Source organism: Micrococcus sp. 093350064-1 (assembly GCF_053627955.1).
In genome coordinates this window covers 278,065-383,683 of sequence record NZ_JBSEYU010000002.1, presented here as the reverse complement: position 1 = coordinate 383,683, position 105,619 = coordinate 278,065, and the positions used below count along the sequence as shown (strand labels likewise).

Annotated in this window: 98 protein-coding genes and 4 pseudogenes (1 of these 102 cut by a window edge); 40 read left to right on the top strand and 62 right to left on the bottom strand. The window is 73.0% G+C overall.

The genetic code is table 11. The annotated features are described in order from the left end of the window. The 6 genes from ACUW6W_RS03920 to ACUW6W_RS03895 form a co-directional block, all read left to right on the top strand. The coding region (locus tag ACUW6W_RS03920; protein ID WP_454179834.1) for an integrase core domain-containing protein at positions 1 to 333 on the top strand (333 nt) is incomplete at its 5' end. Between the two features lie 114 nt (positions 334 to 447). Continuing rightward, positions 448 to 1,182 carry an NUDIX hydrolase gene (locus ACUW6W_RS03915; protein ID WP_036316445.1) on the top strand — a complete coding sequence of 245 codons (735 nt, stop codon included), beginning with the start codon at positions 448 to 450 and terminating at the stop codon, positions 1,180 to 1,182. A 28-nt stretch (positions 1,183 to 1,210) separates the two neighbouring features. Beyond that, positions 1,211 to 2,539 carry a quinolinate synthase NadA gene (gene nadA / locus ACUW6W_RS03910; protein ID WP_113913746.1) on the top strand — a complete coding sequence of 443 codons (1,329 nt, stop codon included), beginning with the start codon at positions 1,211 to 1,213 and terminating at the stop codon, positions 2,537 to 2,539. Next, positions 2,536 to 3,456, top strand: a complete 921-nt coding sequence (nadC, locus tag ACUW6W_RS03905) for a carboxylating nicotinate-nucleotide diphosphorylase (RefSeq protein ID WP_135019382.1) — start codon at positions 2,536 to 2,538, stop codon at positions 3,454 to 3,456. The genes nadA and nadC overlap by 4 nt, the downstream gene beginning before the upstream one ends. Then, positions 3,453 to 4,625 carry a cysteine desulfurase family protein gene (locus tag ACUW6W_RS03900; RefSeq protein ID WP_135101387.1) on the top strand — a complete coding sequence of 391 codons (1,173 nt, stop codon included), beginning with the start codon at positions 3,453 to 3,455 and terminating at the stop codon, positions 4,623 to 4,625. The genes nadC and ACUW6W_RS03900 overlap by 4 nt, the downstream gene beginning before the upstream one ends. Before the next feature lie 110 nt (positions 4,626 to 4,735). After that, complete coding sequence (locus ACUW6W_RS03895; protein ID WP_049145952.1) at positions 4,736 to 6,373, top strand: alkaline phosphatase D family protein; 1,638 nt, start codon at positions 4,736 to 4,738, stop codon at positions 6,371 to 6,373. A gap of 29 nt (positions 6,374 to 6,402) precedes the next feature. Here the strand turns inward: ACUW6W_RS03895 and ACUW6W_RS03890 are convergent, their stop codons facing one another. From ACUW6W_RS03890 to ACUW6W_RS03875, 4 genes are read right to left on the bottom strand one after another with little or no spacing between them, the layout of a single operon-like run. Beyond that, entirely contained in the window at positions 6,403 to 7,410 is a 1,008-nt protein-coding gene (locus ACUW6W_RS03890) for a glycine betaine ABC transporter substrate-binding protein (protein WP_135101385.1), read from the bottom strand. After that, the gene (locus tag ACUW6W_RS03885) at positions 7,407 to 8,159 is read right to left on the bottom strand and encodes an ABC transporter permease (RefSeq protein ID WP_017487925.1); all 753 of its coding nucleotides are present in this window, start codon (positions 8,157 to 8,159) and stop codon (positions 7,407 to 7,409) included. Before ACUW6W_RS03885 ends, ACUW6W_RS03890 begins: the two co-directional genes overlap by 4 nt. Further along, positions 8,156 to 9,163: an ABC transporter ATP-binding protein gene (locus ACUW6W_RS03880; RefSeq protein WP_135101383.1), complete on the bottom strand. Its 1,008-nt coding sequence runs from the start codon at positions 9,161 to 9,163 to the stop codon at positions 8,156 to 8,158. Before ACUW6W_RS03880 ends, ACUW6W_RS03885 begins: the two co-directional genes overlap by 4 nt. Then, complete coding sequence (locus ACUW6W_RS03875; protein WP_135101381.1) at positions 9,160 to 9,801, bottom strand: ABC transporter permease; 642 nt, start codon at positions 9,799 to 9,801, stop codon at positions 9,160 to 9,162. The genes ACUW6W_RS03880 and ACUW6W_RS03875 overlap by 4 nt, the downstream gene beginning before the upstream one ends. Positions 9,802 to 10,029: 228 nt before the next feature. On the opposite strand from ACUW6W_RS03875, the gene ACUW6W_RS03870 reads away from it, so the two are divergent. After that, positions 10,030 to 11,331, top strand: a complete 1,302-nt coding sequence (locus ACUW6W_RS03870) for a dicarboxylate/amino acid:cation symporter (protein ID WP_135101379.1) — start codon at positions 10,030 to 10,032, stop codon at positions 11,329 to 11,331. Positions 11,332 to 11,404: 73 nt separating this feature from the next. On the opposite strand, the gene ACUW6W_RS03865 is transcribed toward ACUW6W_RS03870, so the two are convergent. Continuing rightward, positions 11,405 to 12,886 (bottom strand): sugar porter family MFS transporter, encoded by a 1,482-nt coding sequence (locus ACUW6W_RS03865; protein ID WP_206482135.1) that lies wholly within the window; start codon positions 12,884 to 12,886, stop codon positions 11,405 to 11,407. 139 nt (positions 12,887 to 13,025) lie between these two features. On the opposite strand from ACUW6W_RS03865, the gene ACUW6W_RS03860 reads away from it, so the two are divergent. The 3 genes from ACUW6W_RS03860 (at position 13,026) to arfB (ending at position 16,788) form a co-directional block, all read left to right on the top strand. Continuing rightward, positions 13,026 to 14,762 carry a bifunctional 3'-5' exonuclease/DNA polymerase gene (locus ACUW6W_RS03860; RefSeq protein ID WP_435035619.1) on the top strand — a complete coding sequence of 579 codons (1,737 nt, stop codon included), beginning with the start codon at positions 13,026 to 13,028 and terminating at the stop codon, positions 14,760 to 14,762. A 132-nt stretch (positions 14,763 to 14,894) separates the two neighbouring features. After that, a complete protein-coding gene (locus tag ACUW6W_RS03855; RefSeq protein ID WP_135101944.1) occupies positions 14,895 to 16,340 on the top strand; it encodes an MFS transporter in 1,446 nt (481 codons plus the stop codon). Further along, positions 16,333 to 16,788: an alternative ribosome rescue aminoacyl-tRNA hydrolase ArfB gene (arfB, locus tag ACUW6W_RS03850; protein ID WP_036338705.1), complete on the top strand. Its 456-nt coding sequence runs from the start codon at positions 16,333 to 16,335 to the stop codon at positions 16,786 to 16,788. Before ACUW6W_RS03855 ends, arfB begins: the two co-directional genes overlap by 8 nt. A 27-nt stretch (positions 16,789 to 16,815) precedes the next feature. Here arfB and ACUW6W_RS03845 read toward each other — a convergent pair whose 3' ends face one another. Next, a complete protein-coding gene (locus ACUW6W_RS03845; RefSeq protein WP_036338702.1) occupies positions 16,816 to 17,805 on the bottom strand; it encodes a cation diffusion facilitator family transporter in 990 nt (329 codons plus the stop codon). A gap of 146 nt (positions 17,806 to 17,951) precedes the next feature. Here ACUW6W_RS03845 and ACUW6W_RS03840 point away from each other — a divergent pair, with 146 nt between their 5' ends. Next, positions 17,952 to 19,082 carry a saccharopine dehydrogenase family protein gene (locus ACUW6W_RS03840; RefSeq protein ID WP_036338699.1) on the top strand — a complete coding sequence of 377 codons (1,131 nt, stop codon included), beginning with the start codon at positions 17,952 to 17,954 and terminating at the stop codon, positions 19,080 to 19,082. 28 nt (positions 19,083 to 19,110) lie between these two features. Here ACUW6W_RS03840 and ACUW6W_RS03835 read toward each other — a convergent pair whose 3' ends face one another. The 3 genes from ACUW6W_RS03835 to ACUW6W_RS03825 form a co-directional block, all read right to left on the bottom strand. Continuing rightward, positions 19,111 to 20,763 carry an ABC1 kinase family protein gene (locus ACUW6W_RS03835; RefSeq protein WP_036338696.1) on the bottom strand — a complete coding sequence of 551 codons (1,653 nt, stop codon included), beginning with the start codon at positions 20,761 to 20,763 and terminating at the stop codon, positions 19,111 to 19,113. A 43-nt stretch (positions 20,764 to 20,806) separates the two neighbouring features. After that, on the bottom strand, positions 20,807 to 22,129 hold the full coding sequence (locus ACUW6W_RS03830) for a DUF4921 family protein (RefSeq protein ID WP_174233307.1): 1,323 nt from the start codon (positions 22,127 to 22,129) through the stop codon (positions 20,807 to 20,809). Positions 22,130 to 22,199: 70 nt separating this feature from the next. Next, positions 22,200 to 23,210, bottom strand: coding sequence for an NADP-dependent oxidoreductase (locus tag ACUW6W_RS03825; RefSeq protein WP_036338689.1), 1,011 nt, complete (start codon positions 23,208 to 23,210; stop codon positions 22,200 to 22,202). 187 nt (positions 23,211 to 23,397) lie between these two features. Here ACUW6W_RS03825 and ACUW6W_RS03820 point away from each other — a divergent pair, with 187 nt between their 5' ends. Continuing rightward, positions 23,398 to 24,912, top strand: a complete 1,515-nt coding sequence (locus tag ACUW6W_RS03820) for an acetyl-CoA hydrolase/transferase family protein (RefSeq protein WP_036338687.1) — start codon at positions 23,398 to 23,400, stop codon at positions 24,910 to 24,912. 139 nt (positions 24,913 to 25,051) lie between these two features. Here ACUW6W_RS03820 and ACUW6W_RS03815 read toward each other — a convergent pair whose 3' ends face one another. Then, positions 25,052 to 25,477: a DoxX family protein gene (locus ACUW6W_RS03815; RefSeq protein WP_036338685.1), complete on the bottom strand. Its 426-nt coding sequence runs from the start codon at positions 25,475 to 25,477 to the stop codon at positions 25,052 to 25,054. Further along, positions 25,477 to 25,896, bottom strand: coding sequence for an organic hydroperoxide resistance protein (locus ACUW6W_RS03810; protein ID WP_002855232.1), 420 nt, complete (start codon positions 25,894 to 25,896; stop codon positions 25,477 to 25,479). Before ACUW6W_RS03810 ends, ACUW6W_RS03815 begins: the two co-directional genes overlap by 1 nt. 111 nt (positions 25,897 to 26,007) lie before the next feature. On the opposite strand from ACUW6W_RS03810, the gene ACUW6W_RS03805 reads away from it, so the two are divergent. Further along, positions 26,008 to 26,496, top strand: a complete 489-nt coding sequence (locus ACUW6W_RS03805; protein WP_036338682.1) for a MarR family winged helix-turn-helix transcriptional regulator — start codon at positions 26,008 to 26,010, stop codon at positions 26,494 to 26,496. 31 nt (positions 26,497 to 26,527) lie between these two features. Here ACUW6W_RS03805 and ACUW6W_RS03800 read toward each other — a convergent pair whose 3' ends face one another. The 5 genes from ACUW6W_RS03800 to ACUW6W_RS03780 all read right to left on the bottom strand — a co-directional run bounded on the left by ACUW6W_RS03800 (position 26,528) and on the right by ACUW6W_RS03780 (position 31,693). Continuing rightward, the gene (locus ACUW6W_RS03800; RefSeq protein ID WP_036338733.1) at positions 26,528 to 27,334 is read right to left on the bottom strand and encodes an alpha/beta fold hydrolase; all 807 of its coding nucleotides are present in this window, start codon (positions 27,332 to 27,334) and stop codon (positions 26,528 to 26,530) included. A 26-nt stretch (positions 27,335 to 27,360) separates the two neighbouring features. Next, entirely contained in the window at positions 27,361 to 28,371 is a 1,011-nt protein-coding gene (locus ACUW6W_RS03795) for an NADP-dependent oxidoreductase (RefSeq protein WP_069941693.1), read from the bottom strand. Positions 28,372 to 28,412: 41 nt separating this feature from the next. Then, the gene (locus ACUW6W_RS03790; protein WP_069941694.1) at positions 28,413 to 29,096 is read right to left on the bottom strand and encodes a type 1 glutamine amidotransferase domain-containing protein; all 684 of its coding nucleotides are present in this window, start codon (positions 29,094 to 29,096) and stop codon (positions 28,413 to 28,415) included. Between the two features lie 85 nt (positions 29,097 to 29,181). Continuing rightward, positions 29,182 to 30,834 (bottom strand): ribosomal protection-like ABC-F family protein, encoded by a 1,653-nt coding sequence (gene abc-f / locus ACUW6W_RS03785; RefSeq protein WP_036340837.1) that lies wholly within the window; start codon positions 30,832 to 30,834, stop codon positions 29,182 to 29,184. Between the two features lie 28 nt (positions 30,835 to 30,862). After that, positions 30,863 to 31,693, bottom strand: coding sequence for a patatin-like phospholipase family protein (locus ACUW6W_RS03780; protein WP_010080497.1), 831 nt, complete (start codon positions 31,691 to 31,693; stop codon positions 30,863 to 30,865). Between the two features lie 7 nt (positions 31,694 to 31,700). Here ACUW6W_RS03780 and ACUW6W_RS03775 point away from each other — a divergent pair, with 7 nt between their 5' ends. Further along, complete coding sequence (locus ACUW6W_RS03775; protein WP_078025878.1) at positions 31,701 to 32,501, top strand: formate/nitrite transporter family protein; 801 nt, start codon at positions 31,701 to 31,703, stop codon at positions 32,499 to 32,501. A 23-nt stretch (positions 32,502 to 32,524) separates the two neighbouring features. Here ACUW6W_RS03775 and aqpZ read toward each other — a convergent pair whose 3' ends face one another. The 4 genes and pseudogenes from aqpZ to ACUW6W_RS03755 all read right to left on the bottom strand — a co-directional run. Next, positions 32,525 to 33,307, bottom strand: coding sequence for an aquaporin Z (aqpZ, locus tag ACUW6W_RS03770; RefSeq protein WP_080695007.1), 783 nt, complete (start codon positions 33,305 to 33,307; stop codon positions 32,525 to 32,527). Positions 33,308 to 33,572: 265 nt separating this feature from the next. Further along, positions 33,573 to 34,052, bottom strand: coding sequence for an NUDIX domain-containing protein (locus tag ACUW6W_RS03765; protein ID WP_036316396.1), 480 nt, complete (start codon positions 34,050 to 34,052; stop codon positions 33,573 to 33,575). Between the two features lie 9 nt (positions 34,053 to 34,061). Continuing rightward, positions 34,062 to 34,322 (bottom strand): hypothetical protein, encoded by a 261-nt coding sequence (locus ACUW6W_RS03760; RefSeq protein WP_052001280.1) that lies wholly within the window; start codon positions 34,320 to 34,322, stop codon positions 34,062 to 34,064. A gap of 33 nt (positions 34,323 to 34,355) precedes the next feature. Further along, positions 34,356 to 34,457, bottom strand: a pseudogene (locus ACUW6W_RS03755) (ATP-binding cassette domain-containing protein); the annotation flags it as partial. A 123-nt stretch (positions 34,458 to 34,580) separates the two neighbouring features. On the opposite strand from ACUW6W_RS03755, the gene ACUW6W_RS03750 reads away from it, so the two are divergent. Genes ACUW6W_RS03750 through ACUW6W_RS03740 form a run of 3 tightly spaced genes read left to right on the top strand, consistent with a single transcriptional unit; the run spans position 34,581 to position 36,627 of the window. Continuing rightward, positions 34,581 to 35,306, top strand: coding sequence for a histidine phosphatase family protein (locus ACUW6W_RS03750; RefSeq protein WP_152744175.1), 726 nt, complete (start codon positions 34,581 to 34,583; stop codon positions 35,304 to 35,306). Beyond that, the gene (locus ACUW6W_RS03745) at positions 35,303 to 35,845 is read left to right on the top strand and encodes a DUF3090 domain-containing protein (RefSeq protein ID WP_036340843.1); all 543 of its coding nucleotides are present in this window, start codon (positions 35,303 to 35,305) and stop codon (positions 35,843 to 35,845) included. Before ACUW6W_RS03750 ends, ACUW6W_RS03745 begins: the two co-directional genes overlap by 4 nt. Further along, positions 35,845 to 36,627 (top strand): SCO1664 family protein, encoded by a 783-nt coding sequence (locus tag ACUW6W_RS03740; protein ID WP_036340845.1) that lies wholly within the window; start codon positions 35,845 to 35,847, stop codon positions 36,625 to 36,627. The genes ACUW6W_RS03745 and ACUW6W_RS03740 overlap by 1 nt, the downstream gene beginning before the upstream one ends. 13 nt (positions 36,628 to 36,640) lie before the next feature. On the opposite strand, the gene ACUW6W_RS03735 is transcribed toward ACUW6W_RS03740, so the two are convergent. The 4 genes from ACUW6W_RS03735 to ACUW6W_RS03720 all read right to left on the bottom strand — a co-directional run bounded on the left by ACUW6W_RS03735 (position 36,641) and on the right by ACUW6W_RS03720 (position 38,162). After that, the gene (locus ACUW6W_RS03735) at positions 36,641 to 36,886 is read right to left on the bottom strand and encodes a hypothetical protein (RefSeq protein ID WP_078025880.1); all 246 of its coding nucleotides are present in this window, start codon (positions 36,884 to 36,886) and stop codon (positions 36,641 to 36,643) included. A gap of 192 nt (positions 36,887 to 37,078) precedes the next feature. Further along, positions 37,079 to 37,645 (bottom strand): mismatch-specific DNA-glycosylase, encoded by a 567-nt coding sequence (locus ACUW6W_RS03730; protein WP_036340854.1) that lies wholly within the window; start codon positions 37,643 to 37,645, stop codon positions 37,079 to 37,081. A 1-nt stretch (position 37,646) separates the two neighbouring features. Then, positions 37,647 to 37,901 (bottom strand): Txe/YoeB family addiction module toxin, encoded by a 255-nt coding sequence (locus ACUW6W_RS03725; RefSeq protein WP_036340857.1) that lies wholly within the window; start codon positions 37,899 to 37,901, stop codon positions 37,647 to 37,649. After that, the gene (locus ACUW6W_RS03720) at positions 37,902 to 38,162 is read right to left on the bottom strand and encodes a type II toxin-antitoxin system Phd/YefM family antitoxin (RefSeq protein ID WP_036340860.1); all 261 of its coding nucleotides are present in this window, start codon (positions 38,160 to 38,162) and stop codon (positions 37,902 to 37,904) included. Between the two features lie 185 nt (positions 38,163 to 38,347). Here ACUW6W_RS03720 and ACUW6W_RS03715 point away from each other — a divergent pair, with 185 nt between their 5' ends. From ACUW6W_RS03715 to ACUW6W_RS03705, 3 genes and pseudogenes are all read left to right on the top strand, one after another. Continuing rightward, positions 38,348 to 39,751, top strand: a complete 1,404-nt coding sequence (locus tag ACUW6W_RS03715; protein WP_036340863.1) for a GntP family permease — start codon at positions 38,348 to 38,350, stop codon at positions 39,749 to 39,751. A gap of 29 nt (positions 39,752 to 39,780) precedes the next feature. Then, positions 39,781 to 40,935: a glycerate kinase family protein gene (locus ACUW6W_RS03710; RefSeq protein ID WP_052001283.1), complete on the top strand. Its 1,155-nt coding sequence runs from the start codon at positions 39,781 to 39,783 to the stop codon at positions 40,933 to 40,935. A gap of 1 nt (position 40,936) precedes the next feature. Then, positions 40,937 to 41,313 (top strand): annotated as a pseudogene (locus tag ACUW6W_RS03705) (SCO1664 family protein); the annotation flags it as partial. A 123-nt stretch (positions 41,314 to 41,436) separates the two neighbouring features. On the opposite strand, the pseudogene ACUW6W_RS03700 reads toward ACUW6W_RS03705, so the two are convergent. Together ACUW6W_RS03700 and ACUW6W_RS03695 are read right to left on the bottom strand one after the other, a co-directional pair. Then, a pseudogene (locus tag ACUW6W_RS03700) lies at positions 41,437 to 41,670 on the bottom strand (antirestriction protein ArdA); the annotation flags it as partial. After that, positions 41,667 to 41,879, bottom strand: coding sequence for an antirestriction protein ArdA (locus ACUW6W_RS03695; RefSeq protein ID WP_052001236.1), 213 nt, complete (start codon positions 41,877 to 41,879; stop codon positions 41,667 to 41,669). The gene ACUW6W_RS03695 and the pseudogene ACUW6W_RS03700, both read right to left, overlap by 4 nt. A 226-nt stretch (positions 41,880 to 42,105) precedes the next feature. Here ACUW6W_RS03695 and ACUW6W_RS03690 point away from each other — a divergent pair, with 226 nt between their 5' ends. The 4 genes from ACUW6W_RS03690 to ACUW6W_RS03675 are packed head-to-tail and all read left to right on the top strand — an operon-like array spanning position 42,106 to position 48,765. Further along, positions 42,106 to 43,671, top strand: coding sequence for a class I SAM-dependent DNA methyltransferase (locus ACUW6W_RS03690; protein WP_078025882.1), 1,566 nt, complete (start codon positions 42,106 to 42,108; stop codon positions 43,669 to 43,671). Next, on the top strand, positions 43,668 to 44,831 hold the full coding sequence (locus ACUW6W_RS03685) for a restriction endonuclease subunit S (RefSeq protein ID WP_078025883.1): 1,164 nt from the start codon (positions 43,668 to 43,670) through the stop codon (positions 44,829 to 44,831). Before ACUW6W_RS03690 ends, ACUW6W_RS03685 begins: the two co-directional genes overlap by 4 nt. Next, entirely contained in the window at positions 44,828 to 45,634 is an 807-nt protein-coding gene (locus ACUW6W_RS03680; protein ID WP_078025884.1) for an abortive infection family protein, read from the top strand. Before ACUW6W_RS03685 ends, ACUW6W_RS03680 begins: the two co-directional genes overlap by 4 nt. Continuing rightward, the gene (locus ACUW6W_RS03675) at positions 45,631 to 48,765 is read left to right on the top strand and encodes a type I restriction endonuclease subunit R (RefSeq protein ID WP_078025885.1); all 3,135 of its coding nucleotides are present in this window, start codon (positions 45,631 to 45,633) and stop codon (positions 48,763 to 48,765) included. The genes ACUW6W_RS03680 and ACUW6W_RS03675 overlap by 4 nt, the downstream gene beginning before the upstream one ends. Positions 48,766 to 49,315: 550 nt before the next feature. On the opposite strand, the gene ychF is transcribed toward ACUW6W_RS03675, so the two are convergent. Beyond that, positions 49,316 to 50,401: a redox-regulated ATPase YchF gene (gene ychF, locus ACUW6W_RS03670; protein WP_036340374.1), complete on the bottom strand. Its 1,086-nt coding sequence runs from the start codon at positions 50,399 to 50,401 to the stop codon at positions 49,316 to 49,318. Positions 50,402 to 50,800: 399 nt separating this feature from the next. Between ychF and ACUW6W_RS03665 the strand changes: the two are divergent. Next, positions 50,801 to 51,253: pseudogene (locus tag ACUW6W_RS03665) on the top strand (GMC oxidoreductase); the annotation flags it as partial. Positions 51,254 to 51,362: 109 nt separating this feature from the next. On the opposite strand, the gene ACUW6W_RS03660 reads toward ACUW6W_RS03665, so the two are convergent. From ACUW6W_RS03660 to ACUW6W_RS03650, 3 genes are all read right to left on the bottom strand, one after another. Beyond that, positions 51,363 to 51,824 (bottom strand): Hsp20/alpha crystallin family protein, encoded by a 462-nt coding sequence (locus ACUW6W_RS03660; RefSeq protein WP_036317045.1) that lies wholly within the window; start codon positions 51,822 to 51,824, stop codon positions 51,363 to 51,365. Positions 51,825 to 51,974: 150 nt separating this feature from the next. Then, the gene (locus ACUW6W_RS03655) at positions 51,975 to 52,526 is read right to left on the bottom strand and encodes a YdhK family protein (protein WP_020626858.1); all 552 of its coding nucleotides are present in this window, start codon (positions 52,524 to 52,526) and stop codon (positions 51,975 to 51,977) included. After that, complete coding sequence (locus tag ACUW6W_RS03650) at positions 52,523 to 53,089, bottom strand: O-acetyl-ADP-ribose deacetylase (RefSeq protein ID WP_036340380.1); 567 nt, start codon at positions 53,087 to 53,089, stop codon at positions 52,523 to 52,525. Before ACUW6W_RS03650 ends, ACUW6W_RS03655 begins: the two co-directional genes overlap by 4 nt. Positions 53,090 to 53,145: 56 nt before the next feature. On the opposite strand from ACUW6W_RS03650, the gene ACUW6W_RS03645 reads away from it, so the two are divergent. The 3 genes from ACUW6W_RS03645 (at position 53,146) to ACUW6W_RS03635 (ending at position 56,747) form a co-directional block, all read left to right on the top strand. Continuing rightward, positions 53,146 to 53,583, top strand: coding sequence for a hypothetical protein (locus tag ACUW6W_RS03645; protein WP_052001240.1), 438 nt, complete (start codon positions 53,146 to 53,148; stop codon positions 53,581 to 53,583). Positions 53,584 to 53,648: 65 nt separating this feature from the next. Continuing rightward, on the top strand, positions 53,649 to 54,908 hold the full coding sequence (locus tag ACUW6W_RS03640) for a DNA recombination protein RmuC (protein ID WP_078025886.1): 1,260 nt from the start codon (positions 53,649 to 53,651) through the stop codon (positions 54,906 to 54,908). 138 nt (positions 54,909 to 55,046) lie between these two features. Further along, positions 55,047 to 56,747: an SLC13 family permease gene (locus ACUW6W_RS03635; protein ID WP_036317039.1), complete on the top strand. Its 1,701-nt coding sequence runs from the start codon at positions 55,047 to 55,049 to the stop codon at positions 56,745 to 56,747. A 122-nt stretch (positions 56,748 to 56,869) separates the two neighbouring features. On the opposite strand, the gene ACUW6W_RS03630 is transcribed toward ACUW6W_RS03635, so the two are convergent. Further along, a complete protein-coding gene (locus ACUW6W_RS03630) occupies positions 56,870 to 57,976 on the bottom strand; it encodes a 4-hydroxy-3-methylbut-2-enyl diphosphate reductase (RefSeq protein WP_036340356.1) in 1,107 nt (368 codons plus the stop codon). A gap of 53 nt (positions 57,977 to 58,029) precedes the next feature. Then, positions 58,030 to 59,118 carry a hypothetical protein gene (locus ACUW6W_RS03625; RefSeq protein WP_078025887.1) on the bottom strand — a complete coding sequence of 363 codons (1,089 nt, stop codon included), beginning with the start codon at positions 59,116 to 59,118 and terminating at the stop codon, positions 58,030 to 58,032. A gap of 188 nt (positions 59,119 to 59,306) precedes the next feature. On the opposite strand from ACUW6W_RS03625, the gene xseA reads away from it, so the two are divergent. Both xseA and ACUW6W_RS03615 read left to right on the top strand, forming a co-directional pair. Continuing rightward, positions 59,307 to 60,620 (top strand): exodeoxyribonuclease VII large subunit, encoded by a 1,314-nt coding sequence (xseA, locus tag ACUW6W_RS03620; protein WP_036316621.1) that lies wholly within the window; start codon positions 59,307 to 59,309, stop codon positions 60,618 to 60,620. Beyond that, positions 60,617 to 60,904, top strand: a complete 288-nt coding sequence (locus ACUW6W_RS03615) for an exodeoxyribonuclease VII small subunit (RefSeq protein ID WP_454179822.1) — start codon at positions 60,617 to 60,619, stop codon at positions 60,902 to 60,904. The genes xseA and ACUW6W_RS03615 overlap by 4 nt, the downstream gene beginning before the upstream one ends. A 115-nt stretch (positions 60,905 to 61,019) precedes the next feature. Here the strand turns inward: ACUW6W_RS03615 and ACUW6W_RS03610 are convergent, their stop codons facing one another. From ACUW6W_RS03610 to ACUW6W_RS03590, 5 genes are all read right to left on the bottom strand, one after another. After that, entirely contained in the window at positions 61,020 to 61,604 is a 585-nt protein-coding gene (locus ACUW6W_RS03610; protein WP_078025889.1) for a type 1 glutamine amidotransferase domain-containing protein, read from the bottom strand. 127 nt (positions 61,605 to 61,731) lie between these two features. Beyond that, positions 61,732 to 62,649: a PPK2 family polyphosphate kinase gene (locus ACUW6W_RS03605; RefSeq protein WP_454179821.1), complete on the bottom strand. Its 918-nt coding sequence runs from the start codon at positions 62,647 to 62,649 to the stop codon at positions 61,732 to 61,734. After that, entirely contained in the window at positions 62,642 to 63,880 is a 1,239-nt protein-coding gene (locus ACUW6W_RS03600; protein ID WP_136940213.1) for a pyridoxal phosphate-dependent aminotransferase, read from the bottom strand. Before ACUW6W_RS03600 ends, ACUW6W_RS03605 begins: the two co-directional genes overlap by 8 nt. An 83-nt stretch (positions 63,881 to 63,963) precedes the next feature. Then, entirely contained in the window at positions 63,964 to 65,106 is a 1,143-nt protein-coding gene (locus tag ACUW6W_RS03595) for a glycine betaine ABC transporter substrate-binding protein (protein ID WP_454179819.1), read from the bottom strand. Continuing rightward, the gene (locus ACUW6W_RS03590) at positions 65,103 to 65,579 is read right to left on the bottom strand and encodes an NUDIX hydrolase (RefSeq protein ID WP_036316610.1); all 477 of its coding nucleotides are present in this window, start codon (positions 65,577 to 65,579) and stop codon (positions 65,103 to 65,105) included. The genes ACUW6W_RS03595 and ACUW6W_RS03590 overlap by 4 nt, the downstream gene beginning before the upstream one ends. A 159-nt stretch (positions 65,580 to 65,738) precedes the next feature. Here ACUW6W_RS03590 and ACUW6W_RS03585 point away from each other — a divergent pair, with 159 nt between their 5' ends. After that, the gene (locus ACUW6W_RS03585) at positions 65,739 to 67,574 is read left to right on the top strand and encodes a hypothetical protein (protein WP_454179817.1); all 1,836 of its coding nucleotides are present in this window, start codon (positions 65,739 to 65,741) and stop codon (positions 67,572 to 67,574) included. Positions 67,575 to 67,606: 32 nt separating this feature from the next. On the opposite strand, the gene ACUW6W_RS03580 is transcribed toward ACUW6W_RS03585, so the two are convergent. The 3 genes from ACUW6W_RS03580 to ACUW6W_RS03570 all read right to left on the bottom strand — a co-directional run bounded on the left by ACUW6W_RS03580 (position 67,607) and on the right by ACUW6W_RS03570 (position 70,479). After that, positions 67,607 to 68,842 carry a phosphotransferase gene (locus tag ACUW6W_RS03580; protein ID WP_152743780.1) on the bottom strand — a complete coding sequence of 412 codons (1,236 nt, stop codon included), beginning with the start codon at positions 68,840 to 68,842 and terminating at the stop codon, positions 67,607 to 67,609. A gap of 22 nt (positions 68,843 to 68,864) precedes the next feature. Next, on the bottom strand, positions 68,865 to 69,776 hold the full coding sequence (locus ACUW6W_RS03575) for a hypothetical protein (RefSeq protein ID WP_101965829.1): 912 nt from the start codon (positions 69,774 to 69,776) through the stop codon (positions 68,865 to 68,867). 76 nt (positions 69,777 to 69,852) lie between these two features. Next, positions 69,853 to 70,479, bottom strand: a complete 627-nt coding sequence (locus ACUW6W_RS03570) for a GNAT family N-acetyltransferase (protein WP_036317850.1) — start codon at positions 70,477 to 70,479, stop codon at positions 69,853 to 69,855. A 57-nt stretch (positions 70,480 to 70,536) separates the two neighbouring features. Between ACUW6W_RS03570 and ACUW6W_RS03565 the strand changes: the two genes are divergently transcribed. Together ACUW6W_RS03565 and ACUW6W_RS03560 are read left to right on the top strand one after the other, a co-directional pair. Further along, positions 70,537 to 71,202 carry a 5-formyltetrahydrofolate cyclo-ligase gene (locus ACUW6W_RS03565; protein WP_152743779.1) on the top strand — a complete coding sequence of 222 codons (666 nt, stop codon included), beginning with the start codon at positions 70,537 to 70,539 and terminating at the stop codon, positions 71,200 to 71,202. A gap of 88 nt (positions 71,203 to 71,290) precedes the next feature. After that, on the top strand, positions 71,291 to 71,569 hold the full coding sequence (locus tag ACUW6W_RS03560; protein ID WP_041104378.1) for an FmdB family zinc ribbon protein: 279 nt from the start codon (positions 71,291 to 71,293) through the stop codon (positions 71,567 to 71,569). Positions 71,570 to 71,589: 20 nt separating this feature from the next. Here ACUW6W_RS03560 and ACUW6W_RS03555 read toward each other — a convergent pair whose 3' ends face one another. The 7 genes from ACUW6W_RS03555 to guaB all read right to left on the bottom strand — a co-directional run bounded on the left by ACUW6W_RS03555 (position 71,590) and on the right by guaB (position 81,655). Further along, positions 71,590 to 71,829 carry a hypothetical protein gene (locus ACUW6W_RS03555; RefSeq protein ID WP_454179810.1) on the bottom strand — a complete coding sequence of 80 codons (240 nt, stop codon included), beginning with the start codon at positions 71,827 to 71,829 and terminating at the stop codon, positions 71,590 to 71,592. Beyond that, positions 71,819 to 75,583, bottom strand: coding sequence for a DUF4011 domain-containing protein (locus tag ACUW6W_RS03550; protein WP_445373220.1), 3,765 nt, complete (start codon positions 75,581 to 75,583; stop codon positions 71,819 to 71,821). The genes ACUW6W_RS03555 and ACUW6W_RS03550 overlap by 11 nt, the downstream gene beginning before the upstream one ends. Before the next feature lie 98 nt (positions 75,584 to 75,681). Further along, the gene (gene guaA, locus ACUW6W_RS03545; protein ID WP_044659454.1) at positions 75,682 to 77,301 is read right to left on the bottom strand and encodes a glutamine-hydrolyzing GMP synthase; all 1,620 of its coding nucleotides are present in this window, start codon (positions 77,299 to 77,301) and stop codon (positions 75,682 to 75,684) included. Positions 77,302 to 77,323: 22 nt separating this feature from the next. After that, a complete protein-coding gene (locus ACUW6W_RS03540; protein ID WP_036340922.1) occupies positions 77,324 to 77,872 on the bottom strand; it encodes a DUF3817 domain-containing protein in 549 nt (182 codons plus the stop codon). After that, positions 77,869 to 78,834 carry an SURF1 family protein gene (locus ACUW6W_RS03535; protein ID WP_036340919.1) on the bottom strand — a complete coding sequence of 322 codons (966 nt, stop codon included), beginning with the start codon at positions 78,832 to 78,834 and terminating at the stop codon, positions 77,869 to 77,871. Before ACUW6W_RS03535 ends, ACUW6W_RS03540 begins: the two co-directional genes overlap by 4 nt. Before the next feature lie 47 nt (positions 78,835 to 78,881). Beyond that, positions 78,882 to 80,018 (bottom strand): GuaB3 family IMP dehydrogenase-related protein, encoded by a 1,137-nt coding sequence (locus ACUW6W_RS03530; RefSeq protein ID WP_060974318.1) that lies wholly within the window; start codon positions 80,016 to 80,018, stop codon positions 78,882 to 78,884. A 92-nt stretch (positions 80,019 to 80,110) separates the two neighbouring features. Continuing rightward, on the bottom strand, positions 80,111 to 81,655 hold the full coding sequence (gene guaB / locus ACUW6W_RS03525) for an IMP dehydrogenase (RefSeq protein ID WP_144825269.1): 1,545 nt from the start codon (positions 81,653 to 81,655) through the stop codon (positions 80,111 to 80,113). A 185-nt stretch (positions 81,656 to 81,840) separates the two neighbouring features. On the opposite strand from guaB, the gene ACUW6W_RS03520 reads away from it, so the two are divergent. Next, positions 81,841 to 83,274 (top strand): dicarboxylate/amino acid:cation symporter, encoded by a 1,434-nt coding sequence (locus ACUW6W_RS03520; RefSeq protein WP_144825270.1) that lies wholly within the window; start codon positions 81,841 to 81,843, stop codon positions 83,272 to 83,274. A 1-nt stretch (position 83,275) separates the two neighbouring features. Here the strand turns inward: ACUW6W_RS03520 and ACUW6W_RS03515 are convergent, their stop codons facing one another. From ACUW6W_RS03515 to groES, 3 genes are all read right to left on the bottom strand, one after another. Then, positions 83,276 to 84,901: a BCCT family transporter gene (locus ACUW6W_RS03515; protein WP_313957610.1), complete on the bottom strand. Its 1,626-nt coding sequence runs from the start codon at positions 84,899 to 84,901 to the stop codon at positions 83,276 to 83,278. A 447-nt stretch (positions 84,902 to 85,348) separates the two neighbouring features. Next, a complete protein-coding gene (groL, locus tag ACUW6W_RS03510; RefSeq protein ID WP_123244326.1) occupies positions 85,349 to 86,956 on the bottom strand; it encodes a chaperonin GroEL in 1,608 nt (535 codons plus the stop codon). 108 nt (positions 86,957 to 87,064) lie between these two features. Further along, positions 87,065 to 87,361, bottom strand: coding sequence for a co-chaperone GroES (gene groES / locus ACUW6W_RS03505; protein ID WP_002857590.1), 297 nt, complete (start codon positions 87,359 to 87,361; stop codon positions 87,065 to 87,067). A 641-nt stretch (positions 87,362 to 88,002) separates the two neighbouring features. Here groES and ACUW6W_RS03500 point away from each other — a divergent pair. Further along, a complete protein-coding gene (locus ACUW6W_RS03500; protein ID WP_036315903.1) occupies positions 88,003 to 88,980 on the top strand; it encodes a hypothetical protein in 978 nt (325 codons plus the stop codon). 205 nt (positions 88,981 to 89,185) lie between these two features. Here the strand turns inward: ACUW6W_RS03500 and ACUW6W_RS03495 are convergent, their stop codons facing one another. From ACUW6W_RS03495 to ACUW6W_RS03475, 5 genes are all read right to left on the bottom strand, one after another. Beyond that, entirely contained in the window at positions 89,186 to 89,941 is a 756-nt protein-coding gene (locus ACUW6W_RS03495) for an iron ABC transporter ATP-binding protein (protein WP_134377076.1), read from the bottom strand. Then, positions 89,938 to 91,026, bottom strand: a complete 1,089-nt coding sequence (locus ACUW6W_RS03490; protein WP_134377077.1) for an iron chelate uptake ABC transporter family permease subunit — start codon at positions 91,024 to 91,026, stop codon at positions 89,938 to 89,940. The genes ACUW6W_RS03495 and ACUW6W_RS03490 overlap by 4 nt, the downstream gene beginning before the upstream one ends. After that, positions 91,019 to 92,077 carry an ABC transporter permease gene (locus tag ACUW6W_RS03485; RefSeq protein WP_080981700.1) on the bottom strand — a complete coding sequence of 353 codons (1,059 nt, stop codon included), beginning with the start codon at positions 92,075 to 92,077 and terminating at the stop codon, positions 91,019 to 91,021. Before ACUW6W_RS03485 ends, ACUW6W_RS03490 begins: the two co-directional genes overlap by 8 nt. Beyond that, entirely contained in the window at positions 92,074 to 93,138 is a 1,065-nt protein-coding gene (locus ACUW6W_RS03480) for a siderophore ABC transporter substrate-binding protein (protein WP_454179805.1), read from the bottom strand. The genes ACUW6W_RS03485 and ACUW6W_RS03480 overlap by 4 nt, the downstream gene beginning before the upstream one ends. A 170-nt stretch (positions 93,139 to 93,308) precedes the next feature. Then, positions 93,309 to 94,640 (bottom strand): THUMP-like domain-containing protein, encoded by a 1,332-nt coding sequence (locus ACUW6W_RS03475; RefSeq protein ID WP_134377078.1) that lies wholly within the window; start codon positions 94,638 to 94,640, stop codon positions 93,309 to 93,311. A 69-nt stretch (positions 94,641 to 94,709) separates the two neighbouring features. On the opposite strand from ACUW6W_RS03475, the gene ACUW6W_RS03470 reads away from it, so the two are divergent. The 5 genes from ACUW6W_RS03470 to ACUW6W_RS03450 all read left to right on the top strand — a co-directional run bounded on the left by ACUW6W_RS03470 (position 94,710) and on the right by ACUW6W_RS03450 (position 99,720). Next, on the top strand, positions 94,710 to 95,906 hold the full coding sequence (locus tag ACUW6W_RS03470) for a glutamate--cysteine ligase (protein ID WP_123243869.1): 1,197 nt from the start codon (positions 94,710 to 94,712) through the stop codon (positions 95,904 to 95,906). An 82-nt stretch (positions 95,907 to 95,988) separates the two neighbouring features. Continuing rightward, the gene (locus ACUW6W_RS03465) at positions 95,989 to 97,164 is read left to right on the top strand and encodes a zinc-dependent alcohol dehydrogenase (RefSeq protein WP_123243870.1); all 1,176 of its coding nucleotides are present in this window, start codon (positions 95,989 to 95,991) and stop codon (positions 97,162 to 97,164) included. Then, complete coding sequence (locus tag ACUW6W_RS03460; protein ID WP_036315887.1) at positions 97,161 to 98,192, top strand: NAD-dependent epimerase/dehydratase family protein; 1,032 nt, start codon at positions 97,161 to 97,163, stop codon at positions 98,190 to 98,192. The genes ACUW6W_RS03465 and ACUW6W_RS03460 overlap by 4 nt, the downstream gene beginning before the upstream one ends. 5 nt (positions 98,193 to 98,197) lie before the next feature. Continuing rightward, a complete protein-coding gene (locus tag ACUW6W_RS03455) occupies positions 98,198 to 98,692 on the top strand; it encodes a transglycosylase SLT domain-containing protein (RefSeq protein ID WP_123243871.1) in 495 nt (164 codons plus the stop codon). Further along, positions 98,689 to 99,720 (top strand): cation diffusion facilitator family transporter, encoded by a 1,032-nt coding sequence (locus ACUW6W_RS03450; RefSeq protein WP_095346372.1) that lies wholly within the window; start codon positions 98,689 to 98,691, stop codon positions 99,718 to 99,720. The genes ACUW6W_RS03455 and ACUW6W_RS03450 overlap by 4 nt, the downstream gene beginning before the upstream one ends. Before the next feature lie 8 nt (positions 99,721 to 99,728). On the opposite strand, the gene ACUW6W_RS03445 is transcribed toward ACUW6W_RS03450, so the two are convergent. The 7 genes in view from ACUW6W_RS03445 to ACUW6W_RS03415 are tightly spaced (at most 50 nt apart) and all read right to left on the bottom strand, a layout consistent with a single transcriptional unit that may run on beyond the window. Next, on the bottom strand, positions 99,729 to 100,259 hold the full coding sequence (locus tag ACUW6W_RS03445) for a hypothetical protein (RefSeq protein ID WP_123243872.1): 531 nt from the start codon (positions 100,257 to 100,259) through the stop codon (positions 99,729 to 99,731). A 50-nt stretch (positions 100,260 to 100,309) separates the two neighbouring features. Further along, positions 100,310 to 101,401: a tRNA (adenosine(37)-N6)-threonylcarbamoyltransferase complex transferase subunit TsaD gene (gene tsaD / locus ACUW6W_RS03440; RefSeq protein WP_049160281.1), complete on the bottom strand. Its 1,092-nt coding sequence runs from the start codon at positions 101,399 to 101,401 to the stop codon at positions 100,310 to 100,312. Positions 101,402 to 101,427: 26 nt separating this feature from the next. Further along, positions 101,428 to 102,015: a GNAT family N-acetyltransferase gene (locus ACUW6W_RS03435; RefSeq protein ID WP_123243873.1), complete on the bottom strand. Its 588-nt coding sequence runs from the start codon at positions 102,013 to 102,015 to the stop codon at positions 101,428 to 101,430. After that, positions 102,012 to 102,683 (bottom strand): tRNA (adenosine(37)-N6)-threonylcarbamoyltransferase complex dimerization subunit type 1 TsaB, encoded by a 672-nt coding sequence (gene tsaB, locus ACUW6W_RS03430; RefSeq protein WP_044659434.1) that lies wholly within the window; start codon positions 102,681 to 102,683, stop codon positions 102,012 to 102,014. The genes ACUW6W_RS03435 and tsaB overlap by 4 nt, the downstream gene beginning before the upstream one ends. Before the next feature lie 10 nt (positions 102,684 to 102,693). After that, positions 102,694 to 103,320, bottom strand: a complete 627-nt coding sequence (gene tsaE, locus ACUW6W_RS03425; RefSeq protein ID WP_122054536.1) for a tRNA (adenosine(37)-N6)-threonylcarbamoyltransferase complex ATPase subunit type 1 TsaE — start codon at positions 103,318 to 103,320, stop codon at positions 102,694 to 102,696. Next, positions 103,317 to 104,522, bottom strand: a complete 1,206-nt coding sequence (alr, locus tag ACUW6W_RS03420) for an alanine racemase (RefSeq protein ID WP_101967421.1) — start codon at positions 104,520 to 104,522, stop codon at positions 103,317 to 103,319. The genes tsaE and alr overlap by 4 nt, the downstream gene beginning before the upstream one ends. Continuing rightward, positions 104,519 to 105,619: the 3' portion of an NAD(P)H-hydrate dehydratase gene (locus ACUW6W_RS03415; RefSeq protein WP_101967420.1), read on the bottom strand. 477 nt of this gene lie beyond the right edge of the window; the window shows 1,101 of its 1,578 coding nt (coding positions 478-1,578); its start codon lies off the right edge, out of view; its stop codon occupies positions 104,519 to 104,521. Before ACUW6W_RS03415 ends, alr begins: the two co-directional genes overlap by 4 nt.

Below are 105,619 nucleotides of genomic sequence, written 5' to 3'. Positions count from 1 at the left end.
CACGGCATCACCGTGGACCGGGTGGTCACGGACAACGGGAACAACTACCGGGCCGTGGACTTCACCGCCAAGGTGGTCTCGCTCGGGGGCCGGCATCACCGGATCCGGCCCTACACCCCGCGCCATAACGGGAAGGTGGAGAGGTACAACCGGCTGATGGTCGATGAGGTCCTCTACGCCCGCCCCTACACCTCAGAGCAGGCTCGGCGTGAGGCCCTGGCGGTGTGGGTGAACCACTACAACTACCATCGGCCTCATACCTCCTGCGGGGACGCCCCTCCGGCCTCGTTGGCCCCGGCCCGAGTCAACAACGTCATGCCCTCCTACAGCTAGCGCGGGACCGCGCCGGCGCCTCCCCCGCCTTACAGTCATCTCGACCCTCTGAGATGGGCGCGAACAGTGTCATACTGACCAGAACAGCCCCGCCAGTCCGCCCCGGGAGGTCCCATGCCGGTCGCTGAGGCCCGCGTCAGCGTGGCCGTGTCCACGGCCGTCTTCGGCGTGCGCCCGGACCCGCACGGCGTGCCCCGCCTCTGTGTCGCCCTCGTCCCGCGGATGCGCGAGCCGTTCCTGGACCGGTGGGCGCTGCCGGGCGCGTGGCTCGGCGCGGACGAGGAGCTGGCCGACGTCGCCGCACGCGTGGCCGCCGAGTGCGTGCCCGGTCCCGTCCGTCGCCTCGAGCAGCTGGCGGCGTTCGGCGCCGTGGACCGTTCCCCCACCGGACGCGTCCTCACGGTGGCCCACTGGGCGCTCAGCCCCGCCCTGGACGACGACGGCGCCGCCCCAGCGTCCAGCCCGGACCCGGACGTGGCCGGGCTGCCCATCGGGGTCCATGTGCGCTGGCACCGGGCCGACGCGCCGCCCGCGCTGGCGTTCGACCACGCGCAGATCCTGGCGGCGGCCGTGGCGCGCCTGCGCGCGGACCTGCCGCGAGCCGGCGTCGGGCACGCGCTGCTGGGGCCCTCCTTCACCCTCGCCGAGCTGCGCGCCGTGCACGAGGCCGTCCTCGGCCGCGGCCTCGACGCCGCCAACTTCCGCCGCGCCACCCTCGCCGCCGGGGCCCTCGAGGAGACCGGCGAGGTCCGCGGCGGCACCCCGCACCGCCCGCCCAAGCTCTACCGGTACCGGCCCGCCGGGCCCGGGACCGACCCCGATCCCGCCGGGCCGGACGCCCGCCGCTGACCCACCAGCCCCGACCCAGGAGTCACCCATGACCACCCCGACCGGAACCACCGCCTCGGTGGCCCGCACCCTGACCCTGATCGACAAGGACGCCGCGCGCGGCTCCTCGTGTTCCCCCGACCTGACCCGCGGCCCCTGGGCGTTCGACGCCGGCCTGCCCGCCTACGGCCCCGGCGCATCGCAGGACGACGTCGTCCCGGCCGACGCCCCCGTGCAGGGCCGCATCCCCGAGGAGTACCAGCGGGCCTCCGACGAGGAGCTCCACGCCCGGATCAGCGCCGCGCGGCAGACACTCGGCGAACGCGTCGTCGTGCTGGGCCACTTCTACCAGCGCGACGAGGTCGTCCAGCACGCCGACTTCGTGGGCGACTCCTTCCAGCTCGCGCGGGCCTCCCAGGGCCGGCCCGAGGCGGAGGCGATCGTGTTCTGCGGCGTGCACTTCATGGCGGAGACCGCGGACCTGCTCTCCACCCCGGACCAGGCCGTCATCCTGCCCAACCTCGCCGCCGGCTGCTCCATGGCGGACATGGCCGACCTGGACTCGGTCGAGGACGCGTGGGAGCAGCTCGAGGCGGTCTACGGCACCGAGCCGGACGACGACGGGCGCGTGCCCCTGCTGCCCGTGACCTACATGAACTCCTCCGCGGCCCTCAAGGGCTTCGTCGGCGAGCGCGGCGGCATCGTGTGCACGTCCTCCAACGCCTCGGCCGTGCTGGACTGGGCGTTCGAGCGTGCCCAGCGCGTCCTGTTCTTCCCGGACCAGCACCTGGGCCGGAACACGGGCCGCGCCAGGGGGATCCCACTCGAGCAGATGCCGACGTGGAATCCCCGCCTGCCGCTGGGCGGGAACTCCGAGGACGCCCTGCGGGACGCGAAGGTCCTGCTGTGGCACGGCTTCTGCTCGGTGCACCGCCGCTTCACGGTCGCGCAGATCGAGCAGGCCCGCGCCGAGCACCCGGACGTCCAGGTGATCGTGCACCCCGAGTGCCCCCTGCCCGTGGTGGAGGCCGCGGACTCCTCCGGGTCCACCGACTTCATCGTCAAGGCCATCCAGGCGGCGCCGGCCGGCTCGACCTTCGCGATCGGCACCGAGATCAACCTCGTGCAGCGCCTGGCCGCCCAGCACCCCGAGCACACGATCTTCTGCCTCGACCCCGTGATCTGCCCGTGCTCCACGATGTACCGCATCCACCCCGGCTACCTCGCGTGGGTGCTCGAGGAGCTCGTGGCCGGCCGCGTGGTCAACCGGATCACCGTGCCCGCGTCCGTGGCCGACCCGGCCCGCACCGCGCTCGAGCGGATGCTGGCCGTCGCGCCGAAGCAGTCGGCCGCGCAGTCCGCCGGGGCCGGGACGTGACCCCGGCCGACCGCGCCCCGGCGACGCCGGCCCCGCAGCCGGACGTGGAGCGGATCGTGGCCGCCGCGCTCGCCGAGGACGCGCCCTGGGGTGATGTCTCCTCGGAGGCCTTCGTCCCGGAGCAGGCCCGGATCACCGCGCGCGTGGTGGCCCGCGAGGCCGGGGTGCTCTCCGGCACGAACGCCCTCGAGGCCGCCTTCCGGCTCGTCGACCCGGCCGTGTCCGTCACCCTGCACCTGGCCGACGGCGCCGACCTGTCCCCCGGCGCCGTCGTCGCCGAGGTCGCGGGCCCCGCCCGCTCGGTGCTGCGCGCCGAGCGCGTGGCGCTGAACCTCGTCCAGCGCCTGTCCGGGATCGCCACGACGACGGCCGCCCACGTGGCCGCCGTGCGCGCCGGCGGCGGGCACGCGCGGGTGGTGGACACCCGCAAGACCACCCCGGGTCTGCGCGTGCTCGAACGGCAGGCGGTGCGGGACGGAGGCGGGCACAACCACCGCTTCAGCCTCTCGGATGCCGTGATGCTCAAGGACAACCACCTGGCCGCGCTGGGGTTCGGCGGTGCCGGCGACCCGGGCGAGGCCCTCACCGCGGCCCTGCGCGCCGGGATGGCCCGCCTGCCGCACACCACCCACGTGGAGGTGGAGGTCGACCGGCTCGAGCAGATCCCGGCGGTGCTCGCCGCCGGGGTCGACACGATCATGCTGGACAACTTCTCGCCGGCCGAGCTGCGGGCCGGCGTCGAGCTCGTGGCGGGCCGCGCCGTCGTCGAGGCCTCCGGCGGGGTGAGCCTCGAGACGATCGGGGCGATCGCGGCCACGGGCGTGGACGTGATCTCGGTGGGAGCGCTGACCCATACCGTCCAGTCCCTGGACCTGGGCCTGGACGCCGTGGTCGAGGAGGTCTCGCCGCGCCGATGAGCACCACCCTCGACCTGGACCACGCGGCCACCGCGCCCGTCCGGCGCAGCGCGCTGGAGGCGATGTGGCCCGCCCTCACCGGCGTCTACGGCAACCCGTCCTCGGCGCACGAGGCCGGCCGGGCGGCGGCGGCCCTGCTCGAGGACGCCCGCGCGCGGGTGGCCCGCGCGATCGGCGCCCGGGCCGGGCAGGTCGTGTTCACCTCGGGCGGCACGGAGGCCGACGCGCTCGCCGTGCTCGGCACGGTGCGCGCCCGGATCCTCGCCGGCCGCCCGGCGAACCACGTGCTGACCACGGGGATCGAGCACAGCGCGGTGCGGCAGTCCTGTGACCAGCTGGCCCGGCTGCACGGCGTCGAGGTCGAGCACCTCGCGCTGGACCGTGACGGCCTGACCTGTGCGGACGACCTCGCCGCCCGCCTGCGCCCGGACACCGCGCTGGTCAGCGTGCACCTGGCCCACAACGAGGTGGGCACGGTGCAGCCGGTGGCCGAGCTGGCCGCCGTCGCCCGGGAGGCGGGCGTGCCGCTGCACGTGGACGCGGTGCAGGCCGCGGGGCAGATCCCGGTGGACGTGCGCGCCCTCGGGGCGGATCTCGTGGCGCTGTCCGGGCACAAGGTCGGCGGGCCCAAGGGGGTCGGCGCGCTGTGGGTGCGCCCGGGTCACGCCCTGGAACCGCTCGTGCCCGGCGGCGGCCAGGAGCGGGGCCGGCGGTCCGGGACGCAGAACGTGGCCGGTGCCGCCGGGTTCGCGGCGGCCTTCGAGGAGGCCGAGGCGGAGCGCACCGCGGCCGCGGACGCGTGGTCCGGGCTGCGGGACCGGTTCGCGGCGCGCGTGCTCGACGGCGTCCGGGCGCTCGTGCCCGACGCGCGGCTGACCGGCCATCCCGCGCGGCGGCTGCCGCGTCACGCCTCGTTCGTGCTGCCCGGCGTGAACGGCGAGTCGGTGCTGGAGGAGGCGGCCCGCCGGGGCGTGCTGGCCTCGGCGGGGTCCGCGTGCTCGGCCCACGACGCCGAGCCGTCCCCGGCCCTGCTCGCGCTGGGCCTCAGCGAGGACGAGGCCCGCACGGCCCTGCGCTGCACGTTCGGCCCGGACGCCGACGCCCCGCTGCTCGACGCCGCGGCGGACGCGATCGTCGACGCCGTCCGGACGGTCACCGCCCTGCGCTGAGCGGCCCCGGGCCGGTCGACCCCGCTGCCGCCGGGGGCCGGCGTCGGACGTTCACCCGGGGGTCAGCCCGAGGCCACATGTCCCTCGCCTGCGTGCCCCACCCTGGCCCCGTGAAGCAGACCACCGCACCCCTGTCCCACTCCGCCTCCCGCCGTTCGGTGCTCGCCGCGGCGTCCGCCGCCGTACTCGCCCCCGCCGCCCTCGCCGGCCCCGCCGCCGCCCGTCCGGCCCGCCACACCCCCGGTGGCCTGGTCGCGTCCCGTCTGACGCTGCCGTCCGGCGTCGCCACCGGCGACGTCACCTCGAACTCGGCCGTGCTGTGGGCGCGCTCGTCCGGCCGTTCGCGCCTGCACGCCACGCTGCGCGCGGTCGACGAGGACGGGAAGGTGCTGCGCGGCCGCTTCGCTCGCGGGCTGACCCTGCGCTCCGGCTGGGTCGACGGGGCCACCGACCACACCGCGAAGATCCTCGCGGACACGCTGCCCTCCGACACCCGCTTCGAGGTGACGTACGCGTTCGAGGACGAGGCCGGCCGCCTGGGCGAGTCGGCCGTGGCCCGCTTCACGACGGCGCCCGGCGCGCGGTTCGGCCGGAAGACCTCCGCCGCCCAGTCCTTCGTGTGGACCGCGGACACCGCGGGGCAGGGCTACGGCATCAACCCGGAGATCGGCGGCATGCGCGGCTACGCGGCGATGCACGCCACGATGCCCGACTTCTTCCTGCACTCCGGCGACACGATCTACGCGGACAACCCCATCCCGGAGACCCTCGAGGTGGCCGGCGAGCCCACCTGGCGCAACCTCGTCACGGAGGAGACGTCCAAGGTCGCCGAGACGCTGAACGAGTTCCGCGGCCGCCACCGCTACAACATGATGGACGACAACCTCCGCGCCCTGTACGCGGACGTCCCCGTCATCGCCCAGTGGGACGACCACGAGACGACCAACAACTGGTGGCCGGGTGAGGTCCTCGAAGACCCGCGCTACACCCAGGTCCGTGACGTGGACACGCTGGCCGCCCGCGCCCGCCGCGCGTGGCAGGAGTACATGCCGATCGCCGACTCCACAGCCCTGCGCCGCGGCTCGGGCTTCGAGCCCGCCCGCATCTACCGCAGGATCCCCCGCGGCGCGACCCTCGACGTGTTCGCCCTGGACATGCGCACCCACAAGGGCGAGAACACCCCGGGGCTCGAGACCCACGAGACCCCGATCCTGGGCGAGGAGCAGCTGCAGTGGCTCATCCGTGGGCTGCGCGCGTCGACCGCCACGTGGAAGGTCATCGCCAACGACCTGCCTCTGGGCCTGATCGTCCCCGACGGCACGGGGCAGGAGTCCCTGTCCAACGGCGACGACGGCGCCCCGCTGGGCCGCGAGCTGGAGATCGCCCGCCTCCTGAAGGCGATCAAGGACCACGGCGTGAAGAACGTCGTGTTCCTCACCGGCGACGTCCACTACTGCGCGGCGCACCACTACTCCCCCGACCGCGCGGCGTTCACCGACTTCGAGCCGTTCTGGGAGTTCGTGGCCGGCCCCATCAACGCCGGATCGTCCGGCCCGAACACGCTGGACGGCACCTTCGGCCCGCGCCTGGACTTCGAGGCGCACGGGCCGGTCATGGGCTCGCCGCGCTCCGGCGAGCACCAGTACTTCGGCCACGTCGAGATCCCCGAGGACGGCCGCGAGTTCCGGGTGCGTCTGATCAACGCCGTCGGCCGGACGGTCTACTCGCGCACGCTGACGGCTGCCTGATCCGCCGTGCCGGCGGCGTCGGCGGGCCGTCAGTCTGTGATCAGGCCCTCCTCGCGGAGCCAGTCCCACGCGACCTGGGTGGGCTCCTCGCCGTCGACGTCCACCCGGGCGTTCAGGCGCGCGGCCGTCGCGTTGTCCAGGCGCGCGGTCACGGGCGCCAGCAGGTCGGCGATCTCGGGGTGCTCGGCCAGGACCTCCTCGCGCACGATGGGGGCCGCGTTGTACTTCGGGAAGAAGCTCAGCGGGTCCTGCAGGGTCGTCAGGTCCAGCGCGGCGATCCGCCCGTCCGTGGCGTACGCCTCCCCGAAGGTGCACGACCCGTCCGCCACCGCGGCGAACACCGCCCCGAGGTCCATCTGGCGCAGCCGGGATCCGGTGGGCCGTTCGATCCCATAGGCCTCGAGCATGGGCAGGAACCCGTCGTTGCGGGCGGCGAATTCGGCGCTCACGCAGAAGGACTGGTCCTCCGTGGGGAGGTCCTTGATGTCCGCCAGGGTCTCCAGGCCGAGCTCCTCCGCCCGGTCCTGGCGCACGGAGAAGGTGTAGGTGTTGTCGAGTTCGGCCGGCGGCAGCCACACCAGGCCCTGCTGCGCGTCCTCGTCCCGGACCGCGGCCCACTGCGCCTGGGCGTCCGGGATCGGATCGGTGTGGCCCAGGTACGTGATCCAGGCCGTCCCCGTGTAGTCCCACTCGACGTCCACGACGCCTGCGACCTGGGCCTGGCGCGCACTGAGCGAACCCGGCATGTTGGTCAGATCCTCGACGTCGGCCCCCGCGGAGCGCAGCAGGATCGCGGTGATCTTGCCGAGCACGACGCCCTCGTTGAAGTTCTTGGAGCCCACCGCCACGTGGGCGCCCTCGAGGTCGATCCCGGCGACGTCGCCGGCGGGCGTGCCCGAGGGCAGGTAGCCGCCGGCGGTGCTCAGCCCGCACCCGGACAGGACCAGGGAGGCCGCCAGGCCGAGCGCGGCGAGCGCGGCACGAGCGGGGGTCCGGCCGCGGCGGCGGGACGGGGTGGTCGCGCGCGGGGTGGTCATGCGAGCCCCCTCGGCGTGGCCAGCGTCTCGACGAGGCGGCCGATCCACTCGATCATCAGGGCGAGGGCGGCCACGAGGATCGCCCCCGAGACGAGCAGCGGGAAGCGGAACAGGACGATCCCGGTCTGGATGAGCAGGCCGAGGCCGCCGGCGTCGATGAACGTCGCGAACGCCCCGGTACCCACCAGCAGCACCAGGGCGGTCCGCAGACCCGCCATGATCACGGGCAGGGCCAAGGGCAGCTCCACCCGGAGCAGGGTCTGCAGCGGCGACATGCCCATGCCGCGGGCCGCCTCGACGACGGTGGGGTCGACGCCCCGCAGCCCGGCCAGCGTGTTGGCCAGCACGGGCAGGAACGCGTAGAGGGACAGGGCCAGGACGGCGACCCGGAAGCCGAACCCCCACGCCATGGCGAGCAGGACGATCACACCGATCACGGGAGCGGCCTGGCCGGCGTTGGCCAGCCCCATGGCGACGGGGGTGAACCGCCGGGCGGCGGGGCGGCTCAGCAGCACGCCGAGCGGGATGGCCGTCGCCACGACCAGAACGGTGGACACGCCGACGAGGGCCAGGTGCTCGGCGGTGAGGCGCAGGACGGTGGGCCAGGTCAGCAGCCGGGCCTCGACGTCGTCGAGGGCGGCTCCGCGCACCCAGACGGTCCACCCGATCAGCAGGGCGGCCACCAGCAGCGGCAGGCCGATCAGGAGCAGGCGGTCCTCGGCGGAGGCCGCACGCAGCCGGGCGATCATGGCCGAGCCTGCTCGTCGGCGGCGCGGGCGTGCGCGCGCAGTGTCGCATAGTCGAGCAGACCGATGACCGTGCCACCACGGACCACGGCGATCTCCTCCGCCGGGGCCGTGACCAGCACGGCGAGGGCCTCGCTGATCGGGGTGGCCGCGTCGAGCACGGGCCCGCCCGGCAGCGTGCCCGTCGGGTGCTGTGCGATCGGGCGCAGCGGCAGCGAGTCGACCGACCGCAGCCCCAGCCGCTTGAGCCCCGCCCCCGACCCCACGAAGTCGGCCACGAACTCGGTGGCCGGCCGCGCCAGGACCTCTTCGGGGGTGGCGTACTGGGCCACGTGCGCGCCGGGTTCGAGCACCAGGATCCGGTCGCCCAGGAGCACGGCCTCGTCCACGTCGTGGGTGACCATCACGATGGTCTTGCCCACCCTGGCCTGGATGTCGAGCATCTCCTGCTGCAGGCGCTGGCGGGTGAGGGGGTCCACGGCGCCGAAGGGCTCGTCCATGAGCAGCACGGGAGGATCCGCCGCGAGGCCCCGGGCCACGCCGACGCGCTGCTGCTGTCCGCCGGACAGCTCGCGCGGGAAACGGTCTCGATAGATCGCCGGGTCCAGGCCGACGAGGTCGAGCAGCTCGTCCACGCGGTCGGCGATGCGCCGGCGGTCCCACTTGAGCAGGCGCGGCACCAGGCCGACGTTCTCGGCGACGGACAGGTGGGGCATCATGCCGCCGCCCTGCACGACGTAGCCGATCTGACGGCGCAGCCGGGTGGGGTCACGGCGTGTGATGTCCTCCCCGCCGATCAGGATCCGCCCGGAGGTGGGCTCGATGAGGCGGTTGATCATCTTCAGCGAGGTGGTCTTGCCGCAGCCGGACGGACCGACGAACACCACCGTCTCCCCCGCGGGGATGACGAGGTCCAGGGCGTCCACGGCGGGACGGTCCTGCCCCGGATAGAGCTTCGTCAGGGACTCGAGACGGATCTCGGCCCCGGCGTCACGGTCGGTGCTCATGCGCGCAGTCCCTTCGAGATGGTGAGCCGGCCGAGCAGCACGAGCAGCCCGTCCAGGACGAGGGCGACGACGACGATGCCGAGGGTGCCCACGAGGGCGTAGTTCAACGCGTTGGCGCCGCCCAGGGAGACCAGCCCCGTGAAGATGTACGAGCCCAGTCCAGGCCCCAGGACGTAGGCCGCGACCGCGGCGACGCCCATGCCGAGCTGGCCCGCGACCCGGATGCCGGTGAGGATCACGGGCCAGGCCAGCGGGAGACGCACCCGGGTGAACAGCGCCACCGGCCCCAAGCCCATCCCCCGGGCGGCCTCCAGCACCTCCGGGTCCACGCCGCGCAGACCCACGAGCGCGTTGCGGAGGATGGGCAGCAGGGCGTAGAAGACCACCACCACGACGGCGGGGACGGTCCCGATGCCCACCAGGGGGATCAGGACGCCGATGAGCGCGAAGGAGGGCAGGGTCAGCCCGACGGCCGTGAAGGCGTTCGCGATCGGGGTCAGGCCCTTGATCCGCGTGGCGATCACGGCCAGCGCGATGGCGAGCACGGTGGCGATGGCCAGCGCCTGCAGCACGAGCCACCCGTGCTGCCACGCCCGGAAGAGGATGTCCGGCCAGCGTGAGGCGAGGAACTCACTCATGCGGCCTCCACGCCGGCAGCGCGCCCCTGGGCGGCCCGGGCGTCTGCGGGGCGGGGCGGGACCGTCATCGTCGTCTCCTTCGGTCCGGGTGGGGCGAGCATGCTCTTGCACGCTACCCGAGACGGTGGCGCTCCCTGTGTTCTGCACCACGACGGGGGCCGCCGACGCCGCCGCGGACGGCCCGACGCCCAGGCGACGGGTAGGACGGCCTGCGCTAGCGTGTCGGCCATGTCTCGCTCCCACTCCGACGCCCTCGACGCGTCCGGCCCCGACTCCGGGGGCGCCGTCGTCGCGCCCCGCCGCCGCTTCGGCCTGCTGCCCCGCATCCTCCTCGCGATCGTGGCCGGCGTCCTCGTCGGCCTGGTCGCGCCGACCTGGCTCGTGCAGGCCTTCGCCACCTTCAACGGCCTGTTCTCGAACTTCCTGGGCTTCATCGTCCCGGTGCTGATCCTGGCGCTCGTCGCCCCCGCCATCGGCGACATCGGCCGGGGCGCGGGGAAGCTGCTGGCACTGACCGGCGGCATCGCCTACGGCTCCACCCTGTTCGGCGGCTTCGGCGCCCTGCTGGTCTGCCTGCTCGTCTTCCCGCTGATCCTCACGCCCGGGTCCTTCGAGGCGATGGCCAACCCCGAGGACGCGCTGCTCGGCCCGCTGTTCGAGGTGCAGATGGACCCGCCCTTCGGCGTGATGACGGCCCTGCTGCTCGCGTTCGTGCTCGGCATCGGCCTGACGATGCTGCCGCGCGGCGCCCTGCACGAGGGCTTCGACCAGCTGCGATCGATCATCGAGCGGGTCGTCATGGGTCTGATCGTGCCGCTGCTGCCCGTCTACATCTTCGGCGTGTTCCTGAACATGACCGCCGCCGGCGAGGTCTTCAAGGTCATCACCACGTTCCTCGGCGTGATCCTGCTGGTCTTCGGCCTCACCGTGGTGCTGCTGCTCATCCAGTACGTCGTCGCGGGCGCGATCACGGGCCGCAACCCGTTCACGGCCCTGAAGACGATGCTGCCGGCCTACGCGACGGCCCTGGGCACCTCGTCCTCGGCGGCGACCATCCCGGTGACCCTGCGCCAGACCCTGCTGCTCGGCGTGCGCCGGCCGATCGCCTCGTTCGTCGTGCCGCTGTGCGCGACGATCCACCTGGCCGGCTCCACGGTGAAGATCGTCTCGTTCTCCATCGCCGTGCTGTTCCTCTCGGGCCAGTCGATCGACATCCCGGTGTTCGTGGGCTTCATCTTCATGCTGGGCGTCACCATGGTCGCGGCGCCCGGCGTGCCCGGCGGCGCGATCGTGGCGGCCTCGGGCCTGCTGTCCTCGATGCTCGGCTTCACCGAGCCGCAGGTCGCGCTCATGGTCGCCACGTACATCGCCATCGACTCCTTCGGCACCGCCACCAACGTGACCGGCGACGCCGCCATCGCGATGATCGTCGACAAGATCGCCGGAGACCGTCTCATCGAGGGCTCCGCGGACGAGGGCCTGGAGCGCCGCGACGACGAGGAGGCCGCCACCGGCGCCGACGCCGGCTGACCCGCCCCGCACACACCACGGCCCCCTCCCTGTCTGCAGCTCAGGGAGGGGGCCGTCGTCGGGACGGGCGGTGTCAGCCGCGCAGGTCCCGCTCCGCCTCGGCGCGCACCGCGCGCCGCTGCCCCGGGGAGCGCACGACGACGTCGCTCATCTCCTCGAGCGTCTTGCCCTTGGTCTCGGGGACGAAGGCCACCACGAAGGCCAGGGACAGCGCCGCCATGACCGCGTACAGGCCGTAGGCGAGGGTCAGGCCGATGTCCGCCAGCCACGGGAACGTGGTGGAGACGGTGAAGTTCGCCGCCCACTGCGCGGCGGCGGCCACGGCGAGCGCGCCGGCGCGGATGCGGTTCGGGAACATCTCGCCCAGCAGCACCCAGACCAGCGGACCCCAGGTGGCGCCGAAGAACACCACGAAGGCGTTCGCGGCCACCAGCGCCACGGTGGACCACGGCTGCGGCAGGGACACGGACTCGCCGCCGCCGGTCTGCGCGAAGGAGAAGGCCAGTGCCATCAGGCCGAGGCTGACCGTCATGCCGGCGGAGCCGGCGATCAGCATGGGGCGACGGCCGACGCGGTCCACCAGGGCGATCGCGATGAGGGTGACGGCGATGTTCGTGACCGAGGTGATCACGGTGACCGTGAGGGCGTCCGACTCCCCGAAGCCCACCGAGCGCCACAGGGTGGTGGAGTAGTAGAAGATCACGTTGATGCCCACGGCCTGCTGGAAGACGGAGAGCAGGATGCCGATCCACACGATCGGCTGCAGGCCCGCCGCCGGTCCACGCAGGTCCGCCAGCGACTCGCGGCGCTCCGAGTCCAGCGAGCGCCGGATGTCCTCGATCATCAGGTTCACCCGGTCCACACCGGTGAACTCGTGCAGGACCTCGGCCGCCTCGTCCGTGCGGCCGCGGGCGACCAGGTAGCGCGGGGACTCCGGCAGCTTCAGGGCGAACAGGCCGTACAGCACCGCCGGGACGGCCTCGGCCAGGAACATCCAGCGCCAGGCGTCGACGCCGAGCCAGAACGGCTGCGCCGCTCCCCCGGCCATCGTCGCGAAGAGCGCGCCCGTGAGGAGCGCGGCGAAGATGCCCAGGACGATCGCCAGCTGCTGGAGCGAGCCGAGGCGACCGCGCACATGGGCCGGGCTGACCTCCGCGATGTACGCCGGAGCGATCACGGACGCGGCGCCCACGCCCAGGCCGCCGACCATGCGCCAGACGATCAGGTCGACCACGCCGAACGCCAGACCCGAGCCGATGGCAGAGACCAGGAACAGCATCGCGGCGATCACCATCACGGGCACGCGGCCGCGGCGGTTGGCGATCGGCCCGGCGAACCAGGCGCCGAGTGCGCAGCCGATCAGCGCCGAGGAGACGGCGAAACCCGTGAGACCGGCGCCGAGGCCGAACTCCCCGGCGAGGGCGTCCACGGCGCCGTTGATGACAGAGGTGTCGAAGCCGAACAGGAAACCGCCGAGCGCGGCGGCGACCGAGATGCCGACCACCTTGGCGTTGAGGCGAGACGTCGCGGCGCCGCCGGACCGGGTCGCTGTCATGGTGGGTCCTCTCTGGGTGGCGCCCGACGGCCCGCTGCGCGCCGGTGCGTCCGCACAGTGTGTTCTTCGCTCGGCGAGCGTGCAAGTCGCACAGCCCCTCGCCCCGCCCACGGTGAGGCGGCGGGGCAGAATGAGGACCATGTTCGTCGTCCTGGGCCCCGCCCCCGCCTCCGTCGGCAGCCCCGGCGCCTGGTGGGCCGTGGACGGGGACGACGCCACTCCCCTGGGATCCTGCCCCGCCGGGTCCGTGGCCGGGCTCGTGGCCGGTCTGCCCGCCCGCCTGGGCGTGGACCCGAGCACGGTCCGCTGGGTGCTCGCCGACGTCGGGACGGAGTACGCCGCCTGGCTGGCGGCGGGAGTGCGGGTGGATCGGTGCTGGGATTTGGCCCTCGTCCAGCGGATCCTGCGGCACGCGGCGACGGCGCCGGGCAGCGGGGTGCGTTACACGCCCGTGGCGCAGCTCGAGGTCGCCGACCCCACGGAGCCCGAGCGCCCCGCGCGGGTGCCCGCCGGTCAGGAGTCCTTCTTCGACCTGCCGGACGAGACCGGCCCTGCTCCGGACGTCACCGTGCTCGCGGCCGAGCTGGCCGCGCAGCGGGCCGCCGTCGAGGGCTCGGCCCACCCGCACCGGCTGCGGCTGCTCGCGGCGGCGGAGTCGCAGGGCGCACTCGTGGCCGCGGAGATCCGGGCGGCGGGTCTGCCGTGGGACAGGGGCGTGCACGAGGCGCTCCTCACCGAGCAGCTCGGCCCCCGGCCTGCACCGGGCGAGCGTCCCGCCCGCCTGCAGGCCCTGGCCGAACGCATCGCCGACGTCCTGGGCTCCCCCGGGCTGAGCCCCGACTCGCAGCCCAGCCTGCTGCGGGCGCTGCAGACGGCAGGCGTGGCCGTGGAGTCCACGCGGCAGTGGGACCTGAAGCACTGGATCGACGCCGGCGGCGCGGAACGCGAGGCGCGGGCCGCGCTGCTCGCGCCGCTGCTGGAGTACAAGGCCCTGGCCCGGCTGTGGACGGCCAATGGCTGGCACTGGCTGGACCAGTGGATCGGCGACGACGGCCGGTTCCACGCCGCCTACCTGGTCGGCGGCGTGGTGACCGGGCGGTGGGCCGCCCACGGCGGTGGGGCCATGCAGGTCCCGGCCGGGGTGCGCGACGCCGTCCGCGCAGACCCCGGGTGGACGCTGACCGTGGCCGACGCCTCCCAGGTGGAGCCGCGCATCCTCGCCGCGATGGCCGCCGACGAGGCGCTGGCCCGTGCCGGGACCACGCCCGACCTGTACCGGGAGGTGGCGGAGCAGGGCCGGGCGGCCGGCACCGCGCTGGCCGACCGCGGGCGCGCGAAGATCGCCCTGCTGGGTGCGATGTACGGCTCGACGACGGGCGACTCCGCGGCGCTCATGCCGCACCTGCGCCGGCTCTACCCCCGAGCGATCGGCCTGCTCGAGCGGGCGGCCTCCGTCGGCGAGGGCGGCGGCCAGGTGTCCACGTGGCTGGGCCGCTGGTCCCCCGCACCGGGGCGGAAGTGGCAGGAGTCCGTGTCCGACGTCGGCACCCAGGCCGCCGAGTCCGCGGCCCGGCGACGGCGACGCTCCCAGGGCCGCTTCACCCGGAACTTCGTGGTGCAGGGCACCGCAGCCGAGTGGGCGCTGTGCTGGATGGGCGAGATCCGCCGTCGACTGCGCTCGGCCGGCATGCACACGGAACTCGTGTTCTTCGTCCACGACGAGGTCGTCCTGCACGGCCCGGCCGCGGAGGCCGAGGCCGTGCGGACAGTCGTGGCGGAGTCCGCGAGCGCCGCCGGCCGCCTGCTGTTCGGTCCCGCCCCCGTGGACTTCCCGCTCACCGTCTCCAGCGTGGGGTCATACGCGGACGCGAAGTGAGGGGCGGCAGCGCGTCGGCCGCGGTCATGGCCCCCGTGCGCCGCACCGGGCCGAGGACCCTCGGACCTGGCACGATGCGGGACGAGGGCCGATCCTGGAGAGCGCCCGAGACACCCTTGTGAAGGAGACCGCATGCCCGTCGCCCCGCGTCCGTCCGACGGCGCCGCGTCCTCGGTCTTCACCCCGCACCAGCAGCGCATCCTCGCGGTGCTCCTCATCCCGATCTTCATGTCCCTGCTGGCCGTGTCCAGCATCAACGTGGCCCTGCCCGCCCTGCAGCGGGGCCTGGACGCCAGCGACGCGGAGCTGCAGTGGGCCATCTCCGGCTACACCCTCGTGTTCGGCATGGTGCTCGTGCCGGCGGGCCGGGCGGGTGACCTCTTCGGACGACGCCGGCTGTTCATGGTGGGCCTCGGCGTGTTCGCGCTGGGTGCGCTCCTGTCCGGCCTGGCGCCCACGGGCGTCCTGCTCGTGCTCGCGCGCCTGGTCATGGGCGTGGGCGCGGGCCTGCTCAACCCGCAGGTCACCGGCTTCATCCAGGGCGAGTTCTCCGGCGCCTCCCGCGCCCGGGCGTTCGGGGCGCTCGGTGCCGTCGTCGGGGTGTCCGTGGCGGTGGGGCCGCTGCTCAGCGGCGGGCTCATCGCGTGGCTCGGCGGCGACCTCGGCTGGCGCGCGACCTTCCTGGTGAACGTGCCGATCGCCCTCGGCGCCCTGGTCGTGGCCCGCCACTGGCTGCCGCGCACCGTCCCCGAGCGGGCGCGGCGTCCGGACCTGGACCCGGTCGGCGTCGTCCTGCTGGCGGGCGCCCTCGTGGCCGTCATGCTCCCGTTCCTGGACCGTGGGCTCGGGCCGTGGCGGTTCGTGCTCGTGCCCGTCGGCATCGGCCTGGCCGCCCTCTGGACGCGGTGGGAGGCCCGGTACGCCCGACGGGGCCGCGCCCCGATGGTGGACCTGCGCCTGTTCCAGACCCGCAGCTTCGCGTGCGGCGCCCTGCTGATCGCCATCTACTTCACCGGCTCGACCAGCATGTTCGTGGTGATCGCCATGTTCATGCAGAACGGGCTGGGCTACCCGGCGCTGCACGCCGCACTCATCGGCCTTCCCTCGGCGGTCATGTCGAGCGTGATGTCCACCGTGGCCGGTCGCGTGGTGCTGCGCACGGGCCGGAAGATCGTCGTCCTCGGCATCGCGCTGGCGCTGCTCGCCGTCGTGGGCTCCATTGGGGTGGCGTGGGCCAACCGGGAGTTCGGCCTGAGTCCATGGTGGCTGCTGCTCACCCTCGCCATCCTGGGTGCCGGGCAGGGGCTGGTGGTCTCCCCCAACCAGACCCTCAGCCTGGCCGAGGTCCCGCCGCGGCACTCCGGCACGGCCGGCGGCGTCCTGCAGACCGGCCAGCGCGTCGGCACGGCCGTCGGCACCGCCGTGATCGTGGGGGTGTTCCTGGGCGTCGCCTCCGGTGCCGACTGGGACGGGGCGTTCATGGCCGCCTTCACCCTGGTGGCGGGGTGCATGGCGCTCGCGCTCCTCGTCGCACTCGCGGACCTGCGCGGACCACGGACGGCGGCGCCCCGTGGCTGAGCCCCGCCCCGGCGACGTGCGCGTCACCCCCGGCCCCGGCGCACCCCGCGGGCTGGTCATCCCCGCGGGCGAACTCGTCGAGCGCTTCTCCCACGCCTCCGGCCCGGGCGGTCAAGGCGTGAACACGGCGGACTCGCGGGTCCAGCTCAGTCTGGACCTGGCGGCCACCTCCGCCCTCGACGACGTCCAGCGCGCCCGCGTCCTCGCACGGCTGGCGCCCCGGCTGGCCGGCACGGTGCTCACCGTCAGCGTGGCGGAGCACCGGGCCCAGCGGCGCAACCGGGTGGCCGCCCGCGAGCGGCTCGCGGCGCTGCTGCGCGAGGCCCTGGCCCCGCCGACGCCGCGGCGGGCTACCAAGCCGACGCGCGGCTCTCGGCGGCGCCGCCTGGAGGCCAAACACCGTCGCTCCGAGGTGAAGCGCACGCGCCGCCGCCCCGGCCTCGACTGAGGCCGCTCGCCCGCCGGCCGCGCGGGCTCAGACGCGGGTGTTCTGCGATTCCGGGGCCAGGGGCGCGTGGGCGGGGTTGGACAGGGAGAGCACGACGGCGGCCACGCGCGGGTGTTCGAGGAGGGCGTCCTCCACGCGCTGGAGCAGGACCGCGGCCTCGCTCTCCCGCTCGTCCCCGGCCAGGTCCACGGCCCCGACGACGAAGAGCTTCTCCGGGCCGACGTACTCGAGGTGCAGGTAGCTCACGGAGAGCACCTCGGGCCGCTCCAGCAGCCAGCGCAGCACCCGGGTCCGGATCACCGGGTCGGCGACCTCGCCGACGAGGAACGCCATGTTCCGCGAGAGCAGGAAGATCGCGACGACCCCGAGCAGCACGCCCACGAGGATCGAGCCGGCGGCGTCCCACCGGGGGTCCCCGGTGAGCTGGTGCAGGGCGAGGGCGGCGGCCGCGATGGCCAGGCCGATCAGGGCCGAGGCGTCCTCCACCCACACGGCGCGCAGGGTGGGGTCCGAGGTCTGGCGCAGGAACGTGGCATCGCTGATGTGCCGCCGCTCCGCGTCGCGGCGGACGCGCCGATGCGCGTTCAGGAACGAGATGCCCTCGAGCACGAACGCGACGGCGAGCACGATGTACGCGATCGTGTACTCCGCCTCCTCCTCGGGGGCGGACCAGGCCGTGATCCCGTGCCAGACCGAGACCGCCGAGCCCACCGCGAACAGGCCGAAGGCCGCGACCATCGACCACACGTAGGCCGCGCGCCCGTAGCCCAGCGGGTGCCGCGCGTCGGGGGCTCGGCCGGCCCGACGCTCCGCCAGCAGCAGGAAGACCTCATTGCCGGCGTCGGCCCAGGAGTGCGCGGCCTCCGCCACCATCGCGGCTGAGCCGGTGACCGCGCCCACGATCGACTTGACGACGGCGATCACCGCGTTCACGCCGAGGGCGATCAGGACGGTCAGCAGGCTCTCGCCGCCGGTCTCGGCGGCGGGCGGGGCGACGGCGGGCGGGGTACGGGTCATCCCCCGAGTCTGCCCCTGCAGGCGGGTGCCGGGCCAGGCTCGCCATGTCCGGGTCCGCCGGTCCGGGAGCGCGAGATGGGGTCCACGCGGATCGGCGTCGCCGAGCCCGTGAGGTCTCCGCGTGCGCGGCCTAGCTGTAGGAGGGCATGACGGATTCTCCCCTGCACCTCGACCGCCCCGACGCCCCCCGCATCATCGTGCTCGGCGCGACGGGCTACGCCGGATCCCTCGTCGTGGACGCCCTCGTGGCCCAGGGCGCACGGCCCGTGCTGGCGGGCCGGAACCGGGACTCGCTCCAGCACGCGGCGAGGCGGCACGACGGGCTGGAGGTCGCCGTCGCCGACGCCGGGGACCCCGCCTCGCTGAGGGCCCTGGTCACGGAGGGCGATGTGCTGGTCTCCACGGTCGGCCCCTTCGAACGCTACGGCCGACCGGTCGCCCGCGCCGCCGCGGAGCGGGGCGCGCACTACGTGGACTCGACCGGTGAGGTCGGCTTCGTGAAGGACCTCAAGGCGGACCTGGACGCCACCGCCCGACGCACGGGCGCCACCCTGCTGCCCGCCCTCGGCTTCGACTACGCGCCGGGCATGCTCGCGGGCGGGCTCGCGCTGGCGCAGGCCGGTGGACGCGCACGGTCCCTGCAGATCGGCTACTTCGCCGACGGCGAGCTGGACCCGCGCGTCGACCTCAGCCACGGGACGCGCCAGACGATGGTAGACGCCCTCACCGAGCGGACGATCACGTGGCGCGGCGGGCGGCTGGCGACGACGGGCCCGGCCAGCCGGTCGGCCGTCTTCCGGGTCGACGGGCAGGACCGCCGCGGCGTGCTGTTCGGCGGCACGGAGTCCCTGTTCCTGCCGCGGATGCAGCCCGGCCTGGATGAGGTCGAGGTCTTCAACGGCTGGTTCCCGGCCCGGCCCACGCAGATCGGCGCCGCCGCCCTCGGCGCGGTGGGGTGGCTCCCCGGCGTCGCCCGCGGCGTGCAGGCCCTGCTGCGGCCCTTGGCCGGGGACCCGGGTGGCCCCGACGCCGCAGACCGGGCCCGCACGGGCTCCCGGGTCGGGGCGATCGCGCGCGACGCCGCCGGCCGCGTCGTCGCGGACGTGCACCTGCGCGGCCCCAACGCCTACACGTTGACCGGGGACCTCATGGCCTGGGGCGCCCGGCAGCTCGCCGCAGGCCGGGCCCTCGAGGCCGGCGTCGTCAGCCCGATCCAGGCGTTCGGCCTCGACGACTTCGAGACGGCCTGCGCCGCGGTCGGCCTGGTGCGGGCATGATCCCGACGACTGACCCCGCCCGTGGCCCTCAGCGGGGGCGACGCCGCGGGCGGCTGATCCAGGCCAGATAGGCGCTGCCGCCGGTCAGGGCGGCGCCGCCGGCGGCCACCACCGGCCCGGCGAAGCGGCCGAGCCGGTCCTTGTACGCCACGAGCACGTTCGTGCCGCCGGTGATCATCGCGGCCACCACCATGGCGGCCACCACCCGGTCGCCCGTCCGCTCGAGGCGCGTCACGAGCGGCTCGAGCTCGCTCGCGCGGACGGTGACGTCGATCCCGCCGTCGTCGATGCGTTCCATCACCTTGCGGGCGTACTCCGGCAGGTCGATGCCGAGCTCGGCCGCCGCGATCGTGGCCCGGCCGATCCGGCCCGCCACCCGCCGGGGGTCGAGGTGCTCCCCCACGAGGCGCAGGGCGAACGGGTCGAGCACGCGGGTGTAGTCGAAGCCGGGGTGCAGGCGGCGGCCGATGCCGTCCACGATGATCAGCATCCGCAGCAGCTGCACGAGCTCGGGCGGCAGGGACAGCCGGTGGCGCCGCACCAGGGCGAAGATCTCCGAGATCAGCTGCGCCACGCGGATGTCCTCGAGCTCGCGCCCCTCGAGGCGGCCGACGATCCGGGCCACCTCCAGCCGGAGCCGACGGCGGTCCACCGGGCCGCGCGGCGGGGCGATGTCCAGCAGGGCCCGCACCAGCCCGTCGGTGTCCTGCCGGGCCAGCGCCATGGCCAGGCCCGCGAACCGGCGTCGAAGGGACGGGGAGATCCGCCCCACGGAGCCGAAGTCGATGAACCCGACGGTCCCGTCCGGCTCGATGAACAGGTTGCCCGGGTGCGGGTCCGCATGGAACACGCCGTGCTCGAACACCATGGCCAGCAGCACGTCGGCGGCCCGGTACGCCAGCTCCTCCCGGTCGATGCCGGCGGCGTCGAGTCCGGCCAGGTCGTCCACGCGCAGCCCGGAGAGCTCCTGCATGGTCAGCACGCGCGAGGTGGTCAGGTCCCACTCGATCCACGGGAACCGCACGCCCGGGGTGTCCCGGAAGCCGGCGGCGATCTCCTCGCAGGCCCGCGCCTCCACCACGTAGTCGAGCTCGGCGCGCAGCGAGCGGTCGAACTCGTCCACCATGGCCGGCACGTCCAGGTCGGCGAAGGTCCGTGAGGCCCGCGACCACGTGGCCGCCAGCGTCCGCAGGATCTCCAGGTCCGCCTGGACCTGCTCCACCACACCGGGCTTGCGGACCTTCACGACGACGGCGCGCCCGTCATGCAGGCGCGCGCGGTGGGCCTGACCGATGGAGGCGGTGGCCAGGGGCGCCCGGTCGAACCAGGCGAACAGGGTGTCGACGTCGGCGCCGAGGTCCTCCTCGACCGTCCGGGCGACGGCCTCGAAGGGCACCGCCGACGTGCTGTCCGTGAGGCGGGCGAACGCCGCGCAGTAGGCCTCGGGGAACACGTCCGGGCGCGCCGAGATCAGCTGCCCGAGCTTCACGAAGGTGACGCCCAGCTCCTCGAACGTGCGCACGAACAGCTCGGGGCGGGCCTCGGCGTCGATGCCCAGGTGCGGCTCCCCCTCCTCGAGGGGCAGCCACCGGGAGAGCCCGGCCTGCACGGCCGTGGCCATGAGGCCGTTGCGGGCCATGACGTGGGCGATCTCGCGGTAGCGCTGCAGGTGGAGGGCCATGACGCCCACGCTACCGACCGCGCGGAGGGACGGGCCCCGCCGCTCAGTCCGCGTACCGGAGCATGCCCGGCCGGACCCGCGCGTCGGCCCCGATCCGCATCCCGTCCGCGAGCGCGCCCGCCGCCCACAGCTCCCGCAGCCTCGCCAGCACCCGGTCCCGCACGTCCCACGGGCTGAGGGTGTTGACGTTGATCTTGGTGGCGCCCTCGAAGCCGGCGAGTGTGGAGACGCGCCACTTGAGCATCACGCGCCACGGCATCGGGTCCGCGACGCCGGGCGGGCGGGTGTGCCACTCCTCGTTGGAGGGGACGTCCGGGCCGGTGGCCGCGTGGGCGGCGTGCAGCAGGTCGGAGACGGCGCGCAGCTCGGCCGCGGTCTGCCGCCACGGCTGCCCCACCGGGCTCGTGGAGTAGACCTCGACCGTCGGATACCGGTGACCGAAGCCGGCGAACATCACGGCGTGCTCGTTCGCGGCGATCATCAGGTCGTGCGCCACGGCCACGTCCAGCGCGGCCTGGTTGAACACCTGCGGGTCCTCGCGCAGCCGGTCCAGGGCGGCGACGTTCTGCGCGCCGACCTCGTCGATGGCCACGAGCTGCTTGTGCAGGTGGTCGAAGGAGGCGCCGGCGGGCTTGAGCCAGTTCTGGAACACGGAGACGTACCGCACGGCGGGCGTGGTCGCGTAGAGGTCCCGCATCGCGTCGGCGGTCAGGGCCATGAACGCGTGGTGCTCATCCGGGGTGAGGGTGCCCGAGGAGGCCAGCTGGTGGTCGTCCACGGCGCCGTCGACGAAGTGCCGCCGAGCGATCACGACGTCGTGCGTGCCGCCGAAGAATGCGGCCGACGCCCCGATCAGCTCCGCCTCGGACATCGCCGCCGCCTCCTCGGCGGAGCGGCCGGAGGCGCGCAGCTTCGCGGTGACGACGGCGCGCACGTGGGCGCGGCCGGCCTCGGTGGCCAGGTACTCGTCACGGCGGCGGCACGCGTCCGGGGGGAGCTCGTAGCCGTGGTTGAGACGCCAGTAGTCGTAGCTGAGGATCTCGAAGAGGTTGGGGACCCGGCGGAAGGCCGGGATCGTCTCCTCGAGCCGCTCCGCGGCCGGATGCCGCAGGATCTGCCAGGCCGGGGCGCCGTCGTCGGCCCTCGTGGAGACGATGCGTGACTTCTCCGGCGGCGTCTCCAGCATCCGGTGCTCGCAGAAGGCGCAGTGCCGGCCGTGCTGGGCGGGGTCGAGCGGCTGCGGGGCGGGCCGGACGAGGCCGAGCGGGCGGTGGCCGCGGCCGGGCACGGTCCAGACCTCGGTACCGGTGAAGGGGTTGCGCTGCTTGACGGTGCCGTCCGGCAGTCGGGTGAGGGGCTCGCTCACAGACGGGTGCACGAGGCCAGGATACGAGGCGGTGCCGGCCCGGGCAGGCCGGCGCCGACGCGCCCGCCGGTCAGAACTCGAGCAGCACCTTGCCCTTGGCATGGTGGGATTCGAGACGCTCGAACGCCTGCTCCCAGTCGGCCAGGGGGTAGCGGCTGTCCACGGTCACGGCCAGCTCGCCGGCGTCCACGAGCCGAACGAGCTCGGCCAGGCCCGCCCCGTCCGGATGCATGAGGAAGAACTCGTAGGTCACCCCGGCCTTCTTCGCGGCCCGGCGCACCTTCGCACTGGCCACCCGGGAGACGACGGCGGCCAGCGGCCGACGCGACGGGCGCGCGGTCTCACGAAGGCTGCCGGGGCTCGGCGGGCCCGCGATGGTCACCAGCCGGCCGCCGGGCTCGATCGAGCCGAGCAGCTCGGCCATCTGATCACCGCCGATGAGGTCGAACACCTTGTCGAAGCGTTCGCCCCCCTCTGCGACGGTGCGGGCGCGATAGTCGATCACCGCGTCGGCGCCGGCCTCGCGGACGTACGGCTCACCCGCCGCGGAGGCGGTCACGGTCACGTGCGCGCCGCGCAGGTGTGCCAAGCGCGTGGCGATCAGCCCGACGCCGCCGGCGGCCCCGGTGATCAGCAACCGCTCCCCGGGCTGCAGGTCCAGGTGCTCCGGGCCGAGTGCCTGCTGGGCGGTCAGGCCGGCGAGCGGCAGGCCGGCCGCGTCCGTCAGGGGCATGCGGGCGGGCGCGGCGGCCACCCAGTCCGCGCGCACCGCGGCCAGCTCGGCGAACGCCCCGTGGCCGGAGGGGTCCACGCGGGTGATCACCGCGTCACCCGGGGCGAACGCGGTCACCCCGGCGCCCACGGTCTCGACGATGCCGCTGAGCTCGTTGCCGGCGACCGTGGGGAAGTCGTCGGGGGCGATGGCCTTGAAGTCGCCTTCGCGATGCATCGCGTCGACGGGGTTGAGGCCGACCGCGCGGGTGCGGATCAGCACCTCGCCGGCGCCGGCCGTGGGGGCGGGGACGTCGGTGAGGGCCATGGCCTCACGGCCACCGTAGGACTGGAGGACGAGTGCTCGCATGCCGCCGAGCCTAGGCGCGCCGACCCGGAGTGCCGAGCCCTGTTCGCCGTCGTCGATCACGCAGGTCGGGCTCGGCGACTTCCGGCGTGATCATCCCCACGGCCACCCGTGACGCGGGTACGCTGATCGCTGTTCCACGTCACAGCGCTCTCGCTCGACTCGTCTCACCCGCACGGAGGCCTCACCCATGTCGTCCCGCATCCACCACCCCGGCCTCCGGTCGAAGGTGATGTCCGCCGCGGAGGCGGCGGCGTTCATCCAGCACGGCACCACCGTGGGCATGAGCGGGTTCACGGGGTCCGGCTACCCGAAGGCCGTGCCGACGGCGCTGGCCGAGCGGGCCAAGGAGCTGCACGCGCGCGGCGAGGAGTTCCGCATCAACCTCCACACGGGGGCGTCCACCTCCGCGGAGATGGACGGTGCGCTGGCCGAGGCGGACGCCGTCGCGCTGCGCACCCCGTTCCAGTCGGACCCGACGATGCGCGCCAAGATCAACGCGGGCGCGATCGAGTACATCGACACACACCTGTCCCACCTGGCGCAGACCGTGTGGAACGGCTTCTACGGGCCCATGACCACCGCGGTGATCGAGGTGTCCGGGATCCGCGAGGACGGCCGTCTCGTCCCCAGCTCCTCCGTGGGCAACAACAAGTCCTGGATCGACCTGGCGGATCAGGTGATCCTCGAGGTCAACTCGTGGCAGAGCGAGGACCTCGAGGGTCTGCATGACGTCTACTACGGCACCGCGCTGCCCCCGCACCGCACGCCGATCATGCTCACCCACCCCGCGGACCGCATCGGTGAGACGTACCTGCGGTGCGATCCGGCCAAGGTGGTGGCCGTCGTCGAGACCCACGCCCCGGACCGCAACTCCCCCTTCAAGCCCGCCGACGCGGACTCGATCGCGATCGCCCAGCACCTCGTGGAGTTCTTCGAGCACGAGGTGGCCCAGGGCCGGTACGACGAGCGACTGCTGCCGCTGCAGTCGGGCGTGGGCAACATCGCGAACGCGGTGATGTCCGAGCTGGTGAAGTCCCGGTTCACGGGCCTGTCCGCGTTCACCGAGGTGGTGCAGGACGGCATGCTCGACGCCCTGGACTCCGGCACCCTGGCGACCGCGTCCGCGACCGCGTTCTCCCTGTCCACCGAGGCCGCCGAACGGTTCAACGACAACGCCGCGAAGTATCGGGACAAGCTGATCCTGCGCACCCAGGAGATCTCCAACCACCCCGAGCTCGTGCGTCGCCTCGGCATCCTCGCCATGAACGGCATGCTCGAGGCCGACCTGTACGGCAACGTGAACTCCACGCACCTGATGGGCACGAAGATGATGAACGGCCTCGGCGGCTCCGGCGACTTCGCCCGCAACGCGTTCACCTCGTTCTTCCTCACCCCCTCCACGGCCAAGGGCGGGGACATCTCCTGCATCGTGCCGATGGTCTCGCACGTGGACCACACCGAGCACGACGTGCACGTGGTGGTCACCGAGCAGGGGCTGGCCGACCTGCGCGGCCTCTCCCCCAAGCAGCGCGCCCGCACGATCATCGACACGTGCGCGCACCCGGACTACAGGGAGCAGCTGCGGGACTACTTCGACCGCGCGATGCGCGGGTCGGACGGCCTGCACACCCCGCACCTGTTGGGCGAGTCCCTGTCCTGGCACCAGCGCTTCCTCGAGACCGGGACGATGCGTCAAGGCTGACGGCCCGCCGGACCGGACACCTGCGGGACACCTGCGACGGGGCACCCTACAGTGGGCCGCGCCTCGCGGCAGGGTGAGATCACGCCGGCTCCGGGCACGTGCCCGGAGCCGGCCCAGGGCCGCAGGACCGGCGACGGCGTCAGCCGCGCCCGCCCTGCTCCCGCTCGGGGATTCCCGCGGCCCACAGGGCGGCCGCGATGAGGGCGGGCTGGCCGAAGAGCCGCGCCAGGCGGCGACCGTCCGTGTCCAGCCCGAAGCCGTCCTTGCGCTCGGCGTACTGCCCGATGTTCCCGGGGTAGATCGCGGTGTAGAAGGCCGCCAGGGCGGTGCCGGTCAGGCGGCGCTGCCCGGGGAGCGCCAGCAGAGCGGCCCCGAGGCCGATCTCGGCCACGCCGGATCCGAGCACCACGAGGTCCGCCGGGAGCGGGACCCACGAGGGCACCTGGGCGCGGAACTCACGGCGTGCCACGGTGAGGTGGGACAGCCCCGCGGCGGTCATGAACCCGCCGAGGCCGAGGCGGGCGGCGGTCTGGGAGAGGGGGACAGGCTGCCGGTGCTTCGTCATCACGCCTCCCCGAGCTCGAGGACGACGTCGATGTTGCCCCGGGTGGCGTTCGAATAGGGGCACACCTGATGCGCCTGCTCCATGAGGGCGCGGGCCTGATCCGCGGGGACATTGGGGAGCACGACCTCGAGGGTGACCTCCAGGCCGAAGCCCTCACCCTGGCGGCCGATGCCCACGCGCGCGCCGACGGAGGAGTCGGTGATGTCGGCACGGGAGGCACGGGCGACCATCTGCAGGGCCGAGTGGAAGCACGCGGCGTAGCCGGCGGCGAACAGCTGCTCGGGGTTGGTGCCCTGGCCGGAGCCGCCCATTTCGGTGGGCACGGCGAGGTCGAGGTCGACCCGCCCGTCGGTGGTGCGGACATGGCCGTCGCGGCCGGCGCCGGTGCTGAGCGCCTCGGCGGTGTAGATGGTCTCCATAGGAGGTCCTTTCATCCGCCCGCCCCGTGCGGGACGAGTCGGCTCCAGCCTGCCACCCTGTTAGGTCGCGCGCAACCAAGTCGCTCCCCAGCGACCACTAGAATCGCTTCCATGGATGCCGCGCCGACCCCCAGCCTCGCCCTCGAGGACCAGCTCTGCTTCGCCCTGCACCGGGCGGCGCGCGCCGTCACGCGCGGCTACGGCCCCCTGCTGTCCCGCCTCGGCCTCACCTACCCTCAGTACCTCGTGATGCTCACCCTGTGGCAGGCGGAGGGTGACGCCTCGGCCGAGACGGAGGCGTCGACACCGGACGCCGGGGCGCTGGGAGTCGGCGCGCTGCGGGACCGGCTCGGCATGGACAACGGGACGATCACACCCCTGGTGCGGCGCCTGGCCGGCATGGGGCTCGTCACGCGGGAGCGCGACGTCCACGACGAGCGACGCGTGCTGGTCCGGCTGACGGACGAGGGGCGAGCGCTGCGGGCGTCCGCCCGGACGGTCCCGGTGGACGCCCTCACCCGGATCCCCCTCGACACCACCGAGCGCCAGGTCCTCATGGACCTGCTGAACCGGATCACCGAGGCCGCCGGGCCGCGCTGAGACGGCGGGAGCGGCCCGCGCGGAGCGCGGGTCAGCGCACCCGGTCCAGGATCGCCCGAGCGACGGCATCCGCCTCACGCTCGGGCAGCCAGTGGTCCGCGTCGAGCTTCACGAACCGGTACTCCCCCGCCACCTGCCCGGCCGTGAGCTCGGCGGCCCGCGGCCCCAGGGCCGCGTCCCGGGTGCCCCACACGTACGTGGTGGGGACCGTCACGGGCGCGCTGCGCGTGGTGGTCACCAGATCCGGGTTCGCCCGATACCAGTTCACCGGGCCGCGCAGGCTCTGCGGGGTGGAGAACCGGCGGGCGTAGTGCTCCGCCCCGGGGACCTGCCCCCGTTGCAGCAGGGAGCCCAGCCGTCGGGCGAGGATTCGTTCGGGGAGGGCCGGCGCCTGGAAGGCGGCGATGTACCAGCTGCGGCGCAGCTGGTCCGGGCCGCGCAGGGCGCGGGCCAGGGCGGCCGGGTGCGGCGTGGACAGGACCGTCAGGGACGCGACGCGCTCGGGGTGGGCGGTGGCCAGCGCCCAGGCGACGGCGCCACCCCAGTCATGGCCGACGACGTGGACGCGCCGCGCCCCCGCCGCGTCCGCCAGCGCGACGGCGTCCCCCACGAGCGCCGGGAGGCGATAGGCCGCCGTCGCCCGCGGAGCGGCCCCCGGGGAGTAGCCGCGCTGATCCGGGGCGAGCGTGCGCAGCCCCGCGGCGTGCAGCAGCGGTTCGACATGCCTCCAGGACGTGGCGTCCTGCGGGAAGCCGTGCAGCAGCAGGACCACCTCCCCCTCGGCCGGCCCGCCGTCGCGGACGTCGAAGGTCAGGCCCTGATGCCGGAAGGTGTCCATGCCGCCCCCGAGTGCGCCGTCGCCCGTCACAGCCGGACGAGCATCTTCCCCGTGTTGGCACCCTCGAGCAGGTCGATGAACGCCTGGGGTGCGTTCTCCAGCCCCTCCCGGACGGTCTCGTCCCACTGGATCTTCCCGGCGGCGACCCACGGGCCCACGCGCTCCAGGAACTCGGGGCGGACCTGCGCTGCGTACTTCTGCAGGACGAAGCCGCGCAGGGTCAGGCACTTGCCGATCGCCAGGGCGAGGTTGCGCGGGGCGGCCGGCGGCTCCGTCGAGTTGTACTGGGCGATCGCGCCGCACATCGCCACGCGGCCGTCGACCCGCATCGCGGCGATGGCGGCCTCGAGGTGGTCGCCGCCCACGTTGTCGAAGTAGACGTCGATGCCCTCCGGCGCCGCCTCGGCCAGCAGATCGGTGGGCGAGCCGTCGTGGTAGTCGAACGCGGCGTCGAAGCCCAGCTCCTTCACCCGCGCCACCTTCTCGGGCGTGCCCGCCGAGCCGACCACGCGCGAGGCGCCCAGCAGGCGGGCGATCTGGCCGGCGACCGAGCCGACGGCCCCCGCGGCGCCCGAGATGAAGACGGCGTCGCCCTCCTGCATCTCGGCCACGTGCACGAGGCCGGTGTAGGCGGTCAGACCCGTCATGCCCAGCACGCCCAGGTAGGTGCTGTCCGAGAACTGGGAGGTGTCCACGACCTGGACGGTGTCGCCGTCGAGGACGGCGTGCTCGCGCCAGCCGCGGCCGTGGAGCACGGACGTGCCCTCCGGCACGTCCGCGTGGCGCGAGGCGATCACGGTGCCCACCGCGCCGCCGTCGAGGGGGGCGTCGAGTTGGAACGGAGGCACGTAGGACTCGACGTCGTTCATGCGGCCGCGCATGTACGGGTCCACGGACATCACGGTGTTGCGCACGAGGACCTGGCCCTCGGCGAGCTCGGGGAGCTCGACCTCCGTGAGGCGGAAGTTCTCCGGCGTCGGGGCGCCGTGGGGGCGGGAGGCGAGGTGGATCTCGCGCGTGCGGGTGGGGGTGCTCATGGTGGTCTCCTCGGGGTCGGGGCGGCGGGCTCGGTGGAGGGTCAGCGCGCGAGCAGGTCCAGGAGGCGGCGGGCGGCGTCGGCGGAGGAGGCCGGGTTCTGGCCGGTCACCAGGGTGCCGTCCGTGACCACGAAGCTCTCCCCGTCCGGGCCCTTGCGGTAGTCCGCGCCGGCGGCGATCAGCGAGTCCTCGACGAGGAACGGGACGACGTCCGTCAGCTGGGCGGCCTCCTCCTCGCCGTTGGTGAACCCGGTGACCTGACGGCCGCGCACGAACGGGGTGCCGTCGGCGGCGGTGATCGGGTGCAGGATCCCGGGCGCGTGGCAGACGAGGCCGAGCGGGCGCCCGGCCGCGTCGCTGTCGAGGATGATCCGCGTGGAGTCGGCGTCGGACACCAGGTCCCACAGCGGGCCGTGACCGCCCGGGTAGAAGACGGCGTCGAACCCGTCCACGTCCACCTGCGCCAGGGGCGTGGTGTGGGCCAGGGCGGCCTTGGCCTCCTCGTCCTGGTCGAACCGGCGGGTGGCCTCGGTCTGCATCTCCGGCTTCGAGCTCGTCGGGTCGATGGGCGGCTGGCCGCCGCGGGGCGAGGCGAGGGTGACCTCGTGGCCGGCGTCCGTGAAGACATAGTAGGGCGAGGCGAACTCCTCGAGCCAGAACCCGGTCTTGCGGCCGGTGTCGCCCAGCTGGTCGTGCGAGGTGAGGATCATCAGGATGCGGGACATGTCTGGGGCCCTTTCGTCGGTGGGGACTGAACTCTCATGGTCGTACACAACCGAATCTCGGGCAAGGGTGACGGTGCCCGGGTCGTCAGCGCTCCGTCACCCGCCCGTCCTGGACCTGCCAGCGACGGTCGGTGCGGACGGTGTCCAGCATGCGGCGGTCGTGGGTGACGAGCAGCAGGGCGCCCTCATAGGTCTCCAGGGCCTGTTCGAGCTGCTCGATGGCCTCCAGGTCCAGGTGGTTGGTGGGCTCGTCGAGCACCAGGACGTTCACCCCGCGGGCCTGGAGCAGGGCCAGGGATGCCCGGGTGCGCTCGCCGGGCGAGAGCTCGTCCACGGGGCGGTTCACGTGGTCGGCCTTGAGGCCGAACTTGGCCAGCAGGGTGCGCACCTCCCCGGAGGCCATCTCGGGCACGAGCGCCTCGACGGCCGCGGCGAGCGGGACGGTCCCGGCCAGCAGCGAGCGCGCCTGGTCGATCTCCCCGATCTGCACGCTGGACCCCAGGGCGGCCGTGCCCTCGTCCGGGGCCTGGCGGCCCAGCAGCGCGCGCAGCAGGGTGGACTTGCCGGCCCCGTTGGGCCCGGTGATGCCGATCCGCTCCCCCGCGTTCACCTGGAGGGACACCGGGCCGAGCGTGAAGCCTCCCTGCCGGAAGACGGCGTCGTTGAGGGTGGCGACCACCGAGCTGGAGCGCGGCGCCGCACCGATGGTGAACTCCAGCCTCCACTCCTTGCGCGGCTCCTCCACCTCCTCCAGGCGCGCGATGCGGCTCTCCATCTGCCGGACCTTCTGGGCCTGCTTCTCGCTCGACTCACTGTTGGCCCTGCGGCGCAGCTTGTCGTTGTCCGGGGACTTCTTCATCGCGTTGCGCACGCCCTGGCTGGACCACTCCCGCTGGATGCGGGCGCGGGAGACGAGGTCCTGCTTCTGCTCGGCGAACTCCTCGTACTTCTCCCGGGCCTGGCGGCGCAGGGTGGCCCGCTCCTCGAGGTAGGCCTCGTAGCCGCCGCCGTAGACGCGGTTGGTGCGCTGGGCGAGGTCGAGCTCCAGGACGCGGGTGACGCAGCGGGCCAGGAACTCGCGGTCGTGGCTCACCAGCACGACGCCGCCGCGCAGCTCCTGCACGAAGGCCTCCAGGCGGGTCAGACCGTCGAGGTCCAGGTCGTTGGTGGGCTCGTCCAGGAGCACGACGTCGAAGCGGGAGAGCAACAGCGCGGCGAGGCCGACGCGGGCGGCCTGCCCACCGGAGAGGGAGGTCATGAGGACCTGTTCCGGGGAGGCGGAGAGGTCGAGGCCGAGGTCGGCCAGGACGGCGGGGATGCGCTCCTCCAGGTCCGCGGCGCCGGAGGCCAGCCAGCGGGTGAGGGCGGTGTTGTAGCGGTCTGCGGCGGCGTCCGTGACGTCCGGGTCCGCCAGGCCCGAAGCGGAGGCGTCCATCTCTCGAGTGGCCTCGGCGCAGCCGGTGCGGCGGGCGATGTACCCGGCGACCGTCTCCCCCGGCACCCGCTCGCGCTCCTGCGGCAGCCAGCCCACGAACGCGTCGGCCGGGGCCAGGCTGACCGTGCCGGCCTGCGGCGCGAGGTCCCCGCCGAGGATGCGCAGCAGGGTGGACTTGCCCGCGCCGTTGGCCCCCACGACGCCGACGACGTCCCCGGGCGCGACCGTGAGGTCCAGATCCTCGAAGAGCGTGCGGTGGCCGTGGCCGCCGGCGAGGCCGGAGGCGACAAGGGTGGCGGTCATGGTGCTCCTGACGGAAGTGCGGCGGGCGTCAGGCCATTCTGCCGCGACTGAGCTCCACGAGCTTCTCGGCCCGGGCGCGCGTCGCCTCCTCTCCCGCCGCGATGGCGACGCCGGAGCTGCGGAAGTCCGCGACCGTCATCCCCTCGATCGGCGGGCTGATGAGCACGTCCGGCCGGTAGAGCGAGAGCCGGACGGTGGTGAGCTGGGCCTGCATGACGTCGATCGCCCGCATGGCCTGGCGCAGCGACGTGGCGGGCGAACGGCGGGTGCGGGTGCGCGCCCCGGGCTCCGGCCGCTCCAGGGGCTCGAGCGTGGTGGCATCGACGGCGATCACCCGCTGCGCGCCCAGGAAGCGCACCCCGTCCACCGGGATCTGGTTGAGGATGCCGCCGTCCACCAGCACGGAGTCCCCCACGGTCACCGGCTCCAGCGCGCCGGGGTAGGCGGTGGTCGCCTGGATCGCGGTGATGAGGTCCCCGGTGTGCAGGTAGCGGGTCTGGCCCTCGACGACGTCGGCCGCGGTGAGCACCAGGGGAATCTGCAGCTCCTCGAAGGTGTCCGGGAGCAGCTCGCGGAGCCAGGCCCGCAGCCTCTCGCTGGAGAGGATGCCGCCGGTCAGGCCCCAGTTGATGAGCCGCGGCCAGTCCACGCTCCGCTCGATCTTCTCGAGCGAGGCGGCGTCATGACCGGCGGCTATGAGCGCGCCGAGGAGGCCGCCCATGCTCGTTCCCGCGAGCACGTCCGGGCGGATGTCGAGCTCCTCGAGCACCCGCCAGACCCCGATGTGGCACAGCCCGCGCGCTCCTCCGCCGCCCAGGGCGAGGCCCAGCCGACCCGTGGGCCGTTCGTCATGCATCATCGGCCCAGTGTGCCACGGACATGACCGTGAAGGGAGCGATGCCGGTCAGTCCGTCTCCGGCAGGCCGGCGGCCCACAGGGCGGCGGCAGACGAGGGCGCGGAACGCCTGCATCGGTCCCTCACCGTCCTGACGACCACCGGGTTCCTGGGCGGCGTCGAGATCACGATCGGCCTGCTCGCGTACCTGCTCACGCTCCACGAGACGGGCAGCCACCTTCTGGCCGGACTCGCGTTCTCCATCGGCCTGGTCAGCCTGTTCCTCGCCCACTCCGAGCTCTTCACGGAGGGGTTCTACTACCCGATCACCGCGATCGCCGCCGGCCGGGGCACGTGGATGGAGCTGCTGCGTCTGTGGGCGGTGACCCTCGTGATGAACCTCCTCGGCGGCACCGTGATGATCGCCCTCGTGGTGGCGGGGTTCCCCGACCTGCACGGCACCCTGGCCGAGAGCGCCCACCACTTCCTGGACATCGGCTTCAGCTGGCAGGGCGCCGCCCTGGCGGTCCTGGCCGGGGTGGCGATCACCCTCGTGACGCGGATGCAGGCCGGGACGGACAGCCCGACGGCGATGATCGTCGCGTCCGTCGCCGGAGCCATCGTCCTCGCCGGCGGTTCGCTCTTCCATTCGGTGATGGACTCGATCCTCATCATCGGAGCCATCCTGTCCGGAGCGCACGGCGTGGGGTGGCTCGAGTGGCTCAGTTGGGTGTGGTGGGTGATCCCCCTGAACATCCTCGGCGGGCTGGCGCTGACGACGGCGCCGCGCCTGCTGCGTTCCAAGGAGGTGCGGGAAGAGACGGGGCGGTGAGGGCAGGGCCCGAATGACAGGGATCAGACGGCGTCCCGCGTCCCGTCGGCGGCGGGCTCGGGCAGCTCCTCGGTCACCCGGGAGGTGTTGGGGAAGACGAAGCGGTAGCTGAGACCGGCGACCGCGGCGCCCAACAACGGGGCCACGAAGAACAGCCAGACCTGGCCGAGGGCGTCCCCGCCCGCGAACAGGGCCACGCCGAAGGAGCGAGCGGGGTTCACGGAGGTGTTCGACACGGGGATGGAGATCAGGTGGATCAGCGTGAGGGTCAGGCCGATGGCCAGCGGCGCGAAGCCGGACGGAGCACGGCGGTCCGTGGCGCCGAGGATGACGTAGAGGAACACGGCGGTCAGCAGCACCTCGGTCAGGAACACCGCGCCCATCGAGTAGCCCGCGGGCGAGAGTTCGCCATAGCCGTTGGTGGCCAGGCCGTTCTCCGCAAGCGAGTAGCCCGGACGACCGGAGGCGATCGCCAGCAGCACGCCGCCGGCCGCCACGCCGCCCACGAGCTGGGCGATCCAGTACGGCACAGTGAGCTTCCACGGCAGACGACCCGCGAGCGCCGCACCCAGCGTGACGGCCGGGTTGAAGTGACCGCCGGAGATGTGGCCTACGGCGTAGGCCATGGCCACCACGGTCAGGCCGAAGGCGAGGGCGACGCCGAGGAAGCCGATGCCCATGTTGACGCCTGTGGCGTCGTCGATCACGGAGGCGGAGAACACGGCCGCACCGGCGCCGCCGAAGACGAGCACGAAGGTGCCGAGGAGCTCGGCGGAGAGCTTGGAGACGAGCGGGGAGTCGTTCATGGTGGTCCTGTCAGAAGGTCTGGGGGGTGGGATCCTTTCGCTACGGTACCCGAGCCGGGGCATCCTCCCCGGAGGGTCCTCGACCTCTTCCGCTGCCACGGCAGCGCCGTCCGTGGGACCGTCCCGCCGTTGCCTGGGCGCACCGTCTCGTCCCGCGTCCACTCTCCTGGCCGGGCCGCCACGATCACCTCCGCAGATCAGACGGCGGCCCTCATCCAGGACGGGGACGCCGCCGGGCACCGCTCGTCCGGCCGGGGGCCGGGCCTCAGCCCGCCGGCTGATCCACCCCCGCGGCGGGACGCCCGTCCTCCAGGTAGACGCAGTGCGCGGCGTCCCAGGCGGCGTCGACGCGGCGGGCGATCGCCGGGCGCAGGAGCTTCCGGGCCTCCTGGCGCGTCACGAAGCGATGCTCGGAGGCCTCGTCCTCCTGCAGGCCGATGGCGGCGACGTCCGCGGCAGTGAGCGGGTGGACGGCGCGGAAGAGGAAGCGCAGGCCGGTCCGGCCGTCGGCTTTGCTGGGCCGCGTGTCGACGGCGACGAGCCGCCCGGCGGTCACCTCCAGGCCCGTCTCCTCCCGGACCTCGCGGCGGCAGCCGTCCCAGGGGGTCTCGCCGTCGTCCTCCATGATCCCGCCGGGGATGGTCCACCCCTTCTTGTAGGTGGGCTTGAGCACGAGCAGGCGGCCGGCCTCGTCGAAGAGGAGGCAGCCGCAGGAGACGGGGACGGAAGGAATCAGGAAGGACATGGCGCCAGCCTAGAGGCGGGCGCCGGCGGGGCGCTGGCCGGCGGGCTCGTGCCCCGCGCGGCGGGCGCGCACCGTGCGGACGGCCAGGATCAGCCAGGCGAGCACGGCCAGCGCGGCGAACACCGCGGGCAGCACGTGCCCCAGGAGCACGGAGGAGGCGACGGCGGCGAGGAACGCGGCCAGGTTGAGGACGACGTCGTACATCGGCGCGATGAACCGCCGGTTCACCACGTGGAGCCCGGCGATCGCCACGCCGCACGCGAACGTCACCGAGAGCAGGAGGTTGACTACCGGGGGAGGGTATCAGCGGCGGTCGAGTCGGACGGCCTCGAGCATGCGGCGGTCGTGGGTGACCAGCAGCAGGGCGCCGTCCTAGGCCTCGAGGGCCTGCTCCGGGCGTTCGAGGCCTGCAGACGGGCGTCAGCCTTGCCGGGCATAGGCGTGCTCGCGTTGCGTCACTGACCCTTTGCGTCATGGCCGCGAGGCTTTGTCCGCGAGAGGCGGGCATCCCCTCGCTACGCTGAGGCCATGGCGACGGTACTTCTCGTGCGGCACGGCCGCACCACGGCCAACGCGACCGGACTGTTGGCGGGCCGCACCCCCGGGGTCAGCCTGGACGATCATGGACGGGAGCAGGTGGCCCGCACCGGGGATCGGATCGCGGCCGTGCCCGTGGCCGCAGTGGTGGCCAGCCCCCTGGAGCGGTGCGCGCAGACGGCCCACGCCCTCCTCGATCGCCAGCCGGAGACGGTGCCCTCGCTGGTCGACGACGACCTCACCGAGTGCGACTACGGCCAGTGGCAGGGACGCGCGCTCAGCGACCTGGCCACCGAGCCCCTGTGGGCGACGGTGCAGACCCAGCCGTCCGCCGTCGTCTTCCCCGGCGGGGAGTCCATGGCGGGCATGCAGGCCCGCGCGGTGGCGGCGATCCGCCGGCACGACGCCGCCGTCGAGGCCGAGCACGGGCCCGGGGCGGTGTGGGTGGCGGTGAGCCACGGGGACGTCATCAAGTCGATCCTGGCCGACGCGCTCGGCACGCACCTGGATCTGTTCCAGCGGATCGAGGTGGGACCCGCCTCCGTGTCCATCGTGAGCTACGGGCCGAGCCGCCCGCGGGTCTGGGCGACCAACACCGACGCCGGGGACCTGTCCTGGCTCTCGGCCCTCGGCCCGTCCGACGACGCCCCGGTGGGCGGCGGCGCGGGCACCGGCCCCGGCGCGGTGGACGAGCGGACGCCTAGGATCGTGGCATGAGTGATGCACCTGCCCCCGCCCATGAGTTCGACTGGCCGGATCGGGTCGTGATCGGGACGCTCGGGCGTCCCGGAGCCCGCACGTTCTACCTGCAGGTGCGCACCGGGCCCCGGCTGGTGAGCCTGGCCCTGGAGAAGCAGCAGTCGGCCCTGATGGCGGAGATGCTCGACGAGATCCTCGACGATCTGATGGCGTTGGAGGGCAATCCGCACAGCGTCCCGGCCAGCACGCCCGTGGAACTCGTGGACAACGATCCGCTGGACCCGGTGCAGGAGTGGTTCCGGGTGGGGGCCATCGGCCTGGGCTGGGACCCCACCACCGCGCAGGTGCTCATCGACGCGCACCCGCTGACCGACGACGACGCCGCCCCGGCGCTCGAGGCGGACGCCGAGGCCGTGCGCGTGCGGATGCCCGTCGGTGCCGCCCGGGCGTTCGCCCGCCGCACCCGGGAGGTCGTGGACGCCGGGCGCCCGATCTGCTCGGACTGCGGCCAGCCCATCGACCCCGACGGCCACGACTGCACTCTCCCCGACTCCTGATGAGCGCCGCGGACGTGCCCGCCGGCGAGCTGATGTCCGGGGAGCTGACGCTCACCGGCCGCATCACGACGGCGTCCAACGCCACGTTCCTCGGCGCGATCGGTGACACCCCGGTGGTCTACAAGCCGGTGGCCGGCGAGGCCCCGCTCTGGGACTTCCCCGCCGCAACCCTGGCCCGCCGGGAGGTGGCCGCGTCCCTGGTGTCCGAGGCGCTGGGGTGGGACATTGTGCCGCGCACCTGGCTGCGCGACGGCCCGTTCGGTAAGGGCATGGTGCAGCTCTGGCAGGAGCAGGATCCTGAGCAGGACGCCGTGGACCTGTTCCCGGCGGACGAAGTGCCGGCCTCGGGATGGCTCACGGTCCTGGAGGGTGAGGACGAGGGCGGGAATCGGCTGGTCCTGGCCCACGAGGACTCGGCGGCGCTGCGCCGCATGGCGGTGTTCGACGTGCTCGTCAACAACGCCGACCGCAAGGGCGCCCACATCCTCGCCATGCCCGGCGGCCACCGCCACGGCGTGGACCACGGGCTGACGTTCCATGTGCAGGACAAGCTGCGGACCGTGCTCTGGGGGTGGCTGGGCGAGGCGCTGAGCGAGGAGGAGCGCGACGGCGTCGCCCGGGTTCTCGACGGGCTCGACGGTGAGCTGGGGCAGGGGCTGGCGGAGCTGCTGGGTGCCGAGGAAGTCGAAGCCCTTGCCGCACGCTGTGCCCAGTTGCTCGACGACGGGATCTTCCCTGCCCCGAGCGGGCTGACGCCGGCCGTGCCCTGGCCGCTGTTCTGACGGGCCTGAGGCGTCAGCGCGGCCGGCTGATCGTGAAGTCCAGCGAGTTCTCGCCGACGGCGCGGCACAGCAGCGCGCTGTCGCCGATCAGGAGCGTCTGCCCCGCTCCGCAGGAGTAGGTGCCCCCCTCGGTGCCGCCGGCGGAGAAGGTGGCCGTCCCCTCATCGCTCGCCGTCTCGAGCCGGAATCGCTCGCCGACGCTGCCGAGGATCGGCCCGGAGACGGGGAAGGGCAGGTCCTGGAACGCGTTGCCTGACACGGAGATCCCGCAGCTGCGCACGGTGGTATCTGTGGAGCACGTCGAGGTCCACGTCTACGTCTGGCAGCGCCCGAGGGCCGCGGCGCTCAGGCCGAGGCCCACGAGCGAGATGGTGACTCGTGTGCGCACGGCGCCCACCCGATCGGAGATCCCAGCGGGCGTCCAGCGCGGCCGCAGGGACGGCGGGTGCACTCAGTCCACGAGCCCCGCCGCGGCACCGGCCGCGCGGTAATCCGCGGCGAGCGAGTCCAGGGTGGCGTGAGCGTTGAGCCCGCTGGGGTTCGGCGCCACGAACAGCCGCGTGCCCGGCCACGGCGTCTGCTGCTCCCCCAGCGCCGCCTTCGGACGTCCGAAGGCCTGCCGGTAGGCCGTCACCCCCAACACGGCGACGACGGCCGGCGCATGCGCTGCCACGAGCGCGTCCAGGCGGGCGGGGGCGGCGGCGAGATCCTCCGCGGTGAGCTCGTCGGCGCGGGCGGTGGCACGCGGGACGAGGTTGGAGATCCCGATGCCGCGGGCGTGCAGCTCGGCGAGGTCCTCGGCCTTGTAGCCGTCGGAGGCGTCGACCAGGTGTCGGGTGAGCCCGGCGCGGTGCAGGGCCGGGTAGAAGCGGTTGCCGCGGCGGGCGAAGTGCGCACCGGTGGCGGCGCTCCACAGGCCGGGGTTGATGCCGATGAACAGCAGCCGCAGCGGGTCCGGCAGCAGGTCGGGGACGGTGCGGTCGCGGAACTGCTGGAGCTCGGCCTGGGTGAAGCGCATGTCAGTAGTGATACCTCGCCTGGAGGATGATCAGGTCCTCGCCGTCGACGAGGTAGACGAGCCTGTGCTCCTCCGTGATGCGTCGGGACCATGCCCCGGCTGCGCCGTACTTCAGCTGCTCGGGCTTGCCGATCCCCTCGAAGGGATCACGCAGGGCGGCGTCAATGAGGGTGTTGATCCGGTTGAGAACCTTGCGGTCCGTGGTCTGCCAGTGCGTGTAGTCCTCCCAGGCCGAGCGGTCCCACACGAGGCGCACTCAGGCGTCCCCGTCCATGCGGTCCAGAGCGTGCTCCTCGACGCTCCCTGCGCGGGCGCGCTCGTAGGCGTCCAGCAGCCGGCGGGCGTTGGCCGGGGAGCGGAACAGGTAGGCGGTCTCCTGCCAGGCGGCGTACTCGTCCGCGGGCATGAGGACGGCATTCCCCTTGCGGGAGACGATCTCCACGGCGTCGCGGTCCGCATTCACTCGCTCGATGAGCGGGAACAGGGTCTTGCGGGCTTCACTGGCGCTGATGGACATGCTGGCCTCCTCGGGTGCGATGTGGTACTTGCTTATGGTACCAGTCGGTGAGGTGGAACTCAGGAGGCACCCTGCGGGATGCAGAGGGCCATTGAGACGGCCGAACCCTGTTCGTCAGAACATCGCCGCTGAAGTCCCATCGGTCCTACTCTGGCTGGAATCCCCTGCCGCACAAAGGACTTCCGATGACTGGAATACCGTTTCTGCTCGTCTTCATCCTCGCCATCGCCCTGATGATCGTCATGATCTCCCGATGGAAGATCCACCCCTTCCTCTCGATCATGGTCGTCGCCTTCGCCTTGGGGATCATCGGTGGGATCCCGCTGGTGAAGTCGACCGGCGCCGAAGGGGAAGCGCCCGTCAAGGGCATCGCCGACGTGATCGGGGAGGGATTCTCCGGGATCTTCACCTCGATCGGCATCGTCATCATCCTGGGCACGCTCATCGGACTCATCTTGGAGCGCACCGGCGGTGCCTTCAGGATCGCCGATGCGCTGGTGAGGGTCGTCGGCAAGCGCTACCCCGTCCTGGCTATGCAGCTCATGGGCTGGGTGGTCTCCATCCCCGTGTTCTGCGACTCCGGATTCGTCATTCTCAACCCCATCCGCAAGGCCCTGGCCCGTCGCACCGGGGCGTCACCCGTGGCGATGACCGTGGCCCTGGCCGCGGGCCTGTACACCTCGCACGTCTTCATTCCACCGACCCCGGGGCCCATCGCAGCCGCCCAGAACCTCGGCATCGGCGACCACCTTCTGTTGGTGATCGGCCTCGGCGTCCTCGTCTCGATCCCCGCACTCCTCGTCGCGTACCTGTACGCCCTCTACATCGGCAAGCGGGTGACCTCCCCTGAGGAGACCGGCACGGAGGACGCGGACGAGCTCGAGGCGGCCTACGACGCGCTACGCCGGTCCTACGGGCGGATGCCTGGGACTGCTGCCTCCTTCGCGCCCATCATCGCCCCCATCCTGCTCATGGCTCTCGGCTCGCTCGCATCCGTCCTGAAGTGGACCGGCCCCGCGGGTGACTTCGCCCGATTCCTCGGCACGCCGATGATCGCCCTCGCCGTCGGCACCCTCTGCGCAGTCGGCCTGCTGTTCAGCGTGCGCCGTGGCGAGACGTTCTACGACCTGACAGAGGAGACCCTCCGGGTTGTCGGCCCCATCCTGTTCATCACGGCGGCCGGCGGTGTGCTGGGGCGCGTCATCGCCGCCACCGACCTCGTCACCTTCATCGAGAGCAACGCTGCACAGTTGTCGGTCATCGGACTGTTCTTCCCCTTCCTCGTCTCCGCCGTCCTGAAGACCGCGCAGGGCTCCTCCACAGTGGCACTCACGACCACGTCGGCCATGGTCTTCCCGATGATGCCTGCACTGGGCTTCGAGACCCCGGTGGCCAGCGCGCTCGTGGTCATGGCCATTGCGGCCGGCGCCATGACCGTCTCCCACGCCAACGACTCGTACTTCTGGGTGGTCACCAACTTCAGCGGCATGACGCCCTCGCAGGGCTACCGCACCCAGACGATGGTCACGCTTCTGATGGGACTCACCTCCATCGTGTTCATCTGGCTCCTCGGCCTCGTCCTCGTCTGACCCCGTCACCTGACTCAGGAGATCCACGCGTGCAGCGCATCATCGTCATCCCAGACTCGTTCAAGGGGGCCCTGTCGTCGCGGGAGGCGGGCTCCGCGATCGCCGCGGGTCTCGCGTCGGTCACCGACGCCGAAGTTCTCGTGGTGCCCATCGCCTACGGCGGGGAAGGCACCGTCGAGGCCTTCGTGGCCGCCGCAGGGGGCGCCTTGCGATCCGCGACCGTCTGCGGGGTGTTCTACGGCGAACGCGTGCCCGTCCACTACGGACTGATCGACCCGGACGTGGCGGTGGTCGAGACAGCCTCATGTGCCGGGCTCCCTCTCGCCTCCGGACGCGAGGACACGGGACGGGCCACGACGTTCGGTGTCGGTGAGCAGATCCTCGACGCGGTGTCCGCTGGCGCGGGCAGAGTCATCGTCGGGGCAGGCGGGAGCGCCACGACGGACGGCGGCACGGGCGCTGCCGCAGCCCTCGGCGTCCGGTTCCTGGACGCCGCAGGTGAGGAGTTCGTCCCCACCGGCCACACCCTCACCCGGATTGCGCGGATCGACTCCAGCCCGGCACGAGACCGGCTCCGCGACGTCGACGTGGAGGTGATGTGCGACATCAGCAACCCCCTCACGGGATCGCAGGGTGCAGCCCACGTGTTCGGCCCCCAGAAGGGGGCGGATCCTGCATCAGTGGCGAGCCTGGACACCGGACTGGTCCATCTCGCGGGCATCGTCGAACGAGACCTCGGGGTCGCGATCGATGCGCTCCCCGGTTCGGGGGCGGCGGGAGGTCTGGCCGGTGGCCTGCACGCCTTCATCGGGGCCACCTTGAAGCCGGGCATCGACGTCGTCCTCGAGACGGCGGGTTTCCACGACCTCGTGAAGACCGCTGACCTCGTCATCACCGGGGAGGGGCGCATTGACGGTCAGTCCTTGGCCGGGAAAGTGCCGATCGGCGTGGCCCAGGCCGTGCGCGCAGCCGGTCGTGCGATCCCGGTGATCGTCCTCGCCGGCTCCGTGGGACAGGACACGGACACCCTCTACGACGAGGGCATCACCGCGATCGTGCCCATCGGCCGCGGGCCCCAGGACTTGGCGACAGCGATCCGTCGTACGGCAGAGGACCTGACCGCGACCGCCCGCGACGTCGGGCGGCTGGTGATGGCCTGCTCCCCCGCCGGGCTCAGACGTTGAGGAGGGTGAGGGCGGGCATCGGCTGACCCTGGCCCACGAGGACTCGGCGGCGCTACGCCGCATGGCGGTGTTCGACGTGATCCTCAGCAACGCCGACCGCAAGGGCGCCCATATCCTTACCGTGCCCGGCGGGCACCATCACGGGGTGGACCACGGGCTGACCTTCCATATGGAGGACAAGCTGCGCACCGTCCTGTGGGGATGGCTGGGCGAGAAGCTGACCGAGGAGAAGCGCGACGGCGTGGGGCAGGATATCGATGCACTTGAGGGTGGGATGGTTGGCGGCTTGCGGAGCTGCTCAGTGCCGAGGAGATCGGTGCCCTCGCCGAGCGTTCCGCCGGCTTGCTCGACGACGGCCCGTGCTCCGGGTCGCATTAGACCTGGCGCATGCTCATATCCCCTGCCATGACAAGCACGCGCTTGGCGATGCTCGGCACCCCCGACCGTGTAGTCGAACGCCAGGTCACGGGTCCGCATCGACCAGTCGAAGTACCAGGCGACATCGTCCGAGACTGCCGACAATAAGCCCGTGCCGTCGGCCAGCTCCTCCGCGTACTCGCGGAATGACGCACACTCGCCGCAGTAGCGGTCCTCGAAGTCCGGGATGCCCGGCAGGTCGCCCGTGCCCTCAGCCACGTAGTCACCGCTCCTCACCCACGCGCACAACGCCTCGCGCTGGTGCTCCGGGACTGATGCCAGCAAGCTGCCCCACTCGGCGGCTTCGTGCGGGCTCATCTCGCCGCGCACGGGCAGATTCTCGTGGTCGAAGCACCACAACTCCTTGCAACCGGCGCGGTACCGCCCGCGCCCCGGTGCACATGGGTCAGGGTGACCTCTTCGGCATCGACGGCGTCGAACCACTCCCCGACGAGGCCTCCGGAGTTGTAGCAGTGCAGGCAGCCGATCCACACGCGCGGCGTGTTGTCCAGGGTGTCCGTGTCCATGGGTCTCCTCCTCGGATCGAGGAGAGCGGCGAACGCGACAGGCAGTCAGGCTCTGATGGAATGACGCGCTTACGCCGCGTCAACCGCTCTCACGTCGACCCCCGGGCGCCGCTCCGCGGCGCGCCAGCTGCCTGGAGACCCTACGATGCCCGTGGTGCTCGGTATCCTGAGATGGAGCTGAAAATTGCAGACGAAGGCGCGTTTCTCGCGCGAAGGAGTACGAACTATGGCGAGACGGGCCGCGAAAGCGAAGCCGGCGAAAACGCTCGAACAGACACTGTGGGATGCCGCTGACAAGCTCAGGGGCAACCAGGAGCCCAGCGAGTACAAGCACGTCGTGCTGGGCCTGGTGTTCCTCAAATACGTCTCCGACCGGTTCGAGGAGCGCCGCGAGCAGCTCAAGGACGAGCTGGCCGCCGAGGGCATCAAGCCCGAGCGGATCGAGTCGTTCCTGGAGGATCGGGACGAGTACGCGAGTCAGAACGTCTTCTGGGTGCCGTCTCTCGCCCGGTGGGGATACGTGCAGTCGGTGGCCAAGCAGCCGGAGATCGGTCAGCAGATCGACCAAGCGATGGATCTCATCGAGAAGGAGAACCCGTCGCTTCGCGGCGTGCTGCCCCGTAACTATGGCCGTGATGGCCTCGACAAGCGACGCCTCGGTGAGCTGGTCGACCTCATCGGGTCGATCGGCTTTACTGAGACCGACGATCACGGCGCAGACGACGTGCTCGGTCGCGTGTACGAATACTTCCTTGGCCAGTTCGCAGGCAAGGAGACCGGCAAGGATGCGGGAGCCTTCTACACGCCTCGCTCCGTGGTCAAGACACTTGTCGAGATGCTGGAACCGTTCAAGGGTCGCGTGTACGACCCAGCTGTGGGCTCGGGCGGCATGTTCGTACAGTCGGCTGAGTTCGTGAAGGCTCACGGCGGCAAACGCACCGACATCTCGGTATATGGGCAGGAGTTCACCGATACGACATGGAAGCTCGCGAAGATGAACCTGGCTTTGCGTGGCGTCGAGGCGGACATGGGCTCGCATTCTGCGGACTCGTTCACAGAGGACCTTCACCTCGACCTGCGTGCTGACTACGTGATCGCGAACCCGCCTTTCAACGTCTCTGACTGGTGGGATGCGAAGCTCGCCGACGACCCCCGATGGAAGTACGGGACACCACCGAAGGGCAACGCGAACTTCGCATGGGTGCAACACTTCCTTCACCATCTTGCGCCTCACGGCACAGCAGGTTTCGTGCTCGCCAACGGGTCACTGTCCTCCAAGAGCAGTGGCGAGGGCGAGATCCGTCAGCGGCTCGTCGAGGCTGGCCTGGTCGACTGCATCGTCGCAATGCCAGACAAGCTCTTCTTTAACACAGGCATCCCCGTGTCGTTGTGGTTCATCTCCAAGGGGCGTGACGGCAATGGGCACCGCGCGCGCAAAGGTGAGGTGCTGTTTATAGACGCCCGCAAGCTCGGAGCTATGCAGTCGCGACGCCTGCGCGTGCTATCGGACGACGACATTGCGCAGATCGCGGACACCTACCACGAATGGCGCAACCACGACGGCTGCTATGAAGACGTCCCCGGTTTCGCGAAGTCGGCCACGATCGGGGAGATTGAGAAACACGAATTCGTCCTCACACCCGGCCGGTACGTCGGTGCAGCTGAGGCGGAAGTCGACGACGAACCGATCGATGAGAAGATTGAACGCCTCACGAACGAGCTGTTAGCGGAGTTCGAGCGTGGGCGCGAGCTGGAAAATGAGGTTCGACTGCGCATGGGATCGCTCTCGTGACCGCGCAGTGGATGGAAAGCGTGCTCGGGGAACTCTGTACATTCCAGGCAGGAGGAGCTTTTCCGAGACACGAGCAAGGACATTTGACCGGCGACCATCCGTTCATCAAGGTCAGCGATATGACTCTTCCTGCTAACAGCATACGGATCATTGAGGCAAATAACTGGGTGTCGGCTGAAACCGCGGCGCGAATGAAGTTGAAACTAACACCTCCCGGCGCCGTAGCATTCGCAAAAATTGGCGAGGGACTGAAGGCTGAGCGCCTGAGGCGGATCACGGTACCGACCGCGATGGACAACAACATGATGGCTGCCATACCCAAGCCCGCTGTTGTCGATAGCGGCTTCTTGATCTATCTGATCGAAAGTGTCCATATCGCGGAATGGGCTCAAGGGAGCGCGCTTCCATACCTGAGCCAAAAACTTCTCGCAGACATTCCGGTGCACGTCCCGTCCCTCCCGGAGCAACGCGCGATCGCTGCGACACTCGGCGCGTTCGACGACAAGATCGAGTCGAACCGACAAGCAATGGCCACTGGGGAATCTCTTATCCGCGCGGTTGTCGAATCTACGCTCGATGCCTCCGAGGGCGAGGACGGAACACTGGGCGATTATTGCGCACTGGTGAAGGCCCCAGTAGAAATAGACAAGATTGATCCCGATGACAACTATATTGGGCTTGAACACATGCCCAGAGGATCAATTTTCCTGACTGAATGGAAGAAAGCTAAGGGTCTTGGCAGTAATAAGACTGCCTTTAAGCGAGGGGACCTCCTCTTCGGTAAGCTTCGCCCGTACTTCAAGAAGGTGGGTATTGCGCCTATCGATGGCGTGTGCTCGACTGACATCTTGGTAGTCCGGCCGAAGAGTCCTCGCGACATTGCCTTGGTGACAGCCGTCGCAGCATCTGATGCATTGATCGATTCTTTGTCAGCCAGTTCTACTGGGACAAGAATGCCCCGTGCCTCTTGGAAAGACCTCGCGGCATGGCGAGTTCCGGTCCTGACCGCCACCGAACGAATCGAGCTATCAGCCCGTGTAGACCCGCTCGTTGAGCGTCTCACGCAGTTGACGTTCGAGTCTCATCGTCTTGTCGCTCTTCGCGACGCTCTCCTCCCCGAACTACTCTCAGGTGGTCTACGAGTTCCGGTGACGTCATGAAAACACCTGTCTTGAGCGCGACAGATATGCGCATCGTTGAACAAGTCCTCGACATGGGTGACGGTTACGTACTCGACTTCAGTAACCGCACCTTCGCGGATTTCTTTGCTGATCTGGATGTCGAGATCGAGCCAGAAGACTCCGGCCTCTCGAAGGCTAAGCGTTTACGTGCGTTCTTTCGCTCTGCTTCGACGTCAGAGTGCGCTCGTGTTCTACATGCACTTCTCGAATACAGAGGCGAGCAAGACGGAGACGATGAAAGTGCCTCGATCGATAAGTATCGCGCGATCGTCTCGCGACTGGAAGGCGTCGCCGTCCCGTTGAGTGCTGCGCCGGTCGCACCGGAAGTTCTCACGCTGGCGTATGTCCGAGAACTGTCCGACAAGGCGGAGCGTCGTCTCGCAGCCTCAGACCTCGAAGGGGCGATCACAGTGTCGCGCACCTTGGTTGAGGCGGTGTTGGAACAGCTGGAGATTCGTTTAACAGGCCAGAGCGGAAACTACGCCGGTGACCTCCAGCGACAGTACAAGGCAGTTGCGAAGATTCTTCGGATCGACGACAAGGATGACCAGGTCGACGAAGGGTTCAAGCAGATCGCACGCGGCCTGGTCCAGATCGTCAACGGTCTGGCAGCGATCCGGAACATGGCGAGTGACGGACACGCGCGTCACGTGCAGCCACAAGCGCGACATGCCCGGGTGGCTGTGAACTCAGCGAAGACCGTCGCGAGCTTCCTCGTCGAGGTCTATCTGGCGAAGCGCACTGGACCAACGTCGCCTGCCGCAGTGAGGAGTGGCGGATGAGCACCTTCAACGAGAACGTCGTCGAACTGGCCGCTCTAGAGCACTTCGCCGAGCTGGGCTACCGACGTGTGCACGCCCCTGAGATCGCGCCGGGAGAGCCTGACGCAGAGCGGGACTCGTACGAGGACGTCGTGCTGTGGGGGCGTCTGCGTGATGCGCTTCGGCGGATCAACACTAGCGCTGACGCCGCGCTGATCGCCGAGGCTGTGAAGACCGTGCAGCGTGCCGGGTCGCAGAGCGCTGTAGACGAGAACGCTCGCCTGCACAAGCTCATCACGGAGGGTGTACCTGTCGAGCATCGCGGCGACGATGGCCTGCTGCGCACAACACGCTTGTGGCTGGTGGACTTCGACGAGCCGGCGAATAACGACTGGGTGGCTGTCAACCAGTTCACGATCGTCGAGAACGGCAAGAACCGCCGCCCTGACGTGCTCGTGATGGTTAACGGGCTCCCGCTCGCGCTGTTGGAGCTGAAGAATCCGGCCGCTGGGCACGCGACGCTAAAGTCGGCGTGGAACCAGGTGCAGACGTACCGACACGACATCCCGTCGGTATTTGTGCCGAACGCGGTGACAGTGATCTCTGACGGAACGTCGGCGGCGATGAGCAGCTACTCGGGTGCGTTCGAGCACTACGCGCCGTGGAAGACCATCGAGGGTCGTGAGGTCGTCAGCAACCGGCCAGCACTTGAGGTTCTCATCAAGGGCGTGTTCGAGCCGAAGCGGTTCCTGGACCTACTGAAGAACTTCGTGGTGTTCAGTGACGAGACAGTCACCGACAAGTCGACAGGACAGCCCACGCGGGCGCTCTTGAAGCGTGTGGCGAAGTACCATCAGTACTGGGCGGTCAACGCTGCCGTCGAGTCCACGGTGCAAGCGTCAAGCCCTGATGGGGACCGACGCGGCGGCGTGGTGTGGCACACCCAGGGCTCCGGCAAGAGCTTCGAGATGGTGTTCTACGCTGCAAAGATCATGCGCGACCCGCGCATGGCGAACCCGACGCTGGTGTTCATAACCGATCGCAACGATCTCGACGATCAGCTGTTCGGCGAGACTTTCGCCCCCGCGCGCATCCTGCCGGAGACGCCGGTGCAGGCAGCAACGCGCTCGGATCTGCGGGCCAAGCTGAAGCGCGCGTCGGGTGGGATCGTGTTCACCACCTTGCAGAAGTTCGCGCCGGGCGAGGACGGAGACGCCAACCCCGTGCTCACTGACCGTCGGAATGTCATCGTGATCGCCGACGAGGCGCACAGGAGTCAGTACGGATTCAGCGAGACGCTCGACCGCCACGGTCGACTCAAGTCCGGGCTGGCCAAGCACATGCGCGACGCGCTCCCCGGCGCGACGTACCTCGGTTTCACCGGCACTCCGATCGAGTCGAACGACAAATCCACAAGGGCTGTGTTCGGCGATTACGTGGACGTGTACGACCTCACAAGGGCAGTGGAGGATGGTGCGACTGTCCGGATCTTCTACGAGTCCAGGTTGGCAAAAATCGAGCTGTCGGAAGCGGACCTCGCTGCCTTGGACGACCTCGCCGATGAGATCACCGAGTCCGTCGAGAAAGACACCGCAACAGCTGCGAAGTCACGTTGGTCGCGGTTGGAAGCGGTCGTCGGAGCGGAGGCACGACTTGATCTCGTGGCCCGCGACATCGTGGAGCACTGGGAGAAGCGCCGCGAATCCCTGTTCGGCAAGGGCATGATCGTCACCATGAGTCGCCGGATCGCCGTGCGGCTGTACGAGAAGATCATCGCACTGCGACCCGACTGGCATTCGGATGATCCGGCGCAGGGCAAGATCAAGGTCGTCATGACCGGGTCCGCGTCTGATCCTGCTGAGTTCCAGCCGCACATCCACTCGAAGGACGTGCGCAAGGACCTCAAGCTGCGGGCGAAGAACGCGGACGACCCGCTGGAACTGGTCATCGTCCGGGACATGTGGCTGACCGGTTTCGATGCCCCGTCGATGCACACGATGTACGTCGACAAGACCATGCAGGGCGCGGGGCTCATGCAGGCCATCGCTCGGGTGAACAGAACGTTCCGTGACAAGCCCGGCGGGCTGATCGTCGACTACATCGGAGTGTTCGCGAACCTCCAGAACGCGCTGAGCGAATACTCGCCGTCCGACCGCGACCAGGCTGGCGTGCCCATCGACGAGATGGTCCAGGTGATGCTGGAGAAGCACGACATCGTGCGCGGACTCCTCCACGGAGTCCAGTTCGACTCTTCCCCGGAGCTGACAGCTGCCCAGCGGTTGAACGAGTACGCAAAGGTCCTCGACTTCGTCATGGCGGACCCAGACCGGACCTCGCGGTTCAATGACCAGGTGCTGGCTCTGGCGAAGGCGTTCGCGCTGGCGGGCGCGCGCGATGAGGCAGCCGCGATCCGGAACGATGTCCGACTATTCACGGACGTCCGAGCAGCGATCCTGAAGATCCAAAACCCCGACTCTGGCCGAGGCGGTTCGGGCGCAGTAGAGGTCGATACAGCACTCAGTCAGCTTCTCAACGAGGCGGTCACAGCTAATCAGGTAGTGGACGTGTACATGCTCGCTGGGATCGAGACGCCCGAGATCTCAATCCTCAGTGAGGAGTTCCTCGATTCGTTCGCGGAGAAGGACAGGCCGAACCTTCAGATGGGGCTGCTGCGGCGTCTCCTGAACGACCAGATCCGTACGGTGCAGCGAACGAACGTCGTCCAAGGGCGCAAGTACTCGGAGATGCTCGAAGAGACCGTGAACCGCTATACGAACCGGTCGTTGACGACCGCTGAGATCATCGCGGAATTGGTGAAACTTGCGAAGCAGATGCGCGACGCTCAGAAACGGCACGAGGAGCTCGGACTGCGCGAAGATGAGGTCGCTTTCTATGACGCGGTAGTGCAGAACGACTCTGCGGTGATGGAGCTGGGCGACGAGACACTCAAGGCGATCGCTCAAGAGCTCGTGACGTCTGTCAGGCAATCAGCAACGATCGACTGGAACCTGAAGGAGTCTGTGCTGGCTGCGATGCGCTCAAAGGTACGCCGCATCCTCGCCAAGTACGACTACCCGCCTGATGCGGAAGCTAAGGCAATCGAGCTGGTGATCGAGCAGGCGGAATTGTTTGCTCGCGGAGTGTCTGCGTAGGGGTGTGTAGATGTCGACAAAAGTGATGCTCGGCCGTTCACCCCGCAAGGGTACTGGAGGCGCGCCTGGAACTGATGCACGTAAAGGTGACATTCTTGGTCACACCGCGTAAGCGGGCATGGGGTCTAAAATCAGTTCGTCGATTGGCCACTGGTGCGGCTCATGCAGACTGATTTGCAGGGATACCGTGGGACAATCCCCGCATGAAAAGGTGGTGTGCCCCGCGCATGTGAAGGCCGTTGCCGAGGTGCCTCCAGCGCCCCGGGTTTCGTTCCGGGGTCAGGACGCAACGGGCGCTACGTTTAGGTCATGAGTGTAGGCCGATTAGCCCCGGTGGAGTGCGAGCTGATCATGAACCACATGACCGCTCACGCGGCATGACCGAGGGTGCCACATATACGTTACGTGCATACGTCCCACAGACGACGAAGCCCCCACCAGAACCAGCCAGTGAGGGCATCCACCGCTACGACACGACTGCCATAGGCTCGCCATAATTCTGCGTCATGCCACAGACTAACGGCGCCAAAAACCGCATGATTTCAACGAATCACACGTTGAACCGGAACTCCACCACGTCGCCGTCCTTCATGACGTAGTCCTTGCCCTCCATGCGCACCTTGCCGGCGGCTTTGGCATCGGCCATCGACCCGGCGGCGATCAGGTCATCAAAACTCACGATCTCCGCCTTGATGAAGCCACGCTGGAAGTCGGTGTGGATCACGCCGGCGGCCTCCGGAGCGGTCGCGCCGACGGGGATGGTCCACGCGCGCGTCTCCTTCGGCCCGGCCGTCAGGTAGGTCTGCAGGCCGAGGGTGGAGAAGCCCACGCGGGCCAGCTGGTCCAGCCCGGACTCGTCCTGCCCGGCCATCTCCAGCATCTCGGCGGCCTCCTCCTCGGAGAGCTCCACGAGGTCGGACTCGAGCTTGGCGTCCAGGAACACGGCGTCGGCGGGGGCCACCAGATCGCGCAGCTCCTGCTGCTTGGCCTCGTCCCCCAGCACACCCTCGTCCGAGTTGAACACGTAGATGAACGGCTTGGCGGTGAGCAGGCTCAGCTCGCGCAGCCGGTCCATGTCCAGCTTGTCCTTGTCCTTCGCCGCGAAGATCGTCTCGCCCCGCTCCAGCACCGCGAGCGCGGCCTTGAGCGCCTCGAGGTCGGCGGGCTCCTTCTTCTTGCCCTTGACCTCCTTCTCGACGCGCGGGATCGCCTTCTCCACGGTCTGCATGTCCGCGATGATCAGCTCGGTGTTGATGGTCTCCATGTCCGAGGCCGGGTCCACCTTGCCGTCCACGTGGACGACGTCGCCGTCGTCGAACGCGCGCACCACCTGGGCGATCGCGTGGGCCTCACGGATGTTGGCCAGGAACTGATTGCCCAGGCCCTCCCCCTCCGAGGCGCCCTTCACGATGCCGGCGATGTCCACGAAGGACACCGTGGCCGGCAGGATGCGCTCGGAGCCGAAGATCTCGGCCAGCTGGGGCAGCCGCTCGTCCGGCAGGTTCACCACGCCCACGTTCGGCTCGATCGTCGCGAACGGGTAGTTCGCCGCGAGCACGGTCTGGCGCGTCAGCGCGTTGAACAGGGTCGACTTGCCCACGTTGGGCAGTCCCACGAATCCGATAGTCAAAGCCACAGTCCGGCAGTCTACCGGCGGGCCCGCCGCGGCGGAGGCGTCCCGCACCGGCCCCGTTCCGTGGGCAGAACCGGCAGCCCCGCCCGCTCCGTGGGCAGAAAGCGCGCTCTCCCCTGTTCCGGGGGCAGAACCGGCAGGGTTTTCGCTTCCGGGGGCAGAAACCCTTGCTTTTCTGCCCACGGAACCCAGAGGCCCGGCGGCCACGGGGCCCGGCAGCCCCAGCCCCAGCCCGGCGTGCCCACGGAACCCAGAGACCCGCACCGCCCAGCACGCATCCCCGTCCAGATGACCGATCCGTAGGGTGGACGGGCCGCCCAGACCCCGTCGACAGTAAGCACACCCGTGTCTGCCGACCAGAGGACGACAGCCGAGACCGCAGGGCCGCCGGGCCCTCCCGACGCCAAGTCCCGCGGCACCGTGCGCCTGCGCTTCAACGACTACCGGGACAAGCCGGCCGTGGACCCGCGCTACTTCACCGACCCGGAGGGCCATGACATGGCCGTCGCGGTGGCCGGCATCCGACTGGCCCGGGAGATCGTCTCCCAGCCGGCCATGGCGGCGTGGGCGGGGCGCGAGCTGGCCCCGGGCGAGCAGGCGCAGACGGACGAGGAGATCGCCGACTACGTGCGCCGCACCCACAACACCGTGTACCACCCGGTGGGCTCGGTGCGCATGGGCGCCGACGACGACGCCATGAGCCCCCTGGACGCCCGCCTGCGCGTCAAGGGCGTGACGGGTCTGCGCGTGGCCGACGCCTCCGTGATGCCCGAGCACGTGACCGTGAACCCCAACATCACGTGCGTCATGATCGGTGAGAAGGCGGCGCAGCTGATCCTGGCCGATCGCGCCTGACCGCCACGCAGATGCGGCGGGCCCCCGGTGGGGGGCCCGCCGCATCTGCGTTCGGGGGACGGACCGCGCGCCGGTCACGCCGGCCGCGCGCGGCTCCGTCAGAGGCCGGTCACTCGCCGGTGGTCTCGGCGGTCTCGCCCTCCACGGTCTGCCCGGCCACGGGGGCAGCACCGCCGTGGGTGACGGAGATCTTGCGGGGCTTGGCCTGCTCCGCCACCGGGATGGTGAGGGTCAGGACGCCGTCGCTGTAGTCGGCCTGGATGCGGTCGAGGGCGAGGCCCTCGCCCAGGGTGAGCTGGCGGGCGAAGGTGCCGGCGGAACGCTCACGGGTGAGCCAGCGTCGGTCCTCGCGGGCCGGGTCCTCCTTGCGCTCGGCGCGGACGGTGAGGGTGCGCTCCTCCACGTCCACGTCGATGGAGGCCGGGTCGACGCCGGGCAGCTCGACCTCGGCGACGAAGACGTCGCCCTCGCGGTACAGGTTCATGGGCATGGACACGGTGCCGGTCGCGCGGGGCGTCAGACCGTTCACCAGGCGCTCCATCTCACGGAACGGATCGATAGGACGGGCCATGTCGGTTCACTCTCCTCGGGATTCGGGTGGGCGCCGCTGACACCGCGGCGTCTGACCACTACAACAGCACGCCCGGCGAGCCTATTCCAGAAATCTACGTGAAGTTCGATCAACTTCCAGGCGGGCGGTCAGGACCCTCCCGGCCCGGGGTCAGCCCGCCGAGGCGATCTCGCTCTCCACCACCCACTTGTGGTTCCTCATCCGCATGCCGTCGGACTCGTAGTCCACCATGTAGACGGTCTCATCCGTCGAGGAGTGCACCGTGCCCTCCGCACCCTGCATGCCCGGCATGTGGTCAGCCGCGAGGGTGACCGCCGCGCCGTCGGGCAGGCGTTCGGCGCCCGCGTCCTCCAGCTCCTCCTGGACGACCCACTTGTGGTCCGTCACCTCGGGCCCGCCCGTCGTCGGCCGGTAGTCCACGGAGTAGGCGGTGGTCTCGTACGCGCCCACGACGGTGGCGGCGGCCCCCTCCATCCCGGGCATGTGGTCCGCCATGAGGGTGACCTCGGTGCCCACGGGGTGGGCCGGGTCCGCGGCGGGCTCGATGCCCTCGGGGGCGGGGCCGCCGTCCATCGCGTGGCCCGCGTGCCCGCCGTGGGAGGACGACGTCGCCGCCTCTTCCCCTCCCGTCGCGCAGCCGGTGAGCGCGAGCAGACTCGCCGCAGTCACGGCGACGGTCCTGGTCCAGAAACGCATGGTCATCGTCCGGTGTCTCCTTCGTCATCGGTGGTCTGGGGGGCCTCGAGGTGCCCGAGCGCCGCACGGAACGCGGCCTCCGCCGTCTCGCCGTACGGCACGAACAGCACCTCGTCCACGGTGTCGCCCACCTCGTCCGCCATCGCGTGGCAGGTCTCGACGGCAATCCGCGCCGCGTCCTCCATGGGCCAGCCGTAGATCCCCGCGGAGATCGCCGGGAACGCGACCGTCCGGGCGCCGAGCCCGGCCGCCACCTTCAGGGACTCGCGGTAGCACGAGGCGAGGGTGTCGGACTTGTCGATCGTCTTGGCCCACACCGGGCCCACCGTGTGGATGACCCAGCGCGCGGGCAGGCGCCCCGCCGTCGTCGCCACGGCCTGGCCGGCGGGCAGCCCCTCCGGCAGGTCGGTCTCGCGCAGGCGGCGGCACTCGGCCAGGATCTCGGGACCGCCACGCCGGTGGATGGCGCCGTCCACGCCTCCGCCGCCGAGCAGGGTGGAGTTGGCGGCGTTGACGACGGCGTCCGCGTGCGTGGCCGTGATGTCCCCGGGGGCGATGGTGAGCTGCATGGGTTCACGCTAGGCGCGGGTGGGCGCCGTCGGACAGGGCCGGTAGCCTCGGCCCCATGAGCACCCCGACGCCCACCGGACCGACCCCCACGCCTCCCGGCGGCGAGCTGCTGCCGCTGATCAGCCTCGCGGTGGAGCACGTGTTCAACACGCTCGGCCGGCAGCCCGTGTTCGCCCCCACAATCCTCGCCGTCACGGCCGACGGCCAGCGCGGCATGTGGGAGCACCCGGACCTCCAGCCCGAGCAGGCGGCCGCCACGGTCGCGAAGATCAGCCCTCGCCCCACGCGGGCGGTGGCCGTGTTCGACGGCGAGATCGAGACGGCGGACGGACCCCGCCCGGCCGTCGCGGTGGAGGCCTTCGACGCCGCCGCCCTGGCCTCGACCCGCATGGTCTTCCCGTACCTGCCCGGCGTGGCCGCGGCGGGCATCGCCGCCCGCGTCGACGGCGACCCGCAGGTCGTGGCCAACGGCCCCAACCCGCTCTTCGGCTGAGCCGCCCGCCACGACGACGGCGCGCCGCGGCCTACCGTGTCCGTGCAGCCTGCGAGGGTGGGGTCATGGAGATCCTCAGCCTGCTGCTCGCCCTCACCCTCGGACTCGTGCTGGGCGCCCTGCTGGGCGCGTGGCTCATGTGGCGCCGGGCGGCCGACGGCGGTGAGGAGGCCCGCCGGGCCCAGGCCGAGCTGGCCGCGCTGCGCACCGAGCACCAGGGGGCGCGAGAGGCGCTCGCGGCCGCCCGGGCGGAGCAGCGTGCGCTCACGGCCGCGCGCGCCGAGGACGCCGAACGCCAACGCGCGGAGTCCCAGGTGATGTCCACGCTCGCGCCGCTGGGCCAGCGGCTGGCGGCGCTCCAGGAGCAGGTGAGCGTGCTGGAACGGGATCGGGCGTCCCAGTTCGGCCGGCTCGGGGAGCAGCTCCGCGCCGCCGCAGCCACCGACCGGGACCTGCTGAACCAGACCACGTCGCTCATGGCCACGCTCAAGTCCACTTCCGCGCGGGGCCACTGGGGCGAGGCGCAGCTGCGGCGGGTCGTCGAGGCGGCGGGCATGCTCCACCACGTGGACTTCACGGAGCAGGCCACGCTGTCCGGCAGGGACGGCGAGCGCCTCCGCCCGGACCTCGTGGTGTCCCTGCCCGGCGGCAAGGCCATGGCCGTGGACGCCAAGGCCCCCATCGGGGACGCGCTGGCCGCCGAGGCCCTCGCGGACGAGCCCGGCGAGGAGGCGTACGAGCGGCGCCAGGCGCTGGCCGCCCAGCACGCCGCGGCCGTGCGCCGCCACGTGGACCAGCTCTCCGCGAAGTCCTACTGGGACGGCCTCGAGCACTCCCCCGAGCTGGTCCTGTGCTTCCTGCCCGCCGAGTCGCTCCTGGCCGCGGCGCTGGACGCGGACCCCGGGCTGCTGGACCACGCGTTCTCCCGGAACGTCGCGCTCGTCGCCCCCGTCTCCCTCCTGACCGCCCTGAAGTCCGTGGCCTACGCGTGGCGGCAGGACACCCTGGCCGAGAACGCCCACACCGTGGTGGCCAGCGCGAAGGACCTCTACGAGCGTCTCGGCACGCTCGGCACTCACCTGGACCGCATGGGCGGCTCCCTCAAGACCGCCGTGGACCGCTACAACCAGCTCGTCGGCAGCGTCGAGTCGCGCGTGCTCCCCGCCGCCCGGCGCCTCCGCGACGCCGACCCGGGCCTGGCCCCCACGCCGGACATCCGCACGCTCGAGTCCGCGCCCCGGCCCCTGGCCGCCCCGGAACTGGTCGCGGGCGTGGAGGAGGACGAGCTGCGCCGTCGTCGGGCGGAGTCGGCGCGGGAGGCGTGAGCGGGGCCGCACGGGGGCCGGGCGGGTGGGCCGTCGCGGCCCCGACGTCGTCTTTCCGTGTCCCGGGCCACTTGCTACCGTGAAACTCACAGAGAATTGCCAGGCCGCGCCAAGGGCCTGACCTGAAGAGGAGGCCCCATGGAGTCCCGCCCACTCCCCCCGCCGAGCAACGTCAACGAGCACGTCTCCCGCTTCGACCCCCGAGCGGCCGCCCAGGAGTTCGAACACGAGCTCTCCCCGGGCATGCGTGACGAGCCGCTGCCCGGCGGCGAGAACGTCAAGCGCATCATCGGCCTCGTGGTCGGCCCCCTGCTCGCCGTCGCCCTGTTCCTGCTGATGCCGGGCGACCTCGGCGTCTGGCCCCGCCTCGTCGCCGCCACCGCGGTGCTCATGGCCGTGTGGTGGATGACCGAGGCCCTGCCCATCCCCGCCACCGCCCTGCTGCCGCTCGTCGTCTTCCCGCTCGGCGTGCCCGCCGAGGAGTCCGACGGCGGCATCACCTTCGACGCCGTCGGCGCGAGCTACGGCAACAACATCATCTTCCTGTTCATGGGCGGCTTCATGCTCGCCCTGGCCATGCAGCGCTGGAACCTGCACCGGCGCATCGCGCTCGGCGTCCTGAAGTTCATGGGCGCCAGGACCGTGAATCTCATCCTGGGCTTCATGATCGCCACCGGGTTCATCTCCATGTGGGTGTCCAACACCGCCACCGCCGTGATGATGCTCCCCATCGGCGTGTCCATCCTCGTGCTCGTCCAGCGCTACGGCACGGACGGCGCCCTGACTGCGGACGAGGGAGCGGACCAGGTCGACCGCCCCGCCGCGCCCGCATCCGCGGCCGGCGAGGCCCCCACGCAGGCCGAGATCCGCTCCCTCACGAAGTCGAACTTCGGCACCGCGCTCATGCTCGGCATCGCGTACGCCGCGTCCATCGGCTCGCTCGGCACCATCATCGGCACCCCGCCCAACACCCTGCTCGCGGGCCACATGGCCGCCGAGCACGGCGTGCAGATCGGCTTCGGCCAGTGGATGCTGGTCGGCGTGCCGATCGCCGTCGTGCTGCTCTTCGCGTGCTGGTTCCTGCTCACCCGCGTGCTGTTCCGCCCGGAGATCGACGAGGTCCCCGGCGGCCGCGACCTGATCGCCACCGAGCTGGCCCGCCTCGGCCGCATGAGCGCCCCCGAGGCCAAGGTCCTCGCCGTCTTCGTCCTCGCCGCGCTGGCCTGGATCACCGTGCCGCTGATCTCCGAATACGTCCTGGACCTGGAGTCCCCGCTGCTCTCGGACGCGGCCATCGCCATCGTCGTCGGACTCATCCTGTTCCTCCTGCCGGCCGGTGGCGGGGCCGGGCGCGGCGTGCGCCTCCTCGACTGGGAGGCCGCGAAGGACCTGCCGTGGGGCGTGCTCCTGCTGTTCGGCGGCGGCCTGGCCCTGTCCGGTCAGTTCTCCAAGTCGGGCCTGTCCACGTGGCTCGGTGAGCAGGTCAAGGGCTTCGGTGACATCCCCGTGTGGGTGCTCGTGGTGATCGCCTCCGTCGGCATCCTGCTACTGACCGAGATGACCTCGAACACGGCCACCGCGGCCACGTTCCTGCCGGTCGCCTCCGGCGTGGCCCTGGGCACCGGCGTCGCCCCGCTCATGCTGGCCGCGCCCGTCGCCCTCGCCGCGACCTGCGCGTTCATGCTGCCCGTGGCCACCCCGCCGAACGCCATCGCGTACGGCTCCGGCTATGTGACCATCGGCCAGATGGTGAAGGGCGGCGTGTGGCTGAACATCATCGCCGCCGTGCTCATCTCCATCGCGTCGATGACCCTGCTCGTCTGGGTCTTCGGACTCTGAGTCCTGACCACCCGCCGGCCCGGCACGCTGAGGCCCGGGCACGCCGAGGCCCGCAGACTCGCCGCTTCGCCGGCGTCGTGACGGCGAGTCTGCGGGCCTCAGCGAGGAGACGAGGGGCGCGCTCAGGCCTCGGCGGCGCGGCGGCGTCCGCCGAGGGCGCGCCCGTCGTCGCCCACGCGCTTCATCTCGGCGCGCAGCTCCTTGGGCAGGGAGAAGATGATGTCTTCCTCGGCGGTCACCACCTCGTCCACCTGCCCGTAGCCGTACTCGGCCAGCAGCGCGAGCACCTCCTGGACCAGCACCTCGGGCACGGACGCGCCCGAGGACAGGCCCACGGTGGCCACGCCCTCGAACCAGGACTCGTCCACCTGGTTGGCGAAGTCCACGCGCTCGGCGCGGGAGGCCCCGTACTCCGCGGCCACCTCCTTGAGGCGCACCGAGTTCGAGGAGTTCGCCGAGCCCACGATGATCACCAGGTCGCACTCCGGCGAGATCGACTTGATGGCCGCCTGCCGGTTGGAGGTGGCGTAGCAGATGTCGTCCGAGGGCGGGTCCTGCAGGTTCGGGAACCGCTCGCGCAGCACGGAGACGATCTCGAGGGTCTCGTCCACGGAGAGCGTGGTCTGGGAGAGCCAGATCAGGTTGTCCGGGTCCTCCACCTGGACGGTGCGGGCCTCGGCGACGTCGTTGATCACCGTGGTGTGCTCGGGCGCCTCGCCGAACGTGCCCTCGACCTCCTCGTGGCCGTCGTGGCCGATCAACAGGATCCGCTTGTCCTGCTTGGCGAAGCGCACGGCCTCGCGGTGCACCTTGGTCACGAGCGGGCACGTGGCGTCGATGGTGCGCAGGTTGCGCTGGGCGGCCTCCTCGACGACGGCCGGGGACACGCCGTGCGCGGAGAACACGGTCAGGGCGCCCTCGGGCACCTCGTCCAGCTCGTCAACGAACACCACGCCGCGCTCGGTCAGGGTGTCCACGACGTGCCGGTTGTGGACGATCTCCTTGCGCACGTACACGGGGGCGCCGTGGTGCTCGAGGGCCTTCTCGACGGCGACGACGGCACGGTCCACGCCGGCGCAGTAGCCACGGGGGGCGGCCAGCAGCACGCGCTTCTCACCGGACACGGGCGCGGCCGCCTCCACCTCCTCACGGGAACGACGAACGCGCGGGACCTGCGGCATCCCGAGGCCGACGGCGGACGGACGGGCGGAGACGGAGGGAGCGGACATGCCCTCCATGCTATCGGCCGGGACGCAGACCGGGCCCGGGCTTCGCCGCGGGCTCAGCGCGACGTGACGTCGGCGGCGGTGTGGGAGCGGCCCACCGCGGGGGGACCGTCCGCCCGGGCGGCACGGACCCGGCCACGCCGAGCGACCCACAGCTCGGCCAGGGCCAGCAGCAGGCCCGCGGCCAGCACGATCCAGCCCAGGGTGGTCAGGGTCTGGGGGTAGGGGGCGACGGCGGCCGCGAACGCCGGGCGGGCGGCCTCCTCCATCTGCTGGACGAACGCGGCCACCCCGGGGGAGGCCCCCTCGGGTGCCGTGAGGTGGACCGCGTCCGGACCCAGGCGGGCGCCGCCGATCAGTCCGCCGGCCAGGGCGACCGCACCCGCCACGGCCACGGCGAGGCCCCGCCGCCCTCGGGGGGCGAGCAGCAGGGCGCCCACGAGCGCCAGCACGGAGGCGGCGGCAGCCCAACGCCAGTGCGCGGAGGCGTCCACCCAGCGGTGCACGGTGGCCCGATCCGTGCCGGCCAGGGCGTCGATGCGCGCGTCCATGCGCAGCGCGGTGCTGTCCCGCAGGTCCGCGGCGCGGTCGTACAGGGGTGCCAGCAGCGTGTCCGCGGCCCAGTCGCCGACGTCCGCGCCCGCGATCGTCTCCAGCAGCGCCTGCCCGGGCAGGTCGAACCGGTCCTCGCGCAGGTCACGTTCGATGTCGCCCAGGGCGGCGGTGATCCCGGACTGTGCGACGGGACCGAACGGGATGGTCACGTCCGCGCCCGAGCCGGGCTCGTCCGCGCCCTGCGGGTCCTCGAGCTGGGCGAGCCAGGCGCGCCGGGCCTCGTCAGCGGTGTCGGACCAGCCCTGCACCACCTGCGGGTCGTCCGCCACGCGCTGGGCCAGCGGGCGCAGCAGGTCCTCGGCCGCCTGGGCCAGCGGGTCCGGCACCTGCTCGGGGACGGCGTCGTGCACGACGTCGTCGATCACCCCCGGCACGGCGGCGCGGACCTCGGGGTCCACGGCGACCTGCTCCGTCACCCCGCGCAGCAGCTCCGGGCGGTGCGTCGCCTCGTCGACGAGGGCGCCGGCCGTCGCGAGCACCGCCAGCAGGCCCGCCAGGGCCGCGACGAGGAGGCTGAGGGTGGTGCGCATGGGGTCCTTTCCGTTCCGTTCCGACCCCGTCGAGCGTACCGATCCTGGCCGGAGGTTCCCCGGTCTGAGCGCCCCGACCGGGTCGGCGGCGGCCTCGGGGGACACCGGGGCGCCGTCTTGCGCGTCCGGCGAGGGCGGTACGGTGGGCCCGTGCCCGGGCGGACCGGGCGCGGACAGGAGGGACCGGGATGGACCAGCCCGTGACCGAGGGCGCCTCGGCGGCGTCGGACGTGCCCGTCTCGGCACCCGCCCGCGCGGGCGAGACCTCCGCCGAGCGGCCGTGGCCCCTGCGCCGGCTCTCCGAGAACCTCAAGGCCCACATCGAGCGCGCCCCCGCCACGTGGATCGAGGGCCAGCTGATCGAGTTCAAGAACAACCGCGGCAACGTCTACATGACCATGCGGGACCTCGAGGAGGAGGTCTCCCTGCCGCTCACCGCCTGGCGGAACGTCGCCATGACCCTGGACGGGACCGTCCAGCAGGGCTCCCGCGTGGTGGCGCGCGTGAAGCCGAACTTCTGGCTCAAGGCCGGGCGCCTGTCCATGAACGTGCAGGAGATGCGCCCGGTCGGCCTCGGCGATCTGCTGGCCCGCGTGGAGCTGCTGCGCCGGGCCCTCGCCGAGGAGGGGCTGACCTCCCCCGCGCGCAAACGGCCGCTGCCCCTGCTCCCCCGCCGGATCGGGCTCATCACCGGCCGTGACTCGGACGCGAAGAAGGACGTGCTGCGCAACACCCTGCTGCGCTGGCCCGCCGCCGAGTTCGAGATCCGTGAGGTCGCCGTGCAGGGCGCCGAGGCCCCGCGGCAGGTGGCCGCCGCGCTCGCCGAACTCGACGCCGACCCGGCCGTGGACGTCATCGTCATCGCCCGCGGCGGCGGCGCGCTCGAGGAGGTCGTGCTCCCCTTCTCGGACGAGGCACTGGTGCGCGCCGTGGCGGCGGCGCGCACGCCCGTCGTGTCGGCGATCGGCCACGAGGCGGACCGCCCGGTCCTCGACGACGTCGCTGACCTGCGCGCCTCCACGCCCACGGACGCGGCCAAGCGGATCGTGCCGGACGCGGCCCAGGAGGCCGCGGGACTCGCCGACGCGCGCCTGCGGCTGGCCTCGGCCGTCGAGCGCCGCGTGCGCGCCGAGGCCGAGGGGCTCGCGGCCCTGCGCTCCCGGCCCGTGCTGGCCCGCCCGCACGTGATGGTGGACACGCGGCAGGAGGAGACGGACCGGTGGCGCGAGCGCGGCCGGTCCGCCCTGGGCCACCGGCTCGTCCGCGAGGAGGACGCCCTCACGCAGCTGCGCGCCCGCGTCCGCGCCCTGTCCCCGCAGCGCACTCTCGACCGCGGCTACGCCGTGGTCCAGCACGCCGGACAGGTCGTGCGCGACGCGGACCAGGTCGCCCCGGACGACCGGCTCGACATCCTCGTGGCGGCCGGGCGGATCGCCGCGGACGTCGTCGCGACGCATCGGACCACCCCGACCCCATCCCACGAGAGGACACGACAGGCATGAGTGAACAGGGCATGGAGCAGACGCAGGACGCGGGCCGCCCCAGCGGTGTGGAGGGCTTCACCTCCGCGGACGTCTCGGACGTGGCCCGGATGAGCTACGAGCAGGCGCGCGCCGAGTTGGTGGAGACCGTGGGGAGGCTGGAGGCCGGTGGCGCCGGTCTCAAGGAGTCCCTGGCCCTATGGGAGCGCGGGGAGGCGCTGGCCGACCGCTGCCAGGCCTGGCTCGACGGCGCCCGCGCCCGCCTCGACCAGGTGCGCGGCGAGGCCGCCCCCGACGCCGACTGACCCCGCCCCCCACTTTCGTTCGGGAAACGGCGGCCTCCGCGGTGCTTTCGTTCGGGAAACGGCGGGGGCGGGGGCCATCGGCCCCCGCCCCCACGCGGCTTGCTCCCGACGTCGGTCAGGCGGTCTGGTCCTCGTGCTTGCCCTCGCCCAGCTCCTCCACGAGCTTGGCGTTGAAGGCGTCGAGGTCGTCCGGGGTGCGCGAGGTGGTCAGCCCGTTGTCCACGACGACCTCCTCGTCCACCCACTGGGCGCCCGCGTTCTTCAGGTCAGACTCCAGGGACGCGTAGCTGGTCAGACGGCGACCGTCCACGACGCCGGCCTCGATCAGGGTCCACGGGGCGTGGCAGATGGCCGCCACCGGCTTGTGCTGCTCGAAGAAGGCACGCACGAACGCCTGGACGTCCTTGTCGATGCGCAGGGTGTCCGCGTTCAGGGTGCCACCCGGCATCACGAGGCCGTGGAAGTCCTCGGCCTTGGCGTCCTTCACCGTCGTGTTCACCTCGAAGGACTCGCCGTGCTCCCAGTCGGACTTCATCGCGGTGATGGTGCCGGACTTCGAGGAGACGAGCACGGGGGTCGCACCCGCGGCGATCACGGCCTCCCACGGGGAGGTCAGCTCGACCTGCTCGACGCCGTTGGTCGCGAGGAACGCGACGGTCTTGCCGGTCAGCGGGGCATTCTGGTTGGCGTTCTCAGTCATGGGTCCACCTTTCGGATCGGATCCGGAGCGCCTCTGCGGCGCCCGGTGTCCGTACATCGACTCACCGCGGCCCCGTGCTCGGCAAGGTCCGGCCACCACTGCCCGCCCAGCGCGACGACGGCGGCGCTCAGCCCGCCAGCAGGCGACGGCGGGCGGCCGCGACGTCGAAGTCGGCCTTCGGCCAGTCCAGCCCCATCCCCTGCAGGGTCTCGATGATCAGCTGCTGCACCGCCAGCCGCGCGAACCACTTGCGGTCCGCCGGCACGATGAACCACGGCGCGTCCTCGGTGTCCGTCCGCTCGATCGCGATCCGGTACGCGTCCATGTACTGGTCCCAGTACGCGCGGTCATCGAGATCGCTCTCGCTGAACTTCCAGTGCTTCGTGGGGTCGTCCAGGCGGGCCAGCAGGCGCTTGGCCTGCTCCTCCGGCGAGATCCGCAGCATCACCTTGACGATCCGTGTCCCCGCGGCGCGCACGGCCGCCTCGAACTCGCGGATGGCCCCGTAGCGCTCCTCCACCTCGGCCAGAGGGGAGAGCCCGCGCACGCGGTGCACGAGCACATCCTCGTAGTGCGACCGGTCGAACACGGAGACCAGGCCGGGCCGCGGGAGGTGCGGTCGGATGCGCCACAGGAAGTCGTGGGCGCGCTCCTCCGGGGTCGGCGCCTTGAACGCGTGCACGTGGACGCCCAGCGGATCCATCGCCCCGATCACGTGGCGCATGATCCCGCCCTTGCCGGCGGTGTCCATGCCCTGCAGGATCACCAGCAGGGACGGCACCTCCCCCACGGGCGCGTGGCGCACCGACTGGGCGAACAGCAGCTCCTGCAGGTCGGCGAGCACCGCGCCGCGCGCGGCCAGGTCCTTCTTGCCCTTCGCCTTGTCCCCGCCGTAGCCGGGCGTCGCGGCGGCGTCGACGTCGGCCGGGCCCCGGACCTCGTCCCCGCGGCGGGCGGCGAACAGCTCCCGGGCGGGGGCGCCGAAGACGCCGTCGTCGGTGGGGCGGGCGGGTCGGCCCGCCTCGGCGGCCGGGGTGTCAGCCATGGCGCTCCCTCCAGTCCTCGAGGAAGTCCTCGAGGCGGTCCAGGGCCACGCTCAGGTCCTTCACGCTGGGCAGCGTGACGAGCCGGAAGTGGTCGCTGTGCGGGTAGTTGAACGCCCCGCCGTGCGAGACGAGGATCTTCTTCGCCCGCAGCAGCTCGATGACGAACGCCTCGTCGTCGTCGATCGCGTAGACCTCCGGGTCCAGCCGCGGGAACAGGTAGAGGGCGCCGTGGGCCGGCTGCACGGACACGCCGGGGATGGCGTTCAGGCGGTCCTGGGCGAGGTTGCGCTGCTCGAGCAGCCGGCCGCCGGGCAGGACGAGGTCGTTGATGGACTGGTAGCCGCCCAGTGCCACCTGGATGGCGTGCTGCGCGGGCACGTTGGCGCACATCCGCATGTTGGCCAGCAGGGTCAGGCCCTCGAGGAAGTCGGCGGCCCGGTGTTTCGGCCCGGACACGGCCACCCAGCCGGAGCGGTAGCCCGCCACCCGGTACGCCTTGGACAGGCCGGAGAACGTCAGGGTGAGCACGTCGTCGGACAGGCCGGCGGCGTTGATGTGGCGGGCGCCGTCGTAGGTGATCTTCTCGTAGATCTCGTCCGCCATGAGGACGAGGTTGTGGCGGCGGGCCACGTCCACGATGCCCTGCAGCACGGCGCGGGAGTAGACCGCGCCGGTGGGGTTGTTCGGGTTGATCAGGACGATGCCCTTGGTGCGCTCCGTGACGAGGGACTCGATGTGCTCGAGGTCGGGCTCCCAGCCCTCCTCCTCGACGCAGCGGTAGTGCACCGCCCGGCCCCCGGCCAGGGTGGTGGCGCCGGTCCACAGCGGGTAGTCGGGCGAGGGGACGAGGATCTCGTCGCCGTCGTCGACCAGGGCCGTGAGGACCATCGTGATCATCTCGGAGACGCCGTTGCCGATGAACACGTCGTCCACGCCGATGTCCCGGATGCCCCGGGACTCGTAGTACTGCGAGACGGCGGTGCGCGCCGAGTAGATGCCCTTGGAGTCCGAGTAGCCCTGCGCGTGCGGCAGGTGCTGGTGCATCGCCGCCAGGACGGCGTCCGGCGCCTCGAAGCCGAACGGGGCCGGGTTGCCGATGTTCAGCTTCATGATCCGGTGGCCCGCGGCCTCCATCCGCTGCGCCTCCTCCAGGATGGGGCCGCGCACGTCGTACCGGACGTTCAGCAGCTTGGCGGACTGGCGGATCTGGCGGGGATGCGGGGTGGGCATGCCCCCATCATGGCACCCCCCGGGCGGTGTGCATCACAGTCGAGCTCGTGCGACGCGGGCCGGCACCCCGCCCCCGTGCGAGATCAGAACCAGGAGCCGCGGGGCACGAACCAGTCCTCGGGCGCGTCCTCCAGGCCCTGGTCCACCAGCCAGTACTGCGCGGCCTCGGCGGCCGGAAGCGGGTCGGCGCCCGTGGTGAGCCGTTCGAGCTCCCGCAGGCCGTCGCCGTCGAGGGCGGACATCACCTCGGCGATGCGCCGTTCGGCGTCGTCATCCAGCGTCGCGGCGGAGCCGACGGCGGTCAGGCGCCCCTCCGGGAGCACGCGGCCGTCGTCCTCGAGCGGGGCGAGCGTGTTCGCGTCGATCTCCGGATCCGTGTCGGTCAGCAGCGCGACCTGGGCCTCGTCCGCGACGAGGGCGGCGCTCGGGTCCTCGGTGTCGGCCAGCCAGGTCTCGGGTCGGCAGCCGGCGAGGCGGTCCAGGCGGGCGCGCAGGGCCGTGGCCGCGTCCGCCGCGGCGGTCAGGGGCGGGGGTGCGACGGCGGTGAGCGACTCGCACCGGCCGTTGAGGTCCGTGATCGACTCGAGCTCGAGCCGGGCCGCGGTGGTCTGGGTGACGACCGCGGTCAGGCGCAGCACGCCCGCCGACGAGGACAGCACCGCCGGGGCCTCGTCCTGCGGTGTCCCCGCCGCGGACGTCTGCCCGGCGAGCAGCGTCTCCAGGACGCGCCCTGCCGCCTGGGCGTCGGCCGCGGGGTCGCCGACGGGCAGCGCGGTGGGGCTCGGGGCGGCGGTCGAGGCGGTGGCCGAGGGGGTGGGCACGGCGTCCGCGGACGGGCCGGCCTCCGTCCCGGTCGGCGTCGACGACGGCGTCGACGTCGGCGGCGGCGGGGACGGCAGCGCCACTGCGGGGTCGGCGGCGACGGCCAGGGCCAGGGTGTCCACGACGGCGACCGTGTCCCCGCCGGCGGCGGACCACGCCGGCTGTTCCACGGCGACGCCGTCCTCGTCCGCCACGGCGTGGCCGTGCAGGCGCAGGTGACGGGCCAGGACCGCCGCGACGGCGCCCTCCAGGCCCTCGCCGCCGTGCACGACCGTGATCGGTGTGCCTGACGCGGAGGGCGTCGGCGGGGCGTCCGCCTGCCGCGCGCACGCCCCCAGGGCCAGCGACAGCGCGAGGGCGGAGGCGGCGAGGGCCGTCGGGCGGCGGTGGGCGGGGCGGCTCACGTGTCCACCCCGGCACGGGCGAGCGCCTCGGTGACCCAGGAGGCGGTGCGCAGCTCGCTGAGCTCCGCGAGGTCGAACCAGCGCGCGTCCGTCGAGGATCCGCCGACCTCAGGGCGCAGGACGCCGCCCGTGATGCGGGCGGTGTAGAGGACCTGCACGGTGAGCAGGGGCAGCGGCTCGCCCCGCAGGCGCTTCTCCACCGGGATCGTCCCGGTCGTGACGCCCAGCAGGCCCGTGAGCTCGGCGGTGTGGCCGGTCTCCTCCCAGACCTCGCGCAGGCACGCCTCCTCCGGGCTCTCGCCGAGCTCGATGCCGCCGCCGGGCAGCGTCCACTGCAGGAACTCGGGCCCCTGCCACGAGCTGAGCAGGACGCGGCCGCCGTCCACGATCAGGGCGTAGGCGCCGGCGCGCGTCTGGAACGGGCCGGCGGGGTGTGCTCCGGCGGCGTCCGGGGCGGCGGGGGTGGTGCTCATGGCTGCGGACTCCTGGCGGCAGTGGGACGGCCCGCGGCGGGCGACGCTGCGGGCCCGGCCAGTCTACGAGCACCGCCCACCGCGAACAGCGGCACGGTCCACCGACCCGCGCCCTAGGCTGGAGGACCACCCGTCCCACCACCGGAAGGAGCAGCGCCCGTGGACACCCCGCAGGACCCGCCCCACCGGGACGACCCCTCCGGCGGCCCCGTGGAGCCGGCCGTCGACGCCGCCCTGGACCGGGTGCGCGCCCTGCTCCGGCAGGCCCGCGGCACCGCGGCGCCCGACGCCCCGACCGCCCTGGACGCCCGAGGCTGGTGGGAGCTCTCCCTCGAGGCCGCGCTGCGCGACGAGCCCCGGGAGTCCGCCCGCCTCGCCGACTCCGGTCTCGCCGCGCTCGGGCCCGGCCAGGACGACGTCCGCCTCGCCCTGCTGCGGGCGCTCGCCGTCGCCGCGGGCCAGGTCGGGGACGAGGCCGCCCTGACCCGCTGGGTGGAGGCCCGGGCGGCGCTGCTGCGCCACCTCGGCCGGCCCCGGCAGGCCGGGCTCGAGTCCCAGCTCGGCGGCGCCCTCGTGCGCGACCCGGACACGGTCGAGGCGGCGGTGCTGGCCGGCGTCGTGGAGGACGAGCCGGGCGCTCCCGGCGAGGACCCCGGGGACACCGTCCTGCCCGAGGCCGCCCTGGCCCTGGCCGTGCACCGCGTGCACACCGGGGACCTGGACGCCGCGCTCGAGCTGGCCCGCCGCGTCATCGCCGTCCTGGGCGGGCTGCGCGCGGCCGGTGCCCTGCTGCCCACCGGCTCGTGGTCCAGCGCGCATCTGCTGCTCGCCCGCCTGCACCTGTGGCGGGGCGAGCACGCCGAGGCGGACGCGGCGGCCGCCGTCGTCACCGCGCTGCCCGCCGCCCGGGCCGTCCTCGCCTCCGCCACCACGGTGCGGGCGATCGCCGCCCACGAGCTGGACCGTCCGACGGCGGCCCTCGACCTGGCGCTCGAGGCGGCGGAGCGGATGGCCTCGGTCGGGCTGCGGCGCGGCGCCGCCTCCGCGGCGGCCCTGGCCGGGCGCGTGGCCGGCGACCTCGACGGGTACGAGGAGGTCGCCGTGGCCGCGTGGGAGCTGGCCTCCGTGCACGCGGAGAAGGCCGAGGCGCCGGAGGCCTCGAGCTTGAGCTACTGGTGGGCGCACCAGCTCGTGCTCGCCGGCCGCGCCGACGAGGCCGAGCCCCTGCTCGCCCGGCTGGTGCGCCGCGAGGCCACCCACGGCCGGGACGTCGAGCAGGCCCGTGCCCTCGTGGACCTCGGTCACGCCCACCACGACCAGGACCGCGCCGAGAACGCGCTGCCCCTGTGGCGGGAGGCGGCCGGCCTGTTCGAGGCCCACGGCCAGTGGGAGGACGCCGCGCGCACGCTCCTGGCCGCCGGCGCCCTCGTGAACCGCGAGCGCGACGAACGCACCCGGCCCTCCGCCCTCGACCTGTTCGAGCGGGCGGTCGCGGCCGCGCGCCAGGCGGTGGACGAGGACCCGGCGGTGCTGCCGGCCGCGCTGCACGCGCACGGGTACCTGCTGTGCGAGTCCGGCCAGGCGGAGGGCCTCGACCTCCTCGAGGAGGCGCTCGCCCTCGTGCGGGACGCCGGCGCCGACTGGCAGGTGGCCGACTACACGGACACCCGCGCCCGTGCCCTGTGGTCGCTCGAGCGGGGGCCGGAGGCGATCGCCACCGCGCTGCAGGCCGCCGACCTGTTCACCGCCGCCGGGGACCGCGAGGGCGCCGCGCAGGCCGAGCTCTTCGCCGCCTACGCGGTGGCCGAGGACGGCAGCCCCGAGCAGGCCGCGACGCTCTTCCGCCTGGTGTGCGAGTCCACCGAGTCCACGCTCGTGCGCCTCGGGGCGCTCACGGGCCTGCACCAGTGCCTGTCCGCCCTCGGGGACCACGACGGCGCCGCGCGCGTCCGGGACGAGCTCGACGCGCTCCGGGAGGGGCTCGGCGCGGACTGACCGCCGCTCGAGGGGGTGGCCGCCGTCGCGGGTCAGAGGCCGACGCGGGCCAGGGCGGCGTCGGCGGCGGCCCGGCGGGCGGACCGCACGGCGCGGGGCGCGGTCGGCTGCGCCGCGAGGGCGGCGAGCACGATCGCGACGCGGGCGGCCAGCGCCACCTCGTCGACCTCGGTGCGGGCGTGGTGCCGGAACCATGCGGCCACGGCGCGCAGCGCGGCGCCGCCGGCGCCGAGGTCCACGGCGCCCGCCTCGAGATGGGCGATCAGGACGGCCCAGTCGTCCACGCGGTGTCCCATGCCCAGGTCGTCGGCGTCCAGCACGCCGGTGATCCGCTCCCCCGCCGCGTCCACGTGCAGGTTCCCCGGGTGCAGGTCGCCGTGCACGGGCACACGTGGGCCGGGATCCCCGGCCGCGAGCGCCGCGCGGAGCCGGTCGGCCCGGGCTGCGACCTCGCCCTGGGCCTCGGGGTCCAGCACGACGGCGGCCCACGTGGCGTGCTCGAGCAGGATGGCGGGTCCGCCGTCGTCCGTGTCGGCGCACCCGGCCGCCCCGGCCGTGGGGCCGGCCGGGCCAGGGGGCTCCTCGGGCACCGGCGGCAGCCGGTCCAGCAGCGCGGCGACCCGCGCGGGGTCGAGGCCGGCGGCCTCGGGCCCGGCCAGCAGCGCCCGCCAGGGCAGGCCCGGCACGCTCGCGAGCGGGAGCACCCCGTGCTCCGGCGTCGCGAGGACGGCGGGCACCGGCACCCCGGCCGCCCCCGCGGCGGCCTGCCGCCGGGCGACCCGTGCGGCGCGCGCGGGCGGGAGCACCTTCAGGAACGTGCGGGCCGCGACGCCGTCGTCGCCGGTCGCCTCGACGGCCAGGACCGCGCGGTCCCGCGGCCGGTAGCCGCGCCACGTGAGGCGGGCCCGGCCCGGCGCCGTGCCGAGCAGGGCCGCGAGCGCGTCCGGGTCGGCGGTCAGCGTGAGGCCTGGCAGGACGGGGTCGGCGGGGGCCCACCACCACAGGGTGCCGTCCTCCAGGATCCCGCGCTCGCCCGGGACGGGCGGGCACGCCGCGGCGGGGACGTCGGGGTGCCGGGGGTCGCGGGCGAGGACGAGGGTGCGGGAGCGCACGCGGGCGTCGCCCGCGCGTCCGGTCATCACGTCCAGGTCCAGGACGCGCGCGAGCCGACGGCCCCGCTGCAGGTGCAGGGCGTCGGCTCGGGTGCGCAGCCAGCGCTCGCCCGACGCGCGGACGGCCTGGCGCGCGGCGGCTCGGTCGATGCTCACGGGCGCGGCCGCCCGGCGGGGCTCAGCAGGCCCGGCGCCGCGCCAGGACGTTGTCCAGGTCCAGGGCGGCGATGTCCTGCTCGGCGGCGGCGCTGATCTGATCGTCCGCCGTGCGCGCGGCGTCCTGGGGCCGGGTGTCCGCGCCGGTGGGGGCGGGGGTCTCGAGCGGCGCCGGCAGGGGGCGGGCCATCTCCGGGGCGTCCAGGTAGGTGGGGCGCGGCACCGCGGGGATGGTCACGGCGCGGTCCGCTGCGGGGGCGGCGGCGGAGGCGGTCACCACCACGGGCTCGACCCGGGGTGCGGCGGGCGCGGCGGCCGGGCGCGGCGCCTCGGTCTCGAAGGCCAGCACGGTCTCCAGCACGCGGCGGTCCCGCTCGGGGTCCGCGGGCGGGGCCTGCCGCTCCTCGGCCGCCGGGGCGGCGGGGCGCTCCGGGACGACGACGGCGGCGGGCCGGGCACGACGGGTGCGGTCGCGGACCGCGAGGGCCCGCAGGCCGGCCAGCCCGGCCACGGCGAACAGGAGCGACCAGCCGGCCAGGGCGAGCGTGCCCGCGCCGAACGCCGCGGCGAGACCGGCCACGAGGAACACGAGCAGGGCCACGAGGGCGGCGAGGAACAGCGCCGTGCGCCCCCACCGGATGTGCAGGCCGGTCCGGCCGCGGGCGGCGCGCGCCGCGTCGGCGGCGGCGCTCAGGCGGCCCGAGAACCGGGCGGTCAGGGCACGGACGGCGGGCGAGCTCTGCAGACGGTGCATGAAGGACCTCGGCATCGACGGGCGGGCGGGGGCGGACGCGAGACGATGGCGGCGCAGCACGAGCCGCCAGGCCAAGAAGGCCACGAGGGCCACGATGACCAGCGACGCGCTCACCCGGGCGTCGGCCAGCGCGTCGAGCGCGGCCTGCACGGCCCTCGTCGGCGCGGTGGTCTCGTCCATGCGGTCAGCCTAGTGCCGGGGGCGGACCGGTCCGGCCATCGCGGCGTGTCCGCACGCGGCGTGTCCCGTCGGCCCCTCAGGGGCGCGGCCGCGAGGCCAGCCACCGGGCCAGCAGGCCGTCGGGGACCTCCTCGGCGGTCACCGCGAACGTCCGGTGGTCCCGCCAGGCGCCGTCCACGTGCAGGTACGCGCGCCGCAGGCCCTCGTCGCGCAGGCCGAGCTTCGCCACGACCCGCAGGCTGGCCGCGTTCTCCGGGCGGATGTTGACCTCGACCCGGTGCAGACCGGCGCTGCGGAACGCCCAGTCCGTCGCCATGGCCACGGCCGTCGGCGTCAGCCCCCGACCCGCCTCGCGACGGTCGATCCAGTAGCCGATCGAGCCGGAGAGCACCGAGCCGTACTGGATCCCGCCCAGGGACAGCAGCCCCACCAGGCGGTCCCGGTCCGGGCGGTCGTCGTCGAGGGCCATGCCCCACGTGTAGGCGCTGCCGTCCCGGCCCTGGCGGCCGTGCCAGCGGACCATCTGCCCGAACGACGCCGGGCCCGCGCCCGGCACGGGGCTCGTGGCGTCCCACGGCGTCAGCCACTCCCGGTTGTGCGCCCGCTGCTCCTCCCACGCCTCCCGGTCCCGCCGCCGCAGCGGCCGCAGGGCGAGGGTGCTGTGCCGCAGGGTCACGGGCCAGGGGGAACGCTGCCAGGACATGGCGTCGATCCTATGCGCGGCCGGGCGCGGCACCGGTGCGGCGGGCATCATGGGGACATGCGCACTCCCCCTCCCGTGCCCGAGCCCGCCGCCACGGGCCCCGTCGCCGGCGTCGACGACGTCGTGGACGCCAAGGCCACCCTGCGTGCGCGCCTGCGCACCGCCCGCCGCGACCGCTCCCCCGCGCGCCGCGCCGCCGAGTCCGCGGCCGCCGTCGAGCACCTGTGGGCGTGGCTGGGTCCGCGCGTGGCCGCGGCGACCGCGGACGGGACCGCCCCGGTGGTGGCCACCGTGCTGCCGATGGCCACCGAGCCGGACACCGGTGGGCTGCGCACCCGCCTGCTGGCCGCGGGGGCGCGGGTGCTCGTCCCCGTGATCGAGCCGGAACGACGCCTGAGCTGGGCCTCCTGGCACCCGGGCGTCGCGACGGCGCGCGCGGCGAACGCCCCCGTGGACGAGCCCGTGGGCGAACGGCTCGGGACCGACGCGCTGGCGGCGGCGACCGCGGTGGTCATGCCGGCGCTCGCGGTGGCCGAGGACGGGATGCGCCTGGGCCAGGGCGGGGGCTACTACGACCGCTTCCTCGCCGAGCTGCCGCGGAGCGTGCCGACCGTGGCCCTCGTGTTCGAGGACGAGCTGCTGCCGGCGGGCGCCATCCCTGCCGAGCCCACGGACCGGCCCGTGGACGGCGTCGTCACCGCGGCCGGGCTGCGCTGGGTCTGAGCCCGGCCCGCGGCGCGGAGTAGCATCGGGGGTCGGATCCCCCCAGAACCGCGCGCCCCGGCGCGCCCCGAGCGAGCTGGAGCTGAGCATGCCCACCTACGCCTACCGCTGCAAGGACTGCGGCCACGCCTTCGACGTCGTCCAGGCCTTCACCGACGACGCCCTCACCGAGTGCCCCGCGTGCGGCGGCGTCCTGCGCAAGCAGTACGGCTCGGTCGGCGTGAGCTTCAAGGGCTCCGGGTTCTACCGGACCGACTCGCGCTCCGGCACCGGGGGCACCGGCTCGGCCGGCGGATCGACCTCGGACTCGGCCGCCGGGTCCTCGACGTCCTCGACGTCGTCCTCGTCCTCCGCCCCCGCGGACTGACCCGGCCGCATCGGGCCGGCTCAGCCCCAGTGGGGCGGGCGCTGCTCGCGCAGCCAGCGGTCGCGCTCGGCCTCGGCCGCACCGGTCTCGACCCCGGCCTCATGTCCGGTCGGCGCGGTCGCCGGCGACGTCCCGGCCTGCCCGGCCAGCCGGGGCATCCCGGGCAGGCGCGGCTCGCGGCCGTCGGCGGCTGCCGGGCCGGTGCCCGGGGCGTCCGCCCGGCGCGGGCCGCGGCGGCGCGGCGCGCCGTCAGCGGGCATCGTCGTCGGTCTCGTCCGTCTCGTCCGCCGGCTCCACGCCCAGCCGGTCGGCCAGCTCGCGGGCCACGGACTCCGGGTCCGCGAACACGTCGATCGACCACAGGGTCCGGGGCTCCCAGCCGCGGGCCTCGAGCCCCTCGGGCAGGGTCCGCGAGCGCTGCCGCACCGTGAGGGCGCGGTACACCTCGCCACCGTCGCCGGCCAGGGCCAGCGGACGGGGCGCCTCGTCCTGGTCCGCGCGCGGATCGAGCACGGCCAGGTCCATGACGCCGGCGTAGCGGGGCAGGACCCGGGCGCCGTGCTCCTCGAGCCGGTCGCGCAGATCGGCCAGCAGCGGATCGCCCCCCATGCCCACGGGGTCCGCGGCGTCGTCGCCCAGGTAGGCCTCGAGCAGCCGCAGGAACCAGAGGGCGCCGCCGTCGAGCCGGTCCTCGTCCAGGTCCGCGGCGCGCAGCGCCGAGACGAGGTGCAGGCGCCGGCGGGCGCGGGTGAGCGCAACCGTGACCATGCGCTCGCCGTCCGGGTCGGAGAAGGCGCCGAAGTGGTGCACCACGCGGCCGTGCGGGGTGCGGCCGTAGCCGGGGGTGAGGATCACGGCGTCACGCACCACGGAGGCGGCGCGCACGACCGGCACGATCACGAACGGCTCGGCGTCGGCGGCGTCCTCGCCGCGGCCGCGGGCGAGGAACTCGTGGGCCCACGGCGCCTGCGCGGCCGTGGCCTGCACGGCGGCGGCCACCCTGCGGGCGTGCTGCTCGGACACCGTGACCACGGCCAGGGACTGCTCGGGCCGGTCGCGGATGTGCTCGAACACGCGCTCCACGGTGCGGGCGACCTCGGCGTTCGTGGACTCGACCACGTCGCCGCCGGTCATCGGGATGCCGGTGCCCTCGGGCAGGTACTCGGCCGTGACGGCACGATCCCGGCCGGTGGCCTCGCCCGCGGTGGGCAGCGCGTCCAGGGCGCCGTCATAGGCGAGCGCGGAGAGCAGGCGCACGAGGCGCCGCTCGAGGGGGCGGTGCACGGTGCGCAGCGGCAGGGTGGGCAGCACCTCGTCCAGCGCGTCGTGGGCCGAGCGCAGCGGGCGCAGGGGCCCGGCGGTCGCCGTCGGGTCCACGGACACCTGGAACGACTGCGGGCGCCCGATGACCGGGTCGCCGAGGGCCACCACCTGGGGGGCGCGGGTGAGCGCGCCCATCGCGGTGGCCAGGGCGGTCGCGTCGGCCTCCAGCAGCACGACGACGTCGGCGCGCCACTCCGGGGGGAACTCGGACAGGGCCATGGGCGAGGTGGTGACCACCGGCACGAGCGGCTGCAGGAGCTCGGGGGTGATCGTGGCCAGGGACTCGACCGTGGGGCTGCCCTGCTTGAGCAGGGTGCGCAGCACGGCCGCGTCCGCGCGATAGGTGCGCAGCGCCTCCCGCCAGCGCGCGGCCAGCGCGGCGGAGAGCCGGGCGCCGCCGCGCTCGAGATGGGCGCGGTCCAGGTCGCGGAACCCGCGCTCGACCTCCGCCAGGTCCGTGCCGCTCATCATGGCCAGGAAGTCGTCCCCGGAGATCATCGCCTCGAGCGCGGACTGCCACCACGCCAACTCGAGCTCGGCGGTCAGGGCCTCGGTGGGCACCTCGCGGTCGCGCAGGTCCTCGAGCAGCTCCGCCAGGCCGTGGTCGCGCAGGCTGTCCAGCACGAGGGTGCGCTCGGGCAGCGTGGCCAGGGTGTCGCGGTCCGCCACGAGCCCGTCGACGGCGGCCACGAGGTCGTCCACGTCCCGCTCCTCCAAGGGCGCCTCGGCCACGGCCTCCGGGGCGAGGACGCCCTCGAGCCGGCGCAGGCGCTCGCGCACCTGGCCGACCTGGCCCATCACGTGCTCGCCCTGGTCCGGCACCTGCGGGGGCGTGCCCGGCTCGGCGGCGTGGCGGTTCCAGTCCTCCAGGACGGCGGCGGCGTCCACGAGGGCGCCGTGCAGGTCCGTGGGCTGCACGCCCGGGCGGACCGCGTCCTTCGCCGCGCGGCGCAGGCGGGACCGGGTCACCGAGGACATCTCGACCAGGTGGAGGCGCCGCCACGAGCTGGTGGCGGTCGCCGCGACCAGCTGGGGCACGTCGAGGGAGAACACCTCGGGGGTGAACTCGGTGAGGGTGCGGGCCACACGGCGGTAGAGGTCCGCCTGCTCCGCCCAGCCGGCCACCGTGCGCTCGGGGCGCAGGCCGGCCTGGGCGGCGGCGGTGTCCACGGCGCGCCGGGTGGTGTGCAGGGCGGCCGCCAGCTCGTCGGCCAGCTCCGAGGCGGCCTCGGTCTCCTGCACGTTGCGCACGCGGGCGCCGAACCAGCGGCTCTCGGTGGCGGCGGCCGAGAACGCGCCGAGCTCCCCGGCGCGCACGAGCTGCTCGCCCACGGCCTGCCGGTTCACGGTGGAGTCCAGCACGGAGCGCTTGAGGCGCACGGTGGTGGCCGGCGGCGTCTCGAGCCCGGTCAGGGCGGCCAGGGCCTGCATCGCCTGGAACGGCGAGCAGCCCCAGCGGGGGCGGACGTGGTGCAGTGAGCCGACGTGCTCCTGCAGCCGGCGCCGTCGTTCGGTCAGGGCGGCCTCGTCCCGGGCGGTGTCGGGGTCCACGGCCCGCTCGGAGCGCAGGACGGCCTGCACGAGCTGGCGGCGGAGCAGCTCGGGGTCCGCGTTGGCGGGCACATCCAGCGCGATCGAGCGCAGGTCCGCCTCCTCGAGGCGGTCGAGCACGTCGGCCAGGGCGGCGGAGCGCTCGGCCACGACCAGCACGCGCCGACCCTCCCAGGCCAGGCGCGCGGCCAGGGCGGCGGCGGTCTGGGTCTGCCCGGTGCCGGGGGCGGCCGCCACCACGAGGGACTCCCCCGCCGCGGCGTGCTCGAGCACGCGTGCCTGGGCGGCGTCGACGTCGACGACGAGGCGCTCGTCCGCCGGGGCGACGTCATCCTCCGCGGGCGCGCCCGTGGGCTGCAGCGCCGCCGGGCGGGGCACCATGCCGGTCCCGGCGTCGTACAGGGCCTGCACGACCGGCAGATCCTCGAGGGAGGCGGGCAGGGAGGCGGTCTCGCCGAGGTCCGCGAACGTGGAGACGAGCAGGCAATCCTGGATGTGCAGGTCCGCGATCGCGGCGGTCTCCTCGCGCAGGCGGGCGAACGCGGGGGCGGGCTCGAGGCGCGCCGTGGCGTAGGCGGCCTGCTGGTACGCCTCGGGGTCCAGGGCGATGCCGTGGTGCCGGCGCAGGTTCCGCACGAGCGCCGGGTTCAGGCGGGCCGGCTCGGTGATCTGGACCTCCAGCTCGTCCCGGCCCCGGGCGCCGCGGCGCACCGTCAGGGCCACGCGGGCCAGCAGCACGGGGGCGGAGCGGCGCTCCCGCCGACCGTCCTCCTCGGCCGTCCACGTGGCCACGCCCACGGCGAGCGCGCCGACGTCGATGCCGCGTTCCTCCGCCAGCTCGCGGACCTTGGCGCGCAGGCCGAGGGAGACCTCGTGCGCCGCGTCCAGCTCCGGGCCGGCCGGCAGCAGGGTGGACAGGCGGGTGCGCCGCCCCAGCAGCAGCTGCGAGACGCCGGAGGAGTTCGCCTCCGTGAGGTCGATGCTGTTGGCCGCCGAGGGCGCGAACCGCAGCATCGTGTCGTTCTCGGCGCCCGAGCCCAGGGAGGACACCCAGGCGGCCGGGTCGGGGCGGGTCTGCCCCTCGTCGGGGCGTGCGGCGGCGCGGGCGCGGGCCAGGCGCGGGAACTCCTGCTCGGTCACGTGCGTGCGGTCCTTCCTCCGTCGCCTGGGTCCAGGCGGTCTTCGTGCGGACGGCCGCCCCGGTCAGGGGCGGCCGGATGCGGCGCCGGACGCGCCGCTCACTCCCACTCGATGGTGCCCGGCGGCTTGCTGGTCACGTCGAGCACGACGCGGTTGACACCGTCGACCTCGTTGGTGATGCGGTTCGAGATGCGGGACAGGACGTCGTCCGGGATCCGCGCCCAGTCCGCCGTCATGGCGTCCTCGCTGGTGACGGGGCGCAGGACGACCGGGTGGCCGTAGGTGCGGCCGTCACCCTGCACGCCCACGGAGCGCACGTCCGCGAGCAGCACCACCGGGCACTGCCAGATCTGGCGGTCCAGCCCGGCCGCGGTGAGCTCGGCGCGCACGATCGCGTCCGCGCGGCGCAGCAGATCCAGGCGCTCCTGGGTGACCTCGCCGATGATGCGGATGCCCAGACCCGGGCCCGGGAACGGCTGGCGGTGCACGATGCCCTCGGGCAGGCCGAGCTCGGCGCCCACGGCGCGGACCTCGTCCTTGAACAGCTCGCGCAGCGGCTCGCACAGCTCGAACTCGATGTCGTCCGGCAGGCCGCCCACGTTGTGGTGGGACTTGATGTTGGCCGCCCCGTCCCCGCCGCCGGACTCGACGACGTCCGGGTAGAGCGTGCCCTGCACGAGGAAGCGGACCTCGGTGGCGTCCGGGTCGTGCTCGGACTCGAGGACGATGTCCGCCTGCGCCTTCTCGAAGGTGCGGATGAACCGCTCGCCGATGATCTTGCGCTTGGCCTCGGGGTCGGTGACGCCGGCCAGCGCGGACAGGAAGTCCTCGCGCGCGTCCACCATCACGAGGCGGGCGCCGCCGTGGGCCTCGCCGAACGCCTGCTCGATCTCGGCGGACTCGCCCTCGCGCATGAGGCCGTGGTCCACGTAGACGCAGGTGAGGCGGTCGCCGATGGCGCGCTGCACGAGGGCCGCGGCCACGGCGGAGTCCACGCCGCCGGACAGGCCGCAGATGGCCCGCTTGTCCCCGATCTGCTCGCGGATGCGCTCGACCTGCTCCTCGATCACCCCGCTGGCCGTCCAGTCCGAGCCCAGGCCCGCACCCACGTGCAGGAACTGCTCGAGCACCCGCTGGCCGCGGGAGGAGTGGCCCACCTCGGGATGCCACTGCACGCCGAAGATGCGGCGCTCGCGGTCCTCGAACGCGGCGACGGGGGCGCCCGCGGTGGAGGCCGTCACGGCGAAGCCCTCGGGCGCCTGCGTCACGGCGTCCCCGTGGGACATCCACACGACCTGCTCGAGGTCCTGGCCCGCGAACAGCACGGAGTCGGCGTCCACCGAGTCCAGGCGGGTGGAGCCGTACTCCCGGGTGCCGGTCTTGGCCACGGTGCCGCCGAGGGCGTGCGCAATCGACTGGAAGCCGTAGCACAGGCCCAGCACGGGCACCCCGGCCTCGAGCAGCGCCGGATCCAGCTGCGGGGCGCCGGGCTCGTACACCGACGACGGCCCGCCCGAGAGGATCAGCGCCGCGGGCTTGCGCTCCAGGATCTGCGCCGCCGGGGTGGAGGCGGGCACGACCTCGGAGTAGACGTTGGCCTCGCGCACACGACGCGCGATGAGCTGTGCGTACTGGGCGCCGAAGTCCAGCACCAGCACCGTGGGCATCACGTCGCTGAGCGGGGCGGGGGTGTCGGGGTGGGGGGCATTCTGCGTCACCCGTCCAGGATAGTCGAGGCGCTCAGTAGCGCCGCGCGGCGTCCGGGAAGCGGTGCAGCTCGTCCCGGACCACGCGGGTCATGCGCTTCTCCACCACGAAGGACAGGAACGGCACGACGCCGCCGCCGGCCATCGCCAGCAGGCGCAGCGGCTCCCAGCGCATCAGGGACCACAGGCGGAACGAGGCGAGCAGGTACACCACGTACATCCAGCCGTGGGCGATGAGGATGAACAGGGACAGGTTCACTCCCCCGGTCACGCTGTCCGTGGGGTGCAGCCCCAGGCCGTTGGCCTCTCCGTCCAGGGTGGTGCCGCCCGCGTAGAGCTCCACGTGCATGCCGTACTTCAGCACCATCTCCGCCACGAGCAGCAGGAGCATGATGCCGGTGATCCACGCGCACACCACGTAGAGGCGGGTGGCGGAGCGGATCTGCTGCTGGGTGCCGGCGAAACGGCGATGCTCCCGGCCTGGCCGCGGGGGCGGCTCGGGCAGGTCGGCCTCCGTGATGTCCTCGGGATCCGGCAGGCTCGCCGGGTCCACCGGCTGGGGGCCGGGGTGCTGGGTGCTCATCGGCTCTGCTCCTCTCGGGGCCCACGGGGGCCCGGGTCGCGGGGGTCGGGGCGCGCGGCCCCGTCGTCGTCGTGGTCCTGGCGTGGGTGCGCCGCGGACTGTGCCGCGACGGCCCGCTCCTTGGCCTCGCGCGCGGCCGCCCGGCGCCGCTCGAGCTCCTCGGCGCGCCACTGCGCGGCCCACTCCTCGTCGAGCCGGCGCTCGTGCTCGTCCCGGACGTGGTCGTCGCGGACGAACCGCCACCACAGGAACAGGGCGAAGCCGGCGAAGAGCATCCATTCCACGGCGTAGAAGACGTTGAGCCAGATGATCTGGGTCTCCTCCGGCTGCGGGGCCACCCACACCGGCTCGAGCCCGCCGGGGCCGGCCGCGCCCGTCTCGGCGCCCGCGGCGTCGACCATCTCGAACGCCGCGACGTACGCCGCGTAGGACGGCTCGTCCCACACGTTCACCAGCTGGGCCGGGGCCAGGCTGCGGTACAGGAGCCGGTCGGCGGTGTCCTCGGCCGCTGCCTCACGCGGCAGGGGCCCGTCCGGGGGCAGCAGGCGTCCGGTGACGGTGACCTGCCCGGCGGGCGCGGGGTCCACGACGTCGGCGCGGGCCGACCAGCCGCGGACCACCGGGACGACCTCGCCGTCCGGGGCGCCGGCCACCCGGAGGGCCGTGACCGTCCAGTAGCCGTCGCGGCCGTTCAGCAGGCGCGGGCCGACCAGGACGTCCGTGCCGGGCACGAACTCCCCCTCGACCGTGACGACCTGGTCTGCCTGCGAGCCGAGCAGGGCCTCGTAGGGGCGCACGTGCTCCAGGAACGGCACGGCGTGCTCGGTCTGGGTGCGCGGCGGCGGCGCGTTCGTCTCCGCGGACTCGAACTGCCACTTGGACAGCGCCACGAAGACCGCGGCCGCCACGAGGGCCAGCACCAGGGTGGCCAGCCAGACGGGCTTGAGGGCGGTGCGCAGCACGCCGTATCAACTCTTCCGGTCGGGGTGCCGCCATGCGGCGGCGGGGATCAGACGGCCTGGGTGGGGGTCACGAGGACCTCCACCTTCTGGAAGTCCTTGAGCTCGGTGTAGCCGCAGGTGGCCATGGCGCGCTTCAGGCCGCCCATCAGGTTGGACGTGCCGTCCGCGTGGCGGCCGGGCCCCCACAGGACCTCCTCGAGCGGAGCCACCTGGCCCACGTGGGTGCGGTGCCCGCGCGGCAGCTCCGGGTGGACGGCCTCGAGGCCCCAGTGCCAGCCGCCGCCGGGGGCGTCGGTGGCGCGGGCCAGGGCGGCGCCCAGGACGACCGCGTCCGCGCCCATGGCGATCGCCTTGACGATCTCCCCCGAGGTGGAGACGCCGCCGTCGGCGATCACGTGCACGTAGCGGCCGCCGGACTCGTCCATGTAGTCGCGGCGCGCCTCGGCGATGTCCGAGATGGCCGTGGCCATCGGCACACGGATGCCCATGGCGCGGCGCGTGGTGGTGGACGCGCCGCCGCCGAAGCCGACGAGCACGCCGGCCGCGCCGGTGCGCATCAGGTGCAGGGCCGGCGTGTAGCCGGCCGCCCCGCCCACGATCACGGGCACGTCCAGCTCGTAGATGAACTGCTTGAGGTCCAGCGGCTCCTGGGTGGAGGAGACGTGCTCGGCCGAGACGGTGGTGCCGCGGATGACGAACAGGTCCACACCCGCCGCCACGACGGTGCGGTAGAACTCCTGCGTGTTCTGCGGGGTCAGCGAGCCCGCGACGACGACGCCGGCCTCGCGGATCTGCGCGAGGCGCTCGGTGATCAGATCGGGGCGGATGGGGGCCGCGTAGGCCTCCTGCAGCATGCGGGTGGCCTCGGTCCCGGCCGGGCCGGCCTCGAGGGCGGCGATCTCCTCGAGCAGCGGGCGCGGGTCCTCGTGGCGGGTCCACAGGCCCTCGAGGTTGAGGACGCCGAGACCGCCCAGCCGCCCCATCGCGATGGCGGTCTCCGGGCTCATCACGGAGTCCATGGGCGCACCGATCACGGGCATGTCGAACGTGTAGGCGTCGATGCGCCACGTGAGGCTGACATCCTGGGGATCCCGGGTGCGCCGCGCGGGCACCACGGACACGTCGTCGAGGGAGAAGGCCCGGCGGCCGCGCTTGCCGCGGCCGATCTCAATCTGGTTCGTCACCGGGCCAGCCTAGCCCAGGCGCCACGGGGGCGGCTCCGACCGTGTCGTCGGCGCCGCCCCGTCCGGGGGCCCCCCCGGAACCGACGTGCGGGTCAGCGCGAACGGTAGTTCGGGGCCTCGACGGTCATCATGATGTCGTGCGGGTGGGACTCCTTCAGGCCCGCCGCGGTGATGCGCACGAAGCGGCCGTTCTCCTTGAGATCGGCCACCGTGGACGCGCCCGTGTAGAACATCGTCTGGCGCAGGCCGCCCACGAGCTGGTGGACCACCGAGGCGATCGGGCCCCGGAACGGCACCTGGCCCTCGATGCCCTCGGGGATCAGCTTGTCCTCGTCCGGCACGTCCGCCTGGAAGTAGCGGTCCTTGGAGAAGGAGCGCGTGCCGTTGCGGGTCTGCATGGCGCCCAGGGAGCCCATGCCACGGTAGGTCTTGAACTGCTTGCCCTGGTAGAACACGAGGTCGCCCGGGGACTCGGCCGTGCCGGCCAGCAGGGAGCCGAGCATCACCGAGTCGGCGCCGGCCACGAGGGCCTTGCCGATGTCACCGGAGTGCTGCAGGCCGCCGTCGGCGATCAGCGGGACGCCCGCGGGGCGCGTGGCCTTGGCCGCCTCGTAGATGGCGGTGATCTGCGGGACGCCGACGCCGGCCACCACACGGGTCGTGCAGATCGAGCCCGGGCCCACGCCCACCTTCACGGCGTCCGCGCCGGCGTCGACGATCGCCTTGGCGCCCGCGTAGGTCGCGGCCTGACCGCCGATGACGTCGACGTGCGCGGCCGCCTTCTCCTTCTTCAGGCGCGCGATCATGTCCAGCACGCCGTGCGTGTGGCCGTTCGCGGTGTCCACCACGAGGGCGTCCACACCCGCCTCGACGAGCGCCATGGCGCGCTCCCAGCCGTCGCCGAAGAAGCCGACGGCGCCGCCGACGAGCAGCCGGCCCTCGTCGTCCTTCGCGGCGTCCGGGTACTGCTCCGCCTTGTCGAAGTCCTTGATGGTGATCAGGCCGGTCAGCCGGCCCGCATCGTCCACGAGCGGCAGCTTCTCCACACGGTTCTGGGAGAACAGGCGGATGGTCTCGGCGCGCGAGACGCCCTCCTGCGCGGTGACCAGCGGCATGCGGGTCATGGCGGTGTCCACCGTGCGGGTGGCCCACTCCTCGCGCGGGATGAAGCGGGTGTCGCGGTTGGTGATGATGCCCAGCAGCGTCATGTCCTCGGCCACCACCGGCAGGCCGGAGACGCGGTACTGGGCGCACAGCTCGTCCAAGTCCGCGAGCGTGGCGTCGGGGCCGATGGTCACGGGGTCCTTGATCATCCCCGACTCAGAGCGCTTCACGGTGTCCACGTGGCGGGCCTGGTCCTCGATGGACAGGTTGCGGTGGATGATGCCCATGCCGCCCTGGCGGGCCATGGCGATGGCCAGCGGAGCCTCGGTCACGGTGTCCATCGCCGCGGAGACGATGGGGATGTTCAAGCGGATGTTGCGGGTCAGCCGGGTGCCCGGGTCCGCGTCCGCGGGGATCACGTCGGTGGCGTTGGGCAGCAGCAGGACGTCGTCGTAGGTGAGGCCGAAGAAGCCGAAGGGATCCGAGGAGGAGTGGACGGGCTCGGGGCTGGGACCGGTGCTGGTGTTGGTCACGAAGGCGCCTTTCGGGACGGGTGTTTCCGCGATTCTATGCCCGGGGGTCAAACCGGCGACCCGGGTGCGGGCCACGTCACAGGGCCCCCGCGCTGGGCCACGCGGGGGCGAGACGGACGTCACCACGACGTCACATGGCGCAATCCGTTTCGGCGCCGTGGTATTGGACCGCCTAACCTCCCCGGATGAGCACCGCACAGTCCTCCCCCGCACCGGCGCCCCGACGCCGGCTCCCCGCCTGGACGTCGAACTTCGGCTGGCAGATCGCCGCCGCCCTCGTCCTCGGCCTCGTCCTGGGCCTGATCGCCCGCGCGACGGGGCACACCTCCGAGCACCCGACCTGGCTCGGCGAGACGCTGGCCACCGTCGGCAGCATCTACATCAGCCTGCTGAAGGCCACGGTCGTCCCGCTGGTCTTCTTCGCCGTCGTCGCCTCCATCGCCAACCTGGCCCAGGTGACCAACGCGGCCCGCCTGGCCGCCAAGACTCTGCTCTGGTTCGCCATCACGAGCCTCATCGCGGTGCTCATCGGCCTCGCCGTCGGCGTCGCGCTGCAGCCGGGCGTGGGCACCGGCCAGACCGCGCCGGCGTCCTACCAGGCCAAGGACGTCGGCTGGCTCGACTTCCTGACCTCCCTGGTGCCGGCGAACTTCCTCGGCCTGACCGTCAAGACCACGGCGGGCGAGGACGGGGCGCTCGCCTCCTCCCCCACGTTCAACGTGCTGCAGATCCTCGTGATCGCGATCGTCGTGGGCGTGGCCGCGCTCAAGGTCGGCGAGAAGGCCGCCCCGTTCCTCACGTTCTCCCGCTCGGTGCTCGCGATCATCCAGAAGCTGCTGTGGTGGATCATCCGCCTGGCCCCGATCGGCACCATCGGCCTGCTGGGCAACGCCGTGGCCTCGTACGGCTGGTCCACGATGGGCACGCTGGCCAAGTTCGTGGTGGCGATCTACGTGGGCCTGGCCCTCGTGATGCTCGTGGTGTACCCGGTGCTGGCGCGCCTGCACGGGCTCTCCGTCAAGCAGTTCTTCACCGGCGTGTGGCCGGCGTTCCAGCTCGGCTTCGTCTCCCGCTCCTCCCTCGGCACGCTGCCCGTCACCCAGCGGGTGGCCGAGCGCAACTTCGGCGTGCCCACCGGCTACGCCTCCTTCGCCGTCCCGCTGGGCGCCACCACCAAGATGGACGGCTGCGCCGCGATCTACCCGGCCGTGGCCGCCGTGTTCATCGCCCAGTTCTACGGGATCGACATGAGCCTGAGCCAGTACGCCCTCGTGGCACTCGTGTCCGTGCTGGGCTCCGCCGCGACCGCCGGCACCACCGGCGCCACCGTGATGCTCACGCTCACGCTGTCCACCGCCGGGCTGCCCCTCGAGGGCATGGCCCTGCTCCTGGCCGTCGACCCGATCGTGGACATGGGCCGCACCGCCCTCAACGTGTCCGGCCAGGCCCTCATCCCCGCCCTCGTGGCCTCCCAGGAGGGCATCCTCGACCGGGACCGCTACGACGCCCCGCGCGGCGACATCTTCGGCGAGGACGAGGAGGAGATCGTCGAGGCCCGCGCCCACGCGACCGCCGACTCCCGCGCCCAGCTCGTCGGCACCTCGGAGCCGCGCGCCTGAGTCAGCGACCGGACGGGCCCGCTCCGGCGGGCCCGTCCGCGCCGTCCCCCTCGTCCAGGTACTCGCCCAGCACGTAGTCGTCGTCCACGGGGTTCCCGTCCTCGTCCGTGCGGCGGTACCAGTCGGTGATCTCCGCGGCGGTGGAGTCGAATCCCTCGCCGGCCGCGTACCAGCTGCCCGGCGGGGTGCGCTCCACCGTGAACGCGAAGTCGTCCCCGTACTCCACCAGGCCCCGCACCGTCGCCTTCTCGACGGCGGCCCGCTGGTACCGGTCACGGATCGCGAAGGGGTCGTTGGCCAGTTCGCGCTGGAGCGCGACCGCCATGAGGACGAGCACCACGGTGAACGGCAGCGCCGTGATGGTGATGAGGTTCTGCAGGCCGGTGAGCGCGGTGTCGCCGCCGGTCAGCAGCATCACGACGGCGATGCCCGCCATGCACAGTGCCCAGAACACCGTGATCGTGCGGCGCGGGGCCGGGGCGCCGCGCTGCGAGAGCTGCGAGTTCACGATCGAGGCGGAGTCCGCCGTCGTGATGAAGAAGACCGCCAGCATGACGATCACGACCGGGGCCACCAGCCCGCCGCCGGGCAGCTGGTCCAGGACCACCCAGAAGATCTCCGCCGGCGCGGGCAGCGACGCGGCCGTGCCGTCCGGCGCCACGGAGCCCTGCGTCCGTTGCAGCCAGATGGTGGTGCCGCCGATGATCGTGAACGCGCCGACGATCACCGCGGCCGGGATGAACAGGGCGCCGAGGACGTACTGGCGGATGGTCCGGCCCTTCGAGATCTTCGCCATGAACACGCCCACGAACGGGGCCCAGCTGACCCACCACGCCCAGTAGAAGATCGTCCAGCTGGAGAGGAACTCCTGCATGTCCTCCCCCTCGGCCATCGAGGCGCCGAGGGCGTCCGGGGCGGAGGAGACGTAGTCCATCAGGACGCCGGGCACGATGTTCAGCAGGAACGCCGTCGGGCCGACGACGAAGAAGAACAGCGCCAGGCCGAGGGCGAGCAGCATGTTGATGTTGGACAGCCACCGGATGCCGCGGGCCACACCGGACACCGCCGAGAAGATGGTGCCGATCGTGAGCACCACGATGATCCCCAGCGCCACCGTGTTCCCCGGCGCGGACCAGCCCGAGACGATCTGCACGCCGCGGCCGATCTGCAGGGCGCCGATGCCCAGCGAGGCCGCCGTGCCGAACAGGGTGGCGATGATCGCGAGCCCGTCGATCAGGCGCGCGCCGACCGAGTCGCTGCGCTGGGAGTCGCCGAACAGCGGCGCGATGATCGAGCTCATCAGCGGCACCCGACCCCGGCGGTAGGACACGTAGCCGACCGACAGGCCGACGATCGCGTAGATCGCCCACGCGTTCACGCCCCAGTGCAGCGCGGCCTGGGCCAGCGCGCCCGTCACCGCCTCCTCGCTCCCCGCCTCATACGCCCCCGGGCGCGGGGCCAGGTAGTAGGTCAGCGGCTCGTACGGGCCGAAGAAGATGGTGCCGATGCCGATGCCGGCCGCGAAGAGCATGGCCGACCAGCTCGCCGTGGAGTACTCCGGCTTCTCCCCGTCCAGGCCCAGCGGGATCTCGCCGTACCGGGAGAACGCCAGGGCCAGCAGGAACACCACACCATCCCGATGGCCAGCAGGGCGAACAGCCAGCCGGCGTGGAGCATCACCCAGTCGAGGGCCGCGCTCGAGACGGCCAGGACGGCGTCCGGCTGCAGCACGCCCCACACCACGAAGCCGACCACCAGCAGGCCGACGACGGTGAGGATCGCCCGGTCCACGCCGTAGCGCACCCGGCGGTCCTCCACGGACACGCCCGGCACGAGGGCCGGGTGGATGCCGTGCGGATAGGAGAACTCCCGGACGAAGCGGCGCAGCCGTGGCCGGGCCGGGGTCCGGGTCGGGTGGGACCCGGTGGGACGGGGCGGCGTGGGTGTGTCCATGGGCACACCCTAGGGGGCGCCCCGGACGGCGGTCGTCTCCCGCCCGCACGACGACGGCCCCTCACCCGGGCGGGCGAGGGGCCGTCGTCGTCGACCGGCCGCGTCAGGGCCGACTCAGGGGTCAATGCTGGTGGTCGGCCTCGTCCTCCTCGGCGGGCTTGTCCGCCACGAGGGTCTCGGTGGTCAGCACGAGGGCCGCGATGGAGGCGGCGTTGGCCAGCGCGGAGCGGGTCACCTTGACCGGGTCGATCACGCCGTCGGCGATCAGGTCGCCGTAGACGCCGGTCTTCGCGTTGAAGCCGTGGTTCGGCTCCAGCTCGGCGACCTTGGAGACCACCACGTAGCCGTCCTCGCCCGCGTTCTGGGCGATCCAGCGCAGCGGCTGCTTCAGGGCCTTGCGGACGATGTCCACGCCCACGGCGGCGTCGCCGGTCAGGGCCTGGACGTCGGCGTCGGTGTCGAGCGCGGTCAGCGCGTTGATGAGCGCGGTGCCGCCGCCGGCCACGATGCCCTCCTCGAGGGCGGCGCGGGTCGAGGACACGGCGTCCTCGATGCGGTGCTTGCGCTCCTTGAGCTCCACCTCGGTGGCGGCGCCCACGCGGATCACGCCGATGCCGCCGGAGAGCTTGGCGAGGCGCTCCTGGAGCTTCTCGCGGTCCCAGTCGGAGTCGGTCGCGGCGGCCTCGGCCTTGATCTGGGCGACCCGGGCCTCGACGTCCTCGGCCGCACCGCCGCCGTCGACGATGGTGGTCTCGTCCTTGGTGACGGTGATGCGGCGGGCGGAGCCGAGCACGTCCAGGTCGGCCTGCTCGAGCTTCATGCCGAGGTCCGGGGAGACGACCTGGGCGCCGGTGAGGATCGCGATGTCCTGCATCATGGCCTTGCGGCGGTCGCCGAAGCCCGGGGCCTTGACGGCCACGACGTTCAGGGTGCCGCGGATCTTGTTGACCACGAGGGTGGACAGGGCCTCGCCCTCGACGTCCTCGGCGATCACGAACAGCGGCTTGTTGGCCTGCAGGACCTTCTCCAGCAGGGGCAGCAGCTCCTGCACGTTGGAGATCTTGCCCGAGTTGATCAGGACGTAGGCGTCCTCGAGCACGGCCTCCTGACGCTCGGCGTCGGTGACCATGTACGGGGACAGGAAGCCCTTGTCGAACTGCATGCCCTCGGTGACGTCCAGCTCGGTGGAGGTCGTGGAGGACTCCTCGATGGTGATGACGCCGTCGGTGCCGACCGTGTCGAACGCGCGGGCCAGCAGCTCGCCGACCTCGTCGTTCTGGGCCGAGATGGCGGCCACGTGGGCCACCTCCTGGCCCTCGACCGGGCGGGCGTTCTCCTGCAGGCGCCGCTCGACGGCGGCCACGGCCACCTCGATGCCCTTCTTGACCTCGCCCGGCGCGGCGCCGGCGGCGACCTGGCGCATACCCTCGTTCACGAGGGCCTGGGCCAGCACGGTGGCGGTGGTGGTGCCGTCGCCCGCGATGTCGTTGGTCTTGGTGGCGACCTCCTTGGCGAGCTGGGCGCCCATGTTCTCGTACGGGTCCTCCAGCTCCACCTCACGGGCGATCGTGACGCCGTCGTTGGTGATGGTGGGGGCGCCCCACGCCTTGTCGAGCACCACGTTGCGGCCCTTGGGGCCGAGGGTGACCTTGACGGTGTCGGCGAGCTTGTCGATGCCGGCCTGGAGGGCGCGGCGTGCGTCGTCGTTGAAAGCCAGCTGCTTGGCCATGACGGACGCTCCTTTCGTTCAGGGAGTCAGGGGGTGCGGGGACGCGAGGGGCCCGGGGCGCGCGCACCGGTGCGGTGCGCGCCGCTCACCGGGCCCGTCGCGGCGGGGTCACTTGGTGACGACGGCCAGCACGTCGCGGGCGGAGAGCACCAGGTACTCCTCGCCGCCGACCTTGACCTCGGTGCCGCCGTACTTGGAGTACAGCACCACGTCACCCTCGGCGACGTCGACCGGCACGCGGTTGCCGTTCTCGGCGACCCGGCCCGGGCCCACGGCCACGACCTGGCCCTCCTGCGGCTTCTCCTTGGCGGTGTCCGGGATCACGAGGCCCGACGCGGTGGTCTGCTCGGCCTCCAGGGGGCGGACAACGATGCGATCCTCGAGGGGCTTGATGGAGACAGACATGCTGCACACTCCTTCTTCGTCGACGTGCGGCTCCGGCGGGCTCGCCGGACCGCTGATGCTGTGGTCTGCGGGTGCGCCACGGGCGTCAGACCCTCCGTCGTCGCGGTGCCGGACGGTCCACCTCGGGCATTGGCACCCGGTACCCCCGAGTGCCAGTGCCCACTCTACTCCGGGTTCTGGCACTCCTTCAACATGAGTGCCAGCCGTGTCCCCGCCGTCCGCCGTGGGCGGAGGGCGCGGGGCGCGGTGCGGTGGGATGCCGTGGGGCGGCGGGCGGGGCGGGTTCCGGGCCCGGGCCCGGGAGCATACGGAGTGGTCACGACTGCGGCCCGCAACCTGTCCCTCCCCCACTCCCCGCCCTCCCCCCTCCCCCCTCCGTGGGCAGAAACCACACCCCCGCCCATCGCGTGGGCAGCATCCGCAGGTTTTCGATCTCCGTGGGCAGAAGCGCCCTCTCTTCTGCCCACGGATGTTGCGTGGGCGGAACTCCTCGCAGTTCTGCCCACCGAGCCATGACGACGTCGTCCCGGCGGGACAACCGGCCGCCGCCGAGTCCTGCACAGCCGGCCCACCCCGCGCCGGTGTGCACAGACACGCGGCCCGCCCGGCCGTCGTCAGGCCGACCGCGTCAAGGTCGACCCATGTCCTTCGCCCCCGATCTCCCCCTCGTCCCCGTCTTCACCACCCGCGACGTGCTCGAACGCGGTCTGCCGCCCAGCCGGGTGCGGCGGTCCGACGTCCTCCGCCTCGCCCGCGGCATCCACCGTCGCCGTGACATGCCGCTGCGCACCTGGGAGTCTGCCGGGCTCCCGCCGCCGCACCACGGGGTCGGCCTCGACCTGCTGACCGCCCTCCTGCGGTCCCGTCCCGACGCCGTTCTCTCCCACGAGACGGCGGCGCACCTCCACGGCCTCCCGCTTCCCCCGGGCGGGGCCACGCGACGCGCCGCCGTCGAGATCACGTTGCACCGCGGCACCGCACGGGCGCGGATCCCCGGCGTCATGGAGCACCGCAGACCCCTGCCCGCCGGCCACGTCACCTCCGTGCTCGGGCTACGGGTGACGACGCCGGAACGGACCTGGCTCGATCTGTGCTCGATCGGCCACCCCTGGGACGAGGCATCCCTCGTGTCGGCGGGTGACCACCTGGTCCGTCACCCCTGGTCCCCGCGCGGCCGGCGGCCTCCCATCACCACGGTCACCGCGCTGCACGAGGCGATGCGGCCGCTCGGGCGGTTCGTCGGAAGACCGCGGGCGACGGCGGCGCTCGAGCGCGTACGGGTGGGTGCCGACTCGCCGCAGGAGACCCGGCTGAGGCTGGCGCTCGTCGAGGCGGGGCTGGGCGAGCCGACGCTGCAGCACGTGTTCGACCCCGGGCGGCGGGACGCCCCCGAGGCCGATCTGTGGTTCGAGGACTGCCGGCTCGTCCTCCAGTACGACGGCGAGGTGCACCGGAGTGCCGAGCAACACGCCCGGGACGCCCGGCGAGACCAGTACTACGCGGAGCGTGGGCAGATGACCCTGCACGTCACGAGCCGGGACGTCGGCGAGGGATACGCGCGGGTGATCGAGGCCGTCCTCAGACGACGGGCACAGGTCTCGAACGGCTGGGATGCCTGACGTCGTCGTCGCGTATGGCCCTGCCGTCCATGCGCAGGGGTTCCGTGGGCAGAAGCGAGGGTGCTTCTGCCCACGGAACCTGGAAACACGCGGGTTCTGCCCCCGGAAGGCGAGACCCGGCGGGTTCTGCCCACGGAACGCTCGCGTCGGCCGGGCACCCGACCCCCGCCCGGACCGACCCGGGCCGGCCTCACCGTCGCCCCGCTCAGTAGTACACGGCCAGCGGCCCGTGCGGTCCGTCCACCACGCTGCAGGGGGTCTTGAAGATCCGCTCCAGCACCTCAGGGCACAGGATCTCGGCCGGGGTGCCGGTCTCCACCACCTGGCCGTCGCCCATGGCCACGATCCGGTCGGCGTAGTGGGCGGCGAAGTTGATGTCGTGCAGCACGATCACCACGGTCCGGCCCAGCTCGTCGGCCGCCCGACGCAGCTGCTGCATCATCTGCACCGAATGCTGCATGTCCAGGTTGTTCAGCGGCTCGTCCAGCAGCACGTACTCGGTGTTCTGCGCCAGCACCATCGCCACGTACGCGCGCTGCCGCTGGCCGCCCGAGAGCTGGTCGAGGTACCGGTTCTCGAACGGGCCGAGGTTGAGGAAGTCGATCGCGTCGGACACGTGCCGCTCGTCCTCCAGGGTCAGCCGGCCGCGCGTGTACGGGTAGCGCCCGAACCCCACGAGCTGTCGCACGGTCAGCCGCGTCACGAAGTGGTTCTCCTGCCGCAGGATGGACAGGGTCTGCGCGATCCTCCGGGACGGCGTCGTGGTGATGTCGTGCCCGCCCACGGCGATCGTCCCGGCGTCGGCGTCCTGCAGCCGGCCGATCATCGTCAGCAGCGTGGACTTGCCCGCCCCGTTGGGCCCCACGAGCGCGGTCACTCCCCCGGCCTGGATGTCCAGGTCCACGGGCCCGATGCACACCTCGTCGCTGTGGCGCTTCACCACGCCGCGCAGCTCGATCACAGACGTCCCTTTCTCATCACGACGACCAGGAAGGTGATGCCGCCGATCAGCTCGATGACCACCGTGACCGCACCCCCCGCGTAGAACACGTGCCGCAGCACGAAGTAGGCGCTCGTGAGCACCGCGTACCCGGCCAGCGCCGCCACCGGGAGGATGAACCGGTGGTCGTGGGTGTCGACGAGGCTGTACGCCAGCGTCGCCACGAGGAAGCCGAGGAACGTCATCGGGCCCACGAGCGCGGTGGTCATGGCCATCAGCACGGAGACCAGCAGCAGCGTCACCATGAGCTCGCGCCGGTGGTGCAGGCCCAGGTTGGTCGCGGCGTCGGCGCCGAGCGCCACCGTGTTCAGGCGGCGGGAGCGCAGCCACAGCAGCGCGCACACGACGACGGCGATGGGCGCGGCGATCGCCACGTACTCGGTCCGGGCGTTCGAGATGTTGCCGAAGAGCCGCGCGCTCAGCAGGTCGAACGAGTTCGGGTCCAGCAGTCGCTGCATGAACGTGCTCAGCGCGGCCAGCCCGCCGCCCAGCACCACGCCCACGAGCAGCATCAGATGGACGCTGCCGTAGGGCCGGGAGAGCAGCCACGAGTACAGGGCCGTCGCCAGCGCCACCATGAGCGCGGCCTGGGCGAGGAACGGCCCCACCCCGGTCAGCACCGCGACGCCCGCGGCCCCCAGCACGTACACGGCGGCGGTCGACACGGCGGTGTAGAGCGCCTCGAACCCCATGATCGAGGGCGTGATGATGCGGTTGCCCGTCACCGTGTGGAAGCTGACGGTCGCGAAGGAGTGGCACAGCGCCACGATGCCGATCACGCCCAGGGACTCCACGCGCATCCGCGCGATCATCCAGAACGCGCGCGAACCGGGTTCGGCCCCGTTGCCCCAGAGCAGGACCCCGGCGGTGGAGAGCACGGCGACGACGGCCAGCACCGCGACGACGACCGCATACCTCCGGCGGTCGGCGGCGGTGACGAACGCGCCGGACCGGCGCGGGGCGTCGGCGTCGACGGGCCCGGCCGCGGTGGCGCCGCCGGGCGGGGCGGGGATGCGACCCGGGGCGGTCGCGAGCGGCTCAACCATGCTTGGCCTGCCTCAGCAGCAGGGCGAGGAACACGATCGCGCCCACGAGGCCCAGGATCAGCGAGATGGGCACCTCGAACGGGGCGATCACGGTGCGCCCGATCAGGTCGCAGACGATCACGATCCACACGCCGACCATGACCACCCAGGGCAGGTTCGTGCGCAGGTTGTCGCCACGGACCATGGACACGAGGTTGGGGACCACGAGCCCCAGGAACGGGAGGGCCCCGATCACCACGGTGACCACCCCGGTGGCCACGGCCACCATGGCCACGCCGGTGAGGATCACGGCGTCGTAGTTGAGGCCGACGTTCGTGGCGACGTCCTTGCCGAGGCCGGCCACGGTGAAGCGGTCCGCGATGACGAAGACCGCCACGCACACGATCAGCACGAGGAAGAGCAGCTCATACCGGCCGCGGACCACGGAGGTGAACGAGCCCGCGAACCACGCGCCCACCTGCTGCAGCATGTCCGTCTGGAGGGCGAGGAACGTCGAGGCGGCGCCCACGACGGCGCCGAGCATGATGCCCACGATCGGCACGATGAGGGAGGACTGCAGGCGCACACGCCGCAGGAAGAGGAAGAACACGAGGGTGCCGACGAAGGCGAAGAGGATGGCCCCGGCCATCCGGGTCACCAGGCCCGCCCCCGGCACGAGCACCATGGTCACCAGCAGGCCGAGACCGGCCCACTCGGTGGTGCCCGTGGTGCTGGGCTCCACGAAGCGGTTCTGCGTCATGAGCTGCATGATCAGCCCGCACATCGCCATCGAGGCGCCGGCCAGCACGAGGGCGACCGTGCGCGGCACGCGCGTGATGGCGAACATCTCGCGTCCGCCCTCCGCGCCGACGTCGTACACGCCCACGAACAGCGAGACCACGACGAGGGCCGCGGTCACCACGACGCCGACCAGCAGCGGCCAGGTGCGCTGCCAGCGGGTGCGCTCGGGCCGCAGGACGGCGGGCGGGACCCAGCACACGCGGTCGCCCCGCCCCGGCTCCTCGAGCCGGGGCGGGGCGTCGGCGACGTGGTGACGCACGTCGAGGATCACTGCGCGCCTTCGAAGGCCTTCGCGAGGTCCTCCATGACGGTGGTGTGGTTCTGGATGTCCTCGGCGACGTAGAAGTCGGCGGGCAGGTAGACGATGTTGCCCTCCTTCACCGCGGTCACGTCCTGGAGGGCCTCGGAGCGCTCGATCAGCTCGGCGGCGGTGGCGTTCTCCTCGCCGATGGCGGCGTCGCGGTCCATGACGATCAGCCAGTCCGGGTTCGACTTCGCGATGGCCTCGACGGAGATGTCGTCGCCCTGGTGGTTGTCGGTGCCCGACTGCTCGAGGGCCGGGGTCAGGCCCAGCATGTCGAAGAACGGGCCGATGGCGCGACCGGTGCTGGGCGCGACGTACGACAGCTCGCCGCCCGAGGCGATGAGGCCCATGACGGTCTGCTCGGGGTTGTAGGCGTCCTTGGCGCGCTGGGTGGCGGCGTCGAAGTCGGCGATGAGCTTCTCGGCATCGGCCTCGTGGCCGGTGGCCTCGCCCAGCAGGGTGGTCAGCTCCTTCAGGCCCTCGTCCATGGGGGTCTGCGTGACGTCGAAGTCCGTGTCCACGACGGCGGCGTCGCCGGTCAGCTCGTCGATCTCGGCCTTGCGCTCGTTGAACCGCTGGCCGTTGAACACGACGTCCGGCTCGGCCGTGACGAACAGCTCCATGTCCGGCTCCCGGTGGTTGCCGATGTCGGCGACCGAGTCGTCCTGGAGGTAGGAGGGCCCGCCCTCGCCCTTGTACATGATCTGCTTCGGCGCGGCAGACAGCTCGACGCCCCAGTCGTCCAGGGTGCGGAAGATGCGGTTGTCCGTGGCGATGACGGAGTCGACCTCCTCCGGCAGGGTGACCTCGGCGCCGGACATGTCGGTGACGGTGACCCCGGTCGCGATGCCGCCCGAGGCGGCCGAGGAGCCGCCGGCGGCGCTCGCGGAGGCCGATGACTCGCCGGAGGCGCTCGCGGAGGACGAGCCCGTGGCCGCGCCGCCGGCGGAGCAGCCGACGAGGGCGAGGGCCGCCACCGAGGTCAGGGCGAGACGGGCGAGGCGGGGGGCGCTGACGGAACGCGGCATGGTTCTCCTTCTGGGCGGCGGGGCTGCCCCGGGATGAGCAGTCGGGGTGGTGGGCGCGCTCCCGTGGAGGTGAGCCTTGCCTCAGTCGAATACCGTACACGAGGGTGCCGTAATCCCCCAACGGGGGTTCGACGGCTCCCGCCGCCCGGGGCCCGCGGCCTCGAGCCCCGTCAGTCCAACGGCGTCACCTCGAGGGCGAACCGCGACCGACCCACGCGCGCCAGCACGAGGGTGGCGTGCCGTCCGGCCCCGCCACGCCGGCCCGGCTTCGCCCCGCCGAGGACGGCGCGACGCACCTCCTCGGGCGTCTCGCGGATGCCCCGCTTCTTCACGTCCAGCCGGCCCACCCCGGTCTCCTTCGCCCAGCGCCGCAGGGAGGCCAGGTGGAAGCCGTGCACCGCCTCGATCCGATGGGCGCGGGCCAGGCCGTCGTGCACGGGCTCGGGCGCGACGAGGTAGGCCAGGTGGGGGTCCAGCTGCCGCGTCGGCACGGGCCAGGACACGGCCAGGTCCGTCACGAGTCCGGCCCGGATGACCGCGCCGTCCGGCTCGTGCAGGACCGCGCCGACGAGCCCTGCCATGCCCTCCTCCCCCACGGCCTCGACCTCGGGCGAGTCGCCGAAGTCCGCGCCGGAGACGAGCTGCGCCGTCGTCGTCTCCCCACCCCGGACGGTCATGACGCGCGCCGCCCGCCGCACCCCGGGGCGGGCCGCCGCGTTGAACCACAGGGCGGCCTCCACGACGTCGCCGTCGATGCTCACCCACTCGGCCTCGGCGCCCTCCGGCACGGCCTCGTGCGGAAGCCCCGGGCCGAGCTTGACCCCGACCGGCACGCCCGTCGCGGCGATGTCCGTCACGACGCTCAGGGGCGGGGAGAACGCCTCGGGGTCGAACACGCGCGCGGACCCGCCCCCGCCGACCTGACGGCGGGCGGGGTCCAGCCACACCGCGTCCGCCTCGGCGGGCACGTGGGCGCGGGCCCAGGCCACGGCGTCGCCGTGCACCACACGCGCACCGCGGTGGCCGGCGAGGTTCACCTCGGCGGCCGCGGCGACGACGGCGTCCCGCTCCACCGCCACGACGTCCAGGCCCCGGTCGGCGAAGGCGCGCGCGTCCAGGCCGAGACCGCAGCCGAGGTCGGCGACGCGCCGGGCCCCCGCGGCCGCCAGCCGGTCCGCGTGCAGGCCCGCGACCAGCGGGCGGGTGGCCTGCTCCAGGCCGTCGCGGGTGAACAGCATCCGGCGCGCCTGCCGCCCGAGGCGGGCCTCCGCCCGGGACCGCAGCGCGGCCTGGGTCAGCGCGGCGGCCACGCGCTCCGGAGGATGCCCGGCCGCACGCAGGCGGGAGGAGACCGCGAGCGCGTCGGCCTCGCGGTACCCGGCGAGGGAGTCGAGCAGCGCGCGGCCCCCCGGCTCGAGGACGGGGGCCAGGGCGGTGGCGTCCGCCTCCGAGGCGGCGGCCGTGGGGCGCGGCGGGCGGGAGGCGGGGCGGGGGCGGGCCATGCGCCCCACCCTAGGTCCGAAGCGTGGACACCGGGCACAGACCGGGCCGGGGCTTCTAGGATGGGCGGCATGACTCTGCCCTTCGCCGACTCCGCGCAGTCCACTCTCGGAATCGAGTGGGAGCTCGCGCTCGTGGATGCCGTGTCCGGCGAGCTGCGCTCCGAGGCCCCGGACCTGCTGCGCACCCTGCATGCGGCCGAGGGCCTCGCCGAAGACGACGTGAACCCGCACATGACCAGCGAGCTCCTGCAGAACACGGTGGAGCTCGTCACGGGCGTGCACGAGCGCGTCGACGCCGCGACGGCGGACCTCGGCCGGATCGCCGCGCGCGTGGCCGACGCCGCGGCTGCGCGGGGCATCTCCCTGTTCTGCCAGGGCACGCACCCGTTCGCGGAAGCGATCGCGCAGCCCTCGACGCCCAGTGAGCGCTACGACCGCATGCTGGATCTCACCCAGTACTGGGGTCGGCAGCTGCTGATCTTCGGCGTGCACGTGCACGTGGGCCTGGACGACGTCTCCAAGGCCATGCCGGTGGTGAACGGCCTGGTCAACCGCGTGCCGCACCTGCTCGCACTCTCGGCCTCGTCCCCCTTCTGGGCGGGCACGGACACGGGCTACCAGTCCCAGCGCACCCTCCTGTTCCAGCAGCTGCCCACGGCCGGCCTGCCGTTCCAGTTCCAGGAGTGGGAGGGCTTCGAGCGCTGCGTGGCCCAGATGGAGCAGGTGGGCATGATCGCGGACGTCACCGAGTGCCGCTGGGACGTGCGGGCCGTGCCCCGCCTGGGCACGGTGGAGATGCGCGCGTGCGACGGCCTGGCCACGCTCGAGGAGATCGCCGCCGTGACCGCCTACACGCAGTGCCTCGTGGATGACCTGTCCGCGAGCCTGGAGCGCGGTGAGACGGTCGAGGTCCTGCCGCCGTGGCACGTGCAGGAGAACAAGTGGCGCGCCGCCCGGTACGGCATGGACGCCACCGTGATCGTGGACGCCCGGGGCACCCAGGTCCCGCTGGCGGAGCACCTGCCGGCGGAGATCGAGCGACTGACCCCGGTCGCCGAGCGGCTGGGCTGCGCGGCGGAGCTCGCCGGCGTCCAGGCGATGATCGACGACGGTGGCGCCGCGCGTCAGCGTCGCGTGGAGGCACAGGCCCTGGCCGGCCCGCCGGCCGCGGGTGAGGACACGGATGACGCGGTGGCCCCGTTGCGCGCGGTCGTGCTGGACGCCGCCGCCCGCACCCGCGCGTCGCTGGACGGCCGCACCGGCTGAGCGGCCGCTCCCCCGGCGAGGTGGCGGCCCTGCCGCGTCTCCATGCTTCCCCCGGCCCGTCCGGCGCGTCTACGGTCGCACCATGCGAGCACTCACATGGCAGGGAAAGCGCAACGTCGCCGTCGAGGACGTCCCGGATCCGCGGATCCAGGAGCCGACGGACGCGATCATCGAGGTCACCTCGACCGGCATCTGCGGGTCGGACCTGCATCTGTACGAGGTCCTGGGGCCGTTCATGGACGCGGGGGACGTGATCGGCCACGAGCCGATGGGCATCGTCCGCGAGGTCGGGTCCGAGGTCACCCACATCCGGCCCGGTGACCGGGTGGTCGTGCCCTTCACCATCTCCTGCGGGCGGTGCTGGATGTGTCAGCGCGGGCTGCAGTCCCAGTGCGAGACCACCCAGGTGCGGGAGCAGGGCTCCGGCGCCGCACTCTTCGGCTACTCCCGGCTCTACGGCTCCGTCCCCGGCGGGCAGGCCGAGCTGCTGCGCGTGCCCCACGCGGACTACGGCCCCGTGAAGGTGCCGCACACCGGCCCGGATGAGCAGTGGCTGTTCCTCTCGGACGTCGTCCCCACCGCCTGGCAGGGGGTCCAGTACGCGAACGTCCCCGACGGCGGCACGCTCGCGGTGCTCGGCCTCGGCCCCATCGGCCAGCTGGCGGCACGCATCGGCGTGCACCTGGGGTACCGGGTGATCGGCGTCGACCCGGTCCCCGAGCGCCGCGCGATGGCGGCCCGGCACGGCATCGAGGTCCTGGACGCCGACGGCGGCGAGGCCGAGGTGCTCCGCGAGCGCACCGGCGGCCGCGGCCCCGACGGGGTCGTGGACGCGGTCGGCATGGAGGCGCACGCCTCCCCGGCGGGGCATGCGGCCCACACCGCCGTGGGCCTGCTGCCCGACGCGCTCGGCCGGGCGGCCATGAAGACCGCCGGCGTCGACCGCCTGAGCGCCCTCCACACCGCGATCGACGCGGTCCGGCGTGGCGGCACGGTGTCGCTCTCCGGGGTCTACGGCGGCATGAAGGACCCGATGCCGATGCTCACCCTGTTCGACAAGCAGGTCACCCTGACGATGGGCCAGTGCAACGTCCGTCGCTGGGTGGACGACCTGCTGCCCCTGCTCGACGACCCGTCCGACCCCCTCGGCGTGCTCGACCTGACCACGCACACCGCCCCGCTCGAGGACGCGCCCGCCCTCTATGAGACGTTCCAGAAGAAGGAGGACGGCTGCATCAAGGTGGTCCTGAAGCCGTGAGGATCGTCGTCCTGGGCGCGACGGGCAACGTCGGCACCGCTGTCCTGCACCGCCTCCAGGCCGCGGACGAGGTGAGCTCGATCGTGGGCGTGAGCCGGCGCGGCCCGGACCGGGCCGGAGCGCCCTACGACGGCGTCGAGTGGCACCGCCTGGACGTGGCGGAGCCCACGGCGGCGGGGCGGCTGCGCGAGATCGTGGCCGGCGCCGACGCCGTCGTCGACCTGGTGTGGGTGATCCGCCCCAACCGCGACCGCGACCACCTGCGCGCCGTCAACGTGGCCGGCAACGAGCGGGTGTTCCGGGCCGTGGCCGAGGCGGGCGTGCCCCACCTGGTCTACGCGTCCTCGGTGGGCGCGTACGGGCCCGGGCCGAAGGGCCGCGCCGTGCCCGAGTCCCATCCCACCACCGGGGTCCCCACCTCGCACTACGCCGCGCAGAAGGCCGAGGTCGAGTCGATCCTCGACCGCGTGCAGGCCGAGCACCCCGAGCTGCTCGTGACCCGGCTGCGCCCCGGGCTGATCTTCCAGTCCGCCGCCGGGCCCGAGATCAAGGACTACTTCCTGGGCGACCTCGTCCCCGCCCGGCTGGTCGCCCGCCTGCGCACTCCGGTGCTCCCGTTCCCGCGGGGCCTGCGATTCCAGGCGCTCACGGCCCAGGACGTGGCGGACGCGTACTGGCGCGTGATCGTCCACCGGGCGGGCGGCGCCTTCAATGTGGCCGCCGACCCCGTGCTGGACGCGCACACCATGGGCACCGTCCTCGGGGCGCGCCGCATCCTGGAGCTGCCCGTGGGCCTATTCCGCGCGGCCGCGGCGCTGAGCTACCGGGCACGGCTGCAGCCCACCGACCCGGGGTGGGTGGACATGGCCGCAGCGGTGCCCATCATGGACACCACGGCCCTGCGCGCCGCGACCGGTTGGTCCGAGACCACCGACGCCCGGGAGGCGGTCCGCCTCGTGCTCGACCATCTCGACGGTGCCGAAGGTCTGGGCAACGCCGGGCACCGCTCGCACTCGCCCACGGAATGAGGGCGATGACCTTCACCCGCCGGGCCGCCCTGACGGGCCTGCTCGGGGGCGCCGCCCTCGGGTTCACCGCCTGCACCTCCTCCGGCTACCCCGCCGACCCGGACGGCACCCTGGACCGCGTCACGGGCGGGGTGCTGCGCGCCGGCGTCGTGCACCACCCGCCCCACGTGGACGCCTCGGGCGCCGAGCCCGTCGGCCCCGAGCCCGACCTGATCCGCGGGTTCGCGGCGGCGCACGACGCACGCGTCGAGTGGACCGTGGCCGGGGAGGAGGCGCTCATGACCGCGCTGGAGAAGGGCGACGTGGACCTGGTGGCCGGCGGCCTGACGTCGGCGTCCCCGTGGACGTCGCACGCGAGCATCACCCGCGACTACGCCGAGGCGGAGGGCCCGGACGGCGAGCCGGTGAAGCTCGTGATGGCCGTGCCCCTGGGTGAGAATCAGATGCTCACGGCCCTCGAGGCGTACTTCGACCAGCGCGCAGCGGAGGAGGCCCGATGACGCGGCGGGACACCCGGGAGACGGGGCCGAGCGGGCGCCGGTTCGGCGCCACGGAGCTGCCCCCGGAGATCGAGCGCGTGGTCCAGCAGGCCAAGCGGCTCGAATGGGCGACGCTGGGGGTGATCGTGGTCACGATCGTCCTCGTGGCGATCGTGATGGGCTCCTCGCAGGCCATGCGGGCCGCGTGGATCGAGGACCTGCTCTCCCTGATCCCACCGATCGTGTTCCTCGTCGCCCTGCGCGTGGCCCGCATGGCCCCGACGCGGGCCCGGCCCTACGGCTCTCACCGGTCCGTCGGGGTGGGGCACCTCGTGGCCGCCGTCGCCCTGTCCGTGATGGGCGTGGTCCTCGTCGGCGACTCCGTGCTGGGCCTGGTGACGGCGGAGCACCCGCCCATCGGCACGTTCGACCTGTTCGGGCACACCGTGTGGCAGGGCTGGTTCATGATGGCCGTGATGGCCCTGTCCGTGCCCGGGCCCATGATCCTCGGCCACAAGAAGCTCAAGCTGGCCGAGCAGCTCCACGACCGCGTGCTGTACGCGGACGCGGACATGAACAAGGCGGACTGGCAGACGGGCGTGGCGACCATCGTCGGCGTGGCCGGCATCGGCCTGGGCTGGTGGTGGGCGGACTCCGCTGCGGCGATCTTCGTGGGCGTGAGCATCGTGCTGGACGGCTGGAAGAACCTCAAGGAGGCCGTCACGAACCTGGCGGATCGCCGCGCCGCCACGATCGACGGCGCCCGGCCGCACCCGCTCATCGACCGTGCCGAGCGGGTCGCCTGGGCGGAGCCGTGGGTGCGCCATGCGGGCGCCCGCGTCCGGGATGAGGGCCACGTGTTCCACGTGGAGATGTTCGTGGTGCCGCACGAGGGGGCGGACGTGACGGTGGCCCGCTGCTGCGCGCTGCGGGACGCGATCGCCGCGCTGGACTGGAAGCTGCAGGACGTCGTCGTCGCGCCGGTGGACGAGCTGCCCGCCGAGGTGCACGGCGGTCGGTCCGGGGAGCATCAGACGGGCGAGGAGTAGCCCGGGCCTCAGCCGGCCAGGAACCGTCCCTCGAGGGTGGCGGAGGTGATGCGCTCGACCCCACGCCGCTGCTCCGCGGTCTTCTCACACAGCCCGCGCATCTCCTCCGCGTCGATCGCCGGCAGGTGCGGCGCCAGCTGCTCGAGGACGCGCCACATGGCGAGCTTGGCCTGGAGCATGCCCTGCAGCAGGTCCAGTTCGATCTGCGTCCAGCCGGAGCCGCGCGTGCGCAGCGCGTTCACGGGGTTGAGGCGTCCGCCGACCTCGGCCGCCGCGCCGGCGGCCCGGTCCACCAGCGGGGTGCGGAGACCCAGTTCGCCGATGAGCGCCTCGAGGCGGTCCTGGTCGTCCTGGACGGCGTCGCCGAGGCGGCGCAGCGCGGCCTCCTGCGAGGTGCCGGCCCAGGTCTGCTCGGCGGCGCGGAACGCCTTCACACCGGAGCGGGAGCCGAGCAGGTGCTGATTGAGGAAGTCCTCCAGCATCTGCTCGTCCACGGCGGCGGAGATGGACTCGGGGCGGGGGTGATCATGACCGGTCATGGGCCCTGCCTACGGAACGCGTGGGCGTGGCGGCAAGAGGCCGGGCGCGCTCAGACGCTGACGACCTCGACCGGCTGTCCCGGGTCCGCGCCGAACCACGCGTCGGAGGGGGCGACGCCGTCGCGCACCAGGCGTGCGCCGAGCGCGGCGACCATCGCCCCGTTGTCGGTGCACAGGTTCACGGGCGGGACGGTGAGCTCGATGCCGGCGGAGCGGCACCGGTCGGCGAGCAGGGCGCGCAGGCGCGAGTTCGCCGCGACGCCGCCGCCGAGCATCAGGTGGGTGAGCCCGTGCTCGCGGCAGGCGCGGACGGCCTTGGCGGTGATCACGTCCGCGACGGCCTCCTGGAAGGAGGCGGCGATGTCCGCGCGCGGCACCTCGAGGCCGCGGGCCTCGAACTGCTCCACGGCGCGGGAGACGGCGGTCTTCAGCCCGGAGAAGGACCAGTCGTGCCGGTGCGGGCCGGGCTCCTCGGCGCTGCCGACGAACTTGCCCGCGGTGAGCCCGCGAGGGAAGCGGAAGGCCGTCGGGTCGCCCTGGGCGGCGAGCCGGTCGATCACGGGGCCCCCGGGGTAGCCCGCCCCGATGAGCCGGGCGACCTTGTCGTACGCCTCGCCGGCCGCGTCGTCGATGGTCGAGCCCAGCAGCTCGACCTCGGAGCTGATCCGGCCCACGCGCAGGATCTCGGTGTGCCCGCCGGAGACGAGCAGCGCGCCCAGGTCCGCGGGCAGGTCGTCCCACTGCGCGGGCCGCACGCCGTCCAGCATGCCGACGCCCACGTGCGCCACGAGGTGGTTGATGCCGTAGAGGGGCGTGCCGAGGGCCGTGGCCAGCGCCTTCGCCCCCGCGACCCCCACCATGAGCGCGCCCGCCAGACCCGGGCCGGAGGTGACGGCGATCGCGTCGAGGTCCGCGAGGGTGACGTCGGCGGTGTCCAGCGCGCGGCGGATCGTGGGCACGAGGGCCTCGAGGTGGGCGCGGGCGGCGATCTCCGGGATCACGCCGCCGAAGCGCACGTGCTCCTCCACGGAGGAGGCGACCTCGTGGGCCAGCAGGGCGGTGCCGCGGACGACGCCGACGCCGGTCTCGTCGCAGGAGGACTCGATGCCGAGCACGAGGGGGGCTGCGGTGGCGGTGGGCATGGGCTCCAGTCTAGTGAGCGGCCCGGTCACAGGGCCTTGCGCATGATCACGGCGTCCTCGCCGCCCGGGTAGTAGCGGCGGCGCACATGCAGCTCCTCGAATCCGTGGCGCGCGTAGAGTCGCCGGGCGGCGGCGTTGGAGGCCCGGACCTCGAGCATGAGCGAGCTCGCACCGCGCGCCGCGGCCTCCGCGGCCATCCAGCGCAGCTGGGCCGCCCCGATCCCCCGCCCCTGCGCCGCCGCGACCGTGCCCACGGTCTGCACGTCGGCGACGTCGCCGACCACCATGATCCCGCCGTAGCCGACGATCTCGCCGGGGGCGGGGCCGTCGTCGTCCGCGGAGCCGGGCGCGGGCACGTCGCGGACGACCACGCGGTAGTCCCGGGTGGGCGGGCGGCCGTGCGCGTCCCGTCCGCCGGCGGGGCCGGTCTGGGCGAGCTCCTCCTCGTAGAAGTGCGCGGGCCAGGCGTCGAGCGGGAAGAGGGTGGCCTCGTGGGCGAGCACCTCGGGGATGTCCCACACGGTCATGGGGCGCAGCAGGTATCCGGGCGGCAGCCCGTGCTCGTCCTCGGCGGGGCGCCCGTCGTCGGTCGGGGCCGGCTCGGCCGGGCTCACGCGCCTGCCCGCTTGCGGGGGCCGGGGACCTTGGCGTCGGACTCGCGCAGGTAGAGCGGCTCGGCGGGCACGAGGCCGCGGCCGCGCCGCAGGGCGAGCTCGGCCACCTGCCCCACCCCGACGGCGGACGGCGTGGCCGTCTCCCAGTCCGGCACCGCGCGCAGCGCCTCGGGGTAGAGCCCGGCCCCCGCGCCGTAGACGGGCAGCGGGGTGACCTCGTCCGCCGGCGAGACGAAGGGGCCGTGCAGCAGCGTCGGCTGCCCGCCGACCTGCGCGTAGTGGGCCCAGTAGACCTCGCGGCGGCGGGCGTCCGTGGCGACCACGAACTCCTCGATCCCGTGGCGGAAGGCGTCGACGCCGGCCGCGTGGGCGAGCGCGTCGAGGCTGCGGACCCCGTGCACGGGCACGTCCCACGCCAGGCCGAGGGCGGCCGCGGTCGCCAGACCCGCGCGCAGCCCCGTGAAGGGTCCGGGGCCGACGCCGACCGCGAGCGCGTCCAGCGCGGTGCCGGTGACGCCGGCCTCGCCGAGCACGGTCTGCACCGCGGGGGCGAGCACCTCGGCGTGGGCGTGGGTGTCGTCCGTGGCCCAGTGCGCGAGCTCCTCACCGTCCCGCAGGACGGCGACGGAGGCGGCGGCGGAGGAGTCGATCGCGAGGAGCAGGGCCATGGCCGCCAGTCTACGGAAGCACGACGCCGACCCAGCGCGGGCCGCGGCCGGTCACGACGGCCGAACGCAGCTCCTCGGCCTGGCCCCCGTCCTCGTCGGAGAAGTCGGTGACGATGCCGTCCTCGCCCTCCCCCGCCGGGGCCGCGGGGGCGTCCTCACCCCCGCGGGCCCGGACGATCTCGATGTCCAGCCACGAGGCGTCCGGGTCCTCGGGGAACCCGGCGAGGGACTCGGCCATGCCCCGGCCCCACTCGACGACGGTCACGGAGCGGTCCACGCTCGCGTCGAGGTCGAGGTCCGTGAGCTCCCCCGCCGAGCGCAGCCGGTACGCGTCCACGTGCACGAGGTCCGGGGTGCCCGCCGGGGCGTCGGCCGGGGCGGGGTGGACGCGGGAGAGGACGAACGTCGGCGAGACCACGCCGGAGGCCACGCCGAATCCGCTGGCCAGCCCCTGGGTGAAGGTCGTCTTGCCCGCGCCGAGGTCGCCCGTGAGGATCAGCACGTCGCCGGCGCGGAGCACCCCGGCGAGGGCGCGGCCGAACGCCCGGGTGCCGTCGGCGCCCTCGAGCGGGACCGTCGCCGTCAGCACGGGCTCGGGCAGGGTCGCGCCGGGGGCGGGGATCGCGTGGTCGCTCATGGGCGGGCCTCCTGGGTCGGCGTGGGGTCCACGTGCTGCCGGTCCACGCGGCCTCCGATGCGGGTCACCAGCTCGTAGTTGATCGTCCCGGCGGCCGCGGCCCACTCCTCCACCGGAATGCCGGAGGCCGGTCCGAACAGCTCGACGGCGTCGCCGGGCGCGTCCGCGGCGTCCGGGCCGAGGTCCACCACGAACTGGTCCATCGCGATGCGGCCCACCACGGGGACGGTCCGGCCGCCGACGTGGACGCGCGTGCCCTCGACGACGCGCGGGACGCCGTCGGCGTAGCCGAGGGGCACGAGCCCGAGGGTGGTGGGCTCCGCCGTAACGTGGCGGAACCCGTAGGACACGCCCTGCCCGGCGGGGACGGCCTTGACGTTGGCCAGGACGGTGACGAAGGACATGGCCGGGCGCAGTCCGAACTCGGCCGCGGTGACGTCCGCGAACGGGGAGAGCCCGTACAGGCCCAGGCCGACGCGCACCATGTCCAGGTGCGTGTCCGGCCGGGCGAGGGCGGCGGGCGTGTTGGCCAGGTGGCGCAGCAGCGGGTGGCCGAGCGTCTCGGCGGCCTCGGCGGCCATCCGTTCGAACCGCAGCAGCTGCGCCGTGGTCTCGGCGGCCCGGTCCGGCTCGTCCGCCACGCCGAGGTGGGAGAACACGCCCTCCACCCGCACGAGGCCCGCGGCCTCGAGCTCGGCGGCGCGCGCGACGAGCGCGGGCCACCGCTCGGGCGTGCAGCCGTGGCGGCCCAGGCCGGTGTCCGCCTTCAGATGCAGGACCGCGCGGGCCTCGGGTCCGGCCCCGCCACGGGCCCGCAGCCCGCGGACGGCGTCGGCGACGGCGTCGAGGTCCCAGCCCGAGACGCCGAGGGTCACCTCCGCCTCCACCGCGGCGGCGAAGTCCGTGGCCCCGGTGTGCAGCCACGCGAGCACGGGCAGGGGCACCCCCGCCGCGCGCAGGGCCAGGGCCTCGCGCACGTGGGCCACCCCGAGCCGGTCCGCGCCGGCGGCCGCGGCGGCGCGGGCGACGGCCACCGCGCCGTGGCCGTAGGCGTCGGCCTTGACGACGGCGGTCAGCAGCGGCCGGCCGCCGTCGGGGCGCCGGATCCGCTCCCGCAGCACGCCCACGTTGTGCCGGACGGCCGCCAGGTCGATGCGTGCGGCGCGCTCGGTGTCCGCCGGGTTGACGTCGGCGCGGCTCATCGGACGGCCTCCGGCTCGGCGTCGTCCGGCCACCACAGGTGCGCGACGCGCGCGCCCAGCGCGGTCGGCAGCGTGGCCGTGGTGATCCGCCCGGCGCGGGCCTGGTCGGCCCCGGCCCGGGCGTGCAGCCAGGCGGCGGCGGCCGCGAGCCGGGCCGTGGGCGCCGGGCCGGGATCCTCCCCGGCCCGGCGCGCCCGCGAGCGCCGCGCCACGTCCGCGGCCAGGACGGCACCGATCGCCCCGGAGAGCACGTCGCCGGTGCCGCCCATCGCGAGGTCGGGCCCGCCGCCGGTCACGACCCACGCCTCGCCGTCCGGGGCGACCACGAGGGTGCGCGGGCCCTTGAACAGGACCGTGGCGCCGTGTTCGGACGTCCACGCCCGCAGCGCGGCGAGCGGGTCGGCGGCGTCGGCACCGTCCGCGGGGACGCGCTCGCGCAGGCGGGACCACTCCCCGGCGTGCGGCGTCAGGACCACGGGCGTGCCGGCCGCGCGCAGCGACCGCAGCTCGGCGGCGGTGACCAGGTCCAGGGCCGAGGCGTCGGCGACCAGGGCCGCCTCCGGCCGCTCCTCGAGCGCGGCGAGGACGCCGGCCCAGCGCCGCCGCGCGTCGTGCTCGGTGTCCAGGCCGGGGCCGGCCACCCAGGCGTCCGCGCGCGACGGCTCGGGCCCCTCCGCCGAGACCAGCGCCTCGGGGTGGGCGGCGAGCACCAGGTCCCGGGTGGTCTGCGGCCCGGCGTGGTGCACCATGCCCGCGCCCGTGTGCAGCGCGCCCGCGCTCGCGAGCACGGCGGCCCCCGGGTAGCGCTCCGATCCGGCGACGACGGCCACCACGCCGCGCGTGTACTTGTGGGCCTCGGCCGCGGGGGCCGGGTGGGCGGTCCGTGCGGCGGCCTCGTCCATCACGCCCAGCCGCGCGGCCGGCGACGTCGGCAGGTGCGGTCCCAGCCCGATGTCCACCACGTGCACGGTGCCCGCGCGCGCCGCCCCCTCCCCGAGGACGAGACCGGACTTGAGGGCGCCGAACGTCACGGTCGTGTCCGCGCGGAGGGCCTCCCCCCGCACCTCGCCGGTGTCCGCGTCCACGCCGGAGGGCAC

What these genes read in the sequence shown, in the direction of transcription:
- ACUW6W_RS03890 (WP_135101385.1), bottom strand. Translation starts at nt 7,410, where the DNA reads ATGACCACCCCGCGCGCGACCACCCCGTCCCGCCGCCGCGGCCGGACC.
- ACUW6W_RS03520 (WP_144825270.1), top strand. Translation starts at nt 81,841, where the DNA reads ATGAGCACCGCACAGTCCTCCCCCGCACCGGCGCCCCGACGCCGGCTC.
- ACUW6W_RS03600 (WP_136940213.1), bottom strand. Translation starts at nt 63,880, where the DNA reads ATGCCCACCCCGCATCCCCGCCAGATCCGCCAGTCCGCCAAGCTGCTG.
- ACUW6W_RS03690 (WP_078025882.1), top strand. Translation starts at nt 42,106, where the DNA reads ATGGCGAGACGGGCCGCGAAAGCGAAGCCGGCGAAAACGCTCGAACAG.
- ACUW6W_RS03730 (WP_036340854.1), bottom strand. Translation starts at nt 37,645, where the DNA reads ATGCGCTTCACCCAGGCCGAGCTCCAGCAGTTCCGCGACCGCACCGTC.
- ACUW6W_RS03765 (WP_036316396.1), bottom strand. Translation starts at nt 34,052, where the DNA reads ATGTCCTTCCTGATTCCTTCCGTCCCCGTCTCCTGCGGCTGCCTCCTC.
- ACUW6W_RS03835 (WP_036338696.1), bottom strand. Translation starts at nt 20,763, where the DNA reads ATGGCCCTCCACCTGCAGCGCTACCGCGAGATCGCCCACGTCATGGCC.
- ACUW6W_RS03610 (WP_078025889.1), bottom strand. Translation starts at nt 61,604, where the DNA reads ATGACTGAGAACGCCAACCAGAATGCCCCGCTGACCGGCAAGACCGTC.
- ACUW6W_RS03465 (WP_123243870.1), top strand. Translation starts at nt 95,989, where the DNA reads ATGCGAGCACTCACATGGCAGGGAAAGCGCAACGTCGCCGTCGAGGAC.
- ACUW6W_RS03720 (WP_036340860.1), bottom strand. Translation starts at nt 38,162, where the DNA reads ATGTCCATCAGCGCCAGTGAAGCCCGCAAGACCCTGTTCCCGCTCATC.
- groL (WP_123244326.1), bottom strand. Translation starts at nt 86,956, where the DNA reads ATGGCCAAGCAGCTGGCTTTCAACGACGACGCACGCCGCGCCCTCCAG.
- tsaB (WP_044659434.1), bottom strand. Translation starts at nt 102,683, where the DNA reads ATGGCCCTGCTCCTCGCGATCGACTCCTCCGCCGCCGCCTCCGTCGCC.
- ACUW6W_RS03840 (WP_036338699.1), top strand. Translation starts at nt 17,952, where the DNA reads ATGACGGATTCTCCCCTGCACCTCGACCGCCCCGACGCCCCCCGCATC.
- ACUW6W_RS03625 (WP_078025887.1), bottom strand. Translation starts at nt 59,118, where the DNA reads ATGCGCACCACCCTCAGCCTCCTCGTCGCGGCCCTGGCGGGCCTGCTG.
- groES (WP_002857590.1), bottom strand. Translation starts at nt 87,361, where the DNA reads ATGTCTGTCTCCATCAAGCCCCTCGAGGATCGCATCGTTGTCCGCCCC.
- ACUW6W_RS03645 (WP_052001240.1), top strand. Translation starts at nt 53,146, where the DNA reads ATGAGCACCCCGACGCCCACCGGACCGACCCCCACGCCTCCCGGCGGC.
- ACUW6W_RS03555 (WP_454179810.1), bottom strand. Translation starts at nt 71,829, where the DNA reads ATGCCCGCTGACGGCGCGCCGCGCCGCCGCGGCCCGCGCCGGGCGGAC.
- tsaE (WP_122054536.1), bottom strand. Translation starts at nt 103,320, where the DNA reads ATGAGCGACCACGCGATCCCCGCCCCCGGCGCGACCCTGCCCGAGCCC.
- alr (WP_101967421.1), bottom strand. Translation starts at nt 104,522, where the DNA reads ATGAGCCGCGCCGACGTCAACCCGGCGGACACCGAGCGCGCCGCACGC.
- ACUW6W_RS03635 (WP_036317039.1), top strand. Translation starts at nt 55,047, where the DNA reads ATGGAGTCCCGCCCACTCCCCCCGCCGAGCAACGTCAACGAGCACGTC.
- ACUW6W_RS03845 (WP_036338702.1), bottom strand. Translation starts at nt 17,805, where the DNA reads ATGACCCGTACCCCGCCCGCCGTCGCCCCGCCCGCCGCCGAGACCGGC.
- ACUW6W_RS03915 (WP_036316445.1), top strand. Translation starts at nt 448, where the DNA reads ATGCCGGTCGCTGAGGCCCGCGTCAGCGTGGCCGTGTCCACGGCCGTC.
- ACUW6W_RS03885 (WP_017487925.1), bottom strand. Translation starts at nt 8,159, where the DNA reads ATGATCGCCCGGCTGCGTGCGGCCTCCGCCGAGGACCGCCTGCTCCTG.
- ACUW6W_RS03740 (WP_036340845.1), top strand. Translation starts at nt 35,845, where the DNA reads ATGAGCGCCGCGGACGTGCCCGCCGGCGAGCTGATGTCCGGGGAGCTG.
- ACUW6W_RS03865 (WP_206482135.1), bottom strand. Translation starts at nt 12,886, where the DNA reads ATGACAGCGACCCGGTCCGGCGGCGCCGCGACGTCTCGCCTCAACGCC.
- ACUW6W_RS03680 (WP_078025884.1), top strand. Translation starts at nt 44,828, where the DNA reads ATGAAAACACCTGTCTTGAGCGCGACAGATATGCGCATCGTTGAACAA.
- ACUW6W_RS03805 (WP_036338682.1), top strand. Translation starts at nt 26,008, where the DNA reads ATGGATGCCGCGCCGACCCCCAGCCTCGCCCTCGAGGACCAGCTCTGC.
- ACUW6W_RS03450 (WP_095346372.1), top strand. Translation starts at nt 98,689, where the DNA reads ATGACGCGGCGGGACACCCGGGAGACGGGGCCGAGCGGGCGCCGGTTC.
- ACUW6W_RS03455 (WP_123243871.1), top strand. Translation starts at nt 98,198, where the DNA reads ATGACCTTCACCCGCCGGGCCGCCCTGACGGGCCTGCTCGGGGGCGCC.
- ACUW6W_RS03675 (WP_078025885.1), top strand. Translation starts at nt 45,631, where the DNA reads ATGAGCACCTTCAACGAGAACGTCGTCGAACTGGCCGCTCTAGAGCAC.
- ACUW6W_RS03630 (WP_036340356.1), bottom strand. Translation starts at nt 57,976, where the DNA reads ATGTCCGCTCCCTCCGTCTCCGCCCGTCCGTCCGCCGTCGGCCTCGGG.
- ACUW6W_RS03660 (WP_036317045.1), bottom strand. Translation starts at nt 51,824, where the DNA reads ATGGCCCGTCCTATCGATCCGTTCCGTGAGATGGAGCGCCTGGTGAAC.
- ACUW6W_RS03615 (WP_454179822.1), top strand. Translation starts at nt 60,617, where the DNA reads ATGAGTGAACAGGGCATGGAGCAGACGCAGGACGCGGGCCGCCCCAGC.
- ACUW6W_RS03480 (WP_454179805.1), bottom strand. Translation starts at nt 93,138, where the DNA reads ATGCCGCGTTCCGTCAGCGCCCCCCGCCTCGCCCGTCTCGCCCTGACC.
- ACUW6W_RS03780 (WP_010080497.1), bottom strand. Translation starts at nt 31,693, where the DNA reads ATGATGCATGACGAACGGCCCACGGGTCGGCTGGGCCTCGCCCTGGGC.
- ACUW6W_RS03855 (WP_135101944.1), top strand. Translation starts at nt 14,895, where the DNA reads ATGCCCGTCGCCCCGCGTCCGTCCGACGGCGCCGCGTCCTCGGTCTTC.
- ACUW6W_RS03470 (WP_123243869.1), top strand. Translation starts at nt 94,710, where the DNA reads ATGACTCTGCCCTTCGCCGACTCCGCGCAGTCCACTCTCGGAATCGAG.
- xseA (WP_036316621.1), top strand. Translation starts at nt 59,307, where the DNA reads ATGGACCAGCCCGTGACCGAGGGCGCCTCGGCGGCGTCGGACGTGCCC.
- ACUW6W_RS03540 (WP_036340922.1), bottom strand. Translation starts at nt 77,872, where the DNA reads ATGAGCACCCAGCACCCCGGCCCCCAGCCGGTGGACCCGGCGAGCCTG.
- ACUW6W_RS03695 (WP_052001236.1), bottom strand. Translation starts at nt 41,879, where the DNA reads ATGGACACGGACACCCTGGACAACACGCCGCGCGTGTGGATCGGCTGC.
- ACUW6W_RS03875 (WP_135101381.1), bottom strand. Translation starts at nt 9,801, where the DNA reads ATGAGTGAGTTCCTCGCCTCACGCTGGCCGGACATCCTCTTCCGGGCG.
- ACUW6W_RS03560 (WP_041104378.1), top strand. Translation starts at nt 71,291, where the DNA reads ATGCCCACCTACGCCTACCGCTGCAAGGACTGCGGCCACGCCTTCGAC.
- ACUW6W_RS03605 (WP_454179821.1), bottom strand. Translation starts at nt 62,649, where the DNA reads ATGGCTGACACCCCGGCCGCCGAGGCGGGCCGACCCGCCCGCCCCACC.
- ACUW6W_RS03570 (WP_036317850.1), bottom strand. Translation starts at nt 70,479, where the DNA reads ATGTCCTGGCAGCGTTCCCCCTGGCCCGTGACCCTGCGGCACAGCACC.
- ACUW6W_RS03650 (WP_036340380.1), bottom strand. Translation starts at nt 53,089, where the DNA reads ATGCAGCTCACCATCGCCCCCGGGGACATCACGGCCACGCACGCGGAC.
- ACUW6W_RS03750 (WP_152744175.1), top strand. Translation starts at nt 34,581, where the DNA reads ATGGCGACGGTACTTCTCGTGCGGCACGGCCGCACCACGGCCAACGCG.
- ACUW6W_RS03475 (WP_134377078.1), bottom strand. Translation starts at nt 94,640, where the DNA reads ATGGCCCGCCCCCGCCCCGCCTCCCGCCCGCCGCGCCCCACGGCCGCC.
- ACUW6W_RS03900 (WP_135101387.1), top strand. Translation starts at nt 3,453, where the DNA reads ATGAGCACCACCCTCGACCTGGACCACGCGGCCACCGCGCCCGTCCGG.
- ACUW6W_RS03820 (WP_036338687.1), top strand. Translation starts at nt 23,398, where the DNA reads ATGTCGTCCCGCATCCACCACCCCGGCCTCCGGTCGAAGGTGATGTCC.
- ACUW6W_RS03575 (WP_101965829.1), bottom strand. Translation starts at nt 69,776, where the DNA reads ATGGACGAGACCACCGCGCCGACGAGGGCCGTGCAGGCCGCGCTCGAC.
- ACUW6W_RS03880 (WP_135101383.1), bottom strand. Translation starts at nt 9,163, where the DNA reads ATGAGCACCGACCGTGACGCCGGGGCCGAGATCCGTCTCGAGTCCCTG.
- ACUW6W_RS03590 (WP_036316610.1), bottom strand. Translation starts at nt 65,579, where the DNA reads ATGAGCACCACCCCCGCCGCCCCGGACGCCGCCGGAGCACACCCCGCC.
- ACUW6W_RS03565 (WP_152743779.1), top strand. Translation starts at nt 70,537, where the DNA reads ATGCGCACTCCCCCTCCCGTGCCCGAGCCCGCCGCCACGGGCCCCGTC.
- abc-f (WP_036340837.1), bottom strand. Translation starts at nt 30,834, where the DNA reads ATGACCGCCACCCTTGTCGCCTCCGGCCTCGCCGGCGGCCACGGCCAC.
- nadA (WP_113913746.1), top strand. Translation starts at nt 1,211, where the DNA reads ATGACCACCCCGACCGGAACCACCGCCTCGGTGGCCCGCACCCTGACC.
- ACUW6W_RS03745 (WP_036340843.1), top strand. Translation starts at nt 35,303, where the DNA reads ATGAGTGATGCACCTGCCCCCGCCCATGAGTTCGACTGGCCGGATCGG.
- aqpZ (WP_080695007.1), bottom strand. Translation starts at nt 33,307, where the DNA reads ATGAACGACTCCCCGCTCGTCTCCAAGCTCTCCGCCGAGCTCCTCGGC.
- ACUW6W_RS03715 (WP_036340863.1), top strand. Translation starts at nt 38,348, where the DNA reads ATGACTGGAATACCGTTTCTGCTCGTCTTCATCCTCGCCATCGCCCTG.
- ACUW6W_RS03825 (WP_036338689.1), bottom strand. Translation starts at nt 23,210, where the DNA reads ATGCGAGCACTCGTCCTCCAGTCCTACGGTGGCCGTGAGGCCATGGCC.
- ACUW6W_RS03655 (WP_020626858.1), bottom strand. Translation starts at nt 52,526, where the DNA reads ATGACCATGCGTTTCTGGACCAGGACCGTCGCCGTGACTGCGGCGAGT.
- ACUW6W_RS03490 (WP_134377077.1), bottom strand. Translation starts at nt 91,026, where the DNA reads ATGGTTGAGCCGCTCGCGACCGCCCCGGGTCGCATCCCCGCCCCGCCC.
- ACUW6W_RS03445 (WP_123243872.1), bottom strand. Translation starts at nt 100,259, where the DNA reads ATGACCGGTCATGATCACCCCCGCCCCGAGTCCATCTCCGCCGCCGTG.
- ACUW6W_RS03815 (WP_036338685.1), bottom strand. Translation starts at nt 25,477, where the DNA reads ATGACGAAGCACCGGCAGCCTGTCCCCCTCTCCCAGACCGCCGCCCGC.
- ACUW6W_RS03870 (WP_135101379.1), top strand. Translation starts at nt 10,030, where the DNA reads ATGTCTCGCTCCCACTCCGACGCCCTCGACGCGTCCGGCCCCGACTCC.
- ACUW6W_RS03640 (WP_078025886.1), top strand. Translation starts at nt 53,649, where the DNA reads ATGGAGATCCTCAGCCTGCTGCTCGCCCTCACCCTCGGACTCGTGCTG.
- ACUW6W_RS03810 (WP_002855232.1), bottom strand. Translation starts at nt 25,896, where the DNA reads ATGGAGACCATCTACACCGCCGAGGCGCTCAGCACCGGCGCCGGCCGC.
- ACUW6W_RS03800 (WP_036338733.1), bottom strand. Translation starts at nt 27,334, where the DNA reads ATGGACACCTTCCGGCATCAGGGCCTGACCTTCGACGTCCGCGACGGC.
- ACUW6W_RS03860 (WP_435035619.1), top strand. Translation starts at nt 13,026, where the DNA reads ATGTTCGTCGTCCTGGGCCCCGCCCCCGCCTCCGTCGGCAGCCCCGGC.
- ACUW6W_RS03500 (WP_036315903.1), top strand. Translation starts at nt 88,003, where the DNA reads ATGTCCTTCGCCCCCGATCTCCCCCTCGTCCCCGTCTTCACCACCCGC.
- ACUW6W_RS03790 (WP_069941694.1), bottom strand. Translation starts at nt 29,096, where the DNA reads ATGTCCCGCATCCTGATGATCCTCACCTCGCACGACCAGCTGGGCGAC.
- tsaD (WP_049160281.1), bottom strand. Translation starts at nt 101,401, where the DNA reads ATGCCCACCGCCACCGCAGCCCCCCTCGTGCTCGGCATCGAGTCCTCC.
- ACUW6W_RS03795 (WP_069941693.1), bottom strand. Translation starts at nt 28,371, where the DNA reads ATGAGCACCCCCACCCGCACGCGCGAGATCCACCTCGCCTCCCGCCCC.